General features: G+C 63.4%; 102 protein-coding genes (1 of these 102 cut by a window edge). 60 read left to right on the top strand and 42 right to left on the bottom strand.

Annotated elements, in window-relative coordinates:
• Window positions 1-786, bottom strand: partial view of a hypothetical protein gene (locus AC0Z42_RS09260; RefSeq protein ID WP_485467934.1) — the 5' portion only. Its footprint begins 216 nt before the window's first position; the window shows 786 of its 1002 coding nt (coding positions 1-786); the start codon lies at window positions 784-786; the stop codon falls past the left edge of the window.
• A gap of 369 nt (window positions 787-1155) precedes the next feature.
• Here AC0Z42_RS09260 and AC0Z42_RS09255 point away from each other — a divergent pair, with 369 nt between their 5' ends.
• On the top strand, window positions 1156-1692 hold the full coding sequence (locus AC0Z42_RS09255) for a YggT family protein (protein WP_485467933.1): 537 nt from the start codon (window positions 1156-1158) through the stop codon (window positions 1690-1692).
• A 99-nt stretch (window positions 1693-1791) separates the two neighbouring features.
• Here the strand turns inward: AC0Z42_RS09255 and AC0Z42_RS09250 are convergent, their stop codons facing one another.
• The 8 genes from AC0Z42_RS09250 to AC0Z42_RS09215 all read right to left on the bottom strand — a co-directional run bounded on the left by AC0Z42_RS09250 (window position 1792) and on the right by AC0Z42_RS09215 (window position 8770).
• Window positions 1792-2730, bottom strand: a complete 939-nt coding sequence (locus tag AC0Z42_RS09250) for a carbohydrate kinase family protein (RefSeq protein ID WP_485467932.1) — start codon at window positions 2728-2730, stop codon at window positions 1792-1794.
• Window positions 2731-2741: 11 nt separating this feature from the next.
• On the bottom strand, window positions 2742-4031 hold the full coding sequence (locus AC0Z42_RS09245) for a DUF3426 domain-containing protein (protein WP_485467931.1): 1290 nt from the start codon (window positions 4029-4031) through the stop codon (window positions 2742-2744).
• A gap of 8 nt (window positions 4032-4039) precedes the next feature.
• Complete coding sequence (gene prmA / locus AC0Z42_RS09240; protein WP_485467930.1) at window positions 4040-4984, bottom strand: 50S ribosomal protein L11 methyltransferase; 945 nt, start codon at window positions 4982-4984, stop codon at window positions 4040-4042.
• A complete protein-coding gene (accC, locus tag AC0Z42_RS09235; protein WP_485467929.1) occupies window positions 4981-6396 on the bottom strand; it encodes an acetyl-CoA carboxylase biotin carboxylase subunit in 1416 nt (471 codons plus the stop codon). Before accC ends, prmA begins: the two co-directional genes overlap by 4 nt.
• Before the next feature lie 102 nt (window positions 6397-6498).
• Entirely contained in the window at window positions 6499-6963 is a 465-nt protein-coding gene (gene accB / locus AC0Z42_RS09230) for an acetyl-CoA carboxylase biotin carboxyl carrier protein (protein WP_065309733.1), read from the bottom strand.
• A 91-nt stretch (window positions 6964-7054) separates the two neighbouring features.
• Window positions 7055-7492, bottom strand: a complete 438-nt coding sequence (gene aroQ, locus AC0Z42_RS09225) for a type II 3-dehydroquinate dehydratase (protein WP_485467928.1) — start codon at window positions 7490-7492, stop codon at window positions 7055-7057.
• A gap of 83 nt (window positions 7493-7575) precedes the next feature.
• Window positions 7576-8127: a TlpA family protein disulfide reductase gene (locus tag AC0Z42_RS09220; protein WP_485467927.1), complete on the bottom strand. Its 552-nt coding sequence runs from the start codon at window positions 8125-8127 to the stop codon at window positions 7576-7578.
• A 19-nt stretch (window positions 8128-8146) separates the two neighbouring features.
• Entirely contained in the window at window positions 8147-8770 is a 624-nt protein-coding gene (locus AC0Z42_RS09215; protein ID WP_485467926.1) for a hypothetical protein, read from the bottom strand.
• A gap of 102 nt (window positions 8771-8872) precedes the next feature.
• Here AC0Z42_RS09215 and mpl point away from each other — a divergent pair, with 102 nt between their 5' ends.
• The 9 genes from mpl (at window position 8873) to AC0Z42_RS09170 (ending at window position 25543) form a co-directional block, all read left to right on the top strand.
• Window positions 8873-10264, top strand: a complete 1392-nt coding sequence (gene mpl / locus AC0Z42_RS09210; protein ID WP_485467925.1) for a UDP-N-acetylmuramate:L-alanyl-gamma-D-glutamyl-meso-diaminopimelate ligase — start codon at window positions 8873-8875, stop codon at window positions 10262-10264.
• The gene (locus AC0Z42_RS09205) at window positions 10261-10845 is read left to right on the top strand and encodes a YqiA/YcfP family alpha/beta fold hydrolase (protein WP_485467924.1); all 585 of its coding nucleotides are present in this window, start codon (window positions 10261-10263) and stop codon (window positions 10843-10845) included. Before mpl ends, AC0Z42_RS09205 begins: the two co-directional genes overlap by 4 nt.
• Entirely contained in the window at window positions 10842-11447 is a 606-nt protein-coding gene (locus tag AC0Z42_RS09200; RefSeq protein WP_485467923.1) for a chorismate--pyruvate lyase family protein, read from the top strand. Before AC0Z42_RS09205 ends, AC0Z42_RS09200 begins: the two co-directional genes overlap by 4 nt.
• 2 nt (window positions 11448-11449) lie before the next feature.
• Window positions 11450-13504 (top strand): ribonuclease catalytic domain-containing protein, encoded by a 2055-nt coding sequence (locus tag AC0Z42_RS09195; protein WP_485467922.1) that lies wholly within the window; start codon window positions 11450-11452, stop codon window positions 13502-13504.
• 304 nt (window positions 13505-13808) lie between these two features.
• A complete protein-coding gene (locus AC0Z42_RS09190; protein ID WP_485467921.1) occupies window positions 13809-15323 on the top strand; it encodes a TolC family protein in 1515 nt (504 codons plus the stop codon).
• Window positions 15323-16096 (top strand): efflux RND transporter periplasmic adaptor subunit, encoded by a 774-nt coding sequence (locus AC0Z42_RS09185; RefSeq protein WP_485467920.1) that lies wholly within the window; start codon window positions 15323-15325, stop codon window positions 16094-16096. Before AC0Z42_RS09190 ends, AC0Z42_RS09185 begins: the two co-directional genes overlap by 1 nt.
• 33 nt (window positions 16097-16129) lie before the next feature.
• Window positions 16130-22012 carry a tandem-95 repeat protein gene (locus tag AC0Z42_RS09180; RefSeq protein ID WP_485467919.1) on the top strand — a complete coding sequence of 1961 codons (5883 nt, stop codon included), beginning with the start codon at window positions 16130-16132 and terminating at the stop codon, window positions 22010-22012.
• A 24-nt stretch (window positions 22013-22036) separates the two neighbouring features.
• Window positions 22037-23404 (top strand): efflux RND transporter periplasmic adaptor subunit, encoded by a 1368-nt coding sequence (locus tag AC0Z42_RS09175; RefSeq protein ID WP_485467918.1) that lies wholly within the window; start codon window positions 22037-22039, stop codon window positions 23402-23404.
• Between the two features lie 3 nt (window positions 23405-23407).
• The gene (locus AC0Z42_RS09170; RefSeq protein WP_485467917.1) at window positions 23408-25543 is read left to right on the top strand and encodes a secretion protein HylD; all 2136 of its coding nucleotides are present in this window, start codon (window positions 23408-23410) and stop codon (window positions 25541-25543) included.
• 63 nt (window positions 25544-25606) lie between these two features.
• Here AC0Z42_RS09170 and AC0Z42_RS09165 read toward each other — a convergent pair whose 3' ends face one another.
• Together AC0Z42_RS09165 and AC0Z42_RS09160 are read right to left on the bottom strand one after the other, a co-directional pair.
• Window positions 25607-25984: a hypothetical protein gene (locus AC0Z42_RS09165; protein ID WP_485467916.1), complete on the bottom strand. Its 378-nt coding sequence runs from the start codon at window positions 25982-25984 to the stop codon at window positions 25607-25609.
• A 282-nt stretch (window positions 25985-26266) separates the two neighbouring features.
• A complete protein-coding gene (locus tag AC0Z42_RS09160) occupies window positions 26267-26545 on the bottom strand; it encodes a hypothetical protein (RefSeq protein ID WP_485467915.1) in 279 nt (92 codons plus the stop codon).
• Window positions 26546-26698: 153 nt separating this feature from the next.
• On the opposite strand from AC0Z42_RS09160, the gene AC0Z42_RS09155 reads away from it, so the two are divergent.
• The 5 genes from AC0Z42_RS09155 (at window position 26699) to corA (ending at window position 31113) form a co-directional block, all read left to right on the top strand.
• Window positions 26699-27337 carry a GNAT family N-acetyltransferase gene (locus AC0Z42_RS09155; protein ID WP_485467914.1) on the top strand — a complete coding sequence of 213 codons (639 nt, stop codon included), beginning with the start codon at window positions 26699-26701 and terminating at the stop codon, window positions 27335-27337.
• A gap of 161 nt (window positions 27338-27498) precedes the next feature.
• Entirely contained in the window at window positions 27499-28389 is an 891-nt protein-coding gene (locus AC0Z42_RS09150) for a TonB family protein (RefSeq protein ID WP_485467913.1), read from the top strand.
• Window positions 28386-29225 carry a shikimate dehydrogenase gene (gene aroE, locus AC0Z42_RS09145; RefSeq protein WP_485467912.1) on the top strand — a complete coding sequence of 280 codons (840 nt, stop codon included), beginning with the start codon at window positions 28386-28388 and terminating at the stop codon, window positions 29223-29225. The genes AC0Z42_RS09150 and aroE overlap by 4 nt, the downstream gene beginning before the upstream one ends.
• 53 nt (window positions 29226-29278) lie before the next feature.
• On the top strand, window positions 29279-29956 hold the full coding sequence (gene mtgA / locus AC0Z42_RS09140) for a monofunctional biosynthetic peptidoglycan transglycosylase (RefSeq protein WP_485468166.1): 678 nt from the start codon (window positions 29279-29281) through the stop codon (window positions 29954-29956).
• A gap of 191 nt (window positions 29957-30147) precedes the next feature.
• The gene (gene corA / locus AC0Z42_RS09135) at window positions 30148-31113 is read left to right on the top strand and encodes a magnesium/cobalt transporter CorA (RefSeq protein WP_485467911.1); all 966 of its coding nucleotides are present in this window, start codon (window positions 30148-30150) and stop codon (window positions 31111-31113) included.
• Window positions 31114-31136: 23 nt separating this feature from the next.
• Here corA and AC0Z42_RS09130 read toward each other — a convergent pair whose 3' ends face one another.
• Window positions 31137-31628: a nuclear transport factor 2 family protein gene (locus AC0Z42_RS09130; protein WP_485467910.1), complete on the bottom strand. Its 492-nt coding sequence runs from the start codon at window positions 31626-31628 to the stop codon at window positions 31137-31139.
• Window positions 31629-31765: 137 nt separating this feature from the next.
• On the opposite strand from AC0Z42_RS09130, the gene AC0Z42_RS09125 reads away from it, so the two are divergent.
• A complete protein-coding gene (locus tag AC0Z42_RS09125) occupies window positions 31766-32482 on the top strand; it encodes an HAD-IA family hydrolase (RefSeq protein ID WP_485467909.1) in 717 nt (238 codons plus the stop codon).
• 97 nt (window positions 32483-32579) lie between these two features.
• The gene (locus tag AC0Z42_RS09120) at window positions 32580-34298 is read left to right on the top strand and encodes a PepSY-associated TM helix domain-containing protein (RefSeq protein ID WP_485467908.1); all 1719 of its coding nucleotides are present in this window, start codon (window positions 32580-32582) and stop codon (window positions 34296-34298) included.
• Here the strand turns inward: AC0Z42_RS09120 and AC0Z42_RS09115 are convergent, their stop codons facing one another.
• From AC0Z42_RS09115 to thiD, 6 genes are all read right to left on the bottom strand, one after another.
• Window positions 34299-36755, bottom strand: coding sequence for a TonB-dependent siderophore receptor (locus AC0Z42_RS09115; RefSeq protein WP_485467907.1), 2457 nt, complete (start codon window positions 36753-36755; stop codon window positions 34299-34301).
• 102 nt (window positions 36756-36857) lie between these two features.
• The gene (locus AC0Z42_RS09110; RefSeq protein WP_485467906.1) at window positions 36858-37808 is read right to left on the bottom strand and encodes a FecR domain-containing protein; all 951 of its coding nucleotides are present in this window, start codon (window positions 37806-37808) and stop codon (window positions 36858-36860) included.
• On the bottom strand, window positions 37805-38326 hold the full coding sequence (locus tag AC0Z42_RS09105) for a sigma-70 family RNA polymerase sigma factor (protein ID WP_485467905.1): 522 nt from the start codon (window positions 38324-38326) through the stop codon (window positions 37805-37807). The genes AC0Z42_RS09110 and AC0Z42_RS09105 overlap by 4 nt, the downstream gene beginning before the upstream one ends.
• Before the next feature lie 96 nt (window positions 38327-38422).
• Window positions 38423-39967, bottom strand: a complete 1545-nt coding sequence (locus tag AC0Z42_RS09100) for an FGGY-family carbohydrate kinase (RefSeq protein ID WP_485467904.1) — start codon at window positions 39965-39967, stop codon at window positions 38423-38425.
• Between the two features lie 99 nt (window positions 39968-40066).
• Window positions 40067-41353 carry a glutamate-1-semialdehyde 2,1-aminomutase gene (gene hemL, locus AC0Z42_RS09095; RefSeq protein ID WP_485467903.1) on the bottom strand — a complete coding sequence of 429 codons (1287 nt, stop codon included), beginning with the start codon at window positions 41351-41353 and terminating at the stop codon, window positions 40067-40069.
• A gap of 36 nt (window positions 41354-41389) precedes the next feature.
• Entirely contained in the window at window positions 41390-42244 is an 855-nt protein-coding gene (gene thiD, locus AC0Z42_RS09090) for a bifunctional hydroxymethylpyrimidine kinase/phosphomethylpyrimidine kinase (protein ID WP_485467902.1), read from the bottom strand.
• A gap of 96 nt (window positions 42245-42340) precedes the next feature.
• On the opposite strand from thiD, the gene AC0Z42_RS09085 reads away from it, so the two are divergent.
• The 6 genes from AC0Z42_RS09085 to AC0Z42_RS09060 all read left to right on the top strand — a co-directional run bounded on the left by AC0Z42_RS09085 (window position 42341) and on the right by AC0Z42_RS09060 (window position 51603).
• Window positions 42341-42493 (top strand): rubredoxin, encoded by a 153-nt coding sequence (locus tag AC0Z42_RS09085; protein WP_038488910.1) that lies wholly within the window; start codon window positions 42341-42343, stop codon window positions 42491-42493.
• Between the two features lie 110 nt (window positions 42494-42603).
• The gene (locus tag AC0Z42_RS09080; RefSeq protein WP_485467901.1) at window positions 42604-43008 is read left to right on the top strand and encodes a response regulator; all 405 of its coding nucleotides are present in this window, start codon (window positions 42604-42606) and stop codon (window positions 43006-43008) included.
• A gap of 42 nt (window positions 43009-43050) precedes the next feature.
• Window positions 43051-43416: a response regulator gene (locus AC0Z42_RS09075; protein WP_485467900.1), complete on the top strand. Its 366-nt coding sequence runs from the start codon at window positions 43051-43053 to the stop codon at window positions 43414-43416.
• A gap of 3 nt (window positions 43417-43419) precedes the next feature.
• A complete protein-coding gene (locus AC0Z42_RS09070; RefSeq protein ID WP_485467899.1) occupies window positions 43420-44037 on the top strand; it encodes a chemotaxis protein CheW in 618 nt (205 codons plus the stop codon).
• Window positions 44037-46259: a methyl-accepting chemotaxis protein gene (locus AC0Z42_RS09065; protein ID WP_485467898.1), complete on the top strand. Its 2223-nt coding sequence runs from the start codon at window positions 44037-44039 to the stop codon at window positions 46257-46259. Before AC0Z42_RS09070 ends, AC0Z42_RS09065 begins: the two co-directional genes overlap by 1 nt.
• A 55-nt stretch (window positions 46260-46314) precedes the next feature.
• Complete coding sequence (locus AC0Z42_RS09060) at window positions 46315-51603, top strand: Hpt domain-containing protein (protein ID WP_485467897.1); 5289 nt, start codon at window positions 46315-46317, stop codon at window positions 51601-51603.
• Here AC0Z42_RS09060 and AC0Z42_RS09055 read toward each other — a convergent pair.
• A complete protein-coding gene (locus AC0Z42_RS09055) occupies window positions 51600-53066 on the bottom strand; it encodes a cryptochrome/photolyase family protein (protein WP_485467896.1) in 1467 nt (488 codons plus the stop codon). The two genes, AC0Z42_RS09060 and AC0Z42_RS09055, sit on opposite strands and share 4 nt — an antisense overlap.
• 277 nt (window positions 53067-53343) lie before the next feature.
• Here AC0Z42_RS09055 and AC0Z42_RS09050 point away from each other — a divergent pair, with 277 nt between their 5' ends.
• The 6 genes from AC0Z42_RS09050 to AC0Z42_RS09025 are packed head-to-tail and all read left to right on the top strand — an operon-like array spanning window position 53344 to window position 57989.
• Window positions 53344-53991 carry a YqgE/AlgH family protein gene (locus tag AC0Z42_RS09050; protein ID WP_485467895.1) on the top strand — a complete coding sequence of 216 codons (648 nt, stop codon included), beginning with the start codon at window positions 53344-53346 and terminating at the stop codon, window positions 53989-53991.
• Window positions 53988-54386 (top strand): Holliday junction resolvase RuvX, encoded by a 399-nt coding sequence (gene ruvX, locus AC0Z42_RS09045; RefSeq protein WP_485467894.1) that lies wholly within the window; start codon window positions 53988-53990, stop codon window positions 54384-54386. The genes AC0Z42_RS09050 and ruvX overlap by 4 nt, the downstream gene beginning before the upstream one ends.
• A 28-nt stretch (window positions 54387-54414) precedes the next feature.
• Window positions 54415-54936, top strand: coding sequence for a bifunctional pyr operon transcriptional regulator/uracil phosphoribosyltransferase PyrR (gene pyrR / locus AC0Z42_RS09040; RefSeq protein WP_485467893.1), 522 nt, complete (start codon window positions 54415-54417; stop codon window positions 54934-54936).
• Window positions 54929-55894 carry an aspartate carbamoyltransferase catalytic subunit gene (locus AC0Z42_RS09035; RefSeq protein WP_034780223.1) on the top strand — a complete coding sequence of 322 codons (966 nt, stop codon included), beginning with the start codon at window positions 54929-54931 and terminating at the stop codon, window positions 55892-55894. Before pyrR ends, AC0Z42_RS09035 begins: the two co-directional genes overlap by 8 nt.
• Window positions 55895-55917: 23 nt before the next feature.
• Window positions 55918-57219, top strand: a complete 1302-nt coding sequence (locus AC0Z42_RS09030; RefSeq protein ID WP_485467892.1) for a dihydroorotase — start codon at window positions 55918-55920, stop codon at window positions 57217-57219.
• 11 nt (window positions 57220-57230) lie between these two features.
• Entirely contained in the window at window positions 57231-57989 is a 759-nt protein-coding gene (locus tag AC0Z42_RS09025; protein ID WP_485467891.1) for a lysophospholipid acyltransferase family protein, read from the top strand.
• Here the strand turns inward: AC0Z42_RS09025 and AC0Z42_RS09020 are convergent.
• The 7 genes from AC0Z42_RS09020 to AC0Z42_RS08990 all read right to left on the bottom strand — a co-directional run bounded on the left by AC0Z42_RS09020 (window position 57979) and on the right by AC0Z42_RS08990 (window position 64414).
• A complete protein-coding gene (locus AC0Z42_RS09020) occupies window positions 57979-58725 on the bottom strand; it encodes an ABC transporter permease (protein WP_485467890.1) in 747 nt (248 codons plus the stop codon). The two genes, AC0Z42_RS09025 and AC0Z42_RS09020, sit on opposite strands and share 11 nt — an antisense overlap.
• A 20-nt stretch (window positions 58726-58745) precedes the next feature.
• Window positions 58746-59987 carry an ABC transporter substrate-binding protein gene (locus tag AC0Z42_RS09015; protein ID WP_485467889.1) on the bottom strand — a complete coding sequence of 414 codons (1242 nt, stop codon included), beginning with the start codon at window positions 59985-59987 and terminating at the stop codon, window positions 58746-58748.
• Between the two features lie 16 nt (window positions 59988-60003).
• Entirely contained in the window at window positions 60004-60789 is a 786-nt protein-coding gene (locus AC0Z42_RS09010; protein WP_485467888.1) for an ABC transporter ATP-binding protein, read from the bottom strand.
• Window positions 60786-61877 carry an acyl-CoA dehydrogenase family protein gene (locus AC0Z42_RS09005; RefSeq protein ID WP_485467887.1) on the bottom strand — a complete coding sequence of 364 codons (1092 nt, stop codon included), beginning with the start codon at window positions 61875-61877 and terminating at the stop codon, window positions 60786-60788. Before AC0Z42_RS09005 ends, AC0Z42_RS09010 begins: the two co-directional genes overlap by 4 nt.
• A 13-nt stretch (window positions 61878-61890) precedes the next feature.
• The gene (locus AC0Z42_RS09000) at window positions 61891-62445 is read right to left on the bottom strand and encodes a carboxymuconolactone decarboxylase family protein (protein WP_485467886.1); all 555 of its coding nucleotides are present in this window, start codon (window positions 62443-62445) and stop codon (window positions 61891-61893) included.
• A 118-nt stretch (window positions 62446-62563) separates the two neighbouring features.
• Window positions 62564-63490, bottom strand: a complete 927-nt coding sequence (locus tag AC0Z42_RS08995; protein WP_485467885.1) for an AraC family transcriptional regulator — start codon at window positions 63488-63490, stop codon at window positions 62564-62566.
• A gap of 78 nt (window positions 63491-63568) precedes the next feature.
• Window positions 63569-64414 (bottom strand): symmetrical bis(5'-nucleosyl)-tetraphosphatase, encoded by an 846-nt coding sequence (locus tag AC0Z42_RS08990; protein ID WP_485467884.1) that lies wholly within the window; start codon window positions 64412-64414, stop codon window positions 63569-63571.
• A gap of 410 nt (window positions 64415-64824) precedes the next feature.
• Between AC0Z42_RS08990 and AC0Z42_RS08985 the strand changes: the two genes are divergently transcribed.
• From AC0Z42_RS08985 to waaA, 5 genes are all read left to right on the top strand, one after another.
• On the top strand, window positions 64825-65919 hold the full coding sequence (locus AC0Z42_RS08985) for an MraY family glycosyltransferase (RefSeq protein WP_485467883.1): 1095 nt from the start codon (window positions 64825-64827) through the stop codon (window positions 65917-65919).
• 69 nt (window positions 65920-65988) lie between these two features.
• Window positions 65989-66297, top strand: coding sequence for an H-NS histone family protein (locus AC0Z42_RS08980; protein ID WP_485467882.1), 309 nt, complete (start codon window positions 65989-65991; stop codon window positions 66295-66297).
• A 75-nt stretch (window positions 66298-66372) separates the two neighbouring features.
• Window positions 66373-67755 carry a phosphomannomutase/phosphoglucomutase gene (locus tag AC0Z42_RS08975; protein ID WP_485467881.1) on the top strand — a complete coding sequence of 461 codons (1383 nt, stop codon included), beginning with the start codon at window positions 66373-66375 and terminating at the stop codon, window positions 67753-67755.
• A 4-nt stretch (window positions 67756-67759) separates the two neighbouring features.
• Window positions 67760-68776: a lipopolysaccharide heptosyltransferase I gene (waaC, locus tag AC0Z42_RS08970; protein ID WP_485467880.1), complete on the top strand. Its 1017-nt coding sequence runs from the start codon at window positions 67760-67762 to the stop codon at window positions 68774-68776.
• Between the two features lie 10 nt (window positions 68777-68786).
• The gene (waaA, locus tag AC0Z42_RS08965; protein ID WP_485467879.1) at window positions 68787-70079 is read left to right on the top strand and encodes a lipid IV(A) 3-deoxy-D-manno-octulosonic acid transferase; all 1293 of its coding nucleotides are present in this window, start codon (window positions 68787-68789) and stop codon (window positions 70077-70079) included.
• An 82-nt stretch (window positions 70080-70161) separates the two neighbouring features.
• On the opposite strand, the gene AC0Z42_RS08960 is transcribed toward waaA, so the two are convergent.
• From AC0Z42_RS08960 to AC0Z42_RS08920, 9 genes are all read right to left on the bottom strand, one after another.
• Window positions 70162-71085 (bottom strand): M48 family metallopeptidase, encoded by a 924-nt coding sequence (locus AC0Z42_RS08960; RefSeq protein ID WP_485467878.1) that lies wholly within the window; start codon window positions 71083-71085, stop codon window positions 70162-70164.
• Between the two features lie 44 nt (window positions 71086-71129).
• Window positions 71130-71870 carry a lysophospholipid acyltransferase family protein gene (locus tag AC0Z42_RS08955; protein WP_485467877.1) on the bottom strand — a complete coding sequence of 247 codons (741 nt, stop codon included), beginning with the start codon at window positions 71868-71870 and terminating at the stop codon, window positions 71130-71132.
• Window positions 71871-71883: 13 nt separating this feature from the next.
• Window positions 71884-72462, bottom strand: coding sequence for a D-glycero-beta-D-manno-heptose 1,7-bisphosphate 7-phosphatase (gene gmhB / locus AC0Z42_RS08950; protein WP_485467876.1), 579 nt, complete (start codon window positions 72460-72462; stop codon window positions 71884-71886).
• A gap of 14 nt (window positions 72463-72476) precedes the next feature.
• The gene (glyS, locus tag AC0Z42_RS08945) at window positions 72477-74579 is read right to left on the bottom strand and encodes a glycine--tRNA ligase subunit beta (RefSeq protein ID WP_485467875.1); all 2103 of its coding nucleotides are present in this window, start codon (window positions 74577-74579) and stop codon (window positions 72477-72479) included.
• Window positions 74580-74606: 27 nt separating this feature from the next.
• Window positions 74607-75527: a glycine--tRNA ligase subunit alpha gene (gene glyQ / locus AC0Z42_RS08940; protein ID WP_485467874.1), complete on the bottom strand. Its 921-nt coding sequence runs from the start codon at window positions 75525-75527 to the stop codon at window positions 74607-74609.
• Between the two features lie 141 nt (window positions 75528-75668).
• Window positions 75669-77258, bottom strand: a complete 1590-nt coding sequence (gene lnt / locus AC0Z42_RS08935) for an apolipoprotein N-acyltransferase (RefSeq protein WP_485467873.1) — start codon at window positions 77256-77258, stop codon at window positions 75669-75671.
• 16 nt (window positions 77259-77274) lie between these two features.
• On the bottom strand, window positions 77275-78153 hold the full coding sequence (locus AC0Z42_RS08930; protein WP_485467872.1) for an HlyC/CorC family transporter: 879 nt from the start codon (window positions 78151-78153) through the stop codon (window positions 77275-77277).
• Between the two features lie 107 nt (window positions 78154-78260).
• Window positions 78261-78680: a DUF4259 domain-containing protein gene (locus AC0Z42_RS08925; protein ID WP_485467871.1), complete on the bottom strand. Its 420-nt coding sequence runs from the start codon at window positions 78678-78680 to the stop codon at window positions 78261-78263.
• Window positions 78681-78709: 29 nt separating this feature from the next.
• A complete protein-coding gene (locus AC0Z42_RS08920; protein ID WP_485467870.1) occupies window positions 78710-79630 on the bottom strand; it encodes a LysR family transcriptional regulator in 921 nt (306 codons plus the stop codon).
• Window positions 79631-79716: 86 nt separating this feature from the next.
• Between AC0Z42_RS08920 and AC0Z42_RS08915 the strand changes: the two genes are divergently transcribed.
• Window positions 79717-80682, top strand: coding sequence for an MBL fold metallo-hydrolase (locus AC0Z42_RS08915; RefSeq protein ID WP_485467869.1), 966 nt, complete (start codon window positions 79717-79719; stop codon window positions 80680-80682).
• Between the two features lie 35 nt (window positions 80683-80717).
• Here the strand turns inward: AC0Z42_RS08915 and ybeY are convergent, their stop codons facing one another.
• From ybeY to miaB, 3 genes are read right to left on the bottom strand one after another with little or no spacing between them, the layout of a single operon-like run.
• Window positions 80718-81188, bottom strand: a complete 471-nt coding sequence (gene ybeY / locus AC0Z42_RS08910) for an rRNA maturation RNase YbeY (protein WP_485467868.1) — start codon at window positions 81186-81188, stop codon at window positions 80718-80720.
• A complete protein-coding gene (locus AC0Z42_RS08905; RefSeq protein WP_485467867.1) occupies window positions 81172-82242 on the bottom strand; it encodes a PhoH family protein in 1071 nt (356 codons plus the stop codon). Before AC0Z42_RS08905 ends, ybeY begins: the two co-directional genes overlap by 17 nt.
• On the bottom strand, window positions 82239-83606 hold the full coding sequence (gene miaB / locus AC0Z42_RS08900) for a tRNA (N6-isopentenyl adenosine(37)-C2)-methylthiotransferase MiaB (protein ID WP_485467866.1): 1368 nt from the start codon (window positions 83604-83606) through the stop codon (window positions 82239-82241). The genes AC0Z42_RS08905 and miaB overlap by 4 nt, the downstream gene beginning before the upstream one ends.
• 514 nt (window positions 83607-84120) lie before the next feature.
• Here miaB and AC0Z42_RS08895 point away from each other — a divergent pair.
• Window positions 84121-84450 carry a hypothetical protein gene (locus tag AC0Z42_RS08895; RefSeq protein ID WP_308924523.1) on the top strand — a complete coding sequence of 110 codons (330 nt, stop codon included), beginning with the start codon at window positions 84121-84123 and terminating at the stop codon, window positions 84448-84450.
• 144 nt (window positions 84451-84594) lie between these two features.
• Here the strand turns inward: AC0Z42_RS08895 and AC0Z42_RS08890 are convergent, their stop codons facing one another.
• Both AC0Z42_RS08890 and AC0Z42_RS08885 read right to left on the bottom strand, forming a co-directional pair.
• A complete protein-coding gene (locus AC0Z42_RS08890) occupies window positions 84595-85458 on the bottom strand; it encodes an HDOD domain-containing protein (RefSeq protein WP_485467865.1) in 864 nt (287 codons plus the stop codon).
• The gene (locus AC0Z42_RS08885; protein ID WP_485467864.1) at window positions 85455-85793 is read right to left on the bottom strand and encodes a hypothetical protein; all 339 of its coding nucleotides are present in this window, start codon (window positions 85791-85793) and stop codon (window positions 85455-85457) included. The genes AC0Z42_RS08890 and AC0Z42_RS08885 overlap by 4 nt, the downstream gene beginning before the upstream one ends.
• A 219-nt stretch (window positions 85794-86012) precedes the next feature.
• On the opposite strand from AC0Z42_RS08885, the gene AC0Z42_RS08880 reads away from it, so the two are divergent.
• Both AC0Z42_RS08880 and AC0Z42_RS08875 read left to right on the top strand, forming a co-directional pair.
• The gene (locus AC0Z42_RS08880) at window positions 86013-87593 is read left to right on the top strand and encodes a sensor histidine kinase (RefSeq protein ID WP_485467863.1); all 1581 of its coding nucleotides are present in this window, start codon (window positions 86013-86015) and stop codon (window positions 87591-87593) included.
• On the top strand, window positions 87574-88140 hold the full coding sequence (locus AC0Z42_RS08875; RefSeq protein ID WP_485467862.1) for a DUF1697 domain-containing protein: 567 nt from the start codon (window positions 87574-87576) through the stop codon (window positions 88138-88140). Before AC0Z42_RS08880 ends, AC0Z42_RS08875 begins: the two co-directional genes overlap by 20 nt.
• A gap of 54 nt (window positions 88141-88194) precedes the next feature.
• Here AC0Z42_RS08875 and AC0Z42_RS08870 read toward each other — a convergent pair whose 3' ends face one another.
• The gene (locus AC0Z42_RS08870; RefSeq protein ID WP_485467861.1) at window positions 88195-88563 is read right to left on the bottom strand and encodes a hypothetical protein; all 369 of its coding nucleotides are present in this window, start codon (window positions 88561-88563) and stop codon (window positions 88195-88197) included.
• Between the two features lie 330 nt (window positions 88564-88893).
• On the opposite strand from AC0Z42_RS08870, the gene AC0Z42_RS08865 reads away from it, so the two are divergent.
• Genes AC0Z42_RS08865 through AC0Z42_RS08850 form a run of 4 tightly spaced genes read left to right on the top strand, consistent with a single transcriptional unit; the run spans window position 88894 to window position 90999 of the window.
• On the top strand, window positions 88894-89223 hold the full coding sequence (locus AC0Z42_RS08865; RefSeq protein WP_485467860.1) for an ArsR/SmtB family transcription factor: 330 nt from the start codon (window positions 88894-88896) through the stop codon (window positions 89221-89223).
• A 55-nt stretch (window positions 89224-89278) separates the two neighbouring features.
• Window positions 89279-89659 carry a YeeE/YedE family protein gene (locus AC0Z42_RS08860; protein WP_485467859.1) on the top strand — a complete coding sequence of 127 codons (381 nt, stop codon included), beginning with the start codon at window positions 89279-89281 and terminating at the stop codon, window positions 89657-89659.
• A gap of 3 nt (window positions 89660-89662) precedes the next feature.
• Entirely contained in the window at window positions 89663-90094 is a 432-nt protein-coding gene (locus AC0Z42_RS08855) for a DUF6691 family protein (protein ID WP_485467858.1), read from the top strand.
• Window positions 90095-90138: 44 nt separating this feature from the next.
• The gene (locus tag AC0Z42_RS08850; protein ID WP_485467857.1) at window positions 90139-90999 is read left to right on the top strand and encodes a ChaN family lipoprotein; all 861 of its coding nucleotides are present in this window, start codon (window positions 90139-90141) and stop codon (window positions 90997-90999) included.
• Between the two features lie 3 nt (window positions 91000-91002).
• On the opposite strand, the gene AC0Z42_RS08845 is transcribed toward AC0Z42_RS08850, so the two are convergent.
• Complete coding sequence (locus tag AC0Z42_RS08845; RefSeq protein ID WP_485467856.1) at window positions 91003-91824, bottom strand: IclR family transcriptional regulator domain-containing protein; 822 nt, start codon at window positions 91822-91824, stop codon at window positions 91003-91005.
• Between the two features lie 163 nt (window positions 91825-91987).
• Here AC0Z42_RS08845 and AC0Z42_RS08840 point away from each other — a divergent pair, with 163 nt between their 5' ends.
• From AC0Z42_RS08840 to AC0Z42_RS08755, 18 genes are all read left to right on the top strand, one after another.
• Complete coding sequence (locus AC0Z42_RS08840) at window positions 91988-92686, top strand: 3-oxoacid CoA-transferase subunit A (RefSeq protein ID WP_485467855.1); 699 nt, start codon at window positions 91988-91990, stop codon at window positions 92684-92686.
• Window positions 92687-92697: 11 nt separating this feature from the next.
• Window positions 92698-93339: a 3-oxoacid CoA-transferase subunit B gene (locus AC0Z42_RS08835; protein WP_485467854.1), complete on the top strand. Its 642-nt coding sequence runs from the start codon at window positions 92698-92700 to the stop codon at window positions 93337-93339.
• Between the two features lie 28 nt (window positions 93340-93367).
• On the top strand, window positions 93368-94570 hold the full coding sequence (gene pcaF, locus AC0Z42_RS08830; RefSeq protein ID WP_485467853.1) for a 3-oxoadipyl-CoA thiolase: 1203 nt from the start codon (window positions 93368-93370) through the stop codon (window positions 94568-94570).
• Between the two features lie 143 nt (window positions 94571-94713).
• Window positions 94714-96006 carry an MFS family transporter gene (locus tag AC0Z42_RS08825; protein ID WP_485467852.1) on the top strand — a complete coding sequence of 431 codons (1293 nt, stop codon included), beginning with the start codon at window positions 94714-94716 and terminating at the stop codon, window positions 96004-96006.
• A gap of 81 nt (window positions 96007-96087) precedes the next feature.
• Complete coding sequence (locus AC0Z42_RS08820; RefSeq protein WP_485467851.1) at window positions 96088-96783, top strand: fumarylacetoacetate hydrolase family protein; 696 nt, start codon at window positions 96088-96090, stop codon at window positions 96781-96783.
• Between the two features lie 78 nt (window positions 96784-96861).
• Window positions 96862-97182 carry a thioredoxin family protein gene (locus AC0Z42_RS08815; protein WP_485468165.1) on the top strand — a complete coding sequence of 107 codons (321 nt, stop codon included), beginning with the start codon at window positions 96862-96864 and terminating at the stop codon, window positions 97180-97182.
• A gap of 505 nt (window positions 97183-97687) precedes the next feature.
• Window positions 97688-98974: an MFS transporter gene (locus AC0Z42_RS08810; RefSeq protein ID WP_485467850.1), complete on the top strand. Its 1287-nt coding sequence runs from the start codon at window positions 97688-97690 to the stop codon at window positions 98972-98974.
• 245 nt (window positions 98975-99219) lie between these two features.
• On the top strand, window positions 99220-100239 hold the full coding sequence (locus AC0Z42_RS08805) for an ABC transporter substrate-binding protein (protein ID WP_485467849.1): 1020 nt from the start codon (window positions 99220-99222) through the stop codon (window positions 100237-100239).
• An 81-nt stretch (window positions 100240-100320) separates the two neighbouring features.
• Window positions 100321-102495, top strand: a complete 2175-nt coding sequence (locus tag AC0Z42_RS08800; protein WP_485467848.1) for an ABC transporter permease — start codon at window positions 100321-100323, stop codon at window positions 102493-102495.
• Window positions 102492-103577, top strand: a complete 1086-nt coding sequence (locus tag AC0Z42_RS08795; protein ID WP_485467847.1) for an ABC transporter ATP-binding protein — start codon at window positions 102492-102494, stop codon at window positions 103575-103577. Before AC0Z42_RS08800 ends, AC0Z42_RS08795 begins: the two co-directional genes overlap by 4 nt.
• Window positions 103574-104401, top strand: a complete 828-nt coding sequence (locus tag AC0Z42_RS08790; protein WP_485467846.1) for an inositol monophosphatase family protein — start codon at window positions 103574-103576, stop codon at window positions 104399-104401. The genes AC0Z42_RS08795 and AC0Z42_RS08790 overlap by 4 nt, the downstream gene beginning before the upstream one ends.
• Before the next feature lie 101 nt (window positions 104402-104502).
• Window positions 104503-105603 (top strand): porin, encoded by a 1101-nt coding sequence (locus AC0Z42_RS08785; protein WP_485467845.1) that lies wholly within the window; start codon window positions 104503-104505, stop codon window positions 105601-105603.
• 71 nt (window positions 105604-105674) lie between these two features.
• A complete protein-coding gene (iolG, locus tag AC0Z42_RS08780; RefSeq protein ID WP_485467844.1) occupies window positions 105675-106661 on the top strand; it encodes an inositol 2-dehydrogenase in 987 nt (328 codons plus the stop codon).
• Between the two features lie 15 nt (window positions 106662-106676).
• A complete protein-coding gene (locus AC0Z42_RS08775) occupies window positions 106677-108623 on the top strand; it encodes a bifunctional 5-dehydro-2-deoxygluconokinase/5-dehydro-2-deoxyphosphogluconate aldolase (RefSeq protein WP_485467843.1) in 1947 nt (648 codons plus the stop codon).
• The gene (iolD, locus tag AC0Z42_RS08770) at window positions 108620-110467 is read left to right on the top strand and encodes a 3D-(3,5/4)-trihydroxycyclohexane-1,2-dione acylhydrolase (decyclizing) (RefSeq protein ID WP_485467842.1); all 1848 of its coding nucleotides are present in this window, start codon (window positions 108620-108622) and stop codon (window positions 110465-110467) included. Before AC0Z42_RS08775 ends, iolD begins: the two co-directional genes overlap by 4 nt.
• Window positions 110464-111378, top strand: a complete 915-nt coding sequence (gene iolE, locus AC0Z42_RS08765; protein ID WP_485467841.1) for a myo-inosose-2 dehydratase — start codon at window positions 110464-110466, stop codon at window positions 111376-111378. The genes iolD and iolE overlap by 4 nt, the downstream gene beginning before the upstream one ends.
• Window positions 111375-112169 carry a 5-deoxy-glucuronate isomerase gene (iolB, locus tag AC0Z42_RS08760; RefSeq protein ID WP_485467840.1) on the top strand — a complete coding sequence of 265 codons (795 nt, stop codon included), beginning with the start codon at window positions 111375-111377 and terminating at the stop codon, window positions 112167-112169. Before iolE ends, iolB begins: the two co-directional genes overlap by 4 nt.
• A gap of 11 nt (window positions 112170-112180) precedes the next feature.
• A partial coding sequence (locus AC0Z42_RS08755; protein ID WP_485467839.1) for a CoA-acylating methylmalonate-semialdehyde dehydrogenase occupies window positions 112181-113470 on the top strand: 1290 nt, incomplete at its 3' end.

Below are 113470 nucleotides of genomic sequence, written 5' to 3'. Positions count from 1 at the left end.
AGCCGCAGCGAAACCTGCAGCAGCCAAACCGGCAGCGAAAGCAGCAGCGAAACCTGCAGCAGCCAAACCGGCAGCGAAAGCAGCAGCAAAACCTGCAGCAGCCAAACCAGCAGCAAAGGCAGCAGCCAAGCCAGCGGCAAAAGCAGCTACCAAGGCCGTGGCTAAACCTGCAGCCAAAGCAGCAGCAAAACCAGTGGCAAAAGCAGCAGCCAAGCCAGTAGCGAAAGCAGCAGCCAAACCTGCGGCCAAGCCAGCAGCGAAAGCAGCAGCCAAGCCAGCAGCGAAAGCAGCAGCCAAGCCAGCAGCGAAAGCAGCAGCCAAACCTGCGGCCAAAGCAGCAGCCAAACCTGCAGCCAAGCCAGCGGCGAAAACAGCAGCCAAGCCAACGGCCAAAGCAGCAGCCAAGCCTGCAGCCAAGCCAGCGGCGAAAGCAGCAGCCAAGCCAGCAGCCAAGCCAGCGGCAAAAACCGCTGCCAAGCCAGTAGCCAAAGCAGCAGCCAAGCCAACGGCAAAAGCAGCCGCCAAACCTGCAGCCAAAGCAGCAGCCAAACCTGCAGCCAAGGCCGTGGCAAAACCAGCAGCCAAGCCAGTAGCGAAAGCGGCAGCCAAACCTGCAGCCAAGCCGGCAGCTAAAGCAGCAGCCAAACCAGCCGCTAAAGCCGTAGCCAAACCCGCAGCTAAAGTTGCAGCCAAGCCTGCAGCCAAAGCAGCAGCGGCGAAACCTGCAGCCAAACCTGCGGTCAAAGCAGCAGCGGCCAAGCCAGCGGCAAAAGCACCAGCAGCCAAGCCGGCAACCAAAGCGGCGGCAGCGAAACCTGCAGCCAAGCCAGCGGCAAAAGCAGCAGCCAAGCCAGCGGCAACGCCAGCCGTCGCAGCGGCACCGGTAGCGGCACCAGAGGCGGCACCAGCGGCAACGCCAGTCGCAGCCAAGCCGGCAGCCAAAAAGGCCGCCCCTAAAAAGGCCGCGCCGAAAGCGGAAGCCGCCAAGCCGGCAGCACCGATTGCACCTGTAGCAAAAACCGTGTTGGCACCGGCCGCAGCCTGGCCATTCCCAACCAGCACCCGTCCATCGTAATTTGACGAAGTGGGTGCCTGGATGAGGCAACACGCCGCTGTGTGATCATCACACAGCGGTTTTTTTTTGGAGAATTTGTTGTGCTGATCACTATCCTTACATTGATTGTTGACACCATCGCCACCTTGCTGGGCGGCGTCCTGCTGTTGCGCTTCTGGATGCAGGCCGTGCGCGTACGTCCGCCGTCGCCGGTGGCGCAGTTCACCTTTCAATTGACCGACTGGCTGGTGCGTCCGCTGCGCCGTGTAGTTCCGGGCGTGGGCGGCTATGACTGGGCCAGCCTGATCGGCGCCTTCCTGATCGTGCTGCTGGCTACCTGCATCTGGTTTATCGTCGGCCTGCCGGTCGAAGCAGTGCTGCTGAAGGCCTTGCAGCGTTTCCTGCAATGGATACTGTACGGTTTCATGGCGCTGCTGATCATCGAAGCGATCTTCAGCTGGGTCAACCCGCATGCGCCGCTGGCGCCGTTCGTGCGCGCGCTGAACGAGCCGCTGCTGCGTCCGATCCGCAAGGTGGTGCCGCTGGTGGGAAGCCTGGATTTGTCGCTGCTGGTGGCGCTGATACTGCTGCAGATTGCGCAGATGCTGGTGGGGATGATTTTCGTGATGGGAAGGTGATGCAGGTAGTACTGGGGTCAGACCCTCGCCAGCGTTAGCGCAAAGCTCAGCGCTAACGGGCGTGGGGGTCTGACCCCGGCCTTAACCGGGTTCGCGGGTTTAATAGCGGTAGCCAAACGCCGCTTCAAACTGGTCGGCAATGCTTTCCGGTGTAAACACATGGTTCTGCGCGCCCTGGGTGGCGATCTTGATGGCGCCCAGGAGGCTGGCCAAGCGGCCGCTGGTTTCCCAGCCCAGGTCGTTGGTGATGCCGAACAGCAGGCCGGCGCGGTAGGCGTCGCCGCAGCCGGTCGGATCCAGTATTTCCTTGGCGGCCACGACAGGAATGTCGATGCGCTTGCCGTCGGTATAAATTTCCGAACCTTTTTCGCCGCGCGTAACGATCAGCGCGTCCAGGCGGCTGGCGATTTCCGGCAGGGTCAAGCCCGTGCGTTCCATCAACATTTCCATCTCATAATCATTGGCTGACACATAGGTGGCTTTGTTGATGAAGTCGATCAGCTGTTCGCCATTGAAGCGCGGCAATTGCTGGCCCGGATCGAACATGAAGGGAATGCCCAGTTCGGCCAGGTCGGCGGCGTGCTTGAGCATGCCCTGGTCGCCGTCCGGCGAGATGATGGCCACGCGGGCCGGGCCGGCGTTGGCGATCGGGTTTTCATGCGCGAACGACATGGCGCCCGGGTGGAAGGCGTTAATCTGGTTATTGTCGCTGTCGGCAGTAACGAAGCACTGCGCGTTGTAGCTGTCGGCCTTGATCAGGATGTTGGCGGTGGAAATGCCCAGTTTTTGCAGGCGTTCCAGGTAGGCGGCGCTGTCCTGACCCATCACGCCAACGATGCGCGGATCGCCGCCCAGCATTTTCAGGCTGTAGGCAATATTGCCCGAGCAGCCGCCGAACTCGGTGCGCATGGTAGGCACCAGGAACGAGACGTTCACCTTGTGCAACTGGTCGGCCAGCAGCGATTCGCCGAAACGGCCCGGGAATTGCATGATGGTATCGGTGGCGAGCGAGCCGCAGATCAATGAAGTTTTGGTCATGATAGTGTCAGTCAAGGGTAAAAGATGGCGATATGATAGCCAGACGCCGTAAGCTGGTCCAAGCTGAAATACAGTTTGATATTCTGTTCCGAGCGCGGCGCAAAGCCCTTGGCGACATCGGTACCGGCCGGCAGATAATCGCGCGGCGCGACCACGCGGCGCAGCACGGGCTTGCCATCGTCGTCGTTGAGGATCAGTTCAATGTTCGGCCATGCCTGCGTGTTGCGGCCCAGGTTGCGCAACTGCGATACATAGGAAAACCGCTGCGGCGCCAGGGTCTGCAATTCACCTTGCTCGATGGCCAGCGCTTCGATCTGCGCCGGCAGGTCGACCTGGCAGCCGCTGACCGAGCACAGCGCGGCCAGCGCGGGTTTGAATTGCGGAAACTGCGCCGCCAGCGGATTGCGGAAGGTGGTCATCACCTGCAGCAGCAACAGCAGCAGCAGGGCCAGCGCGCCGGCAGCCATCGCCACGCGCAGCGCCTTGCCGCTCTGCTCGCGGCGCCGGCCTTGCGTCACGAAAGCGGGTTCGTCAGGGGCTGGCGGCAAGTCTTCCAGTACATGCAGCTCGCTGGCCGCTGGTGTCGCGCCTGCCGGCAGGTCGAAGGAATGATCGGTGAGCGTAGGTTCCTGGCGCGCGCCTTCAGTGCCCGCCGCGAGCGGTTTTTCCAGGCTGACTTTTTGCGGTGCAGGTTCTGTCAGTACTGGCGCTGCGGCCTCGAACTTCGGCTCGCGCCGGCTGTCGCGCAGATAGGTGACAAAGGCGGGCGCTTCCTCGGCCTCGCGGCTGCGCAAGGGCGCCATCGGCACGGCTGGCGTTGCAATCACTGGCGCCGGTGCCGGTACTGGTTCCGGTTCGGATTCCGCTTCAGGCTCGCCGGGCAGCGCCTGGCCGATATCGAGGTCGAGCTCGATGGCTTCCTCGTCGTCGCGCCGCTCGTCCTCGCCGCCCTTGAGCTGCGCCGTTTCAGGCAGAATGCCGAACGGGTCGAACGAGGTGTCGAAGTCGAGCGTATAGACCGGCTCTTCGTCGTGGCCGTCGTAGGGCGCGGTGTCATCGGGTATATCGAGCGCCAGGACTGGCGGCAGCGACGGTGCCGGAGCCAGTATCGGCGCCGGGGCCGGGACCGGGACCGGTCCCGCAGACGGCAACAATGCCGCAGCCGGATCGACCAGCGCGGCATTGCCGTCAAACACTTCCTTGCAGGTGCCACAGCGTACGATGCCCCCACGTAATTTCAACTGGTCAGCAGCGACCCGAAATATCGTGTTGCAATGGGGGCATTTGGTGGCGAGGGCCATTGCTGTGCTTATGCACCTTCCGCGCGTGGCGCCGGCGCGCTGGACGCACCCAGGCGGCCGTGCAGTGCCACCCAGCCGTCTTGCTCGGCCCACACACCCAACTGGATGAACGGTGCGTAGGCGGCAGCAACTTCCTCGGCCTGGCGCGCCAGCACGCCCGACAAAATCAATGCACCACCGTCAGCCACGCGGCCGGACAGCATCGGCGCCATCAGCTTCAATGGGCTCGACAGGATATTGGCCACCACGATATCGAACCTGGCGGTCGCGTGCGCCGAGGTGGCGAACGTGTCAGGCAGGAAGTATTCGATCTCGCACTGGTTGCGCTCGGCATTGTCGCGTGCTGATTCGATCGCCTGCGGATCGATATCAACGCCGGCCACGGTCTGCGCGCCGAGCTTTTTTGCCACCATCGCCAAAATGCCGGAACCGCAACCATAGTCGAGCACGGTCTTGCCGGGCGCAGGGTGCGCTTCCAGCCATTCCATGCACAAACGCGTGGTTGGATGGCTGCCGGTGCCGAAGGCCAGGCCCGGGTCCAGCTCCAGGATCAGGCCGTCAGGGTCCGGTGCTTCGTGCCAGCTCGGCACGACCCAGATATTCTTGCCGATGTGAATCGGTGCGAACTGCGATTGCGTCAGGCGTACCCAGTCCTGCTCTTCGACCGGGCGGGTGGTAAATTCCGGTGCGTCGGCCAGGCCGATGGCGGCTGCGGCCGCTGCCACAATGGCGGCCTGGTCGGCGTCGACATCGGTCAGCGCGACCACGCGGCTGCGTTCCCACGCCGCTTCCTTCGGTTCCATGCCGGGCTCGCCAAACAGCGGCTGCTCGGCGTCGGTGCCTTCGTCGGCGTCTTCCACCGACACCGACAGGGCGCCCGCTTCCATCAAGGCGTCGGACATGGCCTCGGCGTTGTCGCGCGCGATCTCGATGACGATTTCAGTCCAGCTCATGCATCCGCCTTGATTTCCGATTTCTTGGCGATGCTGGGCACGGCGCCATGAATGTTCTTGCCCAGGTCCGGCATGTCGGCCAGTTTCTGTTCCAGGTAGTGAATATTGGTGCCGCCTTCGATGAAGCGCGCATCGATCATCAGCTCGCGGTGCAGGGCGATATTGGTATTGATGCCTTCGACCACCATTTCGGACAGGGCGATCTGCATGCGGCGGATCGCCTGCTCGCGCGTGGCGCCGTAAGCGATCACTTTGCCGATCATCGAGTCGTAGTGCGGCGGTACATAGTAGCCGGCGTAGGCGTGCGAATCGACGCGAATGCCTGGGCCGCCTGGTGCATGCCAGGAAATGATCTTGCCTGGCGACGGCGTGAACTTGAACGGATCTTCGGCATTGATGCGGCACTCGATGGCGTGGCCCGACAGCAGCACGTCGCGCTGGCGGTAGCGCAGCTTTTCGCCGGCGGCAATGCGGATCTGTTCCTGCACGATATCGATGCCGGTGATCATTTCGGTCACTGGATGCTCAACTTGAACGCGGGTGTTCATTTCAATGAAATAGAACTCGCCGTTTTCGTACAGGAATTCAAACGTGCCAGCGCCGCGGTAGCCGATCTTGCGGCACGCTTCGGCGCAACGGTCGCCGATCTTTTCGATCAGCTTGCGCGGGATGCCCGGCGCCGGTGCTTCTTCGATCACCTTCTGGTGGCGGCGCTGCATCGAGCAGTCGCGCTCGCCCAGCCAGACGGCATTCTTGTGTTCGTCGGCGAGGATCTGGATTTCCACGTGGCGCGGATTTTCCAGGTACTTCTCCATATACACTTCAGGGTTGCCGAAAGCGGTGCCCGCTTCGGTCTTGGTCATCGCCACGGCGTTGATCAGGGCCGCTTCGGTGTGGACCACGCGCATGCCGCGTCCGCCGCCACCGCCGGCTGCCTTGATAATGACCGGATAGCCGACCTTGCGCGCAATTTGCACGATCGCTTTCGGATCGTCCGGCAATGCGCCTTCCGAGCCCGGCACGCAGGGAACGCCGGCCTTGATCATGGTCTGCTTGGCCGACACTTTGTCGCCCATCAGGCGGATCGATTCGGAACGGGGTCCGATAAAGACGAAGCCCGATTTTTCGACGCGTTCGGCGAAGTCGGCGTTTTCCGACAGGAAGCCATAGCCAGGGTGGATCGCCTGCGCGTCCGTCACTTCAGCGGCGCTGATAATGGCGGGCATGTTCAGGTAGCTCAGGGCGGACTGTGCCGGCCCGATGCAAACGGATTCGTCGGCCAGCTTGACGTATTTGGCGTCCTTGTCGGCTTCAGAGTGGACTACAACCGTTTTAATGCCCATTTCGCGGCAGGCGCGCTGAATACGGAGGGCGATTTCACCACGGTTGGCAATCAGGATTTTTTCAAACATGGTAGGTTCGCGTATGTCTGTGAGAGCCGGCTAGCCGGCGGAACAACAAGTGTGAGGGGCGTTAAACTGCAAACGGCCGTTGCCGGCCGTGTGGACAGGGTATCAGCCGATCACGAACAGGGGTTGGCCGAATTCGACCGGCTGGCCGTTTTCCACCAGGATCTGGGTGACGACGCCAGCTTTGTCGGTATCGATTTCATTCAACAGCTTCATCGCCTCGATGATGCACAGGGTGTCGCCTTCCTTGACGGTGGAACCAACTTCGACGTACGCGGCACTGCCAGGAGCGGACGAACGGTAGAAGGTGCCGACCATCGGCGACTTGACCACGTAGCCGGTAGGCTCGGCGGCCACGGCGACCGGTGCCGCAGCTGGCGCAGGCGCGGCTTGCGGGGCGGCTTGGTAAGGGGCTTGCATGCCTTGTGGCTGCATCATGACCATCTGGTTTTGCGGCATGGCCGACGATTTGACGATGCGAACCTTGCTTTCGCCTTCGGTCACTTCGAGTTCTGCGATATCCGATTCGGCGACCAGGTCGATCAAGGTCTTGAGTTTTCGTAGATCCATGTGAAACCCCTAGGAATGTAATTTGTTTTGTAAGTGGTGCGGTGCGGTCGAAAAACCCGTCGCCGCGCTAATTGCGTGCAGATCGCGTAGATTAACGTTTTTTAAGCGCAAAGTCGATGGCAAACCGATATCCATCGATACCCAGTCCGCAGATCGTCCCCTGCGCGATCGCGCTCAGGAATGAGTGATGACGAAACGTTTCGCGTTGGTAAATATTCGAGATATGAACTTCCACAAACGGAATGGCCACTCCCGCCAGCGCATCGCGCAAGGCCACGCTGGTATGGGTCAGGCCACCCGGATTGATGATGATCGCGTCTACCCCTTCCGCTCGCGCGGCGTGGATGCGGTCGATCAGCGCACCTTCATGGTTACTCTGGAAGCATACCAGATCGGCGCCGGCCGCCAGGGCTTGCGCCATCGCCGCCTGCTCGATATCGGCCAAGGTGCTGGCGCCGTAGACCTCAGGCTCGCGCGTTCCCAGCAAATTCAGGTTGGGACCGTTGAGCAGAAGGAGGTTTTTTGCCATGTATGGAAGACCGTTTTAGCGAAAGTTCCGCATTTTGCCGCCAAAGATACGCATTGGCAAGAGAAAAAAGCACGCTGTCGAATTTACAATTTGCCCAGATCGGCACGCAATTGATCGAATTTCAGGCGCCCCAGATAGGTCTTCTTGACTTCGCCATCGGCGCCGATCAGTACCGTAAATGGCAGGCCGCCGGTGGCATTGCCGAAATGGCGCGACAGATCGGTGCCGCTCATGCCCGATACATATACCGGGTAGGCGATCTTGACCTTGTCGGCAAAGGTCTTGATATTGGTGGCCGAATCGATGCCGATGCCGATGATCTGCAGGTTTTTGCCGGCAAATTCGCCCTGTACTTCCGACAGTTCCGGCATTTCCTGCACGCAGGGCGGGCACCAGGGCGCCCAGAAGTTCACCAGCAGATTCTTGCCTTTCCATTGCGACAAGGCCTGGGTTGCGCCGGCCGCATCCGGCAGCGACAGCGCATACAATTCATTGACGGGGCCGCTCGCGCCGGGCGCCATGGTGGTCGTCACGGGCGCTGCCGCTTCCTTGTTCTTGCTGATGCCCACGTAGGCACCCATGGCGCCGAACAGCAGGGCAACGATGGCGCAGGCAATAATATTCTTCTTGGTCATATTAGTTATATAAATGTTTTTATGTTTCTGCCTGGGACTGGCTCAGCAGGGTGCGCAGGCCGGCGATATCGGTGCGCAGAACTTTGCCATCGGCCTTCGGCTTGAGTGCGCCGCGCATGTCGTCGAGTTCGTACATGGCCGCGTGCACGCCTTCATTTTTCCACAGGAAACTGGCGGTTTCGACAGCATCATAACGCGGCCCCTTGAAATGCGGTGTTTCCGACATGTCCAGCACCACGTTTTTATTGAGCAGGAAGATGTGGATATCCTTGGCGCTGTCGGCAAACAGCTGCAGATAGATTTCATCGTGCGGGCCGGCCGTGCCATTGAGCACGGGGCCGCTCAGCAACGGATGGAATTGCTGCAACGCTTCCATCACCTGCAGCGCGATGGTGCGCAGCTGGAACAGGCGCGCAGGCTGGCTGTCGGCCAGGAACAGCGCATTGTACAGGCGCAACTGTTCCTCGATCAGCTCGTTATCGGGCAGCACTTGGGACCCGCCTGGCGCGTCGCCCAGGATCTGCCGCGCGGCCTTGCGCTTGGCGCTGCCATAGTCGGCGCCGTCCTGCGCCACCAGGCGGGCGGCGGCGGCGGCAATTTCCAGCCGTAGTTGCCGGTTGTCATCAAAAGCATCAGTCGTCATGAACGAGATCATACTCTGAAGCGGAAAAAACCATGGCGTCAGGTAAAATCCCACACCTGGTTTATTTCCCATACTAACAAGCACGTCTTTCGCACTGATCACATGCATATTCATATCCTCGGCATTTGCGGTACCTTCATGGGCGGCCTGGCTGTCCTGGCCAAGGAAGCCGGCCATAAAGTTACCGGCTGCGATGCCAATGTCTACCCACCGATGAGCACCCAGCTGGAAGCGCAGGGAATCGAACTGATCCAGGGTTTCGATCCGAAGCAGACCGAGCTGAATCCGGATTTATATGTGATTGGCAATGTGGTGTCGCGCGGCAACCCGCTGGTCGAGGAAATCCTCAACCGCAGCCTGCCGTATGTATCTGGCCCGCAATGGATCGGCGAACATATCCTGCGCAATAAATGGGTGCTGGCCGTGGCCGGCACGCACGGCAAGACGACCACCTCGGCGATGCTGGCGTGGATACTGGAAGACGCCGGCTACGCGCCGGGCTTTTTGATCGGCGGCGTGCCGATGAACTTCGGCATTTCCGCCCGCCTGTCGGGCACCATCAACGGCAAGAGCGCCGAGTCCGATTTTTTCGTGATCGAAGCCGATGAATACGATACGGCGTTTTTCGACAAGCGCAGCAAGTTCGTGCATTACCACGCAAAAACCGCGGTAATGAACAACCTCGAATACGATCATGCCGACATCTTCCCCGATCTGCATGCGATCGAAACCCAATTCCACCACCTGGTGCGCACTGTGCCCGGCATCGGCCGCCTGATCGTCAATGGCGATGAAGCATCGTTGCAGCGAGTGCTGGCGCGCGGCTGCTGGAGCGAACAGGAAACGTTTGGTCAGGACAGCTTTGGCCAGGACGCCGACTGGCAATTGACGGAACAGGAGAACGGCAGCTTCGACGTGTTGTTCAAGGGCAAGCATGAAGGCCATGTGGCGTGGTCGCTGACGGGCAAGCACAACCGCAGCAATGCGCTGGCGGCAATTGCCGCCGCGCGCCATGTGGGCGTGCCGATCGCCCAGGCCTGCGATTCGCTGGCCACCTTTGAAAGCGTCAAGCGGCGCATGGAAGTGCGCGGCGTGGTCGACAATATTACTGTCTATGACGATTTCGCCCACCATCCGACGGCGATCGCCACCACCGTCGGTGGCCTGCGCCAGAAGATAGGAAAAAGCGGCCGCATCCTGGCCGTGCTGGAACCGCGTTCGAACACCATGAAGCTGGGCGCCATGAAAGATGCGCTGCCGGGCAGCCTGAAGGATGCCGATCTGGTGTTCGGTTTTGGCAGCATCGAGGCGCTGGGCTGGAGCCTGGGCGAGGCGCTCGCGCCGCTGGGCCCGATTGCCAGCGCATATGAAGCAATCGATGCGCTGGTGGCCGCCGTGGCGGCAGCGGCGCGCCCCGGCGACCAGATCATTGTGATGAGCAATGGCGGCTTTGGCGGCGTGCACCAGAAATTGCTGGAGGCCCTGGGCCGATGATTTTGTACCTGCATGGATTCCGCTCGTCGCCGCTGTCGATGAAGTCGCGCCTGCTGGCCGCGGAGCTGCAGGCGCTGGGGCGTAGTGAAGAATGGCTGTGCCCGCAATTGCCGGCCTCGCCCAAGCTGGCGATCGAGCTGGCCTTGTCGCTGGTCAAGGATGTGCCAGCGCAGGAGTTGACGATAGTCGGCTCCTCGCTGGGCGGCTATTACGCCACCTGGCTCGCTGAACAGCTGGGTTGCCGCGCGGTGCTGCTCAACCCCGCCATCGTGCCGCTGCTGGACCTGGAACAGCATGTCGGCGTGACGACGGCGTTTCATTCCGATGAGCCGTTCGAATTCAAGCGCGACTATATTGAAGAGCTGCGCGCGTTTGCCGTGCCGGCCATCAGCCAGCCCGAACGCTATTTCCTGATCGCCGCCAGCGGCGACGAAGTGCTCGACTACCGCGACATGTTGGCGCATTATGCAGGGGCGCGGCAAACGATTATCGACGGCAGCGACCACGGCATCAGCGAGTTCGCCGACTACCTGGCGCCGGTACTGCAATTTTGCGGCATCGGCATGGATGCGGGCCGGTGAGGCCCGGTTCGCTGCGCCAGGCGCAATGGCATGCACATGTGAACGCCGTCAATGCGCCGCCGGCCTTGCGCCACTGGCTCACGGGGGGCGGTTCGCTGACGGCCAAGCTGAAAGCCCATAGCCGTGCGTTTCGCGTGCAATGTTTGCATCAGGAAACGGCGCGTTGCCTGACGGACGAGGCAGCCATTATCGGCCTGCACCGCGCGGGCCGGGTGTGGGAGCGCGAAGTGCTGCTGCGCTGCGACGGCCAGCCGGCCGTGTTTGGCCACACTGTCGTGCCGATGCAGGCCACGGCCACCGACTGGCCGCTGTTTTCCGCGCTGGGCGAACGCTCGCTGGGCACGACCCTGTTTGGCGACCGCATGGTGCGCCGCGGTGAACTGGAATTTGCGCGCCTGCGCGCCGGCCATCCTTTGGTGCGGCGGGCGCAAGCGGCGCTGGCGCTGGAAGGGCGCGCGGCACCCGAGCAGGCGCTGTTCTTTGCGCGCCGCTGCCTGTATCAGCGCCATCGTGGCCTGCTGCTGGTGACGGAAGTATTTCTGCCGGCGGTGCTGGAACTGGCACCTGTCGTTGCAACTGACACATTAATCAATAAAGCATAATAATGAATCTATTTTTTGAAGAATCCGGCGATTTCAAGGTCGGCACGGTCCTGTCGCAGGCAGGCGAGGCATACCAGGTTGAAATGGCCAGCGGCAAGCGCACCAAGGTCAAAGTAAAAGATGTGCTGCTGCAATATGAGAAACCGGCGCCGGGCGAACTGCTGGAACAGGCAAAAGCTGTTTCCGCCGAGATCGACCTCGATTTCCTGTGGGAAGTGGCTGGCCAAGAGGAATTCGGCTTTGCCGAGCTGGGTGCCGAATACTTCGGCCATGCGCCACTGCCGTTCGAAGCGGCCGGCCTGATATTGTCGCTGCATTCGGCACCCGTATATTTCTACAAGAAGGGCCGTGGCCGCTACAAGGCCGCGCCGGAAGCGTCGCTGAAAGCCGCGCTGGCCGGGATTGAAAAGAAAAAGCAGCAGGCGCTGGTGCAGGCCGGCTATGTAGACGAACTCAAGCAGAACCGCTTGCCAGCCGCGATGCAGACTATGGTGTTGCAACTGCTGTTCAAGCCCGACAAGAACACCATCGAATACAAGGCGCTGGAAGCGGCCTGCAATGAATTGCATACGAGCGCACCGCGTTTGATGCTGGCCACCGGCGGCGTCGCCACGCCGAAGGACCTGCATTTGTCGAAGTTTTTGTTTGAAAACTTCCCGAAAGGCGCCGGTTTCCCCAGCGTGCCGGTGCCATCCGTGACCGCCAAGCTGCCAGTGGCCGATGTGGCCGCGTTTTCCATCGATGACGTGACCACCACCGAGATCGACGATGCGTTTTCGGTGCAGCCTTTGCCGGATGGCAACGTCAAGGTCGGCATCCATATTGCCGCACCGGGCCTGGGCATTCGCCCGGACGACGCGATCGACAAGATGGCGCGCCAGCGCATGTCGACCGTCTATATGCCGGGCGACAAGATCACCATGCTGCCGGACGAAATCGTCAATGCATTTACCCTGGCCGAAGGCACGACCTGCCCGGCGCTGTCGTTGTACGCCACGCTGGACCCGAAAGCCGACTGGGCCGTCGTCAGCACCGAAACGCGTGCCGAACTGGTGCCGATCGCCAGCAACTTGCGCCACAACCAGCTTGACGACGTGGTCAACGAGGAAACGCTGGCCAGCGGCGAGGGCGAGTACCCGCACAAGGCCGACTTTGCGGTGCTGTGGCAATGGGCCCAGCAGCTGGAACAGGGCCGCATGAAAAAGCGCGAAGGGTTTGGTCTCAAGCCCGAGCAGAACAATCGCGTCGATTTCAATTTCTATGTGGAAAACGATATCGTCAGCGTGGTGCGCCGCAAGCGTGGCGCGCCGCTCGACAAGATCGTCGCCGAACTGATGATCTTTGCCAACAGTACTTGGGGCAAGATGCTGCACGACCATGGCGTGCCCGGCATCTACCGCAGCCAGGGCGGCGGCACCGGCAATGGCTGGGCGGCAAAGATGCAGGTGCGCATGGTCACCCATGCCGCGCCGCACCAGGGCCTGGGCGTGGATCAATATGCGTGGAGCACCTCGCCGCTGCGCCGCTACACCGACCTGGTCAATCAATGGCAGATCATTGCCTGCGCCGAGCATGGCGTGACGGCGCCATTGGTGGCGCCGTTCAAGCCGCGCGACGCCAATCTGTTTGCCATCGTCTCTGCTTTTGACGCGGCGTACGCCGCCTATGGCGATTTCCAGTCGAACATGGAACGCTACTGGTGCTTGCGCTGGCTGGCGCAGGAAGAAGCGCGCCAGGTCGACGCGGTGGTGCTCAAGGATGAAATCCTGCGCCTGGTCGATATTCCGCTGGTGATCAAGCTGCCGGGCATGCCGTCCGTGGCGCGCGGCGCGCAGGTCACGCTGGACTTGCTGCGCTGGGATGAAGTCGATCTGTCGATCGAAGCGCGCCTGCTGGAGATTGCCGCCGCGCCCGGCGATGCCGCTGCCACCGACGAGTATGAGGAAGAAGAGGGCGCCGGCGCCCAGGCCGAAGGCGATGCTGTCGAACCTGCCAATCCGGCGGCCGAAGTTGAAATGGCCGAGGCCACGGCGGAAGATCCGGATGTGCAAAAATAAAAACACTGTTATGTAATTAGTAGGGAGGCCCGGTGCGGTTGACCGGGTTTTTTTTCGTCTGTCTGAAATGAAAAGTGGCGTTGGGTATGGAGATCAGGAAAATATTTCAGTATTGATATGGAAACGTTATTTTATGTATTGCCAATAAAATTTTCATATGGAAATTGGCATAAATATCACCATCGAATCTAGGCAGAAATGTTTCATTAAAATATAATTGGCGAGATTCAATATTGCAAAATAGTAAATTGATAGTTCCAAATAACTAATTTCCATCGACAACTTTTCTGGCCGTCTAGATCCCATGCAAAAAAAACTCATCGTCCGAGCTGTAGCAGCTTGCGTCACCGTCATGCTGACGGCGTGTGGCACCGTTCAAGTACAACCGTTGACCAGCAATGAGCTGACGGCCCAGACCGCGCTGGACCGCCAGGCAGCAATGGAAGAGGTGCCGCCGGTGGTGGGAGCGTTGACGATGGATGAGGCGATCGCGCGCGCGCTGAAATACAATCTTGAGCGCCGCACGCGCGTGATGGAAGAAGCGCTGGCGATGAACCAGCTCGACAGCGCCAGCTGGGACATGCTGCCGCGTTTGATGGCCAACGCCGGCTATACCACGCGCAATGAAGAGTTGATCACGCGCAGCGTCGATTCGGTAACAGGCAAGCCATCGCTGGCCAATCCCTATATTTCGTCCGAGCGCGGCCATGCCGCCTATGACCTGGGCCTGACCTGGAATGCGCTGGACTTCGGCATGAGCTATATCACCGCCAAACAGACCGCCGACCGCGTCAATATCGCCGCCGAGCGCCGCCGCAAGGCCATGCACGTGCTGATCCAGGATGTGCGCACGTCCTTCTGGCGCATGGCCAGCGCGCAAAAACTGCGTGCCGAAGTACAGGAAACGATCAACCTGGCGGAAGACGCGCTGAAAGACGCGCGCAAGGCCGAGGCCGAGCGCCTGCGCTCGCCCGTCGATGCGCTGCGCTACCAGCGCCAGCTGCTGGAAAACCTGCGCCTGCTCGAAAGCATCGAGCAGGAATTGTCGTCCGGCCGGGTGGAACTGGCGCATCTGATCAACGCACCGTTGAGCCAGCTAGTGGAGGTGAGCGACCCCGGTGCGCAAGTCGATGCGTCCATGCTGGACATGCCCGTCGAGCGCATGGAAGAGCTGGCGGTGATGCAAAACGCCGATATCCGCGAACAGTTCTACAACGCCCGCATCGCCACCGAAGAAACGCGCCGCGTCATGCTGCGCATGTTCCCGAACCTGTCGTTCAACTACGACCTGCGCTACGACAGCGACCGCTACATGATCAACAACCGCTGGAACGACGCCGGCGTGCACCTGTCGTACAACCTGTTCAACCTGTTCTCGGGTCCGGCGCAAAAACGCATGGCCGAAGCCGGCGTGAAACTGGCGGACCAGCGCCGCATCACGGCGCAGATGACGGTGCTGACGCAGGTGCATTTGTCGCGCCTGCAATACCAGATCGCTTACAAGCAATATCTGCGCGCCGATGAAATCTGGCAGGCCGACGCCAAGATCGCCATGCATATCAAGAATCGCGGCACCGCCGAAACCCAGGGCAAGCTGGAACAAGTTGCCAACAGCACCACCGCCATTCTGAGCCTGCTGCGCCGCTATCAGTCGCTGGCGCAACTGCAGGCGTCGGCCAGCAAGGTGCAAGCCACCCTGGGCCTGGAGCCGGTGATCGGCAGTGTCAGCGACATGCCGCTGGAACAACTGACCAAGCAGGTCGGTTCCTCGATGGCTGGCTGGAACCAGGGCGTGCAGGCGCCGGCGGTGGCCAAGTGATGGCTGTCGCTCCACTGCGCCTGGCCGGCCTGGCTTTGACCGTGGCGCTGGCCACGCCGGTGCTGGCGGCGCCGGCGCCGGCAGCACCGCGCGCGGCGATGGAGCGCCAGGAAGTGCGCGCCCAGCTGGCGCCGCGCCGCTACACCACCATCGCGGCCGAAGTCGGCGCCAAGATCAGCCGCATCGCAGTCACCGAAGGCGGCAGTTTCCGCGCCGGCCAGACCCTGATTTCGCTCGACTGCTCGTTGCAGCAGGCGCAGCGCGAAAAAGCCAAGGCCATGCTGTCGGCGGCCGAGCACACCTATAACGCCAACCGCCGTCTGGAAGAATTGCGCTCGATCGGCAAGGTCGAGCTGGAAGTGTCGGAAGCCGAAGTGGGCAAGGCCAAGGCCGAGCTGGCCTATGGCGCGGCGGTGATCGGCAAATGCAGCGTGCAAGCGCCATTTGCCGGCCGCGTGACCGAGCAGAAGGTGCGCGAGCAGCAATACGTGCAGCCCGGCCAGGCCTTGCTGGAAATCATCGATGATTCCGCGCTGGAACTGGAATTCATCGTGCCGTCGCGCTGGCTGGCCTGGCTCAAGCCCGGCTACGCCTTCCAGGTGGCGATCGATGAAACCGGCAAGACCTATCCGGCCAAGGTACAGCGCATCGGCGCGCGCGTCGATCCGGTCAGCCAGTCGGTCAAGCTGTCGGCCGCCATCGATGGACGCTTCCCCGAGTTGATCGCAGGCATGAGTGGCCGGGTCGCATTGAACCCGCCCGCAGGCAAATAATCCATTGCAAAAATCTACTGATAAAAATACGCCATGAAAAATCCAGACCGCATCGTCATTGAAGCTTCCACCACACCAGCCGCGCCGGCCCGCCGCGCGCTCAAGCGCCGTGCTCCGGCGCCGCTGGTGCTAGAACAGCGCATCATGTTTGACGGTGCGGCGGTCGATACCGCCGCCGGCGCCAGGGCTGCCGCTGCCGAGCACGCTGCCGCCGACGGTGCGGCGGCCGAACGCGCAGCGGCGGAAAAAGCCGCTGCCGAGGTCAAGGTGCCGGCAGCAGTGGCGACCCCCGGCGAACAGCCGCGTCACGAGATCGTTTTTATCGAAGACAATGTAGCCAATTTGCAGCAACTGGTGGCCGGCGTGCGCGACGGCGTCGAAGTGGTGGTGCTGGACCATACCCGCGACGGCCTGCAGCAAATGCTGGACGCTTTGAAAGGCCATGCGCCGGTCGATGCGATCCACCTGGTCACGCACGGCTCCGCCGGCCAGATCGAATTGGGCAGCACCATTTCGGGCGCGAATATCGAGCAGTACCGCGACCAGTTCGTGCAGCTGGGCCAGTCGTTGACGGCCAATGGCGACTTGCTGATCTACGGCTGCGACGTGGCCGAAGGCGCGGCCGGCCTGGCCTTTGTCGATCGCCTGGCCCAACTGACCCAGGCCGACGTGGCCGCCTCGGTCGATGTCACCGGCTCCGCCGCCTTCCACGGCAACTGGACCCTGGAAGCGCATCGCGGCGCCATCGAAGCCGACACCATGGTGCTGGACCGCGCTGGCTGGCAGGGCGAGCTGGCAGTCGATACCGTGTATGACGCCAAGTGGCAGCCATTGAACTTCAATGGAACGATCGGCACTGGCCTGACCAGCATCAGCGGTAGTGGCACAGGCAAGTTGGACGGTGATGTCATGCGCTTCAACAGTGTTATTACCATCAACGGCCAGGCTGTTGATGCGGTGGTGACCACTAAGCTGGATCGCGCCACTATCAGCGCTTACGATTCGATCGACAATCCATCAACCACAGGTGCTGCCTATTTCCAGCCCAATCTGAACGTCACAGCCGGCGGTGGCGGCGCCACGTTTACCATCGATTTCTATAAGGCCGGCACCTATACCGGCGCCGGTACCGGCACTGCCGTCACGTTGCAGAACGTGGCCGTCAACTCCTATGACATCGACGGCGTCAGCTCCAGCAATACCGACCGCCAGTACCAGCAGTTCAAGGGTTTTTCGCGCTATGAACTATCTGTCAATTCACAGCTCGTACCCACCACCCAAACCGACGGTTCGGTCACGTTCCAATATGTGGCAGCAAGCGGTTTTAATAATCCTTCTAGCACGATTACAGGTGATGCCTATCGCGTCAAGGTTTATTATGATTCGATGAGTTCGTTCCAGATTAAATCTGGCAGCAATGCGGTAGGGACGGGAACCCTTGATGGCAGAGCATATTTTGCACTTGACTTCAGTGTAGGTCCTGACTGGAAGGGTGACACCAACAAAGTTGAGACCCCTGCGGCCAATATCAAATACAGCACCACCAACTTCACCGAAGCGGCCGCCAATGACGGTTCGTTTACGATGACGTCGACCATCACCCTGGCCAACGGCAGCTTCAGCGGCAGTGATGGCGCGGCGCTGTCCGGCGTGACGTTTTCCAATACCCCGGCCGGCCTGACGGCGGAAATCACGCGTACCAGCGCCACCACCGCCACCTTGAAATTCACCGGCAACGCCACCGCGCACGCCAATGCGAATGACATCAGCAACTTCGGCGTCAGCTTCGGCAATGGCGCCTTCAGCGGCGTGGCGGCCAGCGCGGTCACCGGCGCCGCACGCGCCGATATCGTGGTCGACTTTGCCGACCCCGCCGCCAATAATGCGCCGACGGCATCGGGCAGCACCATCACGACGGCGGAAGATACCGGCAAGTCCGGCTCGCTGCCGGCCGCGACCGACCTCGATGGCGATACCGTCACCTACGGCAAGGGCAGCGACCCGGCGCATGGCGCGGTGGTGGTCAATGCCGACGGCACCTACACCTATACGCCGGTGGCCAACTACAACGGCGCGGACAGCTTTACCTATACGGTCAGCGACGGCAAAGGCGGCTCGAAAACCTACACGGTGGCGATCACCGTCGCGCCGGTCAACGATGCACCGGTCGGCAGCGGCACAACGATCAGCACGGCGGAAGACACGGTCAAGACCGGCACCCTGCCGGTGGCCACCGACGTCGATGGCGATACGCTGACCTACGGCAAGGGCAGCGACCCTGCGCATGGCACGGTCACCGTCAACCCGGACGGCAGCTATGTCTACACACCGGTCGCCAACTACAACGGTCTTGATAGCTTTACCTACACCGTCAATGACGGCAAGGGTGGCAGCAATACCTACACGGTGGCGATCACGGTCGCTCCGGTCAATGACGCGCCGGCCGGCAGCGGCACAAGCATTACCACCAGCGAAGACACGGTCAAGACCGGCACACTGCCGGTAGCCACCGACGTCGATGGCGATACGCTCACCTACGGCAAGGGCAGCGACCCTGCGCACGGCACAGTGACGGTCAACGCCGATGGCACGTATGTCTACACGCCAGTCGCCAACTACAACGGTCTTGATAGTTTTATCTACACCGTCAATGACGGCAAAGGTGGCAGCAACACCTACACGGTGGCGATCACGGTCGCGCCGGTCAATGATGCGCCGGTCGGCAGCGGCACGAGCATTACCACCAGCGAAGACACGGTCAAGACTGGCACCTTGCCGGTGGCCGCTGACGTCGATGGCGATACGCTGACTTACGGCAAGGGCAGCGACCCTGCGCATGGCACCGTGACGGTTAATGCCGATGGCACGTACACGTACACGCCGGTGGCCAACTACAACGGCGCCGACAGCTTTACCTATACCGTCAATGACGGCAAGGGCGGCTCGAACACCTACACGGTGGCGATCACGGTCACGCCGATCAACGATGCACCAATCGGTAGCGACACGACGATCACCACGGCTGAAGATACGGTCAAGACCGGCACACTGCCAGTGGCAACGGACGTCGATGGCGATACCGTTACCTACGGCAAAGGCAGCGACCCTGCCCATGGCACGGTGGTAGTCAACGCCAACGGCACCTACATCTATACGCCGGTGGCCAACTACAACGGCGCTGACAGCTTTACCTATACCGTCAATGACGGCAAGGGCGGCTCGCACACCTACACGGTGGCGATCACGGTCACGCCGATCAACGATGCACCAGTCGGTAGCGGCACGACGATCACCACGGCTGAAGATACGGTCAAGACCGGCACACTGCCAGTGGCAACGGACGTCGATGGCGACACCGTTACCTACGGCAAAGGTAGCGACCCTGCCCATGGCACGGTGGTAGTCAACGCCAACGGCACCTACACTTATACGCCGGTGGCCAACTACAACGGCGCCGACAGCTTTACCTACACCGTCAATGACGGCAAAGGTGGCAGCAATACGTACACCGTGGCGATCACGGTCGCGCCGGTCAATGATGCTCCCGTGGCCGGCAACGACGCCATCACCCTGGACGAAGACACCGTCAAAGCAGGCACCCTGCCGGCGGCAAGCGACATCGATGGCGACGCCGTTACCTATGGCAAGGCGACCGATCCTGCGCATGGCGCGGTGGTGGTCAACGCTGATGGTAGCTACACCTATACGCCGGTGGCCGACTACAACGGCTCGGACAGCTTCACCTATACCGTCAATGACGACAAGGGCGGCTCGAACACCTACACGGTGGCGATCACGGTCACGCCGGTCAATGATGCCCCCGTGGCCGGCAACGACGCCATCACCCTGGAAGAAGACACTGTCAAGACCGGCACCCTGCCGGTGGCAAGCGACATCGATGGCGATGCCGTTACCTATGACAAGGCGACCGATCCTGCGCATGGCGCGGTGGTGGTCAACGCTGATGGTAGCTACACCTATACGCCGGTCGCCAACTACAACGGCACCGACAGTTTTAGCTACACTGTCAGCGACGGCAAGGGCGGCAGCAATACCTACACCGTGGCGATCAATATCACCGCCGTCAATGATGCACCGGTCGGCAGCGGTACGACCATCACCACGGCGGAAGACACGGTCAAGACCGGCACCTTGCCAGTGGCAACCGATGTCGATGGCGACACGCTTACCTACGGCAAGGGCAGCGATCCAGCGCACGGCACGGTGGTGGTCAACGCCAACGGCACGTATGTCTACACGCCAGCGGCGAACTACAACGGCGCGGACAGCTTCACCTATACCGTCAATGACGGCAGGGGCGGCTCGAACACCTACACGGTGGCGATCAATATCACCGCCGTCAACGATGCACCGGTCGGCAGCGGCACGAGCATCACCATCAGCGAAGACACGGTCAAGACCGGCACCTTGCCGGTGGCAAGCGACGTCGATGGCGACACGCTTACCTACGGCAAGGGCAGCGATCCTGCCCATGGCACGGTGACGGTCAACCTGGACGGCAGCTATGTCTACACGCCAGCGGCCAACTACAACGGTCTTGACAGCTTTACCTACACAGTCAATGACGGCAAGGGCGGCAGCAATACCTACACGGTGGCGATCAATATCACCGCCGTCAACGACGCGCCGACCGCGTCCAGTGCCACCGTCACGGTGGATGAAGATGCGGTGCTGTCGGGCTCGCTGCCGGCGGTAGTGGATGTCGATGGCGATAGCGCGACGTATGCCAAGGCGGGCGACCCTGCCCATGGCACGTTGATCGTCAATGCCAACGGCAGCTATGTCTACACGCCGGCGGCCAATTACAACGGCGCCGACAGCTTCAGCTATACGGTCAGCGACGGCAAGGGCGGCAGCAGCACCTATACCGTCAATATCACGGTCAACCCGGTCAACGATGCGCCAGTCGCGCCTGGCAGCGTGCCGACGCCGGCCAACCTGTCCGCCGGCGTGGCGATGCCAACGCTGACGGTGCCGGCCTTTACCGACATCGACAACGCCTCCCTGAACTACACGGCCACCCTTGCCAACGGCAGCGCCTTGCCGGCCTGGCTGGTGTTCGATCCGGCCACGCGCACCTTCAGCGGCACGCCGGCCAGCGATGCCGCCGGCACCTACACGGTGCTGGTGCGTGGCGGCGATGGCACGGCGTCGAGCAGCGTCGCCGTCAACTTCACCGTGTTGCCGCTGCCGCAGCAGCCGGTGATCGCACCGGAGCCGGTCAACGTGCCGGCCCCGGTGGTGGTGGAAGCGCCGCCGGCGCCGGCGCCATTGCCGGAGGCCATCCTGCCGCCGCTGCCGATCTTCGTGCCGACACCGGATATCGTCGACACGCGCATCAACGCCGCCGCGCCGTTCAATATGGGTGGCAGCGACGCGACGATACAGCTCGATGGCCGCGGCATCCGCGCCGCCGACCTGTCGAACGCAGAATATCGCCGCAGCGCCGCAATGAGCGATCTGTACACCGACAACAACGGCTTCCGCACGGTGGTGGCGAAGGCGGAAAATCCGGCGCTGATGCTGTTCCAGGGCGTGCCCGACCAGTACGCCGAGAGTGGCCGTGCGCTGGTGATGACGATCCCGAGCGACGCCTTCGTGCACACCCAGGCCGACGCCGTGGTGCGTTTGGCCGCCACCATGCAGGATGGCCGTCCATTGCCGTCGTGGGTGCAGTTCGACGCGCAGACCGGCAAGTTCACCGGCGAGGTACCGAAAGGCCTGGTGGGCGAACTGCGCGTCAAGCTGACGGCGCGCGACATTAACGGCCATGAAGCGACGGCGCTGTTCCGCATCAACGTGGGCCAGGCGAAGAACGCCATGGGCAAGAGCGGCTTGAGCGAGCAGTTGCGCCAGGCCAGCGCGGTGAATGCGGCGTATCGCGCCAGGGCGTAAGTGATGGCATTACAAGGTTAGAAGATGGAAAACACGCAACAAAACAGTTCCGGTCCGCTGGCAACGCTGCTCGACATGGCGCACCGCGCGCGCCATGTCGGCGAGCGGGTCGAACTGGATTTCTTGGCCGTCAACGGCAGCCATGCGCTGGCGCCCTATCGCCAGGCGGCGCTGTGGTTCGAAGACCGCAAGGTGTGCGCGCTGTCGGGCGTGGTGCAGATCGAAGCCAATGCGCCCTATGTGCAATGGCTGGAGCGGCTGTGCGCGCAAGCGCCGGTCGGTGCACTGACAGCCGTCGATTTCGACGGCGAGGTTGCCGCCGAATGGGCCGAGTGGCTGCCGGCTTACGCCTTGTGGCTGCCGCTGCCGGCCACCGAAGGGTTGTTGCAGTCGCCACGCGGCGGCTTGCTGCTGGCGCGCGATACCCCTTGGCTGGAGCATGACATTTCGCTGCTGACGGAATGGTGCGACGTGCTGCGCCATGCGTATGCGGCTGTCACGAAGCCGGCGTCGTGGTCGCCGTTTGCGCTCAAATCGCGCTGGAAGAATCGCATGGCGCAGGAAAAAAGCGCGGCCTTGCCCTGGTGGCGGCGGCGCAAGGTGCAGGTGGCGCTGGGCGTCGCGGTATTGCTGTGCATTCCCGTGCGCCTGACCATCCTGGCGCCCGGTGAACTGGTGCCGGCCAATCCGGCCGCCATCCGCTCGCCGCTGGAAGGCGTGATCGAACGCTTCCATGTAAAACCGAACCAGATGGTCAAGAAGGGCGATCCGCTGCTGGACTTCGACCAGGCCCAGCTCGATAGCCGCTACCAGGTGGCCAGCCAGGCGCTGGCCACGGCCGAAGCGGAATACCGCCAGTCGCTGCAGCAGGCGCTGACCGACAGCAAGTCGAAGGGCTTGCTATCTTCCCTGCAGGGCAAGATCGAGGAACGCCGCGCCGAAAGCGAATTTTTGCATGGCCAGGCCGAGCGCGCCCGCATCGTCGCGCCGCGCGACGGCATCGCCCTGTTCGACGATCCCAGCGAATGGATAGGCCGGCCCGTGATGACGGGCGAGCGCATCATGCGCATCGCCACGCCGAAAGACGTGGAGGTTGAAGCCTGGCTGGGCGTGGGCGACGCGATTCCGCTCGAAGCGGGTGCCGAGACCAGCTTGTACCTGGGCGCCAGCCCGCTGCAGGCGGTGACGGCCAAGGTCCGCTATGTATCGTATGAAGCGCTGCCGCGGCCGGACGGCAGCTATGCCTACCGCGTGCGCGCCACGCTCGACGGTCCCACCGACCACCGCGTGGGCCTGAAGGGCACCGCCAAGCTGACGGGGCGCTGGGTGCCGGCCGCCTACTGGATCATGCGCCGGCCCATGGCGGCGATCCGCCAGATGGTGGGGCTGTAAGTCTTGGACAGTTTGCTGCCACGCCAGTTCGAGCACCTGCGCCTGCCGCCGCTGCGCGAGGAACTGAGCCTGCACGCCGGCCCCGCGCTGGCGACCGGAGAACCCAGCTACACGCTGGAAGACCCGGTGCGCAACCAGTTCTTCCGCATCGACTGGCTGACCTTCGAGGTGCTGCGGCGCTGGGCGCTGGGCAGCCCGCAGCAGGTGCTGCGCGATATCGAACAGGATACGCCGCTCGATATCGGCTACGGCGAGATCGAATCGGTGCTCGGCTTCCTGGACCAGAACCAGCTGCTGCAGCCAGATCCACTGGCCTCCGTGAAAACCATGGCCGCGCGCCACAAGGCGCAGCGGGGCGCTTGGTACACGCAGCTGCTGCACAGCTACCTGTTTTTCCGCATCCCGCTGGTCAAGCCGGACCGCTGGCTGACGCGCGTGGCGCCCTCGTTCGAATGGATATTTTCGAACACCTTTGCGCGCCTGACCCTGCTGGCGCTGGTTATCAGCGGCGTGCAGATCTACCGCGAATGGGGCCGCCTGGGCAGCATGCTGATGGATACCTTCACGCCATCGGGCCTGGCCTGCTACGGCCTGGCGCTGGCTGGCGTCAAGTGCGCGCATGAACTGGGCCATGCCATCACGGCCAAGCGGCGCGGCTGCCGCGTACCGACCATGGGCCTGGCTTTCCTGGTGCTGTGGCCGGTGCCCTACACCGACACCAACGACGTCTGGCGCCTCAATAACAAGCACCACCGCCAGCAAGTGGCGGCGGCCGGCGTGGCGACGGAACTGATTGTCGCCATCTGGTCGTCGCTGGCCTGGGCCGTGCTGCCCGACGGCGTGCTGCGCTCGATCGTGTTCCCGCTGGCGACCACCACCTGGATCGCCACCTTGGCCATTAACGCCAGCCCCTTCATGCGCTTCGACGGCTATTTTGTCGTCTCCGACTGGCTCGACATGCCCAACCTGCATGGCCGTTCGTTTGCGCTGGCGCGCTGGGATTTGCGCGAGCGCCTGTTCGGGCTCGGTGCGCCGCCGCCCGAGTACTTTCCGCCGCGCCGGCACTGGGGCCTGATCCTGTTTGCCTGGGGCGTGTGGCTGTACCGATTGACGCTGTTCCTCGGCATCGCGGTGCTGGTGTATCACTTTTTTATCAAACTGGTGGGGATCTTTTTGTTTGCAATCGAAATGAGCTGGTTTATTTTACGCCCGCTGGCGACCGAACTGCGCGTCTGGCGCAAGCTGTGGCCGCAGATCAAAACCACCCGCCGCACGCGCCGCACCGCCTGGCTGGTCGGCCTGGCCGTGCTGCTGTTCGTGCTGCCCTGGCCCACGCGCGTGCAGTCGAGTGGCGTGCTGCGCCCGGCCGAAGTGTTCCCCATCCACGCGCCCGAGCACGCCATGCTGTCCGCGCTGCCGCTGCGCGACGGCGCCAAGGTCAAGGCTGGCGACGTGATGATGCAGTTTGCGGTGGCCGAAAACGCCAGCCAGCGCCAGGGGCTGGAAGCGCAGATCGACAGCCTGCGCTGGCGCAGCGAAGGCGCCGGTTTCGACCTCGAACAGCGCGCGCAGAGCATGGTGCTGCGCGAGCAGCTGGCCAGCGCCGAAGCCAAGCTCGACCTGCTCAGGGAACAGGCCGCGCGCTACGCCCCCGTTGCGCCATTCTCCGGCACCTTGCGCGATATCGACAGCGAACTGGCGCCCGGCGTGTGGGTCGGCAAAAACGAGCGCGTGGGCGTTTTGGTCAGCGACAAGGGCGAGGAAGTGAGCACCTATCTCGACGAAGACACGGTGCGCCGCGTCGCCATCGGCGACAGCGCGCGCTTCTATCCGGACGGCCTGGAAGGCCCGTTCGTGCGTCTGGTGGTCAGCGGCATCGACCAGGACGCCACCCACGTGCTGCCCAGCGGCATGTGGTCGGCCCAGCACGGCGGTTCCGTCACGGCGCGCGACAAGCAGGGCTACTGGTTCCCCGAACACGCCGTCTACCGCGTCAGCTTCAAGGTGACGCAATCGTCGGGCGAACTGGCCGGCCGCAGCTGGCGCGGCAAGGTGGTGATCGCCGCCGACTGGGAAGCGCCGGGCGCGCGGCTGGTGCGTGGCGTGGCGGCGCTATTGTGGCGGGAGGCAGGGTTCTGAGAATATGGCTGGGAACAGGATGCATGGACGGCTGGTCAAGTGAACGAGGATCACTCATGATGTTCATGTGCTGATATCAAGGCGCCTTATCTCGAAATCGACGTACCCCTTGCATGGTGCGTCCATCTCGATGATAAATCCCTGTACCTCGACCAGACCTTCCTTTTGATCGATCACGCGGCCTCGCCCTCTGTACGAGTAATGTCCGCTACGTTCGATCCACTCCGTGGACAAGGCCTCTTTTTCATCTTCCGGCCAGTCGGGCAGGTAGGCGGCAAGCACATCAGCGTCCAGCACCGCCAGTCGATTGTCGATCACATCGCCAGCTTTCAAATGACAAGGGTGACAAAACGCGGTGACCTCGCCTTGGTCGCTGCGCAGCGTAACGGATGCCGCTTCATCCTCTGGCGGATCGACCAGAACCACAGTGAGCTTGTTCATTTGTTCAGGAAACCTTGGCAGGTCAAAGGGTGGAGATCGCAGCTGCTTCTTTGCTGAAACCGATCGTTGCTCATGCATCACGTTATACGCTGGCGGGCATCTGCGCCGCGACTTGCTGTAACTGTGGTGTTGTTGTCAATGCCGGATCACATCAGCGTGCCGCAGCTGGAGGGGCGGAGGGTGCCCGTGCCGAGTTCGCGCCTTTCACCTGCGCCCAGATACTGTCAGCAAGTCGATATTCCAGCTTCTTTTGATAATGACCTATGCCACCATATTCGACTGTCAGCCAGATGCAATCGTGACCGGCGATACCGCCCACCAGCCTGCGCATCGGTACGGAATCATCGATGATGACGTCACTCGATTGAATTTTCCGCCGATATTCGCAATACCTTGCGTGCCGGTCTTGTCACGTCCCAGTGAATCCAGGATCTGAGCAGGCAGTTCGTCCAGCGATGTCACGGCCTTGCCGTTGGTGACATCGCAGTGCAATTCCTGCGCGCAGGCTTGGGCGGAGAAGGCTAGCGTTAATATCAGCAAGGCAGCATACTTGAGATTCATTTTTACACTCTTTCGTGAGACGTACCGTTCGGGTTTGCCTGCTGTTGGCCAGGGGTGTCACTTTGTCACACCTAGTGTACGGCGCGCCTCGCTCGCACTGCAAGCATGGTTTCTTGCGATGTGGGCAGCAGCGATGAATCACGGAGCCTTCTGATGGGAGTACTGCACCTGATGGATACTCACCTGCTAAGCGCCTGGCTGAGCGCCCGCTCGATCGCGCGCGATTTGCCCCTGCCGGTGCTTGACCATGGTGGCTGGCGCGTGGACACCGGCTTGCCCGATGAGCTGCGCCGCCATGTCTTTGCCCATCCTGACCAGGCAATAAGCACGTTGGCCAGCACCATCAGCTCGCCGCATATCCTGCTCAAGCTGTGCGGCACGGGTGAGCAATTGCTGCGGCTGTTGCCGCCGTGCTGGCAACTGCTCCAGGACCGGTTTTTCATGACCCATGAAGGCGCTCTTGCCGCGCCAGGCCTGCCTGCCGGCTACCGCCTTGACGTCGTGACCACCGACGCCATCAGCGTGGCGCATATCCGCGCGGAAGATGGCAGTATTGCCGCCAGCGGCCATGCCGTGGAAGTTGGCGGCGTGTTCGTGTTTGACCGTATCGTGACGGAACCGGCTCATCGTCGCCGCGGTCTGGGCCGGGCCATCATGGCGGCTCTCGGTGACAGGCAACGCTCAGGCAGCGCGCGCCGTGTACTGGTGGCGACCGAAGACGGGCTGGAATTGTACAAGAGCCTGGATTGGTGTGTCCTATCGCCGTATTCGACGGCCGCGATGGCTTGCTGACCTGGCGCGTCACCATCTGGCGCGGACAGTTTTTATCGGACGTACAATGAATTCCTGGCGTGGCCGGCCGCTTTCCCCCCACCCCGCACAAAAACCGACGGTAGCCGCAGCGCTTTGACGTAAAATTCACCATTTCCCGACGTCATGGACCTGCTGCCAGCGTGAAGCTTATCTTCTTACAACACCGTTTCCTGGCCATCGCTGTCGCCGCTTCGCTGCTGGCGCATGGCGCCCTGCTGGCGGTGCATTTTGTTGCTCCGGCGCCGCAGCGCGCCGTGGCCACCGATCCTGGCCTGGAAGTCATCCTGGTCAATGCCAAGCATGCGGCCCAGCCGCTGAAGGCCGAGGCGCTGGCGCAGGCCAATCTTGATGGTGGCGGGCAGGCCGACAAGGGCCGCGCCAAGTCGCCGCTGCCGGACATGCGCAAGGTGGAGGAGGGCGACAGCACCAAGGCCAGCGCGCGCCGGATTACGGAACTCGAACAGAAACAGCAGGAGCTGCTGACCCAGGCGCAGAAAGCCACTCCCTACAGCGCCGCGCCGGTGACGGAAAAAGACAAGCCCAACCCGACGGCGACAGGTTCGGACCTGCTGGAAAGCAGCAAGGCGATTGCGCGCATGGCGGCCGAGATCAGCCAGACGGTGGAAGACCAGAACAAGCGTCCGCGCAAGACTTTCATTACGCCCAGCACGCAGGAGGTCGGCTATGCCATGTATTACAAGACATTGCAAAAGCGCATCGAGGATATCGGTACCTTGAATTTTCCGCAAAAAAATGGCCGCAAGATGTATGGCGAGCTGGTGGTGTATATCCCGATCTTCCAGGACGGCACGATTTACCAGAAAGAAGGCGGCATCCGCGTCGAGAAAAGTTCGGGCAATCCGGCGCTCGATGCGGCGGCCGTCGCCATCGTGCGCCGCGCCGCGCCATTCGGACGTTTTCCGCCGAACATGCTGTCGAGCGACAAGGACGACCTGTGGGTTGTCATCACCCGATTCAAATTTACCCGCGAAGAAAAAATGGAAGCTAACCTGACAGGCGGCGGCAATTGAGCACCGACATTCAAGCCGACGCATATTGCGTGTTCGGCAACCCGATTGCCCACAGCAAGTCGCCTGCCATCCATGCCGCCTTTGCGCAGCAGACGGGCGAAGCCATCGTCTATGAACGCCGGCTGGCGCCGCTGGACGGTTTTGCGCTGGCGGTGCGCAGTTTTGCAGCCGAAGGCGGCAAGGGCGCCAATGTGACGGTGCCGTTCAAGCTCGACGCCTGCGCGCTGGCCACCGAACTGACGCCGCGCGCGAAAGCGGCCGGCGCGGTCAACACCTTGCGCTTCGATGGCGATGTCATCCTTGGCGACAACACCGATGGTGCCGGCCTGGTGGCTGATATCGTGCGCAATGCCGGCGTGGCCATTGCCGGCAAACGCGTGCTGCTGCTGGGCGCCGGTGGCGCCGCGCGCGGCGTGGTGCTGCCGCTGCTGCAGGAGCAGCCATCGGAACTCTTTATTGCCAACCGTACCGTGGCTACGGCGCAGGCGCTGGTGGAACAATTCCAGGACGCCGTGCCGGTGGACTGCACCGTGCGCGCGGGCGGCTTCGAGCAGCCCGATGGCGTGTTTGATATCGTCATCAACGCCACTTCGGCCAGCCTGGCCGGCGACTTGCCGCCGGTGCCGGCCACCGTGTTTGGCAGCCACACGCTGGCGCTGGACATGATGTATGGCGCGCAGCCCACCGTCTTCATGGATTTTGCTGCAGAACATGGCGCGCAGGTGCGCGATGGCCTGGGCATGCTGGTCGAGCAGGCGGCCGAAGCGTTTTTCGTGTGGCGCGGCGTGCGCCCTGACACGACGGACTTGCTGGCGCTGATGCGCGGCGCGCTGTGAAGGCGGCGAAAAAAGGCGCGCGCAAGGGCGCGTCCTCCAGCCGCTACGGCTGGATCAAATGGCTGTTCATCGTGCCGGTGCTGGCCTTTGTCGTGGTGCAGCTGTATTTCTTTTTGCAGATATGGTGGTGGGTCGACCATAACCCGGCCAGCACCGCCTTCATGCGCGAGCAATTGTCGAGCTTGCAGGAAAAGAATCCGAAGGCCGTCATCCAGCAGACCTGGGTGCCCTACGAGCGCATCTCGAACAATCTGAAGCGCGCTATTATCGCCTCGGAAGACGCCAATTTTTCCGAGCACGAAGGCATCGATTGGGAGGCCCTGCAAAAGGCGTATGAGAAAAACAGCAAGAAGCAGAAGGTGGTGGCCGGTGGCTCGACCATTACCCAGCAGTTGGCGAAGAATTTGTTCCTGTCCGGCTCGCGCAGCTATGTGCGCAAGGGCCAGGAGCTGATCATCACCTATATGCTGGAAAGCCTGATGGACAAGCAGCGCATCTTTGAAATCTACTTGAATGTGGTGGAGTTCGGCCGCGGCACCTTTGGCGCCGAAGCGGCGGCGCGCCATTATTACCGCACCAGCGCGGCCAGGCTGAACGCCGGCCAGGCTGCCAGGCTGGCCGTGATGCTGCCCAATCCGCGTTATTACGACAGCCATCGCGACACCGGCTACCTGAACCGGCGCACCGGCGTGATTCTGCGCCGCATGGGCGCGGCCGAGTTGCCACAGTGACCGGCGTGTTCGAATAGGCAAGCATGTCAGAAAGACAGCGTGGTATGGATGCTGCGCCGCACTATTTCGGTGAAAAAGGGCGGCGCGGGGGTGGTCGTGAAAAGGGCTTTGCGAGTACACTTGCGCTGTTTTGATTTCTGGCGCCAGCGCCACACCCACCACGATAACCCCACATCCGGCTGAGAGCGCGCATGATCAATGTCTTTGTATTACAGAATGGCCGGCTCAACCAGGTGCCGATCGACAGCCGCGCAGACCTTGAAAATGCCGAACCGGTGTGGGTCGACCTGACCGATCCGACCGATGATGAACGGGCCTGGGTCAAGGCAACCTACAACGTTACCTTGCCGGGCGAAGACGAAGTCAAGGATATCGAGGCGTCAGCCCGCTACTACGAAGCGGAAAACGGCGACCTGCATCTGCGTACCGATTTCTTGCTGGAAGAAGACGACGGCCCGTCGCGCGTGATCACGGTGGCCTTTATCCTGGCGCGCAAGATTTTGTTCTCGATGCATACCGACGACCTGCCCGTGTTCCGCCTGGTGCGCATGCGCGCCCGTTCGCGGCCCGGTTCGATCGCCGACTATATGGACGTGCTGCTGGACCTGTACGCCACCGACGCCGAATATTCGGCCGACGTGCTCGAAGGCATCTACCAGAACCTGGAAGAAGTCAGCACGCGCGTGCTGCAAAAGGAATTTACCGATGCGCACGCTGCCGAAGCGCTGAACGCGATTGCCCACGAGGAAGACTTGAACGGCCGCATCCGCCGCAACATGATGGATACGCGCCGCGCCGTCAGCTTTTTGATGCGCGGCCGGCTGCTCAATTCCGAGCAGTTCGAGGAAGCACGCCAGATCCTGCGCGATATCGAATCGCTGGACGGCCATACCTCGTTTTTGTTCGACAAGATCAACTTCCTGATGGACGCCACCGTCGGCTTCATCAACATCAACCAGAACAAGATCATCAAGATATTCTCGGTGGCCAGCGTGGCCTTTTTGCCGCCGACCCTGATCGCCAGCGTGTACGGCATGAACTTCAAGTTCCTGCCGGAACTGCAATGGACCTTTGGCTACCCGTGGGCCTGGGGTTTGATGATCACCAGCGCGATTGCGCCATTTTTATACTTCCGCCATCGCGGCTGGTTGAAGTGAAGAAAGGGCCTTGCGGCCCTTTTTTATTGCGGCTGCGCCGGCCGCTTCGGCGCGATGCCCGTGTACTGGGCCGACATCAGTTTCCAGGCCGCTCCTTCCTTGACCGCCACATAGCTGGCGCGCATCGCCATCTGGCGCTGCTGTCCGCCGGCGTTGACCGAGATCGCCAGCCTGCCGATCAGCACGGCCGTGCCGCCCGTCACGCGCACCAGTGGTTCCTCGACCGTGATGACGGGGGTGGCGGTCTTTTTTTCCGGCGCATAGAAGGCCAGCATTTTTTCGCGCGTGTCGACTTCGCCCATCGGCGACACTTCCACGTAATTGTCGGCCGTCAGCGCGGCAAGGGCAGGCACGTCGAACTGGGTCTGCGCCGCCACGTGCTGGCGCACCAGGGTCAAAACATCGGCCGCGTCGTCGGCCGCCAGCGCCGGCAGTGCGACTGTCGCAGACAGCGCAAACGCGGCAACGGCCGAAATCAGCGATAATCGATGGTTTTGCAAGCAGTTGTGTTTCATGGCATGGGTTCCGGTTGGGTCTGATTCAATCGATCAGAACAAACTGAAGTATGCCGTGGATGTAGAAAAAAGCAACAGCTTGCGTGCCGAAACCATCCACGTCATCGCTCCCTGATGGCGTACCAACTGGAGCATGCATGCCGGACGCCGTGACCAATCACTTTCCTTACACCCACCTGATCAGCGACTGCGATGGCGTGCTGATCGACAGCGAAGCCGTGGCCCTGCAGGCGCTGCTGGACCTGCTGGCGCCGCGCCTGCCGAATTTGCCCGCAGGCGTCACCCTGCAAGGCCTGATCGAACCGCGCCTGGGACTGCGCCTGGTGCCGCTGATCCATGATATTTACGCGCAGCTGGGCTTGCCGCAACTGCCGGAAGACGAAGTGCTGGCCATCGGCCACGCCGTCAATGTCATGTGTGACACGCACCTGAGCGCGGTGCCCGGCGTGGCGCAGGCGCTGGCCGCGATCGACCTGCCGAAAGCGGTCGCCTCGAACAGCGTCAGCGAGCGCGTGCACGCCGCCTTGACCCGCACCGGCATGGTGGACCTGTTTGGCGGGCGCTACTTCACGCCCGACCTGGTCGGCCACGCCAAGCCGCATCCGGGCCTGTACCTGGCGGCGGCCGCCGCCTTTGGCGTGCCGCCGGCGCAGTGCCTGGTGCTGGAAGACAGCGTCACCGGCGTCACCGCCGCTGCCGCCGCCGGCATGACAGTGCTGGGCTTTATCGGCGGCGGCCATATCGCTGCTGGCCAGGAGGAACGGCTGAAGGCGGCTGGCGCCAGCCATGTGTTCAGCGATATGGCCAGCTTGCCGGCGCTGGTGACCGCCATCGTGGAAGGCGTGGCCGTGTAATTTCTGGCCGGGAGTGGTTCCGGCTTTTACGGTTTCATTCGATTCCTTCGTCAAGGCGCCCGCGCGCCACCGATGAACCGATGAAAGCCACCATTCCATGCCATTGCACCACTCCACCCGCTACCGCCTTGGCGTTGCTGCGCGCCTGCTGGCCGCCATCGCCGGCGGCTATGTCCTGACCGCCGCCATTACCTGGCTGCTGGCCGTGTTGCTGCCGGCGCGCCGCGTCGACGCGGTGATGACTTCCACCTTGCTGTCGTTCCTGGTCTACGCCGCCATCATCCTGTGCGTCTTCGGCAAGCGCGGCCACTGGCGCCAGGCCATGGCATGGCTGCATACCTGGTCCGGGCTGTTCGTCTGCTGGCTGCTGTTGATGGTGTTCATGAGCGGCACGGCCTCGTACTACCGCGATGAAATCACGCTGTGGATGAAGCCGGAACTGCAGGCCGCTGCCAGCGCTGCGCCAGTGCCGCCGGCGCAGTCGGCGCAGTCGGCGCTGGCCTATTTGCGCCAGCACGCGCCCGACGCCACGCGCTGGGTGATCGAGCTGCCCAGCAGCCGCCAGAGCGCGCTGGCGGTCAGCTGGGTCGACCCGAAGTCGGTGGCGAAAAAGCGCCGCGCGCGCCAGGAGCAGTTGCTGCTGGACCCGGCCAGCGGCATCGAACTGCCGGCGCCGCGCGCCACCGAAGGCGGCGACTTCCTGTTTCGCCTGCATTTCGATCTGCACTATATGCCGATCGTTTGGGGCCGCTGGATCGTCGGCATCGCCGCCATGGGCATGCTGGTGGCCATCCTCAGCGGCGTCATCACGCACCGGCGCATTTTCAAGGATTTCTTTACCTTCCGGCCGCGCAAGGGACAGCGCTCATGGCTGGACGCGCACAATGCGCTGGCCGTGCTGGCGCTGCCGTTCCACCTGATGATCACCTATACGGGGCTGGTGACATTGATGTTCATGTATATGCCGGCGCCCAAGCAGGCGCTGTATGGCGGCGACCAGAAGACCTGGCTCAAGGAGGCGTATCCGCAGACGGCGCGCAAGGTCACGCCGTCGGGCCAGCCTGCACCGTTGACACAGCTGGCGCCGCTGCTGGCGCAGGCTAGCAGTCGCTGGCAGGGTGCGGCCGTGGGGCGCATCGTGATTGACTATCCCGGCAACGCCAGCGCCACCATTGCGGTTGCGCGGCAGGCGGGGCAATCATTTTCAAATATCGAGCCGGTCGTGCTGTTCCAGGGCGCCACCGGCCAGCTGATCGGCGTCACCGATTACGACGCCATCACGCCGTCGGAAGCGCGGCGCGCCATGTATGGCTTGCACCTGGGGCGCTTTGCCGATCCGCTGCTGCGCGCGCTGTTCTTCTTGTGCGGCCTGGCCGGCTGCGCCATGGTCGCCACCGGCGCCGTGCTGTGGGGCGTGCGCACGCGCGCGCAGGCGGTGAAAGCCGGGCGCATGGGCTTTGGGCTGCGCCTGGTCGAAGCCCTGAATATCGGCGCGATTGCCGGCCTGCCGATCGCCTTTGCCGCGTTTTTCTGGGCCAACCGGCTGCTTCCGCTGGCACTGGCACAGCGCGCCAAGCTGGAAATCGCCTGCTTCTTCGGCGCCTGGGCGCTGGCGGCCGTGCTGGCACAAATCCGCCCGACGCGCGCCATGTGGCGCTGTCAATTGTGGCTGGGAGCGGGATTGTGGTGCGGCTTGATGCCGTTGACCCTGGCGACCACCGCGGTGGCGCTGGCGGGTTTCGACTGGGTGGCGCTGGTGGTGGGGCTGCTGCTGGCGGGAGCGGCAATGAAACTGAAAAGCCGCCCCCGGGCTTGATCAGTACTGGCCGCGTACCGTCAGCATCGCGCCGCGCGGCGCGCCATAGTAGTAACCGGGACCATACTCGCGGATCTTCTCGTAGTACACCTTGTCGAACAGATTGCTGACGTTCAGCTGCGCCTGCAGGTTGCGGCTGATGCGATACGAAACAAACGCCGAGGCGGTGGCATAGCCGCCCTGGCGCGCAAACGCGGTGCCGCTCTGGCTGGTGATTTCGCTTTGCAGGTTGACGCCGCCGCCGACCGACCACGCATGCAGCTCGCTGGGCAGGGTGTAGCTGGAGAACAAACGCAGCAAATGGCGCGGCGTGGTGGTGCGGATCGCCTTGCCCGTATTGCTGGCCGTGTCGCGCAGGTTTTTCGTGTTGTTCAGGGTATAGCCGGCCGACAGGTTCCAGTTGGCGCCGACCTGGCCCGACACTTCCGCTTCCACGCCACGGCTGCGCTGTTCACCCTGGGCGACCTGGCAATAGCCGTTGCTGTACTCGGGCAGGCAGGGGTTCGGTGAACTCAGGTCATCGACGCCCTTGCCGTTCTGCTCCAGCTGGAAGATGGCCAGGTTGGTATTGAGTTTTTTATTGAAAAATTCACCTTTCACGCCAAGCTCGAGATTGCGGCCGGTGATCGGCGCGAGCGCCTTGCCGGTTTTTTCAAACGCGCGCTGCGGCGTGAAGACGTCGGCGTAGCTGCCGTAGACGCTCAGGTTCTGGTTCAGCGCATACAGCGCTGCCACATAGGGCGTCAATTCCGCGTCGACGCTGTAGGCGCCGGCGCGGTTGTTCGGCTTGTAGTCCCACCAGCTCATGCGTGCGCCAAGTATCAGCGTCAGCGGGTCGCTGACGCTGAAACGCGCGGTCGCATACGCACCCTGTTGCTCGGTCAGGTTTTTCACATAGGTGCCGGTGAATGCCGGCATGGCCGGCATGGCCACGTTGTACGGGTCCCAGGTGTAAGGATCGAGGCCGGTCATCGACGGCAGGCCGGCCAGGGTGGCGCAGGAGCCGGCGGTCGGTTGCGCATAGTCGCGCGAGCCGTTGGCGCCGACCACCAGTTCATGCTGGCGGCCCAGCAGGGTGAACGGGCCGCTGGCGTACAGGTCCCAGCTGGTCTGCTGGGCGGTGTAGTCCTTTTCGCCGCAGCGGCTGATCTGGTAATTGATTTTCGAGGGGTCGCGCGCATTGCGCGAGATCAGCGTCTGCACATAGCCGTCGGCGCCATTCATGCGCTTCATGTTGATGAAGGCGAAGCTGGCCTTGGCGCTCCAGCCATTGCCGAACTGGTGTTCCAGGCTGGCGAAAGCCTGCTTGTTTTCGCGGTCCCAGTGGTTTTCCGAGGAACCCAGGTAGGTGTCGCGCGAAAACTGCATCGGGCTGCCGTCGATATTGGCCAGCAGGTTGCCCCAGGCGCCATTGGTTTTCAGGGTCGACCATTCCAGGCCGGCCAGCAAGGTGGTGGCCGGCGCGATGTCCGCTTCGACTACCGCATACAGCACGCTTTTGTCGGACTTGCGGGCTTTCTGGAAATGGTGGCGGCGGTCTTCCACCGCCACCACGCGCCCGCGCACGCTGCCCGAGGCGTTCAACGGCGCCGACACGTCTGCTTCGGCGCGCCAGGTATCCCAGCTGCCGACTGTGGCCGCGCCCGAGGCGGCAAACTGCGCCGTGGGGCGCTTGCGCACCAGGTTGACGGCGCCCGAGGGGCTGCCGGCGCCGCGCATCAGGCCGGCCGCGCCGCGCAGCACTTCGGCGTGGTCCAGCGTGGCCATGTCGGGCTGGATATAAAAGCCGTTGCCGCTGCCCGGCGTGATGGCGGCGTTGCCGTCGAACTGCACGTTGGTGATTTCCTGGCCGCGCGCGTAATAGCCCACGCGCTCGGAATCGGTATTGAACACTTCGATGCCGGGCGTGCTGCGCAGCACGTCGGTCAGGTCGCTCAAGCCCTGGTCCTCGATCTGCTGGCGCGAGATGATGGTCACGCTGTGCGGCGTTTCGCGCAGGCTGGCGTTGTTTTTACCCAGCGACAACGCGCCGCCGCTGTAGGCGCCGCTGCCTTCGCTGGTGCTGTCGCGCGCGCTGACCACGCTGATGGCGGCCATGGTTTTCAAGCCGGTGGCGTCGACTTGCGCTGGCGGCGCGGCGCGGCGCAGGGTATAGCTGCCGTCGCCATTGCGCAGCGCTTCCAGGCCGCTGCCGGAAAGTAGCTGCGCCAGGGCGGCGTCGACGCCATGGCTGCCTTGCAGGCCGCCGCTGGTCTTGCCATTGGCCGGTTCGGTGCTGCCGGCCAAAAGGATGCCGGACTCGCCGACAAAGCGCGCCAGCGCGGTGCTCAATGGGCCGGCGGGAATCTGGTAGGCGCGGACTGGCGCAGCTTGTTGGGCGTACACCGCGACAGGTGCCAGAAAAGCACCGAGGGCGCCGGCAACGGCCAGGCGCATCAGGTAGGAGGAGTTGGACATGGATAGGTTTGGGTCAGGGGTTCGGTAAAGGATGCGGCGATGCCGTCTTATCCTGTGTATCGAACCAGTGCGCCAAATGCGGAACCGCAAACGGCCATCTTTTCAAATTTTTTCGAGCGTGGTCCACCACGGCAGCGTGCGCTTGATCCGCAGCGGCAGCACGGCCGCCAGCATGCGCAAGGTCTTGTCGGCGTCATGCAGCGGGTAGCCGCCCAGCACGCGCAGCTGCGCCACCTCGGGCGACACGCCGATATGGCCATGGTGATAGCGGTTCAATTCGGCCACCACGTCCTGCAGCGCCATATTCTCGGCCAGCAGCACGCCGCGCGACCAGGCTTCGCGCGCCGGATCGGCCGCCTGCGTGGCGCCGATGCTGCCAGCCGTGAAACTCAGCTGGCTGCCGGCGCTGACGATGCGCGTGGCGCCGCCGCCGCTGCGCACCTCGACCGCGCCGCCATACACGGCCACGTAGGTGGTCTCGCCCAGCAGGCGCACGGCAAAGCGCGTGCCCAGCGCGCGCAGGCGGCCATGCACCGTGTCGACAACAAACGGGCGCGTGCTGTCATGTGCGGTATCGACCAGCATTTCGCCATCGAGCAAATGCAGCCGGCGCAGGCTGGCGCTGTAGTCGGTGTCAAACGCGCTGGCCGTATTGAGCCAGACGCTGCTGCCGTCGGCCAGGGTCAGCGTGCGCAGCTCGCCGGTGCCGGTGCGGTATTGCGCCAGCAGATAGAGGGGATGGGCGCGCCAGGCTTCGAGGCCCAGCAGCGCGCCGCCGCCGAGCAGGGCGATCGCGCCCAGCACGCGCCGGCGCGACAGCGATCTGGCGCGCGCGCCGTGCAGCGCATCGACGGCGGCGTGCCGCGTTTCCGGTGCGCGCATCGGCTCGAAGCGGCTGGCGATGGTTTCGGCATGGGCCCAGGCGTCGCGGTGCTCGCCTTTCTGATCGAGCCAGGCTTGCCAGGCATGGCGGTCGCTGTCGCTGGCCTCGCCCGAGCGCAGCAGGGCAAACCACTCGGCCGCCTGCCGCATGGCGGCATGCGAGGTACTCATGATGCTTCCAGGCGCTGTTCCAGCAGCATGCAGTGCAACAGGGCTTTGGCCATGTATTTGCGCACCATGCGGTCAGATACGTTCAGCTGCGCCGCCACTTCCTTGTCCGTCATGCCATGCACCATCGCCAGCACGAACGCTTGCGCCACCCTGGCCGGCAGGCTGCGCAGCATGGCGTCGATTTCGCCCAGCGCCTGCAGCACGCTGGCCTGCTGCTCGGCCGAACAGGCATGGGCTTCAGGCTGCGCCGCCAGCGCGGCAAGCCAGGCCTGTTCGATCTCGCGGCGGCGCCACAGGTCCACGCACAGGCCGCGCGCCACCGTGCTCAGATAGGCGCGCGCGCCCTCGAAACTGTCGAAACTGCGCGGTTTGGTTAGCAGGCGCACAAACGCGTCATGCGCCAGGTCGGCCGCGTCAAACGCATTGCCCAGGCGCCGGCGCAGCAGTGACTGCAGCCAGCCATGGTGGTCGGCATACAGGGTCTCGACGGGTGGTGGTGACGCTGGGGCAGCCGGCATGGGCAGTCGCTTCGTGATTGCAAATAAGAATTATTCTCATTGTAATGCTGGAAGCGCTTGCTTGGCAATTATGCCGGCTGTTGTATTTTGCGCAGTTCAGTCTTGCGCACCCTGCTGCAGGCCGTGCATCAGGCTTTGCAGTGCCGGATAGGCATCGCGATATAGCCCGAACGCGCGCCGGTAGGTGGCGCTGGCCTCGGGCTGTGGCGTACTGCGCGGCACCAGCGTGACCCATCCCTGCTGCGCCGCCTCGCGCGAGATCAGGCCCGTACCCAGCGCCGCCAGCAAGGCAGCACCAAGCGCCGCCTCGACATTTTCGGCAATCGTATATACCTGGTAGCCGGTGATGTCGGCAATGATCTGCAGCCACAGCGGCGAGTGGGCGGCGCCGCCAACGACGATCAATTTGTCGTCCAGGGTGGCCGCACCCTGGCTGCCGGCGTCAATATTGTGTTTCAGCGCGAAGCTCACGCCTTCGAGCACGGCGCGGTACAGGTGCGAGCGGCCGTGGTACAGGTTCAGGCCCAAAAACGCGCCGCTGGCTTTCGCGTCCCAGATCGGGCTGCGCTCGCCCATCAGGTAAGGCAGGAACAGCACGCCGTCGGCGCCGGGCGGCACTTTGGCGGCGTTTTCTTCCATCAGCTGGTGCACATCGTCGTAGCCCTGGCGCCTGGCGTCATCGATATCGGCCTGGCAGAAGGCGTCGCGGAACCAGCTGACGGAAGCGCCGGCCGTGATTGCGCCACCAAACACATATAAATCGTGCGCGCTGTTGAAGACATGGGGCATGCTGATCAGGCCATGGCTGGCATCGGCCTCTTGCCGAATGGTGCCCCAGCACATGCTGGTGCCGATCATCGCCACATGCTGGCCGGCGCGGCTGACGCCTGCCGCCAGCGTGGCGACGGCCGCATCGACGCCGCCGGCCACCACCGCCGTGCCAGCCAGGAGGCCCAGCTGTTCGGCCACCGCCGGCAGCAGGGCGCCGACTACCTCGGACGAGTCGACCAGCCGCGCGGGCATCATGCGCGCCGGGATGCCCAGCGCATCGAGCATCTCGGTCGACCAGTTGCGCGCCGCCATGTCGTACACGCCGCCGATATTGCCGGCCGAGCTATGGTCGACCGCCACCTCGCCGCACAGCAGGTAGTTGATATAGCTGTTTGGCGGCAGCAGATACTGCGTACGCTGCCAGATGTCGGGCCGATGGTTTTTCAACCACAGCATCTTGGTATAGCCGTAATAGCTGTCGACGCCATTGCTGGTGATCGCGTGCAGGCGCTGCAGGTCGATCTGCCGGTTCACCCATTCCACCTCATCGGTGGCGCGCCGGTCCATCCAGATCAGGCAGGGGTGCAGCGGCTGCATGGCCTCGTCGACGGGAATGCCGGAGCCGCCGTACAGGCTGCTGACGCAGAGCGCCTTGATGCTTGCAGCCGGCACGCCGCTTTTTTGCACCACTTCGCGCACGCAGGTAAGCACGGCCTGGTACCAGACGGCCGGCCACTGTTCTGCCCACAGGGGTTTTGGCGTATCGACCTGGTAGCCGTGCGCATGCTGGGCGATGATGACCCCGGTGCGGTCGACCAGTAAAGCCTTGGTGCTTTGGGTGCCGATATCGACACCGATGATGTAGTCCATGCAGTCTCCTTTTTTATATATCGAATATAGCAGGAGAGAGCAGAAAATGGGGCGGGGTGCGGCGGCCAGGACGGCCGCCGCGAACAATGCGGGTAACGATTACTTCAGATTGGCAAACACCTTGCGTGCGGCGGCAATGGTGGCGTCGATCACGGCGTCGTCATGCTGCGCCGAGACAAAGCCCGCTTCAAACGCGGCTGGCGCAAAGTACACGCCTTCGTCCAGCATTGCGTGAAAAAAGGCGTTGAACTTGCTGCGGTCGCCCGCCATCATTTCGGCGTAGCTGGTCGGCGGCGTGGCGCTGAAATAAATGCCGAACATGCCGCCGATGCAGTCGGCGCAAAATTCCACGCCGGCCTCTTTCGCCGCCGCCGTCAAGCCATCGGCCAGGCGTTGTGCGGTGGCGCCCAGCTTTTCATAAAAGCCTGGCTGCTGTATCAGTTTCAGGGTGGTCATGCCGGCTGCCACGGCCACCGGATTGCCCGACAGGGTGCCGGCCTGGTAGACCGCGCCCAGCGGCGCCATATTGTGCATCAGCGCCGCGCTGCCGCCAAAGGCCGCCACCGGCATGCCGCCGCCGATCACCTTGCCCAGAGCGGTCAGGTCAGGCTTGATGTTGTACAGTGCCTGCGCGCCGCCCAGCGCCACGCGGAAGCCGCACATGACTTCATCGAAAATCAGCAGCGCGCCGTGCTGCGTGCACAACTCGCGCATTGCCTGCAGGAATTCCGGCGTGGCTTTTACCAGGTTCATGTTGCCGGCCACCGGTTCGACGATCACGCAGGCGATGTCGCTGCCAAAACTGTCGAAGGCGTCTTTCAGCTGCTCGACGTTGTTATAGTCGAGCACCAGCGTGTGCTTGACAAAATCTTCCGGCACGCCGGCCGAGGTCGGGTTGCCGAAGGTGAGCAGGCCGCTGCCGGCTTTCACCAGCAGCGAGTCGGCGTGGCCGTGGTAGCAGCCTTCGAACTTGACGATCTTGTCGCGTCCGGTGGCGCCGCGCGCCAGGCGCAGCGCGCTCATGGTCGCTTCCGTGCCCGACGAGACCAGCCGTACCTGTTCGATCGACGGCACCAGGCGCGTGATTTCCTCGGCCATCAGCACTTCGCCTTCGGTCGGCGCGCCGAATGACAGGCCCAGCGCGGCTGCGTCCTGCACCGCTTTCACCACCTCGGGGTGGGCGTGGCCAACGATGGCCGGGCCCCACGAGCCGATGTAGTCGATATAGCGCTTGCCGTCGGCATCCCAGAAATACGGGCCTTCGGCGCGGGTGATGAAGCGCGGCGTGCCGCCCACCGAGCGGAAGGCGCGCACTGGTGAGTTGACGCCGCCCGGCGTGGTTTTCTGGGCGCGGGCGAACAGGGTATCGTTTTGCGAAGTCGTCATGAGGTTGCCTTGAATGGGTTGTAAGGGTGCCAGGCGTCAGGCGCCGGGCTTGAACAGGCGGTTCGGTACCAGCTTGCCCATGCCGAAGCGCCGCGCATGCGTGAGCGCACCGGCCGTGTATTCCTGGGCCGCCACCACCGCCTGCTGCACGTCGCTGTCGACATCGCCGCCGCCCTGGTCCAGCGCCAGCAGCGCCGTGGCCGCTGCCGACAGGGTGCTGCCGGCGCCGTTGAAGATACCGGGCAGGTGGCGCCATACGTCGTGGCGCACCACGCCGTCTTCGCCGAACAGGGTATTGGCGCGCAGCTTGCCTTCGCCGGTGCCGCTTTTGCTGGCGTCGGCCTGCATGCAGGTCACCAGCACGTATTCGCAGCCCAGCGCGACCAGGTAGTCGACGTCATTTTGCAAGGTGTCGGAGGGGTCGCTGTCGCGCCAGGTTTCGGCCAGGCGTTCCAGTTCCACCGGCGACAGCACCAGCAGGGTGGTTTGCGGGATCAGGAGCTGGCGCACGGCCGTCAGGATGTCTTCGTCGTCCATGCCCTGTTCCGGCAGCGCCGAAATGAAGGGGTCGAGGATCAACGGCACGTCGGGGTAGTCGGAAACGATTTCGGCAATCGCCGTGACGTTTTCCACGCTGCCCAGCGCGCCGATCTTGATGGCGGCCACCGACATGTCTTCGAGCAGCACGCGGGCCTGGTCGGAGACCCAGTCAGGGTCGACCGCCTGCACGTCTTCAACGCGGGCGGTATCGCTGATCAACAGGCCGGTGGTGACCGACAGGCCATGGCAGCCGAACGAGGCAAACGTGGCCAGGTCGGCCTGGATGCCGATCGCGCCGACGGGATCGGACACGCCGAAGCTTAATATGAGGGGAGAAGTTTGGTTTTGCACGGCGGGTAGATTAAGATACCTAATTCAGCATTTTACTTGATTGAAGGGTGGCAGAACGTGAGTAGCAACGAAACAACGCAGCAATTCCAGACGTGGATGTGTCTTATCTGTGGCTGGGTTTATGATGAAGCGGCTGGCCTGCCAGACGAAGACATCGCTCCCGGCACGCGTTGGGCCGATGTGCCGATGAACTGGACCTGCCCGGAATGCGGCGCGCGCAAGGACGACTTCGAGATGGTGGCTATTTAAGCAATTTTATACGATAGTCATGCCTGGCGCCATGTCCGCTGCCATGCGGCAGCGTGCGCCGGCCTATGTTATGGTGTGAATAATTGCCGAATGATTACATTGAGCCACCCTTGAGCAGCCCTTTCCCGGACGCCGGCGGCGCCACCATCCTGGTAATCGACGACAGCGCCACCATGCGTACCTGCGTGGCCGGTTACCTGCGCGACGCCGGCTACCAGGTGGTGCTGGCCGAAGATGGCTTCGATGCGCTGGCCAAGCTGGGCGACTGCAGGCCCGAACTGGTGGTGTGCGACGTGGTGATGCCGCGTCTCGATGGCTACCGCACTTGCGCCCTGATACGCGCCAGTGCCGGTTTTCGCGCCACGCCGGTGCTGATGCTGTCGTCGAAAGAGGGCCTGTTCGACCGCGCGCGCGGCAGCCTGGCCGGCGCCAGCGCCTGCCTGGCCAAGCCGCTGGCGCGCGAGGCGCTGCTGGCGGCCGTGCGGCAGCACCTGGCAGCAAGTGCGCCGCGGTAGCGCCGTTAGTCGTTATTAACCACCAATGCAGCAAGGAAGCTGATGTCCATACATACCATTCTGATCGTCGATGATTCGCCGACGGAACGCTACTACCTGAGCGAGATGCTGGTGCGCGCCGGCTATGCCGTGTCCACCGCCGAAAACGGCGCCGACGCGCTGGCCCGGCTCAAGCAGGACAGGCCCGACCTGATCCTGATGGATGTGGTGATGCCGGGCGCAAATGGCTTCCAGATCACGCGCGCCATCGCACGCGACCCCGAGCTGGCCCATGTGCCGGTGATTATCTGTTCCAGCAAGAGCCAGGAGACGGACCGCATCTGGGGCCTGCGCCAGGGCGCGCGCGACTACCTGGTCAAGCCGGTGGTCGAAGCGGACCTGCTGGCCAAGATCGCGGCGCTGTCCTGAGCCATGCAGATCACGCCCGGCATCGCCGCCTCCGGATCGCCGCCCTTTGAAGGCGGTGCGCGGCACGGGCGTTTGCGCCAGTACCAGTTGCAGCTGCACGAAAGGGTGCAGGCCGCACGCAGCGGCGCGCTGGCCGGCCGCAAGGACCTGGGCGTGCTGCTGGGCGGGCGCCACTGCCTGCTCGACCTCACGCAACTGGGCGAGATCGTGATCCCGGCCGGCCTGCAAATCCAGGGCGTGCCGCTGGCGCAGGACTGGTACCTGGGCCTGGCGGCCATGCGCGGGCGCCTGACGGCCGTCATCGACCTGGCGCGCTACATGGGCCAGCCCGCTTGCAGCATGCAAGGCGACAGCCGCTTGATCACGTTTGCGCCGCGCCTGGGGCTCGACTGCGCCGTGCTGGTCGAGCGCGTGCTGGGCCTGCGCCAGCAGCGCGGCATGCTGGCTGCGTCCACGCCGCCAGATGTTGCGGCCTATCCCTGGGCTGCGCACGCGTTGCGCGACAGCGAACAGCAGAGCTGGCTGCGGCTGGACCTGGCGCAGCTGGCGCAAGCCGAGCGTTTTCTCGATGCCGGTTTTGCCGGCGCCCACCTCGCTCACAATTACAAGGAACTGCGCTGATGGGCGACCATTCTTCGATCCTGGCCGACGGCGCCGTGCCTGCCGCCACCATCTCGCCCGACGATCTGCCCTTGCGCCTGCGCGATGCGCTGGGACGGCGCAAGACGCTGGCCAGCGCGCCGGCGGCCGACCTGAAACTGCCGCTGATCGGCCATTTGCCGCTGCAAAAACAGCTGTCGGTACTGACCACCGTGATGGCCCTGAGCCTGGCGGCCAGCCTGCTGTTTGTCACCCTCAATACGCGCAGCGGCAATATCGCCTCGGCGCAGACGCAGTTGGCCAGCGACGCGCTGATGCACTCGCAGCGCCTGGGGAAAGCAGCGCCGAACGCGGTGCAGGGCAATCCCGAGGCCTTCCGCCAGCTGGAAGAAAGCCGCAATGAGCTGAACCAGGATTTCCGTTTGATGGTGCGCGGCGGCACCTACCACGGCCGCGATATCGGCGAGTCGCGCGCCAGCTTGCTGGCGGCGGTGGCCGACGCGCGTAAAAAATGGGCCAGCAGCGAGCGCGCGGCCGGCACCATCTTGCGCCTGAAGGCGGAACTGGGCCAGTTCGACCAGACCTTGCAGCAATTGAATGCGCGCACGCCGGCGCTGCTGGCGCAAACCGAGGAAATCGCCGCCTTGAAAGTGCAGCGCGGCGGCAATGGGCGCGAGCTGGCCGTGATCGGCCGGCTGATGATGCTGACCCAGCGCATGAGCCGCAGCGCCAGCGGCTTTGTCGCCTCGGGCAGCATCAGTTCGGAAACCGCGTTCGCGCTGGGCCGCGACACCACGTATTTCCGCGCCGCCGTCGACGGCCTGCTCAATGGCAGCGGCACCTTGCAGCTGGCGCCCACGCGCGACGCGCAATTGCGCGAGCAGCTGGTAGCGCTGAAGGCGGGCTTCGACAGCTACCAGAAGCTGGTCTCCTCCCTGCTCGACGGTCTCGACAAATTCAGCGCGGCCAAGAGTGCCGAGCAGCTGATCTTCAGCGAGAACGAAGACCTGCGCCAGCGCCTGACCCTGCTGCAGCAGTTGTACCATGTGAACCAGGAAACCCTGGGCGCTGCCTTCTGGCTGATGGTGGGCGGCGTGCTGCTGACCCTGGTGGCGGCGGCCGGCATGGGCCGCGTGCTGCTGCAGGACTCCGTCAACCGCACGCGCGATGCCGAGCGGCGGCGCCAGGAAGCGGAGATCCGCCGCCTGCTGGCGCAGGAAAAAGAAGAAGCGGCCAAGGCGCAGAACGACCAGAACCAGGGGGCTATTTTGCGCCTGATGAACGAGCTGCAAAAGGTGGCTGATGGCGACCTGACGGTGCAGGCGACGGTATCGGAAGACATCACCGGCGCGATCGCCGATTCGGTCAATTACACGGTCGAGGAACTGCGCGGCCTGGTGGGGAGGGTGACGGCTACCGCCGAGCAGGTCAACCGCGCCTCGACCCAGGCGCAAAGTATTTCCAGCAAACTGCTGATCGCCTCGCAGCAGCAGTCGCGTGAAATCCAGGGCGTCAGCGCCACGGTGGTGAAAATGGCCAATGCGATCACGGAAGTGTCGAAGTCGGCCAGCGTCTCGGCCGACGTGGCGCGCCAGTCGGTGGCGGCCGCGCTGCAAGGCTCGACGGCGGTGGAAAACGCCATCAAGGGCATGCATGAGATCCGCGACCAGATCCAGGACACCTCCAAGCGCATCAAGCGCCTGGGCGAATCGTCGCAGGAAATCGGCGAGATCACCGAACTGATTTCCGACATCACCGAGCAGACCAATGTGCTGGCGCTGAACGCCGCCATCCAGGCCGCTTCAGCCGGCGAGGCGGGGCGCGGCTTTTCGGTGGTAGCAGAGGAAGTGCAGCGCCTGGCCGAGCGCTCGGCCGGCGCGGCCAAGCAGATCGGCGCGCTGGTGCGTACCATCCAGGCCGATACCCGGGATGCGACGCGGGCGATGGAAAAATCGACCCAGGGCGTGGTCGAGGGCGCGCATTTGTCCGACGCCGCAGGCGCGGCCCTGAACGATATCAGCAAGGTGTCGAAACACCTGGCCGAACTGATCCAGGGCATGTCGTTCGCCACCGGCACGCAGGCCGGTTCGGCCAGCGGCGTGGCCTTGAATATCCAGCATATCCTGAGCGTGACGGAACAGACCCAGGATGGCACGCAGCAAACGGCGCAGTCGATCCATAAACTGTCGCTGCTGGCCCAGGAGCTGAAAAATTCGGTGTCGCGTTTCCGCGTCGCCGCCTGAGCCAGCGCCCGGCGCGTGCCGATTTTTGCGTTATGAATTCTTTACCGAGGCAGGCATGAGCACACCAGATAATCCGCAGCAGTCCAGGCCGCAGCAGTCCAAGCCGTTCGACAGCGAGCCCTTGTCCTGGGTGATGGTGGAAATCCGCGAAGCGCTGGCCCGTTCCAGGACGGCTTTGTTCGAAGCGGGCGGGCGCGAGCGCGAGGAACGCGCCACCGCGCTGCAGCATGCGCGCTCGCACCTGCACCAGGCGCACGGCGCGCTGGTGATGGTCGACGTGGCCGGCGCCGGCCTGCTGACGGCGGGCGCGGAACAGGCGCTGACGCGTTTTCGCGACGGCAGCCTGGAATATACGGTCGACCATGCGCAAGTGGTGGCCGAACTGTACCAGGCCTTGAGCGAATACCTGGAAGACCTGCTGGCCGGCACGCCGCCGCAGCCCACCCGCTTGTTCCCCTACTACCGCGCGCTGCAGACCCTGCTGGGCGTGGAACGCGTGCATCCGGCCGAACTGTTTTTCCCGCCGGAGGTGGACCAGCATCACGCGATCGCGCTGGCCGAGCCGGTGATCGCCGCCGACTATCCGGCCTGGCGCAGCCGCTTTGAAAAGTCGTTGCTGCCGTTCCTGAGGGCACCCGATGCCGAGGCGCGCCAGTTGCATGCGCAAGCCCTGCACGATACCTTGGAACTGGTGGCCGACGCGCAGACGGAAGGGGCGGCGCGCACCTTCTGGTTCACCATGCAGGCCGTGGCCGGCCTGGCAGCCCAGGGCCAGGGTGGCGACAGCCTGTACATGAAACAGCTGTTCGGCCTGATCAACCTGCAATTGCGCCGCCTGGCGCAAGGCACGGCCGGCTTGCCCGGCACCCTGCTGCGCGATGCGCTGTACCTGATCGCGGCCGCTACCGAACCGACGCCGGCAGCGCGCCAGTTGCGTGAGGTATTTGAACTCGAGGGCCTGGTGGCGGACGACGTCGAAGCGCGGCGCTATGGACAGGTCGATCAAGCCGCCTTGCAAAATGCGCGCGCGGCGCTGGCCCGCGCGCGCGCGCACTGGCGCGAGGCGGCGCCCGGCGAGGCCTTCAGCGGCGCGCTCGATGAGGTGGCGGCGCAGGCGGAATCCTTGAAAGTGCCGGCCCTGGCCGGCCTGCTGCGCCAGGGCGCGGACGTGGCGCGGCTGGCAGCCGCCAGTGGCCGCCAGCCGGCGCTGGCGCAGGAAATGGAGACGGCGCTGCTGTTTGCCGAAACCGGCCTGGAGCAATTGCGCAGGCTGCCCGACGACTTTGCCAGCAATGCCGAAACCATCGCCGCGCGCCTGCAGGCGCTGCTTGACGGCGAGGTGCCAGCGGCGCCGGCGCAAGGCGAGCTGTCGCGCCAGATCGAACAGGGGCAGACAGCCGCTGCGCTGGCCGAGTCCATGAAGGCGGGCTTGCGCCAGGTCGAGCAGCTGCTGAACGCCTATTACGCCGATATTGGCCGGCGTGCGGAGCTGGCCGGCGTGGCGCCGCTACTGCAGCCGATGCGGCAGACCCTGGAGGAACTGGGGCAGGGCGCCGCCAGCGCCGGCATGCAACAGGTGGTCTCCAGCGTACAGCGGCTGCTGGATGCGGATAGCCAGGCACCCATGGAGGCTCTTGACGAGATCGCGCAAAACGTCAGCGCGCTGGGCTTTTTTGTCGACATGCTGGGCCGCAATGCGCAGGCGGCCAGCGCGCGTTTTCATTTCGACGCCGCCAGCGGCGCCTTCCGCGCGCTGCCGTTTGAAAAGGTGGCCGCCAGCGGCAGCGTGCCGGTGCCGGTGCTCGACCATCCTTTGCCGCCAGCGCCATCGCTGGCGCCGGATGCAACGCCCGCCACTGGCGATATCGACGCCGAGATGCTCGATATTTTTCTCGCCGAGGCGCGCGAAGTGCTGGCCTTTGTTGAAACCACCCTGGCCGCGCTGCGCGCCGATTCCGGCAATGGCGAACACCTGGCCATGCTGCGCCGCTCGTACCATACCCTGAAGGGCAGCAGCCGCATGATCGGCCTGGCGCAGTTTGCCGAAGCGGCCGGCGCGATTGAAAGCGTGCTCAATACCTGGCTGGCCGAGGCGCGTGCGGGCAGCGATGATTTGTACACCCTGCTCAATTATGGCTGGTACCAGTTGAGCGAATGGGTGGCCGAGCTGGAAGGCGGCGGCGCACGCGGGCGCGAGGCGGGCATGCTGCCGGATGCGGCCGAGCGGGTGCGCGAAGGCGGGCCGTTCGAGCTGCGCAAGCGGCGCCCGCTGGCGAAGGACGCGCCGGCGCCGGCCACGCCAGCCACTGCCGGCAACGGCAATGTGATCGGCTTTCCGCCGGCCACCGCGCCCACTGTGCACGAAGCGCCGGACGACAACCTGAAACACGTGGGCGAACTGCGCATCAGCCTGCCGCTGTATAACATCTACCTGGCCGAAACCGACGAGCTGCTGCGCCTGCTCACGCGCGACTTCGGCGAATGGCGCCACGAAGCGCGCGCCGTCAGCGCCGACGCGCTGCAGGCCGTGCATACGCTGGCCGGCAGCTCCGGCACGGTCGGCTTTGCCGCCTTGCGCGACCTGGCACATGCGCTGGAGATCGCCATCGAAACGGTGGTGCCGCCGCGCGCCGGGCTGGCCGACGCGCAGCACGACGTGCTGGAACACGCCACCGATGGCATCCGCCAGATGCTGCAGGCGTTTGCCCTGGGCGACCTGGCGCCGGCGCAGCCGGCGCTGATCGAGGAACTTAATACGCTGTGGCGCGCATTGACAGCGCCGCCACCAGCAGCTACCGCGCCAGTGCCCGGGACTGGCCTTGACGCGCTGTTTGCCGCGACTTATGCCAGCATCATGGACGACAGCGCTGCGCCACCGGTGTCGAGCCTGGACGCGCTGTTTGCCGCCACCTACGCCAGCATCATCGCAGATGGAGCAGGCCAGGGCGGCATGCCGGCGCAAGAGGCGCCGCCGGCACGCATGAAGCTGCCGCCAGCGCCCGATACCAGCGCCATCGACGACCTGTTCGATTCCGTGTTCGATACGCCGCCAGCGGCAGCCGCGGCGGAACCGGAGCCTGAAGCCGAACCCGAGGCGCCAGCGATGGCGCCGGCCGATGCGCAGGCCCTGCTGGCCGCCAGCGCCGGCATCAGCGATGAACTGGACCTGGACTTGTTGCCGGTGTTCCTGGAAGAAGGCGCCGACTTGCTGCCGCAGATTGGCGCTGCGCTGCGCAACTGGCAGCAGCAGCCACAGGACAATAGCCAGGCGCAGATGCTGCTGCGCACACTGCACACGGTCAAGGGCAGCGCGCGCATGGCCGGCGCCATGCGCCTGGGCCAGCATGCGCATGAGATCGAAACGCATATCGAAAACATGCTGCACGCGGGCACGGCCACGCCGCAGGCGTTCGAGGAATTGCTGGGTCACTACGACCATGCGCTGCACCTGTTCGAACAATTGCAGCAGCCCTTGCTGCCACTGCCCGGCATGGAAGACACGCCGCCACCGGAACCGAAGGCGGCGCTGGTGCGCGTGCGCGCCGACATCCTCGACCGCCTGGTGAACCAGGCCGGCGAAGTGTCGATCACGCGCTCGAAGATCGAAAACGAGGTGGCCGTGCTGGGTGCTTCGCTGGGCGAGTTTTCCGATAACCTGGCGCGCTTGCGGCGCCAACTGCGCGAAGTGGAAATGCAGGCCGAATCGCAGATCGCCTCGCGCATGGCAGTCGGCAGCGAGCGCGATTTCGATCCGCTCGAATTCGACCGCTTTACGCGCTTGCAGGAACTGACGCGCATGATGGCCGAAAGCGTCAGCGACGTCGCCTCGTTCCACGAAAACCTGAGCCAGAGCGTGGGCACCGTGGGCGACGACCTGGTGCTGCAGGCGCGCCTGACGCGCGAACTGCAGCGCGACCTGATGCAGATTCGCATGGTGCCGTTTGCCAGCATCGCCGAGCGGCTGTTCCGCGTGGCGCGGCAAAGCGCCAAGGAAGTCGACAAGCGCGTCAACCTCGATATCCGTGGCGGCAATGTGGAGATCGACCGCAGCGTACTGGAACGCATGGCCGCGCCGTTCGAACACCTGCTGCGCAACGCGATCGTGCACGGCATCGAGCCGCGCGCGGCGCGCCTGGCGGCCGGCAAGAACGAAACGGGTGAATTGCTGGTGCAGGTCAGCCAGCAGGGCAATGAAGTGGCGATCGCGTTTTCGGACGATGGCGCCGGCCTGGACTTGGAGCGCATCCGCGCCAGGGCGCGCAGCACCGGCCTGGTGGCCGACGATGCCGAGATCAGCGACGCGCAGGCGGCCGAACTGATCTTCGCCCCCGGCCTGTCAACCGCCGACAGCCTGACGGAGCTGGCCGGGCGCGGCTTCGGCATGGATATCGTGCGCTCGGAAGCGCTGGCGCTGGGGGGCAGGGTCGACACCGTGACCGAAGCGGGCCAGGGCATCCGTTTCACCATCCACCTGCCCTTGACTCTCGCTGTGACGCAAGTGGTGCTGCTGGCCGCCAATGGCAAGACCTATGCCTTGCCCTCGGTACTGGTCGAGCAGGTACTGCACCTGAAGGGCGAGCAGCTGGAACAGGTGACCAAAGCCGGGCAGATCGATGCGCACGGCCAGTTGCTGGCGCTGCACCAGCTGTCGACCATGCTGGGCGACCCGCCGACAGCGCCATCGAGCCTGCGCCATGCGCCGGTGCTGCTGCTACGCAATGGCAACGACAGGCTGGCGCTGCAGGTCGACGATGTGGTGGGCAACCGCGAAGTAGTGGTCAAGCACGTGGGCCCGCAACTGGCGCGCATGCCGGGCATCGCCGGCGCCACCGTGCTCGGTACCGGCGACATCGTGTTGATCCTGAATCCGGTGGCGCTGGCGCAGCACCTGAGCCATCATCCTGAATTGCTGGCGCAGTATGCGGCGGCCGCCGGCGAAGGCCGCGTGGCGCTGCCCGCGCCGCGCGCCTGCGTGATGGTGGTCGACGATTCGCTGACCGTGCGCCGCGTGATGCAGCGCCTGTTCGAGCGCGAAGGCTACCTGGTGCTGCTGGCCAAGGACGGCGTCGACGCGCTGGAACAACTGCACGAGCTGGAACCGGCGGCGCTGCCGGCGCTGATGCTGGTTGACGTGGAAATGCCGCGCATGGACGGTTTCGACCTGACGCGCAATGTGCGCAGCGACCAGCGCACACGCGCGATTCCCGTCGTCATGATCACCTCGCGCAGCGCCGACAAGCACCGCCAGCACGCCCTGGAACTGGGCGTGAATGCGTATTTCGGCAAGCCGTTCCAGGAGCCGGAATTGCTGGCGGAGGTGGATCGTTTGTTGAGCGGCAGTTAGGCGACCTTGACGGTTTTTACTATTTCATACCGTTCGAGCGTCTCCTTGCGCGCCTCATCGTGCTGCACGATGGGCGCGGGATAATCGCGCCCCAGCACGATATTCTTTTGGTCGAGCAGCATGCGCGGCACCAGCCACGGCGCGTGGATTTCCTTGTCGCCCAGCGCTTTCAATTGCGGCAGGTAGCGGCGGATAAAGCGGCCGTTGGCGTCGAATTTTTCCGACTGGGTGATCGGGTTGAAGATGCGGAAATACGGTTGGGCATCGCAGCCCGACGACGAGGCCCACTGCCAGCCGCCGTTGTTCGAGGCCAGGTCGAAGTCGTTCAGGTGCAGCGCGAAATACGCTTCGCCGCGGCGCCAGTCGATACCCAGGTCCTTGATCAGGAAGCAGGCGGTGACCATGCGCAGGCGGTTGTGCATGTAGCCGGTCTGGTTCAGCTGCAGCATGGCCGCGTCCACCAGCGGATAACCGGTGCGCCCTTCGCACCAGGCGGCAAATGCGTCGTCGGCCAGTTCGCCGGTTTCCCAGGCGATGGCGTCATAGGCCGGTTTGAAGGCGCCATGCTCCACCTGAGGATTCTGGTACAGGATCATGGCGTAGAAATCGCGCCAGATCAGTTCTGCCAGCCAGACCGGCGCGCCGTCGCCACCGCCGCCGCGCGCCATCAGGTCGACCATGGTGCGTACCAGGTAGCGCAGCGACACGGTGCCGAAGCGCAAATGCAGCGACAGGTAGGACGGCCCTTTCAGGGCAGGAAAGTCGCGCGCCACATCGTATTTTTCCACCCTCGGCAAAAAATCCTCGAACAATTTTGCGCCGCCCGACATGCCGGTCGGGATCGCCAGTTCGGCCAGGTTGCTGGGCGCGAAACCCAGTTCTTCCAGCGCCGGCAGGGCGGCCGGCTTGCCGCGCGGCGGCGCCAGCCTGGCTGCGTGCGGCTCGATATCAAAAGGCGCCAGGCACGCCGGGTCGGCGCGCATTTTCTTCAGCCAGGCGTTTTTATATGGCGTATAGACGGTGTACGGCTTGTCGGACAGGGTCAGCACTTCGTCTTTTTCAAAGATCACCTGGTCCTTGAAGCTGAACCACAGGCGCGCGTCCAGCGTCAGCGCCTCGGCTATAACGGCATCGCGGGCGATTGCCTGCGGCTCGTAGTCGTGGTTGGCGAACACGGCATCGGCCTGCAGTTCGGCCGCCAGGCGCGGGATGGCGGTGGCCGCATCGTCATGCAGCACGATCAGGTCGCCACCGAGCTGGCGCAGTTCGCTGGCCAGTTCGGCCAGGCTGGCGTGGATGAAGTCGACGCGGCGGTCGCGGCGCGGCAGGCTGTCCAGGATGGCGCTGTCGTAGACGAAAACGCAGTGTACGGCCTGGCTCTGGCGCAAGGCATGGTGCAGTGCAGCATGGTCAAACGCGCGCAGGTCGCGGCGGAACCAGACCAGGGAAGTATTGAGTGTCATTGGTGGCAGATTGGGCGTATTTGCGTTGTAAAAGGTCAAGAAAGAGCGATTTTTCGCCGCTTGCGGCGCATTATGCCTGCCCGCGCCGCGCCTTGGGCGTCGCCGGTATGGCAATTCAGTGTAAACTAGCGCCTGATTTCGCAGTGCTTGCGTGTGCGCCAGCAGAACGGTAACGATTTTACAATCGACCTCCGCACGCAAGTCACGCGCACCAATAACAATAATGACAGCAGGGGTAAGGTGTCTTGCCAGCAAGCCCACAGAGAGAGCAACGCGTATGAAAAAGAGTAAAATCGACCACACGCTGCCGGGACATCGTTTGATGCAGAGCGCCAGCGAAGGCGCCGTCACCGGTTCGTCCACCTTGAATCTGGCCAACCATTTTCTGATCGCCATGCCGGCCATGCAAGACCCGATCTTCGGCGGCACCGTCGTCTATGTGTGCGAACACAATGAAAACGGCGTACTGGGGGTGGTCATCAACAAGCCCACCGACATGACGATGGATGTGCTGTTCGAGCGCATCGACCTGAAACTGGCGGCCGGCAGCGACGCGCCCATCGTCAATGAACCGATCATGTTCGGCGGCCCGGTGCAGGACGACCGCGGCTTTGTGCTGCACACGCCGGGCGCGCGCTATTCCTCGTCGCTGACGGTGACCGACGAAGTGGCGTTTACCACCTCGATCGATGTGCTCGAAGCCGTCGCCAAGGGCGAAGGCCCCGAACGCATGCTGGTCTCGATCGGCTATTCGGGCTGGAGCCCGGGCCAGCTGGAAGACGAGATCGGCCGCAACGGCTGGCTGACGGTGGGCGCCTCGGCCGATATCCTGTTCGATTTCCCGATCGCCGAACGCTACGTGGCGGCCATCAAGCTGCTGGGCATCGATCCGCTGATGCTCGCTTCGGAAGCCGGCCACGCATGAGCGGTGAGGCCATCGACACCATCCTCGCTTTCGACTTTGGCCTGAAACGCATCGGCGTGGCCATTGGCAATACCATGATTTGCCAGGCCAAGCCACTGAGCGTGATCACCGCGATTGCCAACGAACCGAAGTTTGCCGCCATCGCCGGCTTGATCAAGGAATGGGGCGCGACCCGCATCGTGGTGGGCTTGCCCAGCCACCCGGACGGCACCGAACACGAGATGAGCGCGCGCTGCCGGCGCTTTGCCAACCAGGTGCACGGCCGCTTCGGCTTGCCGGTGGAACTGGTCGACGAGCGCTACTCCTCGGCCGTGATTGCCGCCCGGCGCGGCGAGGTGATCGATGACCGCGCCGCCGCCGTGATCTTGCAGCAGTATTTCGACGCGCAGTCCTGAACCGTTTTTTTTGACTACTCCTCCACTTATGTCCAATCTTGTGAACCCCTCCCAACTCGACGCCGAGGCCCTGTACGGGGTCCTGCTCGAGCAAGTGCGCAGCGGCCTGGCCGGCGCCAGCAACGTGGCCATCGTCGGCATCCACTCGGGCGGCGCCTGGCTGGCCGAACGCCTGGCGCGCGACCTGGACCTGACGGCCCGCCTGGGCGTGCTCGACGTGTCCTTTTACCGCGACGACTTCGCCCAAAAGGGCCTGCATGCCGACGTCAAGCCGACGCAAATTGCGTTTGACGTGGCCGGCGCCACCATCGTGCTGGTCGACGACGTGCTGTACACGGGCCGCACCACGCGCGCGGCCATCAACGAGTTGTTCGATTACGGCCGTCCTGCCAAGATCATGCTGGCCGCGCTGGTCGACCGGGGCGAGCGCCAGTTGCCGGTGGCCGCCGATTTCGTGGCCGCCTTTACCGCCGTGCCGCCGGGCCAGGCGCTGGTCCTGAAGCAGGCCGGCGATAAATTCACGCTCACCATAGACACCCACCATGCTTAATCCGCAACTGAACAAACACGGCGAACTGCAGCACCTGTTGACGATCGAAGGCTTGCCGAAGTCTATCGTCAACCATATTCTCGACACGGCTTCTTCGTTTGTCGGCATCTCCGACCGCGATGTGAAAAAAGTGCCGCTGATGCGCGGCAAAAGCGTGTTCAACCTGTTCTTTGAAAACTCCACGCGCACCCGCACCACCTTCGAGATCGCCTCGAAACGCCTGTCGGCCGACGTCATCAACCTGAACATCCAGGCGTCGTCGGCCAGCAAGGGCGAATCCCTGCTCGACACCATCGACAACCTGTCGGCCATGCATGCCGACATGTTCGTCGTGCGCCATGCGCAGTCGGGCGCGCCCTACCTGATCGCCAAGCACCTGATCGACACCAGGCAGCCGCATGTCCACGTGGTCAATGCCGGCGACGGCCGCCATGCGCACCCGACCCAGGGGCTGCTCGACATGTACACGATCCGCCACTACAAGAAGGATTTCACCAACCTGACGGTGGCCATCGTCGGCGATATCCTGCACAGCCGCGTGGCGCGTTCCGACATCCATGCCCTGACCACCCTGGGCGTGCCGGAAGTGCGCGCCATCGGCCCGCACACGCTGCTGCCGGGTGGCCTGGAGCAGATGGGCGTGCGCACCTTCACCAACATGGATGAAGGCCTGAAAGGCGTCGACGTGATCATCATGCTGCGCCTGCAGAACGAGCGCATGAGCGGCGCGCTGCTGCCATCGGCGCAGGAATACTTCAAGAGCTATGGCCTGACGCCGGAGCGCCTGGCGCTGGCGAAACCGGACGCCATCGTGATGCACCCGGGGCCTATGAACCGCGGCGTCGAGATCGATTCGGCGGTGGCCGACGGTCCACAGGCGGTGATCCTGCCGCAGGTGACCTTCGGTATCGCCGTGCGCATGGCGGTGATGAGTATTTTGGCTGGTAATCAGGGCTGATGGCCCAAGGACGAGAAGCAAGCATGACGACACTACATATCAAGAACGGCCATCTGATCGATCCGGCCAACGGCATCGATGGCCTGCAGGACCTGTTTATCGCCGACGGCAAGGTAGTTGCCGTCGGCAGCGCGCCGGCCGGGTTTACTGCCGATACCACCTTTGACGCCGCCGGCCTGGTGGTTTCGCCGGGCCTGGTCGACCTGTCCGCGCGCCTGCGCGAGCCGGGCTACGAATACAAGGCCACGCTCGAGTCCGAGCTGCAGGCGGCGCTGCAGGGCGGCGTGACCAGCCTGGTATGCCCGCCAGATACCGACCCGGTGCTCGATGAACCCGGCCTGGTCGAAATGCTGAAATACCGGGCCAAGACGCAGGACAAGGCGCATGTGCACCCGCTGGGCGCGCTGACGATGGGCCTGAAAGGCCAGTCGCTGACGGAAATGGCGGAACTGACGGAAGCGGGCTGCATCGGCTTTGCGCAAGCTGAAGAGCCGATCGAAGACACCACCGTGCTGCTGCGCGCGATGCAGTATGCGAACACCTTTGGTTACACCGTGTGGCTGCGCCCGCAGGACCCGCATATCGGCCGTGGCGGGATTGCCCACAGTGGCCCGCTGGCTTCGCGCCTGGGTTTGTCGGGCGTGCCGGTGATGTCGGAGACCATCGCGCTGCACACGATTTTCGAACTGATGCGCGCCAGCCGCGCGCGCGTGCACCTGTGCCGCATTTCGTCTGCCGCCGGCCTGGACCTGATCCGCGCGGCGAAAGCCGAAGGCCTGCCCGTCACCTGCGACGTCGGCGTGCACCATGTACACCTGACCGATGCCGACATCGGCTTCTTTGACCCGAACGCGCGCGTGACGCCACCGTTTCGCAGCCAGCGCGACCGCGACGCGATCCGCGCCGCGCTGTTCGACGGCACCGTCGACGCCATGTGCTCGGACCATACGCCGGTCGACGACGATGAAAAACTGCTGCCGTTCGGCGAAGCGTCGCCGGGCGCCACCGGCCTGGAACTGCTGTTGTCGCTGGCCCTGAAATGGGCCGACGACTATGCGCTGGCGCAGCCGCAAGCCGGCGCCCGCCCATTGGCGCGCGCCGTGGCCAAGGTCACCGCCGACGCCGCGCGCGTGGCCGGCATCCCGGCCGGCAGCCTGGCCATCGGCGAAGCGGCCGATATCTGCGTGTTCGACCCCGCCGCGCGCTGGACCGTATCGTCGTCCTCGCTGGCGAGCCAGGGCAAGCACACGCCGTTCCTCGGCTATGAGCTGAGCGGCGTGGTCAAGGCGACCATCGTCGCGGGTCGGGTGGCGTTTCAACGCTGATCTGGTGTGATTTGAAACTTCTGCTTACCTACCGCCTTGCCCGCGTGGCCATCCATCTTGCCATCGGCATGAGCAAAAGCCTGGTGCTGTTCCCCTGGCTGGATGTGGCGGGCCGCAACCGGCGCATCCGCGCCTGGTCGCGCCAGCTGCTGGCCATCTGCAACGTCACGGTGGAATCGTCCGCCAGCCATGCGGCCGCGCTCGAGCATGCGCTGGTGGTGGCGAACCACGTGTCCTGGCTCGATATCTTTGTGATCGACGCGGTCCACCCTTGCCGCTTTGTCGCCAAGGCCGAGATCCGCGCGTGGCCGGTCCTGGGCTGGCTGGCGGCGCGCGCCGGCACGATCTTTATTTCGCGCGGCAACAAGCGCGACCTGCGCAAGATATTCCAGGGGCTGGTCGACAAACTGCAGCAGGGTGAACGGATCGGCGTATTCCCGGAAGGGACCACGGCGGCGCAAGGAAACCTGTTGCCGTTTCACGCCAATCTGTTCGAAGCGGCGATCGACGCGCAAGCGCCGGTGCAGCCGTTTGCCGTGTCCTACGTGGATGCGGCGGGCGTGCCGCACGACTCGATCGACTTTATCGGTGAGATGACATTTGCGCAAAGCATGGTGCGCATCCTCGGTGGCCGGCCTGTCATTGCGCGACTGGAATGCCTGGCGCCGATCGCCACGGTCGGCGCGCACCGGCGCGAACTGGCGCTGGCGGCGCATGCCGCCGTCGCCAGCTCTTTGGGCGTGGTGGAGAAAGCTGCGGCTAACGCTTGAGATGCAGCCAGCGCGCATGCGCGGCCCGGGCCAGATAGTCCAGCATGAAACCCAGTATGCCGATCAGCACGATGGCCGCCATCAGTTCGGAATACGCCAGGCGGTCGCGCGTGTCGAGGATAAAGTAGCCCAGGCCCGCCGACACGCCCAGCATTTCCGCCGGCACCAGCACGATCCAGATTATGCCGATGGCCAGGCGCACGCCGGTCAGGATATCGGCTGTAATGCCCGGCAAAATCACTTTGAAGACGATCTCGCGGCGCGTGGCCGACAGGCTGCGCGCCAGCAGCAGCCAGTTCGGATCGAGCCGCGCCACGCCGGCCGCCGTATTGAGCAGGATCGGCCACACCGCCGCAAACGCCAGCAGGAAATACACTGGCGCGTCGCCCACGCCCAGCACCATCACGGCAATCGGCATCCACGACAGCGGCGATATCATGCGCAGCAACTGGAACAGCGGCATGGCCGCGCCCGAAAAACCTTTCGACATCGCCACCAGCACGCCCAGCGGCACGCCGACCGCGATCGCCAGTCCCAGGCCGACCGCCACCCTTTGCAAACTGAGCGTGACGTGCAGCCAGATATCGCTGCCCGCCAGCAGGTCGCGAAACGCCAGCGCCGTGGGCAGTGGCGCAAACGCGGTGGCGATCGGCGTGGATTTTTCCAGTTGCCACACACCGAGCGACCATAGCAACAAGGCGCATGCCAGCCCCACCAACGGCAGTCCCAGGCGCATCAACCACGTTCTTGCCATCGTCAGACCACCACGGTTTCGCTGCGCAGCAAATTGGCCGGCAAGCCGAAGGCGGCTGGGCCGCCAACGGCGTTGATCGCCTTGCGCACGAAACGGTCATCGACCAGGTCGCGCGCGGCGAACTTCGGATCGAGACTGGCCAGGAAACGCGTGTCGCCCTCGACCTTGGTGCGGCCAATCGCACGCACCAGTTCTTCCGTGTAGGACGCGAACGGATACGGCTGGAAGTCGATGCGGCGCTGCTGCCAGTTCTTGTGCACGATCAGGCCCGCTTTTTCATAGGTGGCGTAGTCGGTGGTGGCCAGCACCTTGGTCAGCACCTGCAGCGGATGCGGCGTGTAGCGGTGTTCGCCCACGTTCGACAGCAGTTTGGCCGTGTCGACCTGGTTCGAGCGCGTCCACAGCTGCGCCTTGACGATGGCGTTGGTGACCTTTTGCGCCCATTCGGGACGGGTGTTGATGTCGCGCTCGGACAAGAACGTCACGCAGCAGGCGTGGTTTTTCCACACGTCGCCCGAGAAGCGCAAGATCTTGCCGATGCCGGCGTTTTCGGCCGCCGCATTGAACGGCTCGGCCACGATATAGCCGGCGATTGCCTTGCTGGCCAGGGCCGAGACCATTTCGGCCGGCGCCAGCACGATCAGGTTCACTTCGTTCGGTTTGATGGCCGCGTTGCGCGCGCGCGTGACGGGCGTCAAGCCATTGGCCGACAGGATCTGCTGCAGCAGGATATTGTGGATTGAATACCAGAACGGAATCGCCACCGTGCGCCCGCCCAGGTCCTGCACCTTGTTGATTTCGTTGGCCACCGTCAGCGCCGAGCCGTTGACGTGGTTCCAGGCCACCACCTTGGCGGGGAACTTGGCGCCATAGCGCACCCACAAGGTGGCCGGCGACAGCAGATGGATCACGTTGACCTGGCCGGCGACAAACGCTTCGATGATCTGCGCCCAGCTGCGAAACAGGCGCGGCGTTTCCGCCTGCAGGCCTTCGGCCTCGAACAGTTTACGCGCATGGGCCACCAGCAGCGGCGTCGCATCGGTGATCGGCAAATAGCCGATCTTCACGGGCTGGTCGTCGCCCTTGGGCCCCTGCTGGGCCATGGCGTCGCCGGCGAACAGCAGCGGCGAGGCGACGCTGGCCGTGGCCAGCGCCGACATGCGCAAAAAGTCGCGGCGGGTCAAGCCGCAATCGCAGTCGGACGAGGCGCAGATATGCAGGGGATTTTTTTCTTGGAAAGACATGCGATGCTCCGTTCGATTAAAGGGGGACGGCAGGTTGCGGTTTTTGCAGCTGGTGCAGGGCGTCGAGTATCTCCATCTTCAGCGCAATCACATTGGCGCTGTGGCCGATGCGCGGCTGGGCGATATCGACCGGCCACTCGCGCACGATATGGCCCGGCTTGCCGCCCATCAGCAAGATGCGGTCGGCCACCAGGATCGCTTCATCGATATCGTGGGTGACCAGCAGCACGGCCGTGTGCCAGCGGTGCACTACCTCGACCAGCAGTGATTGCATTTCGGCGCGCGTGATGGCGTCCAGCGCGGAAAACGGCTCGTCGGCGAACAGCAGTTCCGGTTCGCGCGCCAGTGCGCGCGCCAGCGCCACGCGCTGCGCCATGCCGCCCGACAGCGCCGAGGGATACAGTTTTTCACGGCCCTGCAAGCCCACCGCCTCGATCGCCTGCGCCACGCGGGCGGCGTGCGCCTCGCGGGTGAGCTTGGGCTGGTGCTTGAAATCCAGGCCAAAGCCGGCATTGCCGCTGACGTTCAGCCAAGGCAGCAAGCTGGCCTGCTGGAACACCAGCGCGCTGCGCGGGTCGGGTTCGCGCATCGGCGCACCGAGGAAGTCGATGCTGCCGGCGGACGGTGCCTGCAGGCCGGCCAGCACGCGCAGCAAGCTCGATTTGCCGCAGCCGCTGCCGCCCAGCAGGCAGACGATCTCGCGCTTGCGCACGGCCAGCGATACTTGCTGGAACACGGGCGGCAAGCCCGGGTAGGCATAGGAAAGGTTTTGCGCCTGCAGCGCCCAGTCGCCAGCTGTCATGCCTTGCCTGCCGCGTTGGCTGCCTGCAAGCTGTCGAATTGCTGCAGCGCCGACTGCAATTGCGTCAGGCTGGGCGTGACGATGGGGATAAAGGCCGATTCACGCCAGCGGCGGGCAAAGCCCTGCTGCTGGGTGCTGAGATAAGCGCGCCCACCCATCGCCTGCAGTTCCAGCATCATCGCTTGCTGCAGCAGCTCGGCCAGTTGTATGCGCAGGCGGAACATGGCCGGCGCTTCTTGCTTGAAGCGGCCGTCGTGCACGCCTGCCAGCAGGGTGGCAGCAGTGCTTTTCAGGGCCGCTTGCAGTGCCTCGATGCGCGGCGTGAGCGCATTGTGCCGGCCTTGTGAGCCTTGCGAGATCAGGGCCGCCTGCGCCAGGCTGGCGCGCGCGATGCCGATTGACATGCCGCACTGCATGCCCAAAAAGGCCGGGCGAACCTGCGGCAGCCAGGCCGGCGCATTGTCGCTGATGATATCGGCCGCCGCGATCCGCACCTGCGTCAGTTTCACCGAAGCGGTATTGCTGCCGCGCAGGGCGATCAGGTCCAGGTCGGCGTTGCGCTGCACCCCGGCCAGCTGGCTGTCAAAGGCGACGATCACCGGTGGCGTGCCGTCATTTGGCGCAACGGCAGCGGCCGCCACGAAACCTGCCTTGCGCAAGTTCGTCACCCAGGCCAGCGCGCCGTCGGCCAGCAGGCCATCGCCGTCGCGCGCAGCCGTGATTTGCAGCTGCTCGATGCCGGACAAGAATTTCATCGCGTTCGACAGGCCGCTGGCGCCGGCCTGGGTGCCGGCCAGCAGGGCCGGCAGGCGGCGTTCGGCCAGCGCGCGATTCGGGCTTTGCAGCATGAATTCGATAAAGCAGCGCTGGCCCCAGAATACAAAGGCGGCTGTCAAGGACAGCTCGGCCACTTTGGCGATCGCTTCGATGGCGTCGCGCACGTCGCCGCCCGCGCCGCCCTGTTCCTGCGGTACGCCGATGGCCAGCAGCTGGTCGGCGGCCAGCGCCGGCAGCACGCTTTCGGCCAGTTCGTTCGATTCGTCGAGCTGGTCGGCATGCAGGTGCAGCCAGTGAGTGAGGTTCGGCATCAGGTCCGCCATCTCAGACGGCGCCAGGCAGGTAGGGTGTCAATTGTGAATTGACGGGGGTGCCGGCCAGGCTGTTGGTGAAGTTGCACAGGGTGGCCAGGCTGATGCCGAGCACCACTTCCAGCGCCTGTTGCTGGTTGTAGCCGGCTGCCAGGAAGGACTGGAACTCATCGTCTGTCACGGCGCCACGGGTGGCGATGATGGCGCTGGCAAAGGCGGCCACTGCGTCCAGTTTTACGTCGCCGGTCGGCAGGCCATGCTGCAGCGCGCGCACTGTAGCCGGTGTTTCACCGGCTTTTTTCAGCGAGATGGCGCTATGGCCGGCAATGCAGAAGTCGCAGCCATGGATGCGTGCGGCCGTGATCTGCACCACTTCGCGTTCCATCAGGCTCAAACTGGCGCGGCCATTGATGCCTGATACGGTCAGATAGGTTTCCAGCGCCAGCGGCGCATTGGCCAGCACGCCGATCAGGTTGGGCAGGTAGCCATTGTTGGCGATCGCCTTTTCCACGAAAGGGCGGCTCTCGGCCGGGGCGGTGTCTGGGGTATGCAGCGTCAGTCGGGACATGGAAAGCCTTGCCAGGTTGGTTGGTCACCGCTTGATTATATCGGCCTGCCCGGGCGCGTAACAGACGCCAACGTCGCCATTTTCTGCTCATTCGTCTGCGATGTTGAAATTCTTGATCTCAATTTGAAAGCTGGCGCTGGCGCTGGCGCTGGTCGCGGCGATAGGCGCCGGGCTGCTCGCCGGTGGCGCGCTTGAAGGCGCGCGTAAAGGCGGCGTGCGAGCGGTAGCCGACCAGTTCGGCCACCCGTTCGACGGACGCGCCGTCGTGCAGCCGGCGCGCGGCGATCTTCATGCGCAGCAGGAGCAGGAACTGGGCCGGCGGGTGGCCGCTGGCGCTGGCGAAGTGCTTGCAGAAGCTGGCGCGCGACATGCACGCGGCCTTGGCCATGTTCTCGATCGACCAGTCGGCCGCCGGGGCGTCGAGCATGCGTTCGAGCAGCGGCGCAAATTCGGCCCGCTGCAGCAGCGACAGCAGGCCGCCGGCCATCTGTTCGCCCTGCGCCACATGGCGGATCAGATAGAAGAACAGCAGTTCGACCAGGCGCGCCATCAGGGGCGAAGGCTGTTCCGGGTCGCCGCCCGCTTCCTGGAGGATCAGGTCGAACAGCGCGGCGGCGGCGGCAAAGGCGGGTGCGCCGCCGCGTATCAGCAAGTAGGGCGGAAACGAGTCGATGATCAGTTTTGAGGCCGCGCCCTGGAACTGGAAAAAGCCGCAGGCCAGCGCGGTGGCGGGGCCGTTTGCGGGCGTATGCAAGGGGCGCATCGCCTGCGGGGCGCTCGCCTGCAGCGGGTCCGGGTGCGGGCTGAGAAAATGCGGCAGGTCGCGCAGCAGGAATACGCCGTCGCGTGGCCCCAGCGCCACGGGCGGCGCGCCATCGAGATGCAGGTAGCAGTGGCCGTCCAGCACCAGGTGAAAACTGCCCAGTTCCCGGCCGGCCGTGGAGGCGCGCCAGCGGCCGCAATACTGGCCCGCGTGCAGCACGGCGGTGTCCAGTTGCAGGCTGCCCAGCAGCCAGCGCGCCAGCTGGTCGGTATCAGGAGTCATCGGGTCGCAAAGGCAAAAGCATGATCATACGAGGCGTGCCGGCAGGCGCAAACGACCGATTCCAAGCATGCATATGCGTTATTTGGCGGCCTTGCCGCTGGCCCGCTGGAATTCGGGACAATCGACCTGGATCAGCGTACGGTCCTCAAGGCAGACCGCGGACAGTTTGCCGCCCCAGACGCAGCCGCTATCGAGGCCGATCAAGCGGGGCCCCAGCATCAGGCCCAGCGCCGACCAGTGGCCAAACACCACCGTGTCGCCGGCGCTTTGCCTGCCCGGCACGTCGAACCAGGGCATCAGGCCGGACTCCTTCGGTGCGCTGCCGCTTTCCTTCATCTTGAAGTCCATGCGGCCTTCGTCGGTACAAAAACGCAGCCGCGTCATGGCGTTGATGATGCAGCGCAGGCGGTCGGCGCCGTGCAATTCGTCGCTCCAGATGGCCGGCTCGTTGCCGTACATGCTGCCCAGGAAGTCTACCCAGCCGTCGCTGGCGAGCATGCTTGAGACTTCGCCGGCCAGCGACAAGGCCTGCGCCACGCTCCATTGCGGCAGCAAGCCCGCGTGCACCAGCAAATGGCCATCGCGCCACAATGCCAGCGGACGGCGCCGCAGCCAGTCGATCAAATCGTCGCGGTCGGGCGCGGCCAGGATATCGGCCAGCGTGTCGGACGCGTGCTCGGGCCGGATGCCGTTGACGACGGCCAGCAAGTGCAGGTCGTGATTGCCCAGCACGCTGTCGGCCAGGCCCTGTTGCGCCAGGGTATGGACCAGCCGCAAGGTCGCCAGCGAATCGGGGCCGCGATTGATCAGGTCGCCGGCAAACAGCAGGCGGTAAGGTCCGTTTGCCGTGTCGGCGATACGGGCCAGCAAGGCCACCGTCTGGTCATGGCAGCCTTGCAGGTCGCCGATAAAGTAAGTTTTCATTGGATTCAGTGGTTGATTGTGGCTATCTGTGCATGATCGTACCAGACGAAATTTGCCTGCGTGACCTCATGGATGAGGCTGGCTGCCAGCCTGGGGACATGAGATAGCTCAAACGTGCTGGCGATTGCGCCTGGAGCTTGCTAAAAAACCTATCAGCCGTGTATCAAATGGTAAATAGTGTTAGCAATCGTGGAGGGCGTTGATACCATGCCTCGCGTCAAGCTGAAGAGCTGTCCTGTGTGTTCGCGATATTGATAAAATTATAATATTAACATCAGATGCATGGTTTCTTGCGAAAAAATAAATGCCTGTTTTCGATATCGCTGGATCAATATCTGCCGGGAGGCGAATCAGGGCAGATTTTTGCGCGCTACGATAGTTGGCAAACCCGATCTTTTATTGATAAAAAAATGTTTTCTTTCATCGTGAGCTTTGTTGCATCTGCCTTATTGACACTGTTAATCATAAAACAGGTGCATCTGCATAAATCTGCGCTCGATTCGGATTTTCATGGTGTACAAAAAGTGCATTCGCATTTCGTGGCGCGTATCGGTGGCCTGTCGATTTTCCTGGCAGTGGTGATTGGCGCCACGTTGTCGATCTGGCGCTTGCCGGCCATGGCTTACTGGATGATTTCGTTGCTGCTGTGTTCGGCCATGGCTTTTGTCGGCGGCATTGCCGAGGATTTCACGGGCAAGGTCAGCCCAATGGGCCGTTTGTTGCTGACCATGGCAGGCGCCTTGCTGGCTTATTACCTGGTCGACGCGCGCATCGATCGCATCGACTGGCTGTTTTCCAGCTGGGCCATCCCCTTTGTCTGGCTCAGCCTGCCGATCACGGTGCTGGCCGTGGCCGGTATTGCCAACGCCATCAATATCATCGATGGCTTCAATGGCCTGGCCAGCGTGGTGTCGATCTGCATGCTGTTGTCACTGGCGTATGTGGCCTTGCAGGTCAATGATTCGTTTATCCTGGTCACCGCCCTGCTGGTGGCGGGCGCCATTACCGGTTTCCTGATCTGGAACTATCCGGTGGGCCTGATCTTCCTGGGCGACGGCGGCGCGTATTTCATCGGTTTCATGCTGGGAGAACTGACCTTGCTGCTGGTGATGCGCAATCCGGAAGTGTCGACCTGGTATGCCGTATTGCTGCTGATTTATCCTTCCTTTGAAACCCTGTTTTCGGCCTACCGCCGCGCCTTTATTCAAGGCAAATCGCCAGTCATGCCCGATGGCATCCATTTGCACAGCCTGATTTTCCGCCGTATCGTGCGGTGGACGGTGGGCCACAAGGAAGCGCGTGCGCTGATGCGCCGCAATTCCCTGACGTCGCCTTATCTGTGGCTGTTTTCATTGCTGGCCGTGATTCCCGCCTCATTATTCTGGCGCCATAGCTGGCTGCTGATTTGCTGTTCGCTGATATTCATGGCCACTTATATCTGGTTATATCTGCGCATTATTCGTTTCAAATCGCCGCGCTGGATGATTGTGCACAAGAAGAATTAATATGTTTCCCTGAATCGGTGTATATTCCATGGGTTTTGTCATACATATTAATTTTCCAGAAAGTGAAGCATGAATTTATCGACATTGACCATGGCCGAATTACGTAATTTGGCGGACAAGGTACAGCAGGAAGTCAGCCATCGTGAGCGCGATGATTTGAACAAGGCGCGCGAACAGATCATGGCGATTGCCCAACAGGCGGGCATTCCGCTGAAACAGCTGATTCTCGATGGTCTGCACCCGCGCGTGGGCAAGGTGGCGGTACAGTACCGCAATCCCGATAACGCCAGCGAGGAATGGACCGGCCGCGGCCGCCAGCCACTGTGGGTCAGGCATTGGGTGGAATCGGGCAAGTCGATCGATCTGCTGCGGGTATAATCCGGTATAGTATTGGCGCAGTGGCAAGTCCGCTGTACCATGTCTTCCTCTTTTACCTTCTTATACGCTCAGACCATGCTCCCACTGTCAAAAACGATCTTCAAAGCTTACGATATTCGCGGCATCATCGATAAAACCCTTGATGCCAGCGTGGCAAGGAAGATCGGACAGGCCTTTGGCCAGGCCGCCCTGGCCAAAGGCGAACAGCGCGTGGTGATCGGCCGTGACGGCCGCCTGTCGGGTCCGGAACTGACGGCAGCGCTGGCGCAAGGCCTGCAAGCGGCCGGCGTCGACGTGATCGACCTGGGCGTGGTCGCCACGCCGATGGTCTACTTCGGCACCAATGTGCTCGATACGAAGTCGGGCATCATGGTCACCGGCAGCCACAACCCGCCTGACTACAACGGTTTCAAGATGGTGCTGGCCGGCGAAGCGATTCATGGCGAAGCCATCCTGTCGCTGTACCAGAGTATCGTCGACCACGACGGCAGCGAAAGCAGCACCCCTGGCAGCTACACCACGCATGACATCCGCTCGGCGTATATCGACCGCATCCTGGGCGACGTGAAACTGGCGCGCCCGATCAAGATCGCCGTCGATTGCGGCAATGGCGTGGCTGGCGCATTCGCCGGCGACCTGTTCCGCGGCATGGGCTGCGAAGTGATCGAACTGTTCTGCGAAGTCGATGGCAATTTCCCGAACCACCACCCGGACCCGGCCCACCCTGAAAACCTGCAGGACCTGATCCGCTGCCTGGCCGAGACCGACGCCGAAATCGGCATCGCCTTTGACGGTGACGGCGATCGCCTGGGCGTGGTCACCAAGGATGGCCAGATCATCTACCCTGACCGCCAGATGATGCTGTTTGCCGCCGATGTGCTGACGCGCCATCCGGGCGAACAGATTTTGTATGACGTGAAATGCACGCGCCACCTGGCGCCGTACATCACCAAGCATGGCGGCGTGCCGCTGATGTACAAGACCGGCCACTCGCTGGTGAAAGCCAAGCTGCGTGAAACGGGCGCACCGCTGGGCGGCGAAATGAGCGGCCATATCTTCTTCAAGGACCGCTGGTACGGTTTCGACGACGGCCTGTATTCGGGCGCGCGCCTGCTGGAAATCCTGACCCGCGAAAGCGATCCATCGGCACTGCTGAACTCGCTGCCACAATCGGACAGCACGCCCGAGCTGCACCTGGAACTGAAAGAAGGCGAAAACGTCGCGCTGATGGACATGCTGCGCCGCGATGCCGTTTTCCCTGGCAATGAACAGATCATCACCATCGACGGCCTGCGCGTCGAATACGCTGACGGCTTCGGCCTGGCGCGTTCGTCGAACACCACGCCGGTGATCGTGATGCGCTTCGAAGCTGAAACGCCTGAAGCGCTGGCGCGCATCCAGGGCCAGTTCAAGAGCGTGATCCTGGCCGCCAAGCCTGACGCAGTCCTGCCGTTCTAAGCTCATGGCGGGCCAGGCGGGCGCGCGGGCGCCCTTGAAAATCCTGCTGGTGCGCGTGTCTTCGCTGGGCGACGTGCTGCATAACCTGCCGATGGTGTTTGACATCGCCCGCCACTATCCCGACGCCACCATCGACTGGGTGGTGGAAGAGGGTTATACCAGCCTGGTGCGCCTGAACCCGCGCGTCGGCACGATTTTTCCGTTCGCGCTGCGGCGCTGGCGCAAAAGCCTGGGCAAGCAGGAGACGCGCGCCGAAATCGCCGCCTTCTTCCGCAGCCTGCGCCAGACGCAGTACGATTATGTGTTCGACACCCAGGGCCTGCTGAAAACCGGCATCATCATGGGCGCGGCGCGCCTGGCGCCGGGCGGCCAGAAAGTGGGCCTGGCCAATGGCAGCGAAGGCTCGGGCTACGAAGGCATTTCGCGTATCTTTCATACCAAAAGCATTCCCCTCGATCCGCGCACGCATGCGGTGGCTCGCGGCCGCCTGGTGGCCGCCGCAGCGCTCGGCTACACGGTCGACACGCCGGCCAATTTCGGCTTGCCCGAATTGTCCGCCAGCGAGGTACGCCCCGACTGGATGGGCCAGGCGCCGTATGCCGTGTATTTTCATGGCACCGCGCGCGACGCCAAGAAGTGGGCGCCGGAAAACTGGATCGCCCTGGGCCAGGCGCTGGCGCCGATGACCATCCTGCTGCCATGGGGCTCACCCAAGGAAAAACTGGAAGCCGAACTGCTGGCGGCCAGCCTGGCGAACGCGCGCGTGCTGCCCAAATTGTCGATGAGCGACGCTACCCTGCTGGCGCGCCATGCTGCGCTGGTGGTCGGCGTCGACACGGGCCTGACCCATATCGCCGCCGCCTTCGTGCGGCCAACGGTGGAAATCTACGCCGATTCGCCGCTCTGGAAAACCGAAGGCAACTGGTCGGACAACATCATCAATCTGGGCGACCAGGGCCAGCCGCCCGGCGTGCCCGAAGTGCTGGCGGCGGCAAGGCTGCTGCTGGCCAACTCACAGTAACAAGATCACCATGCGACTTCTCTACACCCTGGCCTGGTGGCTGGCGCTGCCGCTGGTGCTGGCGCGCCTGTGGCTGCGCGGGCGCCAGGAAGCGGGCTACCGCCAGCACTGGGGCGAACGCCTGGGCTTTTATGGCCGCAAGCCTGCGCCCGCGCCCATGACCATCTGGCTGCACGCCGTTTCCGTTGGCGAAACGCGCGCGGCCGAACCGCTGGTCGACGCGCTGCTGGCCACCTGGCCAGATTGCCGCATCGTCCTGACCCACATGACGCCGACCGGCCGCGCCACCGGCCGCGCGCTGTTCGCCAGGCACGGCGCGCGCCTGGTGCAAAGCTACCTGCCGTACGACACCGGCGCCATGCCGGCGCGCTTTATCCGCCACTTTGCGCCGCGCATCTGCATCCTGATGGAGACCGAGGTGTGGCCGAACCTGATCCATCAATGCCGGCGCTACCGGGTGCCGGTGGTGCTGGCCAATGCGCGCCTGTCGCAGCGCTCCCTGAACAAGGCGCAGCGCCTGGGCAAGCTGATCCTCGATGCGGCGCGCTCGATCACGCTGGTGGCCGCGCAAACACCGGACGACGCCACGCGCGTGCGCCAGCTGGGCGTGCAGGAGGTGGTGGTCACCGGCAGCATCAAGTTCGATGTGATGGTGCCCGCCGCCGCACTGGCCACCGGCGCCTGGCTGCGCGCTGCGATTGGCCAGCGCCCGGTGCTGCTGTGCGCCAGCACGCGCGAAGGCGAGGAAGAACTGATCCTCGAGGCATTTGCCTGCGCCAGCCTGCCGGCAAACACCTTGCTGCTGCTGGTGCCGCGCCATCCGCAGCGTTTCGACGAAGTGGAAAAACTGGTGGTGTCGCGTGGTCTGGTCGTGCAGCGCAGGTCCGGCCTGGCCGGCGATGCTGTGGTTGCCGCGACCACGCAGGTGCTGCTGGGCGACTCGATGGGCGAGATGTTTGCCTATTACGCGGCCTGCGACTGCGCCTTTGTCGGCGGCAGCCTGCTGCCGCTTGGTGGGCAGAACCTGATCGAGCCGGCAGCGCTGGGCAAACCGGTGCTGATCGGGCCGCACACCTTCAATTTTGCGCTGGTCACCGAGCAGGCGATCGAGGCCGGCGGCGCCGCGCTGGTGCTTGACGCCGATGCGCTGATGGCGCAGGCTTCATCGCTGCTGCAGGATGCGGACCGTCTGGCGCAGATGGGTGCCAGGGCGCTGGCGTTTGCGGCGCAGCACCGTGGCGCCACGCCGCGCACCATAAACGCGATCAGGCCCTTGCTGCCAATCCAGCGTAGGTCGGATTAGCGTAGCGTAATCCGACAACAGTGTTGACTCTGACCATGGTGTTGTCGGGTTACGCGCTTGCGCGCTAACCCGACCTACCGACCTACCCGAATAAAACCGGTAATTCCTGCGAGCGTTTGCGCAAGGCCTGCTTGGCGCCATCGTAATCGGGATAGATCGATTCCACGGTGGCCCAGAAGCGCGGGCTGTGGTTCATTTCCAGCAGGTGCGACAGTTCGTGCGCCACCACGTAGTCGACCAGCGGCAGCGCAAAGTGGATCAGGCGCCAGTTCAGGCGGATCTTGCGCTGCACGGTGCAGCTGCCCCAGCGCGTGCCGGCCGAGGACAGCGACAGCGAGTCGTAGCGCACTCCCAGTTTGGCCGCATACAGGTCCAGCCGCTCTTCGAACAGCTGGCGCGCCTGGTGCTGGAACCAGGCCTTCACTTTTTCCTTCAACTGCTGTTCGGTGCCGGTCGGCGTGACCCACACGTGCAATTCACCGGTGTCGCGCTGGAAGCTGGCGCGGTGGCGCGGCGCCTGGTGCAGCCGCAAGGTAATCTCGCCGCCCAGGTAGGGCAGCACGGCGCCGTCGACCCATGCCACCGGTGGGCGCTGCTGGCGCTGTATCTTGCGCTCGCCCCGTTCCTGCAGTTTGGAGATGATCCAGCCCTGCTTGGCGCGGATGGCGTTGTCGATTTCAGCCAGGGTGACGCGCTTGGGCGCCGTCACGCGCAGGCCATTGTCGTCGATCATGAAGCCGATCGAGCGGCGCGTCGAGCGGCGCAGGGCGAATTCGAGCAGGTGTGGACCGAGCTGCAGCTGGCGCAGCGGCGGGCCGTCAGCGGTGCGTGGTGGCGAAGGCAGGGGAGGTGGGGCAGGCACGGCAATCGGAGGCAGCTGGACCACGATCGGTGGCGCCACGGGCAACGCCGGCGGCGCCACGGGGCGCGCCACCGCGGGCGTGCTGGTCGAGACGTCATGCGCGAACAGATCCAGTTGCTGGTCGCCGACCCTGATGGTCTTCATCTGCTCACGCAGTGTCGGCTCCTGGATGACCGCGCTGATGCCGTCTAGCCAGCGTTGTAGGCGTGAGGCGAAATGACGCGCATTTCTGATTCTATCCAATTTTCCACCTGTTGCATCATGCTGTCCGGGGTTTGCCCTTCCGGCGAAATCGGTTTGCCTATCGAGACCGTGATGACACCCGGCCGCTTGAGAAATGACTGCTTGGGCCAGCACTCGCCCGAGTTATGGGCGATCGGCACCACTACCGCGCCGGTGGCAATCGCCAGGCGCGTGCCGCCGCTCTTGTACTTGCCCGTCTGGCCGACCGGGATACGGGTACCTTCGGGGAACATGATAATCCATTGGCCATCGGCGAGGCGGCGTTTTCCGTGTGCGACCACGCTCTTGAAGGCGTGCTTGCCCTGCTTGCGGTCAATCGGGATCATGCGCAGCAGCGCCATGGCCCAGCCGAAAAACGGAATGTACAGGATTTCCTTCTTGAATACATACACCAGCGGGCGCGGCAGGCTGGGCAGCAGGAAGATGGTTTCCCAGGCCGACTGGTGTTTCGATAGCACGATCGCCGGCGCATCGGGGAAGTTCTCGGCGCCCTTGATTTCATAGCGGATGCCGCATATGACCTTGGCGCACCAGATGATGAACACGTTCCAGCGCGAGGTGAACCAATAGCGCTTGTTATAGCTGAATGGCGCGGCAAAGAAGCAGGCACAGGCCCAGACGATGGTCGCCACGATCATGATGACCATGAACAGCAGGGACCTGAGGAACAGGGAAATGGTACGCAAGCGGTTCTCCGGATTAAATACTGAATGCCACGGTGGGCGATGGCGCGGCAACTGCCGGCGCCTTGAGCAGATGGTTGACCACGGCGGCCAGGTCGGCGAAGACCTGGGTGCCGGGAGGCAGGCCACCGGTTTCATTGGTGCTTGCGCCCTTGCCGGTCAGGACCAGGTAGGGCACGCAGCCGCCAATGAAGCCGGCCTGCAGGTCGCGCAGCGAGTCGCCGACGGTCGGCACGCCTTTCAGGCTGGTGTTGTAGCGCTGCGAAATTTCATGGAACATGCCCGGCTTGGGCTTGCGGCAGTCGCAATTGTCCGCGCCCGCATGCGGGCAGAAGAAAATGGCGTCGATGTCGGCGCCGACCTGCTGCGCCAAGGTATGCATCTTCTGGTGGATTGCGTTGAGCACCGTCATGTCGAAGTATTCGCGCGCGATGCCCGACTGGTTCGAGGCGATCACCACGCGGTAGCCGGCCTGGTTCAGGCGGGCGATCGCTTCGAGCGAGCCGGGTATCGGCAGCCATTCGGCCGGCGACTTGATAAAGTCCGGCGAATCATGATTGATGACGCCATCACGGTCCAGGATAATCAGTTTCATCGCCGGCGCGCCCATTATGCCGCCAGCTTGGAAATGTCGGCCACGCGGTTCATCATGCCATGCAGCGACGACAGCAGGGCCAGGCGGTTGTTGCGCAGTGCGACATCGTCGGCCATTACCATCACGTCGTTGAAGAAGCCGTCGACATCGTCGCGCAGCTGCGCCAGCGTTTGCAAGGTGCCCGTGAAGTCGCCCTGAACAAAGGCCGCATCAACTTGCGGCTGCACGCGCGAGACGGCGGCGGCGAGTTTTTTCTCGGCTTCGTCCTGCAGCAGCGCCACGTTGACGCCGCCAGCGGCGACCTGGCTCACGGCTTCCTCGTTCTTTTTCAGGATATTCGTGATGCGCTTGTTGGCGCTTGCCAGCGAGGCGCTTTCCGGCAGCGCGGCAAAGGCCTTCACGGCATCAAGGCGCTGCACGATATCGTCGAGGCGGTCCGGGTTTTGCGCCACCACCGCTTCGATCTCGTTTGGCGAAAAGCCGCGTTCGCGCAGGATGCCGCGCAGGCGCTCGAGCATGAAGACGGTGACGTCCGCCACCGGGTCCCTGAAGCCGGGAATGGCCGCAAATTGCGCGGCGGCGTCCGCCAGCAAGCCCTGGATCGACAGCGGCAGGCGTTTTTCCAGCAGCATGCGCAGCACGCCCAGCGCATGGCGGCGCAGCGCGAACGGGTCCTTGTCGCCGGTCGGTGCCAGGCCGATAGACCAGATGCCGACCAGGGTTTCAAGCTTGTCGGCCAGCGCCACTGCCGTGCCGGTGGCGGTCGACGGCAGCGCGTCGCCGGCAAAGCGCGGCTGGTAGTGCTCGGAGGCGGCCAGCGCCACTTCTTCCGGTTCGCCGTCATGGCGCGCGTAATAGGTGCCCATGATGCCTTGCAGCTCGGGGAATTCGCCGACCATGTCGGTCAGGAGATCGGCCTTGGCCAGGCGCGCGCCACGTTTTGCCAGGTCCACGTCGCCACCCAATTTTGAGGCAATCGCGCCGGCGATCGCCGTCACGCGCTCTGTGCGCGCAGCCTGCGTGCCCAGCTTGTTGTGATACACCACATTGGCCAGCAGCGGCAAACGCGATTCCAATGTTTTTTTCTTGTCCTGCTCGAAGAAGAACTTGGCGTCGGACAGGCGCGGGCGTACCACGCGCTCATTGCCGCCGATAATGTGCTCGGGCGTGTCGGTGGCAATATTCGAGACGATCAAAAAGCGCGAACGCAGCTTGCCTTCGCTGTCGGTCAGGGCAAAGTATTTCTGGTTGGTCTGCATGGTGAGGATCAGGCATTCCTGCGGCACGGCCAGGAATTCTTCCTCGAAATGGCATTCGTAGACCACCGGCCATTCGACCAGGGCGCTCACTTCGTCAAGCAGGGACTCGGGCATCAGGACTTGATCCGCGCCGGCTTTTTCCAGCAACTGAGCGCGGATGGTGGCCTTGCGCTCTTCCACGCTGGCGATCACGCTGGCGTCGAGGATCAGGCTGGCCGCATAGTTTTCCGCGTGCTTGATGATGATCGGCTGGCCGTCGGTCAGGAAGCGGTGGCCCAGCGTTTCGCGGCCGGCCGTCAAGCCCAGCAGGGTCAAGGGCAGCACATTGATGCCGTGCAGGGCGATCAGGCTGTGGGCCGGGCGCACGAATTGCACGGTGCTGCCATCCGGACGCTGGTAACTCATCAGTTTTGGAATCGGCAGCTTGGCCGCCGAGTCAAGCAGCGCAGCCTGCGCGCCGGTGGCCAGCAGGCTGCCCGGCGCCGTATGGGTGTAGAAGAAGCTTTCGGCCTTGCCGTCGACGGCGCGTTCCAGGTCCGCTACCGTCAGGTCGGGGAAGCCCAGGGCCGCGAGTTTCTTGGCCAGCGGCGCGGTGCCGTTGCCGTTCGCGTCCAGCGCGACCGACACCGGCAGCACTTTTTCGCGGATCGATTTGTCGGGCGACACTTCGCGCACATTGGTGATGGAGACGGCCAGGCGGCGCGGCGAGGCGTAGCTGGTGGCGACGCTGTCGCTTTCCAGGAAGTCGCGCGACTTGAGGCCGTTGACGATGCCGGCGGCAAAGGCGGCGCCCAGCTTGGCCAGCGCTTTCGGCGGCAGTTCTTCGGTCAGCAGTTCGATAAGCAGTGTTTGGTTCATGGTGTTCTTGTCTGGTACGGCGTCAAATTAGGCTGCAGGGGCAGCTTGTTCTTGTGCTGGCAGCATCGGGAAGCCGAGGCGTTCGCGCGAATCGTAGTAGGCCTGTGCGACCAGGCGCGACAGGGTGCGCACGCGGCCGATATAGGCCGCGCGTTCGGTCACCGAGATGGCGCCGCGCGCGTCCAGCATATTGAAGCTGTGCGAGGCCTTCATGATTTTTTCGTAGGCCGGCAGGGTCAGTTGCAGCTCGATCAGGCGCTTCGCTTCCGCTTCATAGTTGCCGAACTGTTCGAACAGCAGCTCGGTATTGGCGTGCTCGAAGTTGTAGGTTGATTGTTCCACTTCGTTCTGATGGAACACGTCGCCGTAGGTCAGCTTCTTGGTGGTACCGTTTTCTTCCCACTCGGTCCAGACCAGGTCGTAGACGTTTTCGACGCCCTGCAGATACATTGCCAGGCGTTCGATGCCGTAGGTGATTTCGCCCAGCACCGGCTTGCAATCGAGGCCGCCGACTTGCTGGAAGTAGGTGAACTGCGTCACTTCCATGCCGTTCAGCCAGACTTCCCAGCCCAGGCCCCAGGCGCCCAGGGTCGGGCTTTCCCAGTCGTCTTCGACAAAGCGGACGTCATTCTGCTTCAGGTCCAGGCCCAGCGCTGACAGTGAACCCAGATACAGGTCGAGGATGTTTTCCGGCGCCGGCTTCAATACCACCTGATACTGGTAGTAGTGCTGCATGCGGTTCGGGTTTTCGCCATAGCGGCCATCTTTCGGGCGGCGCGACGGCTGCACATACGCGGCGCGCCAGGGTTCCGGACCGATCGCGCGCAGGAAGGTGCCGGTGTGGAAGGTACCGGCGCCCACTTCCATGTCGTAGGGCTGGAGCAGGGCGCAACCCTGCTTGTCCCAATAGGTTTGCAAGGTCAGGATAATTTGTTGAAATGTGAGCATCGTATGAGTTCGCCGCGCGACAGGCTGCGCTTTGTTAAGGTTTGCTTGAAGCCCGGATGGCTGTGCTGCAATGCAGGCAGCCATCCGGGCCGGGGTTTTGCTAATTTTAGCGGGTTTTATGACGCTACTGTGACTCTTGTGTCAATTCGCCTTGGCGCCAGCCTTGCGGGCGCGGCGGCCCAGCAGGAAGGCAGCGAGCAAGGCCAGCGCGTTCAGGGCCAGCATCAGCTTGTTGCCGTACAAGATATACGGCGTCATGCCGCCCATGCCTTGCACGGTGGCCGCCAGCGTACCTTGCTGCTCCGGCGGCAGCAACTGGCGTACCACGCCCTTGCCGTCGATGACGGCGGTGGCGCCGGTATTGGTTGCGCGCAGCATCGGCCGGCCCGTCTCCAGGCTGCGCATCTGCGAAATCTGCAAGTGCTGCGGAATCGCGATCGAGTCGCCGAACCAGGCCAGGTTCGAGATATTGAGCAGCACCGACGCCGACTGCTTGCCATGGCGGTGGGCATTGGCCAACTGGCCGGCGATCTCTTCGCCAAACAGGTCTTCGTAGCAGATATTGGGCAGCACCAGCTGGTCGCGTACCTGCAACGGCGGCTGCACGCGCGCGCCACGGCCCATGTCGCCCAGCGGAATGGCCATCATGGCGACAAACCAGTGCAGGCCTGGCGGCACGAATTCGCCGAACGGCACCAGGTGGTGCTTGCGGTACTGGTAGTAGGGACCAGGTGCGCTGTTGGGCATGATGCCGACGGCGGCATTATAAAAGCGCCGCTCTTCGTCAAGCACCGGCATGCCGACCAGCAGCGTGCTGCCGGTCTGCTGCGCATAGGCGCCCAGGCCTTCCAAGTAGCCGTCCGGCAGTTGCTGCGGCAATACCGTGACGGCCGTTTCCGGCGTGGCAATCAGGTCGGCCGGCGCGCTGGTGATCGCCTGCTGGTACATCCGCAGGGCACCCAGCACGAAAGCAGGATCGAATTTCTGCTGCTGCGGCACATTGCCCTGCAACAGGCGCACCGTGATCGGGCGGCCTACCGCATGGGTCCAGTCGACGTGGCGCAGGCCGATGCCGGCGCCATACAGCACCAGCACGCCAGCCAGGGCGGCCCAGCGCGTGCGCGGCAGCGGATGCGTCAGCAGCAGCAGGGCGCCGGCTGACAGCGCCGCCAGCCAGCCCAGGCCATACGAACCGATAATCGGCGCAAAGCCGCCCAGCGGGCTGGCGTTGTGGGCGTAGCCGGTAGCGAGCCACGGAAAACCCGTAAACAGCCAGCCGCGTGTCCATTCGAACAGGGTCCACAGGGTAGGTAACACCAATAGTGTCATGGCCGGCAGCGACAACACCCAGCGGCGGCGCAGCCAGGCGGCCGCACCCATCGCCAGCGCTACATAGATGCCCATCAGCAGCGCCAGCAGCGCCACGGCGATGGCGGCCAGCGGCGCTGCCATGTCGCCATAGCGGTGCATCGAGATATACAGCCAGTGGGTGCCGGCGCCGCACCAGCCGAAGCTGTAGGCCCAGCCGATGCGCGCGCTGCTTTTGATGTCAGTCGCGCGCAGCACCTGGTAGAACAGCACGGCCAGGCTGATGATTTGCAGCGGCCAGTAGCCGAAAGGGGCGAAAGCCAGCACCGCCACCGCGCCGGCGATGGCGGCGATCAGCATGCGTGAACCCGTGCTGCGGGGCGGCTTGGCGGCGGCGTTGGGATCAACGCGTCGGAAACGCATTTACAGCACGCGCATGTCAGAGTTCCAGTTCAGGCACGGCGGGCAGGCGCTCGACCAGCAGCACATGCACCTGGCGCGCATCGGCACGCAGCACCTCGAAGCGCAAATCGCCCAGGTCGAAGATATCGCCCTTGTGCGCCATGCGGCCCAGGTGCTTGGAGACCAGGCCGCCGATGGTGTCGACATCGTCATCGAGCAAGCGGCAACCGAGTTCCTGGTTGAACTGGGCGATCTCGGTCAGTGCCTTGACGCGCCAGCGCGGGCCGAACTGGCCTTCCTTGAGCGACAGGATATTGTCCTCGGCTTCATCGAAGTCGTATTCGTCCTCGATATCGCCGACGATCTGTTCGAGCACGTCTTCGATGGTGATCAGGCCGGCCACGCCGCTGTATTCATCGACCACGATGGCCATGTGATTGTGGTTGGCGCGGAAGTCGCGCAGCAGCACATTCAGGCGTTTCGATTCGGGGATGAAAATGGCGGGGCGCAGCATCTCGCGCACGTCGAAGGACTCTTCTGCGTAATAGCGCAGCAGGTCTTTCGCCAGCAGGATGCCGATGACCTTGTCGCGTTCGCCTTCGATCGCGGGAAAGCGCGAGTGGGCGGTCGACAGGACTTCCGGCATCCATTCCTCGATCGGCTTGCTGATGTCGATGACATCCATTTGCGAACGGGGAATCATGATGTCGCGCGCACAGAGATCCGACACCTGGAACACGCCTTCGATCATCGACAGGGCGTCGGCGTCGATCAGCTTGCGTTCGTGCGCATCGTGCAGAACCTCGAGCAATTCCGCTCGGTTCTCTGGCTCGGGGGAAATGAGTGCGGTCAGGCGTTCAAACAGTGACCGGTGGGGCTTGACGTCAGTTCTGACGCCACTAGGATGCTCGGGCATAGGAGGCGTGAGCCGTTGTTGCGAAGGGGTACAGGATACACCAAAAGCGGGGCGTTACCGCAATTACCCGCTTTTGATGTGAATTTACTACGCTTTTTGCCGACGTTTCAGCCGGCCGCTCCCAGCACGCGCAGGCGCAAGGCTGCTACCTCGGCCAGCCAGTCCTCGTGGTGTTCGCTTTCCTGCCACAGCTGGCGCAGCTCCGACGAGTCCGACACGATGCGCTCGAACGCCAGGCGCGCCTTGTCCAGCAGCGGCGGCGTGATTTTCTTCTTGCAGGCGGCCACCCATTCGTCCACCTCTTCGGTAGCCGGATCCGGTTCGCCCGGTCTGCCGGCCAGGCGCGCAATCACCTCCAGCGCGGCCAGCGCTTCGGCGGCGAATGGCGCTTCCAGTTCTTCTTCGGTGCTGTCGATCACGTTGTCAAGCGTGGTCTCGACCAGTTCCAGGGTTTTATATTTCTGCAGGTCCTGCGCCCAATCCATGGCGTAGTCGTTGCCGAAGGCGTCCAGTGCCCAGGTGCCCATAGTTGTCCTTGCGTAGTTGTGCGATGGCGCTATTGTGGCATGCCGCAGCTGCTGGCCACCACCTGTTCGCGCAGCCAGCGCAAACCCGCATCGTGCTCGCTGCGCGGATGCCAGGCCAGCGACAGGTCCAGCGCCGGCACGCTCAATGGCAAATCAAACGTGTCGAGCTGGCCTTCAAAGCGCTCCAGGAAGCGTGACGGCAGCGTGCAGACCAGATCGGTTGCCGCCAGCATCGGCGGCACCAGGTTGTACTGGGCCACGGCGATAGGTACGCTGCGCGTGCGGCCTTGCTGCGCCAGTTGTTCATCCATGAAAGCATGGAAGCTGCCATTGGTCGAGACGACGATATGGCGCAGCGCGCAATAGCTGTCCAGGTCCAGCGGCACGGTGCCGCGCGGATGGCCCTTGCGCTGCGCCATGCGGTGCTCGACCAGCAGCACCGGGCTCTTGTGCAGGGTGGCGGGGACGAAGCGGCTGCCACCGACCAGCAGGTCGATTTCACCGCGTTCCATCTGCTCGGCCAGCTGTGCCGGTTCGGGCGTGCGGAAGGCCAGCTTCAAGCCTGGTCCGCCGATCGCCGCCACCTGTTGCACCACCGGCAGCATCAGCATCAGCACGGCGTTGTCGTTGCCGGCGATATGAAAGGTGCGTTCGGCCGTGCGCGGATCGAACGGCGGCGCATCGCGGCGTACGGCCTGCCCCAGCATCGCCAGCGCCGTACGTAGCGGCGCCTGCAACTGAAGCGCGCGCGGCGTGGCCAGCATGCCGCGCCCGGAATCGGCCGGCACCAGCAGGGCGTCATCGAACAGAATGCGCAGGCGGGCCAGCTGGGCCGACATGGCGGGCTGGCTCAGGTGCAAGCGGGCGGCCGCGCGCGTCACGTGTTTTTCTTCCAGCAGCACGTCGAGCGATACCAGCAGGGGCAGGTCGACACCACGAATATCCAGCATTTGGATGGTTCCAATTCAAATAATCAATTTCATTTATGCATCGGAAAGGAGTCTACTGCCGTATCACCATTTTTGAAAGAGATTCCATGTTCGCCATCAACCCCCTGGCCGCGCTGCTTGCCGGCCTGACGTTATCCCATGCGGCGCTGGCCGCCGCGCCATTTGACCAGACGCCGGCGCCCGGCATCTATCGCATGATGCTGGGCCAGTTCCAGGTCACGGCCCTGTCCGACGGCACCGTCACCATTCCGCTCGACAAGCTGCTGACCGAAATCGAGCCGGCCACACTGGCCGCCAGCCTGCGCGAGGCGCACTTGCGGCCGATGGCGGAAACCTCGATCAATGCCTTCCTGATCAATACTGGCAAGCAGCTGGTGCTGGTCGATACGGGCGCGGGCGACCTGTTCGGGCTGCCGATGGGCGCGCAGGCGGGCCGCTTGCAGCGCAGCCTGCGCAATGCCGGCTATGCGCCCGAACAGATCGACGCGGTGCTGCTCACGCATATCCATGCCGACCATTCGGGCGGCCTGTCGCACAATGGCCAGCGGCTGTTCCCGAATGCGCAAGTGTATGTGGACCGGCACGACAGCGACTTCTGGCTGAACCGGGCCAACCAGGCCGGTGCCGCCGAAGGCCAGCGCCACGGTTTTGACGAGGCGCAGGCCATGCTGGCGCCGTATGTGGCGGCCGGCAAGCTGACCCCGTTCCAGGACGGTGCCGAGATCGTGCCCGGCATCCGCGCGGTGGCGGCCCATGGCCATACGCCGGGCCACAGCTACTATGCGGTGGAAAGCGGCGGGCAGAAACTGCTGCTGCTCGGTGACATGCTGCATGCGGGTACGGTGCAGTTTCCGCATCCCGGCACCACCATCCGTTTCGATGTCGATGCGGCAGCGGCGAAAACGCAGCGCGCCGGCGAGATGGCCCATGCGGCGAAAAACGGTTACTGGGTCGGCGCGGCGCACCTGAGCTTTCCAGGTATCGGCCATATCGTCAAGGAGTACAAGGGCGATGGCTACCGCTGGCTGCCGGCCAATTACAGCGCGTGGTGATGGCGTAAAAAAGCCGGCGTGAGCCAGCTTTGCGATTACTTCTGGTCCGCGTACGGGTCGGCGATGCCGAGTTTGGCCAGTATCTCGGTTTCCAGAGCCTCCATCTCGGTTGCTTCTTCGTCATCCATGTGATCGTAGCCTTGCGCATGCAGCACGCCGTGCACGATCAGGTGGGCCGTGTGTTCTTCCACGCTTTTCTGCTGTTCCGCCGCTTCCTTTTCCAGCACGTCGGTGCACAGGATGATGTCGGCACGGGTCGGTTCGTCGTCATCAAGCGCTTCGCCTTCGTTGTAGGCAAACGTCAGCACATTGGTGGCGTAGTCTTTTTCGCGGTAGTCGCGGTTGAGAATCCGGCCCTCTTCCGCATCGACAAAGCGTATCGTCAGTTCCGCCGGTGCCAGCAGGGCCGCCTGCACCCAGCGCCGGATTTTCGGGCGCGTGATCAGGGTGGCGAGGCGCGCATCCGGGTATTGCACGGACAAGGACAGTTTATTTTTTTCGGACATTTTTGGCGGCAGCTGGTTTCAATAAAGGCACGATGGCGGCGTCGGTATCGGCCGCCTGCGCCGTTTCATAGGCGTCGACAATGCGCGCGACCAGCGGGTGGCGCACCACGTCGGTGCTGTTAAATTGCGTGAAGCCGATGCCTCGCACGTCTTTCAGGACCTGCACGGCGTCGATCAGGCCGCTCTTCTGGCTTTTTTGCAGGTCGATCTGGGTCACGTCGCCCGTCACCACGGCCTTGCTGCCAAAGCCGATGCGGGTCAGGAACATCTTCATCTGTTCGACGGTGGTGTTCTGCGCTTCATCGAGAATCACGAAGGCGTGGTTCAGGGTGCGTCCACGCATATAGGCCAGCGGGGCGATCTCGATCACCTGTTTTTCAAACAGTTTTTGCGTGCGGTCAAAGCCCAGCAGATCGTACAGCGCGTCGTACAGCGGACGCAGGTAAGGATCGACCTTTTGCGCCAGGTCGCCCGGCAAAAAGCCCAGGCGCTCGCCCGCTTCGACGGCCGGGCGCGTCAGGATGATGCGCTTGACGGCGTCGCGTTCGAGCGCGTCGACCGCGCAGGCGACGGCCAGGTAGGTCTTGCCGGTGCCGGCCGGACCGACGCCAAAGCTGATGTCGTGTTCCAGGATGCTGCGCAGGTAGGCGATCTGGTGCGGCGTGCGCCCGCGCAGGTCGGAGCGGCGTGTTTTCAGCACCGGGCTGGCGATATCGGGTTCGACAAAGGTCGACGCCAGCGCGTCGGCCTGGTGCGCATGGTGTTCGGACGCGGCCGACAGGCCGGCGCGCTGTTCCACCAGGGCCAGCTGCACTTCTTCCAGCGGCACGACCTTGTTGGCGATGGCGTAGAACTGTTCCAGGATTTCCACGGCGCGTTCGGCGTTGCTGCCGCCGACGATAAATTTTTCGCCGCGGCGGAAGATCGTCACGTCGAGCGCGGCGGAAATCTGGCGCAGGTTTTCATCGAGCGGCCCGCACAAATGCGCCAGGCGCGTGTTGTCGAGCGGCTCGGGAATGAAGTAATGCGGCTGGATCGGGGCTTTGGTTTTCAACTGGCTCTTTTCAATGCGGTGGCGCCGGCGACAAGTTCGCCGCGCAGGGTGTAGGAATGGCTCTCGGTGATGCGCACTTCGACCAGCTGGCCGATCAGGTGCAGCCCATCGGGGCCGGCGTCGAAATTGACCACGCGGTTGTTCTCGGTGCGCCCTTGCAGTTCACGATCAATCGTGTCCTTCTTCGAACGCCCTTCGACCAGGATGGTCTGCACGCTGCCGACCATGGCCAGGCTGTACTTGCGCGTGTTGGCGTCGATTGCCGCCTGCAGCTGCTGCAGGCGCGCCAGTTTCACTTCGTGCGGCGTGTCGTCTTCCAGGTTGGCGGCCGGCGTGCCGGGGCGCTTGCTGAAGATGAAGCTGTAGCTGTTGTCGAAACCAACATCCGCGATCAGCTTCATCATGGCGTCAAAATCAGCCTGCGTCTCGCCCGGGAAGCCGACGATGAAGTCCGACGAAATCGCCATGTTCGGGCGCACCGCGCGGATGCGGCGGATGATGGACTTGTATTCCAGGCCCGTGTAGCCGCGCTTCATGGCGCCGAGGATTTTATCCGAGCCGTGCTGGGCCGGCAGGTACAGATGGTCGACCAGCTGCGGGATTTTTGCGTAGGCCTCGATCAGGCGCTGCGTGAATTCCTTCGGATGGCTGGTAACGAAGCGCATGCGCGCGATGCCGGGGATGTCGGCCACGTATTCGAGCAGCAGCGCGAAGTCGGCGATCTCGCCGCCTTCCATCACGCCTCGATACGCGTTCACGTTCTGGCCAAGCAGCGTGATTTCCTTGACGCCTTGGGCCGCCAGGCCGGCCACTTCCGTCAGCACGTCTTCGAAGCGGCGCGACACTTCCTCGCCGCGCGTGTACGGCACCACGCAGTAACTGCAGTATTTGCTGCAGCCTTCCATGATGGAGACAAACGCCGAAGCGCCGTCGACCTTGGCCGGCGGCATATGATCAAATTTTTCGATTTCCGGAAAGCTGATGTCGACCTGCGCGGCGCCACTGGAGCGGCGCAGTTCCATCATCTGCGGCAGGCGGTGCAAGGTTTGCGGGCCGAATACCATGTCGACATACGGCGCGCGCTTGACGATGGCGTCGCCTTCCTGCGACGCCACGCAGCCGCCCACGCCGATCAGCAGGTGCGGCTTGGCCAGCTTCAGCTCGCGCAGTCGGCCCAGGTCGGAGAACACTTTTTCCTGCGCCTTTTCGCGCACCGAGCAGGTATTGAGCAGGATCACGTCGGCGTCTTCCGGCGTATCGGTACGCACCAGGCCATCGGAGGCGCCCAGCACGTCGGCCATCTTGTCCGAGTCGTACTCGTTCATCTGGCAGCCGAAGGTTTTAATGAATACTTTTTTCTGCATGGGGTCAGGCTCTAGCGGTAATGGGTGCGGGGGTGGATGCTGCGCAGGGCGGCGAGGGCGCCGATACGGCGCGGGCCGGTCGATGCGGAGGCAGGCATGCTGCGGTCAGGCGGTAGTTTAACGTAAATTGCCGCGCCGGGCCATGGCGCGCTTGCTCGCAGGCTGCGACCATTACTTGGGTGCAAAGGCAACCATTGCCGTGCATCACCATTGATTTGTAACAAGTTGCTGCAAAGCCTAGTGTGCGGCCTGTTCGCATCCTAATGTGTTGAAATGGCATCGTTGCAAAGGCAACCAGCAGCTTGATTGATATTTAACAATCGTGGAGGTTGCGTTGCGCACGAGCGCTGGCTGTTTGAACTAGTATATTGCCTTATATGCAATTCATTCGGTTTATCGAGTGTAGGGGATTGAGGGGAGGGAAGGGCTGGGGCCGCGTTCTTTTGAAACACTCTAAGCCAGCCTTAAGTTCAGATCGGCATTATTTTCAACATTCACCAGACGAGGAAAAATCATGGCACATCATGCACTGGCATCTCAAGAAAGCTACAACCCCAACCACCTGCTCGACATTTTGCTGAGTAAGATGCAGCTGAAAAACGATGCAGCCTTGTCGCGTCTGCTGGAAGTCGCGCCACCGGTCATCAGCAAGATCCGCCACCACCGCTTGCCGGTCGGCGCCTCGCTGCTGATCCGCATGCACGAAGTGACGGGCATGAGCATCCGTGACCTGCGCGACCTGATGGGCGACCGCCGGACCAAGTACCGCCTGTCGGATGCCCAGGGCCGTCCAAAAGCGGAAGAGCGCGGTGATGCGAAAGAATCGAATTACGCGCATCACTGATGTGGCGCCCGGGCGCTGACCGTGCCGCTTGCATCGCTGCAGGCGGCCACGCTCAAGCGGTTGGCGGGCAGGGCATGTATTTGCAGTCTATATAACGGCTTTCGCCTTGCGGCGCGGGCCGTTTGCGTTTCTGCTCCTGACTGATCAGCCTGCCTGGCTCAACAATGCGGCGGTGATTTCGTCATAGCGCAGTTCAGTTTCGCGGAACAGCTGCAGATACGTTTCTTCCGACAGCCCCAGCGCGTTCCATGCCACCAGCGACACGTGCGGCACCATGTCGTCGCCGGCCTGCGCCAAGTCCAGCGCGCAAACGATGGCGTTGGCCACATGGATCAGCGAGGCCAGGAAACCTGCTCCCGGCGCTTCCGGCGTCGGATAGTTGCCAATCGCCACGCGCATGGTGTCGGAAAAATTCCAGCGTTCGGCCAGCGCCACGCCCGCCTGCACATGGTCGACGCCCAGCACCGTGCGCTCTGCCTCGAGCACGGTGCTGTCGTGTTCGGCGCGCCAGGCGATTACTTGCGCATAGTGTTCCGGAAAACTCGATACCAGCACCAGGCGGCCGATATTGTGCAGCAGCCCCGCCGTGAAGGCGTAATCCTGGTTGAAGCGGATCTGCCGCGCCAGCACCTTGGCGCAGGCGGCCGTGGCCACCGAGTGGCGCCAGAACTCCTTGTCATCAAAACCCGCGCAGCGTCCTTCCGGAAAGCAGCCCGTGATGGCGGCCGACATGATCAGGCTGCGCGTGGTCTGGAAGCCCAGGTAGGTAATCGCCTGCTGGATGGTGGTTGCCTTCACCTGCAGGCCGTATTGCGACGAGTTCGCCAGGCGCAGAGTCTTGGCCGTCAGCGCCTGGTCATACGACACTTTTTTCGCCAGCACGGAAATATCGACGTCTTCCTGGTCTATGCTGTTGAGCAATTCCATCACCACCACCGGCAGCGAAGGCAGGTCGTCGAGGTGGGCCACGATATCGTGGGCCGTCAGCTGGGCCTGGCCGGGGGTCATGCCGGCCCTCCCTGGCCCAGGCGGTAGCTGCTGACATAGCTGTGCAGCATGCTGGTGGCGGCCTCATCGGGGTTGTCGGGGTCGTATTTGCGGAACAGATAGTCCAGCCGCGCACGGTGCGCTTCCTGCTGCCTTGCCTGCTCTTCCGGCGACATCGCCGGCGCGGCGATCGGCAGCATGTCGATGTTGTGGCGCGGCATCAGCGACAGCGTGTTTTCCGTCAGTACCGCGCCTTGCGGCAACAAGACCTGCCCGTGCGCATCGAGCAGCACATCGGACAAGATCATGCCCGGAAGCACCTGCTCCAAGGGTAAATATTGATGCGTGACCGCCATGACGACTCCTTCAATGATGCACGATATTACCATTGCCGTGGCGCAATGAACCCATTGTCGTATCAGTTGAATCTGCGGCAATACGGCGTAACGGACGGGTTTGCGCCAAATCCCGCTTATTCTTGCCAATCTGCAGGCCATACCGTACATTTCACGGTGAGCCGACGTCTTCAAGGCCGCGCCGCGGACCGCCAGACAAGGCCCTGGGAGTGTTGTTTGATGGTAAGTATCCAAGTCCGGCTGACCTTGCTTTTCATCGTGATCGTTACCGTGGTGCTCGGCATTTCCGGCAGTTATACCCAATATACTCTCAGCAAGGAACTCGAAGCCGGCAGTACCCGCCTGCGCAGCGGCGTGCTCACGCGCTTGCAGACCAGCTTGCCATCGGCCCTGTGGGACCTCGACAAATCCAAGGTCGACAGCATCGTCGCGGCCGAAATGCTGCCGCCGGAACTGGTCGGCATCCGCGTCTATGATGCTTCAGTGGGGCTGTTCGCCGGCGAAATGCGCGACGCCAACGGTGCGCTGGCGCCTTTGGCGACCGACGGCGCCATGACCGGCACGGCGATCGAGGCGCCACTGGTGTTTCGCGACGCGGTGGCCGCCGCCAGCGGCGGCACGCCGGTGATCGTCGGCAAGGTGATCGTCAATTTCAGCCGCGAGCAGATCGATGCATCGCTGCGCAGCGAAGTGCGGCGCAAGGTGATCGAAGTGCTGCTGCTCGACGTGATCCTGGTCGCTGCGCTGGGCCTGAGCCTGCGCATCATCTTCGGCCCGCTGCGCCAGTTGCGAGACGGCCTGGTCGACCTGGCCACCCGCGGCAGCGACGAGGTCGAGGAATTGCCGGATAGCCGGCGCGACGAACTGGGCGACGTGATCCGCGGCTTCAATGCGGTGCAGCGCAAACTGAAATCGATCATCGAGCGCACGCGCCAGGCGGAAGACGCGGCGCGCCGCTCGCAGCAGGAGACGGCGCAGGCAATGGAAGATTTGCGCCGCGCGCAGGAATCCCTGCTGCAGTCCGAACGGCTGGCCTCGCTGGGCAGCCTGGTGGCGGGCGTGGCCCATGAAATCAATACGCCGGTCGGCATCGCGCTGACCAGCGCCTCGGTGCTGAAGGAGGCGACCGACAATATCAGCGCGGCGGTGGCTGGCGGCGTCATCAGAAAGACCGATATCGTGCGCTATCTGGAAACGGCCAGCGAAAGCGCGCGCCTGATCATGAACAACGCCTACCGCGCCGCCCACCTGATCCACAGTTTCAAGCAGATCGCCGTCGACCAGGTCAGCGAGGCGCGCCGCGCATTCGAATTGCGCGGCTATATCGTCGAAGTGCTGGACAGCCTGCAGCCGACCCTGAAAAAGACCCGCAGCGAAGTCATTATCGACTGCCCGTCCGGCATCGAGTTCGACAGCTACCCCGGCGCGCTGGCGCAGGTGCTGACCAACCTGGTTCTCAATTGCGTCGAACACGCGTTCGACCCCGACACGGCCGGCACCATCCATATCGGCGTGCGCTGCGAGTCCGACTCGATCGCCATGCAGGTGCGCGACAATGGCCGCGGCATCGCGCCCGACCTGCTCGAGCGCGTGTTCGACCCGTTTGTCACCACGCGGCGCGGCCAGGGCGGTACCGGCCTCGGTTTGAATATCGTGTTCAACTTGATTACCAGGCAATTTGGCGGCACCATCACGGTCAGCAGCACGCCGGGCCAGGGCGCCACCTTTCTGTTGCGCCTGCCCCGCGTGACGCCATTGGCGCACAGCAAAGGAGAAGGTCATGGTGATCGGAGCGAATGAACGGCAGGTGGCATTGCTGCGCGGCATTAATGTCGGCCGTGCCAAGCGCGTGGCGATGGCCGACTTGCGCAAGCTGCTCGCTGACCTGGGCTACGGCGAGGTACGCACTGTCCTCAACAGCGGCAACGTGGTGTTTGATGCCGGCAGCGTGCCGCCGGCCACGTCCGCCACGCGCATCGAGGAGGCGCTGGTGTTGAAACTGGGCGTGGCCGCGCGCGTGACGGTATTGTCGGGCAGCCAGTTTTCCGAACTGATGGCGCAAAACTCCCTGGCGCCAGCAGCCGGGGACCCGGCCCGGCTGCTGGCGCTGGTGCTGAACAAGCCGGCCGACGCCACGCGGCTGCAACCCTTGCTGGGCCAGTCCTGGCAGCCTGAAGCGCTGGCCGTGGGCAGCTGGGCTGCGTATGCCTGGTGCCCTGATGGCGTGCTGGCCAGCAAAGTCGTCGCCGCGCTCGGCGTACTGCTGGGCGACGGCGTGACCTCGCGCAACTGGGCCACCATGCAAAAACTCGATGCCTTGTTGAAAGGCCCGGCCACGGCGGCCTGACTTCTTACTTGCCATGACTTCACGCATGACCTTGCGCCGGCGCCGCAAGTACCCTTATCGACCCTGGTCGAATTTTTCCTGCTTGCCGCGCGGTACGCATAGCGCCAGCAAACCCAGGCCGACCAATAGCATCGAATACATGCTTGTCTCCGGCACCGGCCTGATGACGCTGGCCTGCTGCGCCGGCACCGCCGCACCGGCAGCGTGACGTGCGCTGCCGGTCACGCTCCAGTGCCGCGTTGGCGCCGGCGGGCGCGACAGCAGGCGCGCATACGGCAAGTCCGCTTCGCGCCAGGCCTGGGGGGCGGTGATGCGCACGGTGTCATCGCGCATGACGCTGTCCTGCGCTGTGGACCCGACTTGGGCCGGCAGCAAGCCCAGCATGGCCAGCACGGCCGTTCCTGCGAATTCATGCATCTTCATGTTGTTTCCCCTGGCTGCCGGCGGCATCGTGACGCATCCGCAGTGATGGCAGACAATATTAGACCACGAATCGTGATGATTTTTATACTTATATTTGCTTATGGTTACGAAGATTTATTATTTTGATAGCGTTTTCAATACCGTCCGATGCCAAACCGGCTGCCTGCGCTATGGTTGGAAAAACGCTGTTGTTTTTTTGGCGCGCGTGTCAGCAGGAAAACACTATATCGATTAGTATATTGTTCGAGAGACGCCGGATTGACGGCTCCGTGATGACGACTGCGCCTGTGGGAGGGCATGATGGAAACGCTGCAAGCACCTGATACATCCATGCAACTGAATCTCGACGCCATGCGCGCGTCCGCCTATAAAGCCAGTTCGCTGTTGAAGACCATGGGCAATGCCGACCGGCTGATGCTGCTGTGCCAGCTGTCGCATGGCGAGCATTGCGTGAGCGACCTGGAGCAAAAGACCGGCATCGGCCAGCCGACCCTGTCGCAGCAACTGGGCGTGCTGCGCGAAGACATGCTGGTGGCCACGCGCCGCGACGGCAAGCAAATCTATTACCGTGTTGCCAGCCCCGCGGTGCTGGCCGTGCTGCAGGTGCTGTACGCGCAATTTTGCACGCCGCGGCCGCTGTTCAACGACGAAGCGGACTGAAGCAATGCAGATCGCCTGACAGCAGTTCACGCCATGGGCCTCGCTGGCCGGCGGCATGCTGATCGGCCTGGCGGCGGCGATCCTGATCCTGTTCAATGGCCGTATCGCCGGCATCAGCGGCATCGCCGGCGGCCTGCTGCGTCCGCGACCCGGTGACGTCGCCTGGCGCCTGGCCTTCCTGGCCGGCTTGCTGGCCACTCCCTTGCTGTACCGGCTGTTCCAGGCGCTGCCCGAGGCGCGTGTCGAGGCCGGCACGCCGGCGTTGCTGGTGGCCGGCCTGCTGGTGGGCCCCGGTGTGCGCTACGGCGCCGGCTGCACCAGCGGCCACGGCGTATGCGGCCTGTCGCGCTGGTCACTGCGCTCGCTGGCGGCCACCGCCGCTTTCATGGCGGCCGGGTTTGTCACCGTGTATCTGTTGCGCCATCTACCGGGCTGAACCATGAAACTGCTGTTTTCCCTGTTGAGCGGCCTGGTGTTCGGCATCGGCCTGCTGATCTCCGGCATGAGCAATCCGGCCAAGGTACTGGGCTTTCTCGACCTGGCCGGCCACTGGGACCCTTCGCTGGCGCTGGTCATGCTGGGCGCGATACTGGTGGCCATGCCGGCCTTCTGGCTGGCGCGGCGCCGCCGCACGGCCCTGCTCGGCGATACGATGCAGTTGCCCACCGCAAAAAGTATCGACCGCCGCCTGCTGCTGGGCAGCCTGGCTTTCGGCGCCGGCTGGGGCATCGCCGGCTTTTGCCCGGGGCCGGCGCTGGTGTCCTTGCTGGCGGGCGTGCAACAGGCGTGGATATTTGTCGGCGCCATGCTGGCCGGCATGCTGGTGTTCGAAGTGCTGGAACGCCGCAAAGCTGCTCGCACCCCGCCCTGAGACGGTACAATCTGGCGCATTGCCATTTCAAGAAGCCGTAGACCATGAAGAATGTGACTGTCCGTGCCGCCGCGCGCACCGCCCTGCTGTGCGGCGTGCTGGCGCTGTCCGCCTGCGGCTGGCTGAAAAAATCGCCGCCACCAGCCCCGGTGCCGGTGCCGGTGGCCGACAGCTTGCCCAATCCGCAAGTGCTGCTGCTGGGCGAAGTGCACGACAATGCCCGGGGCCACCGCTTGCGCTTCGAGGAATTGCAGCGCAGGGTCGCCGCCGGCTGGCGTCCGGCGATTGCCATGGAACAGTTCGACCGTGAAACCCAGCCCCTGCTCACGCGCGCGGCCCGCGATTGCGCCGACCCCGAGTGCATTATCCGCGTGATGGAACAGCCGCGCTGGGACTGGAGCTTGTACCGCCCCGTGCTGGACCTTGCCATCAGCTACCAGTTGCCGCTGATCGCCGCCAACCTGTCGCGTGCCGATGCTTCGCGCACCGTGCGTGACGGCGTAAAATGGTCGATGACGCCGGCCATGGTGAGCACCTACCTGGCCGCGCCGGTGCCAGCCGATATTGTCGAAGCGCAAAAGAAGGAAATCCAGGACGGCCATTGCGGCATGCTGCCCGACATGATGATAGGCGGCATGGTTGACGCCCAGGTGGCGCGCGATATCTGGATGGCCATGGTGATCCGCGACCAGGCGCCGCGCGGCGTGGTGCTGTTTGCCGGCAATGGCCATGTACGCGCAGATATCGGCGTGCCGCGCTGGCTGAAACTGGCCGACCCGCAACTCAATGTGCGCAGCATCGGCTACCTGGAGCAGGGCGGCAGCAGCTATCCGGGCGCGTTCGACCTGACGCAGACGATGCCGGCGCAGCCACGGCCCGACCCTTGCGCCAAGTTCAAAAAATAAATCTTATTGCTGGACTCTCACCAGCGCACTGACCCGGCTTGCCGTCTCCAGCAGTTTCGGCAAGCTGTGTTCCATCAGTTGGGCCACCGACGGCCCGGCCGTCTGGCCGCTGACATTGATCGCCGCCACGATCTTGCCGCTGCGGTCGAACACGGGCGCGGCCAGCGCGATCAAGCCCTGTTCCAGTTCTTCCTGCACCAGGCACCAGCCCTGGCGGCGCACTTGCGCGATCTCTTCCATCAGCGCCTCGATATCGACTTTCGTCGTCGGCGTGATTTTCAATAGCGCCATTTTCGACAGCCGCGCGCGCAGCGCGTCCGGCGCCAGGCCGGACAGCAATACTCTTCCCATCGAGGTGCAGTAGGCCGGCAGGCGGCTGCCGATGCCCAGGTTGATCGACATGGTGCGATGCGCCGACAGGCGCACCACATACACGATATCGTCGCCGTCGAGCACGGTGGCCGAACACGACTGGCGCAGCGCCTGCATCAATTCCTCCAGCAGCGGCTGGGCCTGGGTCCATACCGGCAACGATGACAGATAGGCGTAGCCGAGGTCGAGCACCTTCGGCGTCAGGCGAAACAGCCTGCCGTCCGCTTCCACATAACCGAGTTGCAGCAGGGTCAGCAGGATGCGCCGCGCGCCGGCCCGCGTCAGCTGCGCCCGTTCGGCCACTTCGCTCAGGGTTTGCTGGGGCGCCTCCGCGCCAAAGCTGCGCAGCACGGCCAGACCACGCGCGAACGATTGCACATAACTGTCGCCGGGACGCGGGGTTTCTTCAGTGGAAATATCGGCCGGGGCCAGGGCGGTGCTGCGCTCGTTCATAAGCATTCCAGTGGATCAAGGTGGCAATTATAGCCATGCCGCTTGCACGAACGGCAAATTGACAAGCACGGCGAACAGGCATATTCTCACGAATAAGTTCTAAATACGAATACTTGTTCGCTTAAAGAACAAATTTCACGGATTCCAGACAAGGAGACAGCGCATGATCGATAAACTCCGTACCAGCGTGCTTGAAGCGCTGGCCGATATCCACGACGGCGCCACCGTCATGATTGGCGGCTTCGGCGGCGCCGGCCAGCCAGCCGAGCTGATCGATGGCCTGATCGCCCATGGCGCGCGCGACCTCGTCATCGTCAACAACAATGCCGGCAATGGTGATACGGGCCTGGCGGCGCTGCTGAAAAATGGCCAGGTGCGCAAGATCATCTGCTCGTTTCCGCGCCAGGCTGATTCACACGTGTTCGACGGCCTGTACCGCGCCGGCAAGCTGGAACTGGAACTTGTGCCGCAAGGAAACCTGGCCGAGCGCATCCGCGCCGCCGGTGCCGGCATCGGCGGCTTTTTCACGCCCACCGGCTATGGCACCGACTTGGCCAAGGGCAAGGAAACGCGCGAGATCGACGGGCGCATGTATGTGTTCGAGTCGCCGATCCACGCCGACTTTGCGCTGATCAAGGCCGAGCAGGGCGACCGCTGGGGCAACCTTACCTACCGCAAGACGGCGCGCAACTTCGGCCCCATCATGGCCATGGCCGCCAAGGTCAGCATCGCTTCCGTGCACGAGGTGGCAGAACTGGGCGCAATCGACCCCGAGCACGTGATCACGCCGGGCCTGTTCGTGCAGCGCATCGTGCAAGTGCCGCGCACCGCCACCGGCCCGGCCGGTTTCAAAGCTTCCTGAAAGAGAACACCATGAACAAATGGAATCGAGACCAGATGGCGGCCCGCGTGGCAGCCGACATCCATGAAGGCTCCGTGGTCAACCTTGGCATCGGCTTGCCGACCCTGGTGGCCAACCACCTGCCGGCTGGCGCCGAAATCATCCTGCACAGCGAAAACGGCGTGATCGGCATGGGCCCGGCGCCCGCGCCCGGCGACGAAGACTACGACCTGATCAACGCGGGCAAGCAGCCCGTCACCCTGCTGCCAGGCGGCAGCTATTTTCACCATGCCGACAGCTTTGCCATGATGCGCGGCGGCCACCTCGACATCTGCGTGCTCGGTGCGTTCCAAGTGTCCAGCACGGGCGACCTGGCCAACTGGCATACCGGCGCACCGGACGCGATTCCGGCCGTCGGCGGCGCGATGGACCTGGCCATCGGCGCGAAAAAAACCTGGGTCATGATGGAGTTGCTGACCAAGTCCGGTGACAGCAAGCTGGTGCAGGCCTGCTCCTATCCGCTGACCGGTGTCGGCTGCGTCAGCCGCATCTACAGCGACCTGGCCGTGATCGACCTGGGCCCGCAGGGCGCCGCCGTGATCGAACTGGTCGAGGGCATGAGTTTTGAACAATTGCAGGCCTTGACGCCCGTCGCATTGACGGACGCACGTTAATAGAAAACCTTTCTTGGAGGAAAGTAAGATGACCGCAGCTTTTATTTGTGACGCCCAGCGTACCGCCTTTGGCCGCTACGGCGGCGCCCTGTCCGGCGTGCGCGCCGATGACCTGGGCGCCGTGCCGATCCGGGCCCTGATGGCGCGCAACCCGAACGTCGACTGGGAAGCCGTCACCGACGTGCTGTACGGCAGCGCCAACCAGGCCGGCGAAGACAACCGCAACGTCGCGCGCATGGTGGCCCTGCTGGCCGGCTTGCCGATCTCGGTGCCGGGCGCCACCCTGAACCGCCTGTGCGGCTCAGGCCTGGACGCGGTCGGCAGCGCCGCGCGCTTTATCAAGAGCGGCGAAGCGGGGCTGATGATCGCCGGCGGCGTGGAAAGCATGAGCCGCGCGCCATTCGTGATGGGCAAGGCCGACAGCGCTTTTTCGCGCGGCATGAAAATGGAAGACACCACCATCGGCTGGCGCTTCATCAACCCCCTGATGAAGGCGCAGTACGGCGTCGACTCGATGCCGGAGACGGCCGAAAACGTGGCCACCGATTTTGGCATCAGCCGCGCGGACCAGGACCTGATGGCGCTGGCCAGTCAAACCAAGGCGCTGGCGGCGCAGCAGGCGGGCGTATTCGACAGCGAAATCTGCCCCGTCACCATCGCGCAAAAAAAGGGCGATCCGGTCGTCGTCACGCGCGACGAGCATCCGCGCGCGACCACCCTGGAAACCCTCTCTAAACTGAAACCCGTGGTGCGCCCTGACGGCACCGTCACGGCCGGCAATGCTTCCGGCGTCAATGACGGCGCCGTCGCCCTGCTGCTGGCTGACGAAGCCAGCGCAGTCCGCCATGGCCTGACGCCGCGCGCGCGCGTGGTGGCGATGGCCACTGCTGGCGTGGCGCCGCGCATCATGGGCATCGGCCCGGCGCCGGCGACGCAAAAAGTGCTGGCCATGACGGGTTTGACGATGGCCGACTTCGACGTGATCGAACTGAACGAAGCGTTTGCCGCGCAGGGCCTGGCCGTGCTGCGCCAGCTGGGCGTGCGCGACGACGATCCAAGGGTCAACCCGAACGGCGGCGCGATCGCGCTGGGCCATCCGCTGGGCGCCTCGGGCGCGCGCCTGGCCATGACGGCCGTCAACCAGCTGCACCGCACCGGTGGCCGCTACGCGCTGTGCACCATGTGCATCGGCGTCGGCCAGGGCATTGCGCTGGTGCTGGAACGGGTGTAATGGTTCTTTTGGCGGATTGCCAGCAGTACGTATTTATGCGTATGCCAGTGCGCTGCACAGCGCGTTTTCAGCGCGTATGATGACAAGCCAGCCCCGAAAACCCGGGCTGGCGCTGGTTTTTTTACACGAACAAGAAGACTCATATGACACATGACACACCGCAAGACGTTGCGCAGCTGACTTCAAAGCAGCGCATCAAGGCCATCATCGGCGCCTCATCCGGCAACCTGGTGGAATGGTTCGACTTCTATATTTATTCCTTCTGTGCCCTGTATTTCTCGCACGCCTTTTTCCCTTCCGGCAACCCCACCACGCAGCTGCTGCAAACGGCCGGCATCTTTGCCGCCGGCTTCCTGATGCGCCCGGTCGGCGGCTGGCTGTTCGGCCGCATCGCCGACAAATACGGCCGCCGCCAGTCGATGATGATTTCCGTGCTGATGATGTGCGGCGGCTCGCTGATGATCGCCGTCATGCCCACCTATGACACCATCGGCGCCTTCGCGCCGTTCCTGCTGCTGCTGGCGCGCCTGTTCCAGGGCCTGTCGGTGGGCGGCGAATACGGCACCAGCGCCACCTACATGAGCGAAGTGTCGGAATCGGGCAAGCGCGGCTTTTTCGCCTCGTTCCAGTATGTAACGCTGATCGGCGGCCAGTTGCTGGCGCTGCTGGTGCTGGTGGTATTGCAGCAATTGCTGACCCTGGAAGAACTGCGTGCCTGGGGCTGGCGCATCCCGTTCGTGTTCGGCGCGCTGGCGGCACTGGTGTCGCTGAACCTGCGTAAATCGTTGACCGAAACCACCACCGCCAGCGAGCGCAAGGACAAGGACGCGGGCAGCCTGCGCGGCCTGCTCAAGCACAAGCGCGCGTTTATCACCGTGCTGGGCTTTACGGCCGGCGGCTCGCTGGTGTTCTACACCTTTACCACCTACATGCAGAAATACCTGGTCAATACGGCCGGCATGGACACCAAGACGGCCAGCGCCGTGATGACCTGCGCCCTGCTGGTCTACATGATCCTGCAGCCAGTGTTCGGCGCCCTGTCGGACCGCATCGGCCGCCGTACCTCGATGCTGTTCTTCGGCGGCCTGGCCACCTTGTGCGTGCTGCCGATCATGCATGCGCTGAAAGACATCGCCAGCCCGTACGCGGCGTTCGGCCTGATCATCATCGCGCTGGCCATCATCAGCTTCTATACCTCGATCAGCGGCCTGATCAAGGCCGAGATGTTCCCGGTCGAAGTGCGCGCGCTGGGCGTGGGCCTGTCGTACGCGGTCGCCAACGCCATGTTCGGCGGCTCGGCCGAATACGTGGCGCTGCAGTTCAAGGCCTGGCACGTGGAAGAGTATTTCTACTGGTACGTGACCATCATGTGCCTGATCTCGTTCATCGTTGCCATCCGCATGCCGGACCCTAGCCGTTCGGGCCTGCTGAAATAAGGCGGCAAAGGTCGTAGAATAAGCATTCAGGAAATGGCAGCGTGATGGCTGCCATTTTTTTACCCACTTCCAGGAGAGACCATGTCGTATGTTTTCGCCGCACCGGTGCAGGCCGCCGTGCCCGTCGCCGGTCAAGAGGCCCTGTTCCCCGTCCACCGCATCTATTGCGTGGGCCGCAACTATGTCGATCACGCCCAGGAAATGGGCCACACGGGCCGCGAGGCGCCATTCTTTTTCATGAAACCGGCCGATGCGGTATTGCCGGTTGCCAGCGGCGCCACCGGCGAGCTGGCGTATCCGGCGCAGACCGAAGATTTCCAGCACGAGATGGAACTGGTGGTGGCGATCGGCAAGGGCGGCAGCGAGATTGCCGTGCAAGACGCGCTGGAACACGTGTGGGGCTATGCGATCGGTCTCGACATGACGCGCCGCGACGTGCAGGGTGCGGCAAAAAAACTGGGCCGTCCGTGGGATACGGGCAAGGCCTTTGAACAGTCGGCGCCGATCGGCGCCATCACGCCAGCCGCCCAGGCCGGCGAGATCGGCAATGCCGCCATCACCTTGCACGTGAACGGCGCCGTGCGGCAAAACAGTACCATCGACAAACTGATCTGGAACGTGGCTGAAACCATCGCCGACCTGTCGACATACTTCACCTTGCAGCCGGGCGACCTGATCTACACCGGCACGCCGGCCGGCGTGGCGGCGGTGCAGCGCGGTGACGAACTGGTGGGCACCATCACGGGCCTGGGCGAACTGCGCCTCAAGGTGGTGTAAAAGCGGCCTGCCGCACAGCACCGCCGGCCCGCATGGTGCATAGTCATCGTGCGGGATTTTTTCAAGGAGACAGCGATGATGAGCAAAACCTATGCCGTGGCCCAGCCCACGCGCGCCGAGATCGACGCCTTGCCGGGCGCCACCGTACTGGAATTTGGCACCGGCTGGTGCGGCCACTGCCGCGCCACCGATGCGCCGCTGGCGGCCGCCTTGGAACAGTATCCGGCCGTGCCGCACCTGCGCGTCGAAGACGGCAGCGGCCGCCCGCTGGGCCGCTCGTTCCGGGTCAAGCTGTGGCCTACCCTGGTTTTTTTAAAGGATGGCCAGGAAGTGTCGCGCCTGGTGCGCCCGCTCGACAGCCGCGAGATCAGCCAGGCGCTGGCGCTGATTGACGTGTAAGCCAGCACAACTTTCTTGCCGCGGTGCATCACTGCGCGTATCATGAAACCATACAGCAAGATCAACCGCATCCCTCAAAAGATGCTGGCGCGATCATCACGGCTGGCTCCACCGCGAGCGGCCGCAGGCAAGGATTCACCACAAATGACCGATGCCGCGATGCCACGCGCAGGTCTGGTACGGAAATGCCTGGCAATCGCCGGGCGATGACACACGTCCTCATCCCCTGACGCCCTTCCTGCCGTGCCCCGGATAACCGGCTGGCGCACGACCGTTGTTACTCTGATCAGTCACTATCACGGCGCGTTGACGCGCGTTGCCGACAGTTCGCTACGGCAATGAAAACCGTTGTTTTTTGTTTGCATATTTATTAGCAAATGCGCAGCAAATACGCAATGTCGCGGCTATGATATGCCAGCGACGCGTCGAGACAACGCGCCGTGCTGCTGCCTGAACAAACATCCAGAGAATGGCCTTTAGACACCCTCCACAAGGAGCGCAGTACATGAGTAATGCACCAAAGAAGAATTCACCGCGCACAGTGCTGTTCGCCAGCCTGATCGGCACTACCATCGAGTTTTTTGACTTCTATATCTACGCCACCGCCGCCGTGCTGGTGTTCCCGAAACTGTTTTTCCCGGCCGGCGACCCGTCGGCCGCCGTGCTGCAGTCGCTGGCCACCTTCGCCATCGCCTTTTTCGCGCGTCCTATCGGTTCGGCCGTGTTCGGCCACTATGGTGACCGCATCGGCCGCAAGGCCACCCTGGTGGCGGCCCTGCTGACGATGGGTATTTCCACCGTCGTCATTGGCCTGCTGCCAACCTACGCCGCGATCGGCACCATGGCGCCGTTGCTGCTGGCGCTGTGCCGTTTTGGCCAGGGCCTGGGCCTCGGTGGCGAATGGGGCGGTGCGGTGCTGCTGGCCACCGAAAACGCGCCACCGGGCAAGCGCGCCTGGTACGGCATGTTCCCGCAACTGGGCGCACCGATCGGCTTTTTCCTGTCGGGCGGCATCTTCCTGCTGTTGAATGAAACCCTGACCGAAGAGCAGTTCTTCAGCTTTGGCTGGCGCATTCCCTTCCTGGCCAGCGCACTGCTGGTCATCGTCGGCCTGTATGTGCGCCTGAAGATCACCGAAACGCCGGACTTCCAGAAAGTGCTCGACAAGAACGAGCGCGTCAAACTGCCGGTGGCCACCGTGTTCCGCCAGCATGGCCGCATGCTGTTCCTGGGCACCATCGTGGCGCTGGCCACCTTCGTGCTGTTCTACCTGATGACAGTGTTCGCACTGAGCTGGGGTACCACCAAGCTGGGCTTCACGCGCAAGGAATTCTTGATCGTGCAACTCTTCGCCGTACTGTTCTTCGCGCTGACAATCCCGTTTTCGGCCATCCTGGCCGACCGCCGCGGCCGCCGCGCGACTCTGATCTGGGTCTCGGTCGCCATCGCCGTCTTTGGCCTGGTGCTCGCGCCCATGTTCGGTTCGGGCGTGACCTGGGAAGTGACCTTGTTCATGGCCGTCGGCCTGGGCCTGATGGGCATGACCTACGGTCCGCTGGGCACCATGCTGGCCGAACTGTTCCCGCCGGAAGTGCGCTACACGGGCGCCTCGCTGACGTTCAACCTGGCCGGCATCCTGGGCGCCTCGCTGGCGCCGTATATCGCCACCTGGCTGGGCACCAACTACGGCTTGCAGTATGTGGGCTACTACCTGAGCCTGGCGGCCGTGCTGACCCTGGGCGCTTTGCTGATGGTGGGCAAACCTCGTCCGGGCAAGGAAGCGTGGGAATAAGCCTGCCCTGATCTGCGCCTGATCCACCGAGCCGCCAGCTGCAAAGCTGGCGGCTTTTTTGTCGGTAAAACACCACGCCGCACACCTTCCCAGATTCTTGTTGACAGTCAAAAACGGCTGGTGTTAAGGTGTGCACACGTGTGCAATGCAGTGCAAGCGATGAAAACAGCACATTCCCGTGACAGCGATACCGCAGCATAGCGGTACGGTCAGCAGTACAACGATAACAACAACGGAGTGAGACGATGAAGATACGCAATATTGCAATAGCCATCAGCCTGGCCTTGCCGATGACCGCCATGGCCGCCGAGGAACGCCTGTCCGTGCTGTGCTCGGCCGATATGGAATGGTGCCAGCTGATGAAGAGCCGCTTCGAAGCGGAAACGAAAATCAAGGTGTCGATGATCAGGAAAAGCGCCGGCGAAGCCTATGCCAAGATCCGCGCCGAAGCCTCGAATCCAAAGTCCGATGTCTGGTGGGGCGGCACCGGCGACCCGCACCTGCAGGCCGCCGCCGAAGGCTATACGGAAGAATACAAGTCGCCCACCTTGCCCAAACTGCAGCCGTGGGCCGTCAAGCAGGCCGAAACGGCCAAATACCGCACGGTCGGCATTTACATCGGCATCCTCGGGCTGGCTTATAACGAAACGGTATTGAAAAAGAAAAACCTGCCGGCGCCGCAGTGCTGGAAAGACCTGGTCAAGCCCGCCTACAAGGGCGAAATCGAGATGGCCAATCCGAACTCCTCGGGCGCCGCCTATAACGCGCTGGCCACCGTGGTGCAGCTGCTCGGCGAAGAAGAGGCGTTCGATTTCCTGGCGAAAATGGGCCAGAACGTCAGCAAGTATCCGAATGCTGGCGTGGCGCCGGGCGAAGACGTGGGGCGCGGCGAGGCCGGCATCGCGATCGGTTTCATGCACGACCTGATGAAGCTGACCGTGGCCGGCTTTCCGGTAAAAATCCTGCCGCCTTGCGAAGGCACGGGCTACGAGATCGGCTCGATGAGCATCGTCAAGGGCGCGAAAAACATGGACCAGGCGAAAAAATTCTATGAATTCGCCCTGCGTGCCGATGTGCAAAGCGAAGCGGTCAAGGCGCTGGCGTTCCAGATTCCATCGAATACCGCCGCCACCATTCCGGCCGCTTCGCCACGCCTGGAAAACATCAAGACCATCAACTACGACTTCGCCAAGTATGGCGCGTCCGATACGCGCAAGCGTTTGCTGCAACGCTGGACCACGCAGATCTACTCCGCCGGAAATTAAGGCACTGTCATCGTACCGCGCCCGCCAGCATGCCGCATGCCTCACCATGCCGGCGGGCCAATTTAGCTGGATAGAAACCTCATGAAAAAGATATTTTACGGCTGGCTGCTGGCCGCCCTGGCAGCGCTGTGCCTGTTGCCCTGGCATCAGCAGGAAGCGGGCCTGTTTGCCGGCGAGTGGCTGCGCGACGGCCAGTTCTTCACGCAGCACGGCGCACCGGCCGTGCTGCAACTGCTGTCCTTCGGCGCCTGGCCGCTGGGCGTGTTCTTTGCCCTGCTGGCGGCCAGCGCCGCGCTGGTGGCCGGCAAGGTGCACCGCAAAACCCTGGGCCTGGCGCAGATCGCGATTGGCGGCGCCGGCCTGCTGTGGCTGGCATGGCTGGGCTGGGGGCCGCTGGCCGCTGCCACCGGCCTGGGTTTTGGCGCGCTGCTGCTGGCGCTGTGCCTGCTGTTTTTGCTCACCTCCGGCGCCGCCGCCTGTGGCGTATGCCGCGGCGACGCCTTCGTGGCCGGCGCGATTGGCCTGATCATTTGTTTGATCTCGCTGTTCGTGCTGTTCCCGGTGGCCCTGATCCTGGTCAGCGCCGGCCAGCCGATGGATGATGGCGGCACCGGCGCCGCCGCCATGCTGCAGCGCCTGGTCGACCCCGGCATCTGGAGCCTCAATTGCGTGGCCGGCCCGGGCCGCTGCGGCGTGGCCTGGAATACGCTGGCGCTGGCCTTGCTGACGGGCGTCTCGGCCACCTTCCTGGGCCTGGTGTTTGCGTTGCTGGTAACGCGCACCAATGGCCGCTGGGTGCGCCCGATGCGCGCGATTACCATCCTGCCCATCGTTACGCCGCCGTTCGTGCTGGGCCTGGCGCTGATTTTGCTGTTCGGCCGCAACGGCGCCGTCACCGGCCTGGTCGGCGACCTGTTCGGCATCGAGCAAAGCCGCTGGCTATACGGCATGACCGGCGTGTGGCTGTCGCAGATGCTGGCCTTTGCGCCGATCGCCTTCATGACGCTGATCGGCGTGGTCGAAGGCGTCAGCCCGTCGCTGGAAGAAGCGTCGGGCACCCTGGGCGCGAGCAGCTGGCAGACCTTCGTGAAAGTGTCGCTGCCGCTGATGCGCCCCGGCATCGCCAACGCCTTTTTGCTGTGCTTTATTGAAAGCATGGCCGACTTTGGCAATCCGATGGTGTTGGGCGGTAACTTCCACGTGCTGTCGACGGAAATCTTCTTTTCCGTGGTGGGTGCCTCGAACGATCAGGGCCGCGCCGCGACTTTGGCCATCGTGCTGCTGACCTTTGCCGTCGGCGCGTTTTTTATCCAGAACCTGTGGCTGGGCAAGAAATCCTATGTAACGGTGACGGGCAAGGCCGACCATGGCGGCCACGCCTCGCTCAACCCGCGCCTGAAAACCACCTTGTGGACCATCGCGCTGCCATGGTTTGCTTTCACGGCACTGGTGTATGGCACGGTGGTGGCCGGCGGCTTTGTCAACAACTGGGGCCAGGACAATGCCTTTACCCTGCGCCACTATATCGACGCCTTCGGCATCAGCTCGGGCAGCGCCGGCTGGCAATGGACGGGCCAGGCCTGGCCGTCGCTGTTTACCACGCTGACCATCTCGGCGATTGCCGCGCCGCTGACGGCCTTTGTCGGCATCCTGTCGGCCTGGCTGCTGGTGCGCCAGCAATTTGCCCTGAAAAGCGCGTTCGAGTTCGGCACCATGCTCAGCTTTGCGATTCCCGGCACCGTGATCGGCATCAGCTACATTCTTGCCTTCAACTCGGCGCCAATCGAACTGACGGGCACGGCCACCATCCTGATCCTGTGCTTTGTGTTCCGCAATATGCCGATGGGCTTGCGCACCGGGATTGCCGCCATGCGCCAGCTTGACGGCAGCCTGGACGAAGCGTCGATCACCCTGGGCGCCAGCAGCTGGACCACCATGCGCAAGGTCATCCTGCCGCTGCTGCGACCGGCGATTGCCTCGGCCCTGGTGTACGGTTTCGTGCGCTCGATCACGTCGATCTCGGCCGTGGTGTTCCTGGTCAGCGCCGATTACGACATGGCCACTTCCTACATTATCGGCCTGGTGTCGAACGGCAACTACGGTACGGCGATTGCCTACGCCACGGTGCTGATCGTCGTCATCCTGCTGTGCATCCAATTGATACATCTGCTGGTCGGCAATCGCCGCCTTCGCCGCGTCAGCGCCGAAAAAGCCGTCCCTGCCGCCGTGCCCCACCTGGAAAAGAGCTACGCATGAACCACTTCACTACCCAAGAAACGGCCCTGTCCGCGCTGGAATTTGACGGCGTTACCAAGCGCTACGGCAAGGCGCTTGCCGTCAACAATGTTTCCTTCACCATCGCGCCGCGCACCATGGTCACCTTGCTGGGGCCCAGCGGCTGCGGCAAGACCTCGACCCTGCGCCTGATCGCCGGCCTCGAGCGCGTCAGCGATGGGCGCATCCTGCTGGCCGGGGAAGACGTCACCTTGACATCGGCGGCCGAACGCGACGTCAGCATGGTATTCCAGTCGTATGCCTTGTTCCCGCATATGACCGTGCTCGACAACGTGTCCTACGGCCTGCTGGTGGCAGGCGAAAGCAAGCCACGCGCCCATGAACGGGCGCATGAAAGCCTGCGCCTGGTGGGCCTGGCCGATTTTTCCGCGCGCTTCCCTAACGAGTTGTCGGGTGGCCAGCAGCAGCGCGTGGCCGTGGCCCGTTCGCTGGTGCTGCAGCCCAAGGTGCTGCTGCTCGACGAGCCGCTGTCCAACCTCGACACCAAGCTGCGCCGCCGCGTGCGCGACGAGATCCGCGATATCCAGGTCAAGCTGGGGCTCACTGCGGTGTACGTCACGCATGACCAGGAAGAGGCCTTGGCCATCTCCGACCAGATCATCGTCATGAACCGCCAGGTGATTGCGCAAAAGGGCACGCCGCACGAGCTGTTCGAGTCGCCGGCCGACAAGTTCGTGGCCGACTTCATTTGCAACGCGAATATCGTCGACGGCGTGATCGAATCGGTTGCCGACGGCAAGGCCGTCTGCGCCATGGGCAAGCTGCGGCTGCGTCTGCCTTGCCGCACGCAGCGCAGCGGTGAAGCGAGCTTTGCCGTGCGCCCGGAAGCGATTTTGCTGTCGCCAGCCTTGCCCGACAGCGCGATGGTGGTGCGCGTCAAGCGCGCCACCTACCTGGGACGCGAAATGCAATACACGCTCGAGACGCCGGTCGGTGAACTGTTTGCCGTCTCGCACGACCTGAGCCAGGTTTTCACGCAAGGCACATCGGTCGCCATGACCGTACACGAACATGGCGCAGCCATTATTGGAGGACAAGCATGACAGATATGACACAGGCAGCGGTGATCGCGGCAACAACGGATGCCGCCACCCTGGAACGCTACGCCTATGTGCGGCAGATCATCGCCCAGGCCGGCGAGATTGCCGTCGGCATGTTCCAGCGGCGCACGGAACTGGTGATCGAGGAAAAAGGCCTGCAGGACATGGTCAGCATTGCCGACCGCATGGTGGAAGATTTCCTGCGCGAAAAAATCAGTGCGCGCTTTCCCGATGACGCGGTGGTTGGCGAGGAGCGCGGCGGCGGCGCGTCAGGTGCGCGCTGCGTGTGGGTGATCGACCCGATCGACGGCACCGCCTGTTTCGTCAACGGCATGCTGGCCTGGTGCGTGTCGATCGGCGTCCTGGTCGACGGCCAGCCGGCCATCGGCGCCGTGTTTGACCCGAATTCAGGTGAGCTGTTCCACGCCTGCCGGGGGCAGGGCGCGTATGTCGGCGAGGTCCGCCTGCAGGTCAACGATGTCGCCAGCCTGCAAGGCGGCGTGCTGGGCGTGGGCTTTTCGCACAGGGTCGGCACCGATACCTTCTTGCCCTTCCTGCACGATGTGCTCGAAGCCGGTGGCATGTTCATCCGCAACGGTTCCGGCGCGCTGATGATCGCCTATGTGGCGGCCGGGCGATTGATCGGCTACTTCGAGCCGCATATCAATTCCTGGGATTGCCTGGCGGGCATCGTGCTGGTCAACGAGGCGGGCGGACGCTGCAATGATTTCCTGGCCAATAACGGCCTGGAGAAAGGCAACCCCATCCTGGTGGCGGGACCGAGCCTGTATCCGCTGGTGGCCGCTCTGGCGCTGCCGCGCTGCTGAAAATTCATTCATTGCAAGGAGAGGACGGCGTCCGGCGGCGGGCGCAGGCAGGTGCACCATCATGAGTAATCCATACCTATAAAAAACAAGCAGGAGACGGGATGAAAAACAGGATGAAAAACAACACCATGCAGTTGAACAAAATCGCCACGGCCTTGTTGCTGGCCGTGCCAGGCTATGTCTTTGCCGAATCGAGCGTGGTGGTCTATGGCCGCATCCATGCCGGCCTGGACCGGATCGAAACGTCGAGCTCGGCCACCGCGCCGAATGGCGAATCGGTGTCGCGCGTGTCGGACAATTCATCGAAGATCGGCTTTCGTGGCCGTGAAGACCTGGGCAATGGCAATACTGCGTTTTTCCAGATCGAAGGCAATGCCAAGCTCGACGACGGCACCGGCGCCATCAACAGCAAGGACACCTTTGTCGGCCTGGAAAACCCGGCCTATGGCCGCATTGCGCTGGGCCGCTTCGCCACGCCGATCCGCCAGATCAACGGCTATACCAACCGCTTTGTCGGCGAAGGCATTCAGGATGACGCGAATATCTCGCAGCTCGGTGGCGAAGGCTTCAACCGCCGCGCCTCGAATGCCGTCAGCTACCGCACGCCGGTGATGCAAGGCTTCAGCGCCACCATCTACCGCGCCAGCGAAAACGAAGCACCCAATGGCGACCGCATCTATTCGGGCATCGTGCAGTACGTCAACGGCCCCGTGAAAGGCGCGGTTGGCTATGAAAAGCATACCGACCTGCGTCCCGGCTACAGCGAGAAAATGTTCCGTGCGGTGGCCAACTACAACTTTGGCGGCGGCGACGTGGGCGTGGCCTGGAACCGCATGGTGTACGACATCGCCAGCGGCGACCTGCGGCGCGATTACTTCACCATCACGGGCGCCTACAAGGCCGGCGGTGGCTCTTTTATCGGCCGCTTCGGCGTGGCCGGCGATGTGTCGGGCAGCGCGCCGGACGGCGCCAGCGTCACCGTCAAGGCCACCTCGCTGGTGCGCGGCGACGACAGCGGCGCCAAGCAGGCAACCCTGGGCTACGAGTACTACTTGTCCAAGCGCAGCACGGTGTACGCCTATTACACGCAGACCAATAACGACCGCAACGCCAACTACACCTTTGGCGGCAATGCCTTTGCCACCACCAGGAAGGGCGCCAGGCTGAGCGGCGTGATGCTGGGCGTGATTCATTTGTTTTAACCATTTGCCCGCAATTGCACACGTGTGCAATTGCGGGTGCTTTACTTTTTGAGAAACAACAGGAGATGGAAATGATACAAGTGGCATTGTTCGGCGCCGGTCGCATCGGCCGCATTCACGCCGGCAATCTGGTGCGCCAGCCCGGCGTGCGCCTGAAATACGTGGTCGACGTGCATGCGGGCGCGGTCGCCGAAGTGGCCGCCCTGCATGGCGCCAGCGTGGCCAGCGTTGAAGCGGTATTGGCCGACCCCGAAATCAAGGCCGTGCTGATCGCCTCGAGCACCGACACGCACGCCGACCTGATCGTGCGCGCGGCCGCCGCCGGCAAGGCCATCTTTTGCGAAAAGCCGGTCGACCTGACCTTGCCGCAGGCGCGCGCAGCGGCCGCTGCCGTCAACGACGCCGGTGTGCTGTGCATGATCGGCTTCCAGCGCCGCTACGATCCCACGTTTGCCGCCGTCAAGGCGCGCATTGCAGCGGGCGAGATCGGCACGCCCGAAATGCTGATCGTCACCAGCCGCGATCCGGGGCCGCCGCCGGTCAGCTATATCAAGGTCTCGGGCGGCATCTTCAAGGACATGCTGATCCATGACTTCGACATCTTCCGCTGGATACTCGACGACGAAGCCGTCAGCGTGCACGCCACCGGCAGCTGCCTGGTCGACCCGGCGATTGCCGAAGCGGGCGACCTCGACTGTACGGCCGTGACGATCCGCACCGCCCGAGGCCGCTTGTGCCAGATCAATACCACGCGCCGCGCCGCCTATGGCTACGACCAGCGCTTCGAAGTACTGGGCAATCTGGGCATGCTGCAGGCGGGCAACCACAAGCCGACCGAAGTGACCGCCTATGGCGCGGTGAACGTCAGCGTGGACCGTCCGGAAGACTTCTTTCTGGAACGCTACCGCGCCGCCTACGCCAGCGAAATGGCGCACTTTTTCGACGCCTTTGCCCACGGCGCGCCACTGCGCACCACCGTCCACGACGGCCTGAAAGCGCTGGAGCTGGCTGAAGCGGCCACCGTGTCGTGGCGCGAACAGCGCATCGTGCAACTGTAATCACGAAAGAATGCCATGAACAATACAACGCAATTTGCGCAGCACCGCGCGCTGGACGTGATCTGCCTGGGCCGCCTGGCGGTGGATCTGTACGCGCAGCAGATCGGCAGCACCCTGGAAGACGCCACCAGCTTTGCCAAATACCTGGGTGGCTCGTCGGCCAATATCGCCTTCGGCACGGCGCGCCTGGGCCTGAAATCGGCCATGCTGTCGAAAGTGGGCGACGACCATATGGGCCGCTTCCTGACAGACGCTTTGGCGCGCGAAGGCTGCGACGTCAGCCATGTCGGCGTCGACCATGACCGGCTCACCGCGCTGGTGATGCTGGGCATCAAGGACAAGGATACCTTTCCGCTGATTTTCTACCGCGAGAACTGCGCCGATATGGCGATCGAAGCGGCATCGGTCGATGCAGCATTTATCGCCAGCAGCAAGGCGCTCCTGATTACCGGCACGCACTTTTCGACGGCCGCCATGCATGCCGTCAGCTCGCAGGCGTTGACCCTGGCCCGCGCCAACAATGTGCGAACGGTGCTCGATATCGATTACCGGCCGGTGCTGTGGGGCTTGTCGGGCAAGGCCGATGGCGAGACGCGCTTTGTATCGAACGAAGGTGTCACAAAACATCTGCAAGCGATTCTGCCTTGTTTTGATTTGATCGTTGGTACGGAAGAAGAGTTCATGATTGCAGGCGGTGGTGCCGATATCGTGGCCTCGCTGCAAGCCGTGCGCGCGGTCAGCTCCGCCACGCTGGTGGTCAAGCGCGGGCCGCTGGGCTCGGCCGTGATCGACGCTGCGATCCCTGCCAGTCTCGATGCTGCCTATAACTACCAGGGCGTGCGCGTGGAAGTGTTGAATGTGCTCGGTGCCGGCGACGCCTTTTTGTCGGGCTTTTTGAAAGGCTGGCTGCGCGGCGAAGACTACGAGACCTGCTGCCGCTACGCCAATGGCTGCGGCGCGCTGGTGGTATCGCGCCATGGCTGCGCGCCGGCCATGCCGTCCACGGTCGAGCTCGATTATTTCCTGGCTAACGCCGACAAGCTGACGCATCCCGACCAGGATGCGACCCTGGCGCGCTTGCACCGCACGACGGTGGCGCGCAAACAATGGAATGAAGTATGCGTGTTTGCGTTTGACCATCGCACGCAATTCTTTGAACTGGCCCAGCAGGGCGCGGCCGATGAGGCGCGCATTTCAAGGCTGAAGCAATTGTTCGTGCAGGCGGTAGGGCAGACGGAAGCGGCGCGTGGCTTGCAAGGCGGCACGGGCGTGCTGATCGATGACCGCTATGGCGTCGATGCGCTGAACGATGCCACCGGGCGCGGCTGGTGGATAGGCCGTCCGGTTGAAATGCCGGGCTCGAATCCGCTGCAGTTCGACTGGGGCCGCTCCTTGTCCTCGCGCCTGGTGCAGTGGCCGAAAGAGCATGTGATCAAATGCCTGGTGCAACTGCACCCGGACGATACGCCGGAAAACCGGCTGGAACAGGAAGCGCAGATCAAGGGCCTGTACGACGCGGCCCAGATCACCGGCCACGAATTGCTGCTGGAAATTATTCCCGCCAAGGCGCTGCCCCAGCACGACGATACGGTGTACCGCGCCGTGAAGCGCTTGTATAACCTCGGCATCTATCCCGAATGGTGGAAGCTGGAAAGCATGACGGCCAGACAGTGGAAGATGATCGACGCCCTGATCCACGAGCGCGATCCCTACTGCCGTGGCGTGGTGCTGCTGGGCCTGAACGCGCCGATTTCCGAGCTGGCCGCCAGCTTCGAGGAAGCAAGACATAGCACCACCTGCCGCGGCTTTATGGTCGGGCGCACGATATTTCAGGAACCGAGCCGCCGCTGGCTGGCCGGCCAGATCGATGACGCCACCCTGATCGCGCAGGTACGCGCCAACTTCGAACAACTGATCAAGCTGTGGCGACAGACCCGCAACCAGCTGGAGCGTGCGGCATGAGCGCGACCATCCGACTGACCATGGCGCAGGCGCTGGTACGTTACCTGGCGGCACTACGTGTCGAGAGCGGCGAGCCGCTGTTTGGCGGCGCGTTTGCGATATTTGGCCACGGCAATGTGGCGGGCCTGGGCGAAGCCTTGTACCAGTATCGCGAGAGTTTTCCCACTTACCGTGCCCATAACGAACAGGCGATGGCGCATGCGGCGATCGCGTATGCCAAGGCCCATATGCGCCGGCGCATGATGGCCGTCACCAGTTCGATCGGTCCCGGCGCGACAAACTTGCTGACGGCGGCAGCGCTGGCGCATGTGAACCGGCTGCCGGTGCTGCTGTTGCCAGGCGACGTGTTTGTCTCGCGCGCACCGGACCCGGTGCTGCAGCAGCTGGAAGACTCGGTTGATGGCAGCGTGTCCGTCAACGACGCCTTCAAGCCGCTGTCGCGTTATTTCGACCGCATTATCTATCCGGAACAGCTGCTGACGGCCCTGCCGCGCGCCATCGCCGCCCTGACCGACCCGGCCGCTTGCGGCCCCGTCACCCTGTCGCTGCCGCAGGACGTGCAGACCATGGCGTATGACTATCCGGAAGAATTTTTTGCACCGAGGGTGGTGCGTTTCCGCGCCATCCCGCCGGTAGCTTCCGAACTGGAAGAAGCGGCGGAAGTACTGAAAAAGGCCAGGCAACCCTTGATTGTGGCCGGTGGCGGCGTGCTGTACGGCCAGGCTGGCGCAGCCTTGCGCGCCTTTGCCGAACGCCATGGCATTCCCGTGGCGGAAACCCATGCCGGTAAAAGTTCCTTGCCGTGGGACCATCCGCTGCAACTGGGCGCGATCGGCGTCACCGGTGCACCGTCGGCCAATGCGCTGGCCAGCCAGGCCGATGTGGTACTGGCTGTGGGCACGCGGCTGCAGGACTTTACGACCGGTTCGAACTCGTTGTTTGCCAGGGCCGAACTTGTCAGCCTGAACGTCAACAGTTTCGATGCGCTCAAACGCCGTGGTCTCGGCGTGCAAGCCGATGCCACCCTGGGCCTGCAAGGACTGTCGGCCTTGTTGCCAGACTGGACCAGCAGCGCGGAATGGCAAGAACTGGCGCGCCGTGAAGCGGCCGGCTGGCGCGAAACGGTGGCTGCCATTACCGGCAAACGCGAGGTGGCCGGCTTGCCGTATGACGGCGAAGTGATCGGCGCCGTGCAGCGTTCATCAACCACCTCGGCCAGCAACGATATCGTTGTCTGCGCGGCGGGCACCTTGCCGGCCGAACTGCACAAGCTGTGGCGCACCAGCACGCCCGGTGGCTACCATATGGAATACGGTTACTCGTGCATGGGCTATGAGATCGCCGGCGGCCTCGGCGTGAAGATGGCGAAACCCGAGGCTGATGTGATCGTGATGGTCGGCGATGGCAGTTATCTGATGATGAATTCGGAAATCGCCACCTCGGTCATGCTGGATAAAAAGCTGATTATCGTGGTCCTGGATAACTGCGGCTACGGCTGCATCAACCGGTTGCAGCAGGCCTGCGGCAATGCGCCGTTCAACAATATGCTGGTCGATTGCCTGCAGGCAGGCGAGGGCGCACCAGCCATCGATTTTGCGCTGCATGCGAAGTCCCTTGGTGCCTTGTCCGAACATGTGGACGGCATTGCCGGCCTGGAAGCCGCGCTGGTACGCGCCCGCGCCGCCAGCCGCACCTATCTGATTTGCATCGATACCGACGATACGCGCACGACCGAGGAGGGCGGCTGCTGGTGGGAAGTGGCCGTGCCCGAGGTTTCGACCCAGCCCGGCGTGCAAGCGGCACGCGCCCGTTATGAACTTGAGCGCCAAGGACAATCAAAATGAATACATGGAATGTAAAAATCGGCATCAATCCGATCTCGTGGATGAACGACGACCTGCCATCGCTGGGTGGTGAAACGCCGTTGGAAACGGCCTTGAAAGAGGGCGCCGAAATCGGCTATGCGGGCTTTGAGCTGGGCAACAAGTTTCCCAAGGAATCGTCCGCCCTGCGCGCCGTGCTGGGAAAGTACGACCTGGCCTGCGTGTCGGGCTGGTATTCGGGCCGGCTGGCCAGCCGTTCGGCCGAAGAGGAAATCGAAGCAGTGCAATCGCATTTGCGCTTGCTGGCCGAAAGCGGCGCCACCGTCATGGTCTACGGCGAAGTGGCCGACGCGATCCAGGGCGAAGCGCGGCCGCTGTATAAACGGCCGCGCTTCCAGTCGCAACAACAATGGCAGGACTATGCCGACAAGCTGACCGTGTTTGCCAGACACCTGCTGGAGCACGGCGTGCGGCTGGCCTACCACCACCATATGGGCGCGTATGTGGAGTCGCCGGCCGATGTCGACCAGCTGATGGCGCTGACCGGTGAAGAAGTCGGCTTGCTGTTCGACACCGGTCATATCACCTTTGGCGGCGGCGACGCCCTGACAGTGTTAACGAAGCATATCGATCGTATCTGCCATGTGCATTGCAAGGATGTGCGCCCGAACGTGATCAAGCTGGCCAGGAATGGCCACTGGAGTTTCCTGCAGGCTGTGATCAATGGCGCCTTCAGCGTGCCCGGCGACGGCAGCATCGATTTCCCAGGCATCCTGGCCGCCCTGTATCGCCATGGCTATCAGGGCTGGCTGGTGGTGGAAGCCGAGCAGGACCCGGCGGTGGCCCCCAGCTATCAGTATGCCAAGATGGGTCATGATTATTTGGCCAAGCTGGTCGACGAGATTCCGCGTTTGAAACGGGAGGCCGCATGAACAGCCTGCTGGTCAAGGCGCAGGCTGGCCCAAAAATCGTCGAAGTCACGCCAGAGTCGGCCGGCTGGACCCATGTCGGCTTTGCCGCGCACCGGCTGGCGGCGGGCGAACAGCTCAGCCTGGAAACCGGTGAGCGCGAGCTGTGCGTGGTGGTGATGACCGGTACAGTCACGGTGCAGGCTGGTGACCAGGTGTGGCGCGATATTGGTACGCGCCAGAGCGTGTTCGACGACCGCGCGCCGGCAGCGGTGTATGTACCGCGCCGCATGCAGGTCACGGTCACTGCGAGCACCGGCGCCGAAGTGGCGCTGTGCAGCGCGCCGGGCACCACCGACCGCCAGGCCCGCCTGATCGACCCGAATACCATGACGCGCTCGGTGCGCGGCAAGGGCGCCAACACGCGCTATGTGTGCGATATCCTGCCGCAAACGGAAGCCGCCGATGGCTTGCTGGTGGTCGAGGTGGTCACGCCCTCGGGCCATTCGTCGAGCTATCCGCCGCACAAGCACGATAACGACAATATCCCGCTGGAGAGTTCGCTCGAAGAAACCTATTACCACCGCCTCAACCCCGAACAGGGTTTTGCGTTTCAACGAGTCTATACGGACGACCGCAGCATCGACCAGGCGCTGGCGGTGGAAAACCACGATGTGGTGATGGTGCCGCGTGGTTACCATCCGGTCACCGTGCCGTATGGCTACGACGGCTACTACCTGAATGTGATGGCCGGCCCGAAACGGGTCTGGCATTTTAAAAACGATCCGGCCCATGAATGGCTGATGACAAAATAATCAAGGACACTATGACAACCCCGACAATTGGTCACTTTATTGGTGGCAAAGCCATGGCTTCGCGTTCCGAGCGCTTGTCCGATGTATTTAACCCGGCCACCGGCGCGGTGACAGCCAAGGTTGCGCTGGCCACCAGCAGCGAACTGAATGCGGCCGTGGCCGCGGCCCATGCGGCGTTTCCGGCCTGGTCGCAAACCTCGCCGCTGCGCCGCGCGCGCGTGATGTTCAAGTTCAAGGAACTACTGGAAACCCACTCCGATGAACTGGCGGCCTTGATTACCGCCGAGCATGGCAAAGTATTTACCGACGCCAAGGGCGAAGTGACGCGCGGTATCGAAGTGGTCGAGTTCGCCTGCGGCATCCCGCAAATGATGAAGGGCGAATACAGCGAGCAAGTGGCCGGCGGCATCGACGCCTGGTCGATCCGCCAGGCGCTGGGTGTCTGCGTGGGCATTACGCCATTCAATTTCCCGGTGATGGTGCCGATGTGGATGTTCCCGATGGCAATTGCCTGCGGCAACACGTTCGTGCTGAAACCGTCCGAGCGCGATCCCTCGGCCAGCCTCTTGTTGGCGAAGTTGCTCACCGAAGCGGGCTTGCCCGACGGCGTGTTCAATGTCGTGCAGGGCGACAAGGAAGCCGTCGATGGCCTGCTCAACCACCCCGATGTGCGCGCCGTCAGCTTTGTCGGTTCGACGCCGATCGCCGAATATATCTACGCCACCGGCTGCGCGCAGGGTAAACGCGTGCAGGCGCTGGGCGGCGCGAAAAATCATATGGTGGTGATGCCGGACGCCGATATTCCACAAACGGTGGATGCTTTGATGGGCGCCGCCTTCGGCTCGGCCGGCGAGCGCTGCATGGCCATTTCGGTGGTGGTGGCGGTCGGCAATGTGGCCGACCAGTTGGTCGAAGCCTTGCTGCCACGTATTGCCGAACTCAAAATTACCCAGGGCATGGATCTGGCGGCCGAAATGGGCCCGGTGGTCACGCAAGTGCACAAGGATAAAATCAGCGGCTATATCGCCACGGGCGTAAAAGAAGGCGCAAAACTGGTGGCGGATGGGCGCGGCTTTGTGCTGCCGGGCCATGAAAACGGCTTCTTCCTCGGCGGCAGCCTGTTCGATCATGTCACGCCAGAAATGACCATCTACAAGGAAGAGATCTTCGGCCCGGTGCTGTGCATCGTGCGCGTGCCCGATTTTGCCACCGCGCTGGACCTGGTCAACGCCCATGAATACGGCAACGGCACGGCGATCTACACGCGCGACGGCAACACGGCCCGCGAATACACGCACCGG

This window comes from Janthinobacterium sp. 1L-D-8-B-C4 (genome assembly GCF_057291295.1).
This window is presented reverse-complemented; position numbering and strand designations above follow the sequence as displayed.

Excerpts from the sequence above, each read along its gene's own strand:
- AC0Z42_RS09250 (WP_485467932.1), bottom strand. The coding sequence starts at position 2,730 with ATGACCAAAACTTCATTGATCTGCGGCTCGCTCGCCACCGATACCATC.
- AC0Z42_RS09245 (WP_485467931.1), bottom strand. The coding sequence starts at position 4,031 with ATGGCCCTCGCCACCAAATGCCCCCATTGCAACACGATATTTCGGGTC.
- prmA (WP_485467930.1), bottom strand. The coding sequence starts at position 4,984 with ATGAGCTGGACTGAAATCGTCATCGAGATCGCGCGCGACAACGCCGAG.
- accC (WP_485467929.1), bottom strand. The coding sequence starts at position 6,396 with ATGTTTGAAAAAATCCTGATTGCCAACCGTGGTGAAATCGCCCTCCGT.
- accB (WP_065309733.1), bottom strand. The coding sequence starts at position 6,963 with ATGGATCTACGAAAACTCAAGACCTTGATCGACCTGGTCGCCGAATCG.
- aroQ (WP_485467928.1), bottom strand. The coding sequence starts at position 7,492 with ATGGCAAAAAACCTCCTTCTGCTCAACGGTCCCAACCTGAATTTGCTG.
- AC0Z42_RS09220 (WP_485467927.1), bottom strand. The coding sequence starts at position 8,127 with ATGACCAAGAAGAATATTATTGCCTGCGCCATCGTTGCCCTGCTGTTC.
- AC0Z42_RS09215 (WP_485467926.1), bottom strand. The coding sequence starts at position 8,770 with ATGACGACTGATGCTTTTGATGACAACCGGCAACTACGGCTGGAAATT.
- mpl (WP_485467925.1), top strand. The coding sequence starts at position 8,873 with ATGCATATTCATATCCTCGGCATTTGCGGTACCTTCATGGGCGGCCTG.
- AC0Z42_RS09205 (WP_485467924.1), top strand. The coding sequence starts at position 10,261 with ATGATTTTGTACCTGCATGGATTCCGCTCGTCGCCGCTGTCGATGAAG.
- AC0Z42_RS09195 (WP_485467922.1), top strand. The coding sequence starts at position 11,450 with ATGAATCTATTTTTTGAAGAATCCGGCGATTTCAAGGTCGGCACGGTC.
- AC0Z42_RS09190 (WP_485467921.1), top strand. The coding sequence starts at position 13,809 with ATGCAAAAAAAACTCATCGTCCGAGCTGTAGCAGCTTGCGTCACCGTC.
- AC0Z42_RS09185 (WP_485467920.1), top strand. The coding sequence starts at position 15,323 with ATGGCTGTCGCTCCACTGCGCCTGGCCGGCCTGGCTTTGACCGTGGCG.
- AC0Z42_RS09180 (WP_485467919.1), top strand. The coding sequence starts at position 16,130 with ATGAAAAATCCAGACCGCATCGTCATTGAAGCTTCCACCACACCAGCC.
- AC0Z42_RS09175 (WP_485467918.1), top strand. The coding sequence starts at position 22,037 with ATGGAAAACACGCAACAAAACAGTTCCGGTCCGCTGGCAACGCTGCTC.
- AC0Z42_RS09165 (WP_485467916.1), bottom strand. The coding sequence starts at position 25,984 with ATGAACAAGCTCACTGTGGTTCTGGTCGATCCGCCAGAGGATGAAGCG.
- AC0Z42_RS09160 (WP_485467915.1), bottom strand. The coding sequence starts at position 26,545 with ATGAATCTCAAGTATGCTGCCTTGCTGATATTAACGCTAGCCTTCTCC.
- AC0Z42_RS09155 (WP_485467914.1), top strand. The coding sequence starts at position 26,699 with ATGGGAGTACTGCACCTGATGGATACTCACCTGCTAAGCGCCTGGCTG.
- corA (WP_485467911.1), top strand. The coding sequence starts at position 30,148 with ATGATCAATGTCTTTGTATTACAGAATGGCCGGCTCAACCAGGTGCCG.
- AC0Z42_RS09130 (WP_485467910.1), bottom strand. The coding sequence starts at position 31,628 with ATGAAACACAACTGCTTGCAAAACCATCGATTATCGCTGATTTCGGCC.
- AC0Z42_RS09125 (WP_485467909.1), top strand. The coding sequence starts at position 31,766 with ATGCCGGACGCCGTGACCAATCACTTTCCTTACACCCACCTGATCAGC.
- AC0Z42_RS09120 (WP_485467908.1), top strand. The coding sequence starts at position 32,580 with ATGCCATTGCACCACTCCACCCGCTACCGCCTTGGCGTTGCTGCGCGC.
- AC0Z42_RS09115 (WP_485467907.1), bottom strand. The coding sequence starts at position 36,755 with ATGTCCAACTCCTCCTACCTGATGCGCCTGGCCGTTGCCGGCGCCCTC.
- AC0Z42_RS09110 (WP_485467906.1), bottom strand. The coding sequence starts at position 37,808 with ATGAGTACCTCGCATGCCGCCATGCGGCAGGCGGCCGAGTGGTTTGCC.
- AC0Z42_RS09105 (WP_485467905.1), bottom strand. The coding sequence starts at position 38,326 with ATGCCGGCTGCCCCAGCGTCACCACCACCCGTCGAGACCCTGTATGCC.
- AC0Z42_RS09100 (WP_485467904.1), bottom strand. The coding sequence starts at position 39,967 with ATGGACTACATCATCGGTGTCGATATCGGCACCCAAAGCACCAAGGCT.
- hemL (WP_485467903.1), bottom strand. The coding sequence starts at position 41,353 with ATGACGACTTCGCAAAACGATACCCTGTTCGCCCGCGCCCAGAAAACC.
- AC0Z42_RS09085 (WP_038488910.1), top strand. The coding sequence starts at position 42,341 with ATGTGTCTTATCTGTGGCTGGGTTTATGATGAAGCGGCTGGCCTGCCA.
- AC0Z42_RS09075 (WP_485467900.1), top strand. The coding sequence starts at position 43,051 with ATGTCCATACATACCATTCTGATCGTCGATGATTCGCCGACGGAACGC.
- AC0Z42_RS09070 (WP_485467899.1), top strand. The coding sequence starts at position 43,420 with ATGCAGATCACGCCCGGCATCGCCGCCTCCGGATCGCCGCCCTTTGAA.
- AC0Z42_RS09065 (WP_485467898.1), top strand. The coding sequence starts at position 44,037 with ATGGGCGACCATTCTTCGATCCTGGCCGACGGCGCCGTGCCTGCCGCC.
- AC0Z42_RS09060 (WP_485467897.1), top strand. The coding sequence starts at position 46,315 with ATGAGCACACCAGATAATCCGCAGCAGTCCAGGCCGCAGCAGTCCAAG.
- AC0Z42_RS09055 (WP_485467896.1), bottom strand. The coding sequence starts at position 53,066 with ATGACACTCAATACTTCCCTGGTCTGGTTCCGCCGCGACCTGCGCGCG.
- AC0Z42_RS09050 (WP_485467895.1), top strand. The coding sequence starts at position 53,344 with ATGAAAAAGAGTAAAATCGACCACACGCTGCCGGGACATCGTTTGATG.
- ruvX (WP_485467894.1), top strand. The coding sequence starts at position 53,988 with ATGAGCGGTGAGGCCATCGACACCATCCTCGCTTTCGACTTTGGCCTG.
- pyrR (WP_485467893.1), top strand. The coding sequence starts at position 54,415 with ATGTCCAATCTTGTGAACCCCTCCCAACTCGACGCCGAGGCCCTGTAC.
- AC0Z42_RS09035 (WP_034780223.1), top strand. The coding sequence starts at position 54,929 with ATGCTTAATCCGCAACTGAACAAACACGGCGAACTGCAGCACCTGTTG.
- AC0Z42_RS09030 (WP_485467892.1), top strand. The coding sequence starts at position 55,918 with ATGACGACACTACATATCAAGAACGGCCATCTGATCGATCCGGCCAAC.
- AC0Z42_RS09020 (WP_485467890.1), bottom strand. The coding sequence starts at position 58,725 with ATGCGCCTGGGACTGCCGTTGGTGGGGCTGGCATGCGCCTTGTTGCTA.
- AC0Z42_RS09015 (WP_485467889.1), bottom strand. The coding sequence starts at position 59,987 with ATGTCTTTCCAAGAAAAAAATCCCCTGCATATCTGCGCCTCGTCCGAC.
- AC0Z42_RS09010 (WP_485467888.1), bottom strand. The coding sequence starts at position 60,789 with ATGACAGCTGGCGACTGGGCGCTGCAGGCGCAAAACCTTTCCTATGCC.
- AC0Z42_RS09005 (WP_485467887.1), bottom strand. The coding sequence starts at position 61,877 with ATGCCGAACCTCACTCACTGGCTGCACCTGCATGCCGACCAGCTCGAC.
- AC0Z42_RS09000 (WP_485467886.1), bottom strand. The coding sequence starts at position 62,445 with ATGTCCCGACTGACGCTGCATACCCCAGACACCGCCCCGGCCGAGAGC.
- AC0Z42_RS08995 (WP_485467885.1), bottom strand. The coding sequence starts at position 63,490 with ATGACTCCTGATACCGACCAGCTGGCGCGCTGGCTGCTGGGCAGCCTG.
- AC0Z42_RS08990 (WP_485467884.1), bottom strand. The coding sequence starts at position 64,414 with ATGAAAACTTACTTTATCGGCGACCTGCAAGGCTGCCATGACCAGACG.
- AC0Z42_RS08985 (WP_485467883.1), top strand. The coding sequence starts at position 64,825 with ATGTTTTCTTTCATCGTGAGCTTTGTTGCATCTGCCTTATTGACACTG.
- AC0Z42_RS08980 (WP_485467882.1), top strand. The coding sequence starts at position 65,989 with ATGAATTTATCGACATTGACCATGGCCGAATTACGTAATTTGGCGGAC.
- AC0Z42_RS08975 (WP_485467881.1), top strand. The coding sequence starts at position 66,373 with ATGCTCCCACTGTCAAAAACGATCTTCAAAGCTTACGATATTCGCGGC.
- waaC (WP_485467880.1), top strand. The coding sequence starts at position 67,760 with ATGGCGGGCCAGGCGGGCGCGCGGGCGCCCTTGAAAATCCTGCTGGTG.
- waaA (WP_485467879.1), top strand. The coding sequence starts at position 68,787 with ATGCGACTTCTCTACACCCTGGCCTGGTGGCTGGCGCTGCCGCTGGTG.
- AC0Z42_RS08960 (WP_485467878.1), bottom strand. The coding sequence starts at position 71,085 with ATGAAGACCATCAGGGTCGGCGACCAGCAACTGGATCTGTTCGCGCAT.
- gmhB (WP_485467876.1), bottom strand. The coding sequence starts at position 72,462 with ATGAAACTGATTATCCTGGACCGTGATGGCGTCATCAATCATGATTCG.
- glyS (WP_485467875.1), bottom strand. The coding sequence starts at position 74,579 with ATGAACCAAACACTGCTTATCGAACTGCTGACCGAAGAACTGCCGCCG.
- glyQ (WP_485467874.1), bottom strand. The coding sequence starts at position 75,527 with ATGCTCACATTTCAACAAATTATCCTGACCTTGCAAACCTATTGGGAC.
- lnt (WP_485467873.1), bottom strand. The coding sequence starts at position 77,258 with ATGCGTTTCCGACGCGTTGATCCCAACGCCGCCGCCAAGCCGCCCCGC.
- AC0Z42_RS08930 (WP_485467872.1), bottom strand. The coding sequence starts at position 78,153 with ATGCCCGAGCATCCTAGTGGCGTCAGAACTGACGTCAAGCCCCACCGG.
- AC0Z42_RS08925 (WP_485467871.1), bottom strand. The coding sequence starts at position 78,680 with ATGGGCACCTGGGCACTGGACGCCTTCGGCAACGACTACGCCATGGAT.
- AC0Z42_RS08920 (WP_485467870.1), bottom strand. The coding sequence starts at position 79,630 with ATGCTGGATATTCGTGGTGTCGACCTGCCCCTGCTGGTATCGCTCGAC.
- AC0Z42_RS08915 (WP_485467869.1), top strand. The coding sequence starts at position 79,717 with ATGTTCGCCATCAACCCCCTGGCCGCGCTGCTTGCCGGCCTGACGTTA.
- ybeY (WP_485467868.1), bottom strand. The coding sequence starts at position 81,188 with ATGTCCGAAAAAAATAAACTGTCCTTGTCCGTGCAATACCCGGATGCG.
- miaB (WP_485467866.1), bottom strand. The coding sequence starts at position 83,606 with ATGCAGAAAAAAGTATTCATTAAAACCTTCGGCTGCCAGATGAACGAG.
- AC0Z42_RS08895 (WP_308924523.1), top strand. The coding sequence starts at position 84,121 with ATGGCACATCATGCACTGGCATCTCAAGAAAGCTACAACCCCAACCAC.
- AC0Z42_RS08890 (WP_485467865.1), bottom strand. The coding sequence starts at position 85,458 with ATGACCCCCGGCCAGGCCCAGCTGACGGCCCACGATATCGTGGCCCAC.
- AC0Z42_RS08885 (WP_485467864.1), bottom strand. The coding sequence starts at position 85,793 with ATGGCGGTCACGCATCAATATTTACCCTTGGAGCAGGTGCTTCCGGGC.
- AC0Z42_RS08880 (WP_485467863.1), top strand. The coding sequence starts at position 86,013 with ATGGTAAGTATCCAAGTCCGGCTGACCTTGCTTTTCATCGTGATCGTT.
- AC0Z42_RS08875 (WP_485467862.1), top strand. The coding sequence starts at position 87,574 with ATGGTGATCGGAGCGAATGAACGGCAGGTGGCATTGCTGCGCGGCATT.
- AC0Z42_RS08870 (WP_485467861.1), bottom strand. The coding sequence starts at position 88,563 with ATGAAGATGCATGAATTCGCAGGAACGGCCGTGCTGGCCATGCTGGGC.
- AC0Z42_RS08865 (WP_485467860.1), top strand. The coding sequence starts at position 88,894 with ATGCAACTGAATCTCGACGCCATGCGCGCGTCCGCCTATAAAGCCAGT.
- AC0Z42_RS08860 (WP_485467859.1), top strand. The coding sequence starts at position 89,279 with ATGCTGATCGGCCTGGCGGCGGCGATCCTGATCCTGTTCAATGGCCGT.
- AC0Z42_RS08855 (WP_485467858.1), top strand. The coding sequence starts at position 89,663 with ATGAAACTGCTGTTTTCCCTGTTGAGCGGCCTGGTGTTCGGCATCGGC.
- AC0Z42_RS08850 (WP_485467857.1), top strand. The coding sequence starts at position 90,139 with ATGAAGAATGTGACTGTCCGTGCCGCCGCGCGCACCGCCCTGCTGTGC.
- AC0Z42_RS08845 (WP_485467856.1), bottom strand. The coding sequence starts at position 91,824 with ATGAACGAGCGCAGCACCGCCCTGGCCCCGGCCGATATTTCCACTGAA.
- AC0Z42_RS08840 (WP_485467855.1), top strand. The coding sequence starts at position 91,988 with ATGATCGATAAACTCCGTACCAGCGTGCTTGAAGCGCTGGCCGATATC.
- AC0Z42_RS08835 (WP_485467854.1), top strand. The coding sequence starts at position 92,698 with ATGAACAAATGGAATCGAGACCAGATGGCGGCCCGCGTGGCAGCCGAC.
- pcaF (WP_485467853.1), top strand. The coding sequence starts at position 93,368 with ATGACCGCAGCTTTTATTTGTGACGCCCAGCGTACCGCCTTTGGCCGC.
- AC0Z42_RS08825 (WP_485467852.1), top strand. The coding sequence starts at position 94,714 with ATGACACATGACACACCGCAAGACGTTGCGCAGCTGACTTCAAAGCAG.
- AC0Z42_RS08820 (WP_485467851.1), top strand. The coding sequence starts at position 96,088 with ATGTCGTATGTTTTCGCCGCACCGGTGCAGGCCGCCGTGCCCGTCGCC.
- AC0Z42_RS08815 (WP_485468165.1), top strand. The coding sequence starts at position 96,862 with ATGAGCAAAACCTATGCCGTGGCCCAGCCCACGCGCGCCGAGATCGAC.
- AC0Z42_RS08810 (WP_485467850.1), top strand. The coding sequence starts at position 97,688 with ATGAGTAATGCACCAAAGAAGAATTCACCGCGCACAGTGCTGTTCGCC.
- AC0Z42_RS08805 (WP_485467849.1), top strand. The coding sequence starts at position 99,220 with ATGAAGATACGCAATATTGCAATAGCCATCAGCCTGGCCTTGCCGATG.
- AC0Z42_RS08800 (WP_485467848.1), top strand. The coding sequence starts at position 100,321 with ATGAAAAAGATATTTTACGGCTGGCTGCTGGCCGCCCTGGCAGCGCTG.
- AC0Z42_RS08795 (WP_485467847.1), top strand. The coding sequence starts at position 102,492 with ATGAACCACTTCACTACCCAAGAAACGGCCCTGTCCGCGCTGGAATTT.
- AC0Z42_RS08790 (WP_485467846.1), top strand. The coding sequence starts at position 103,574 with ATGACAGATATGACACAGGCAGCGGTGATCGCGGCAACAACGGATGCC.
- AC0Z42_RS08785 (WP_485467845.1), top strand. The coding sequence starts at position 104,503 with ATGAAAAACAGGATGAAAAACAACACCATGCAGTTGAACAAAATCGCC.
- iolG (WP_485467844.1), top strand. The coding sequence starts at position 105,675 with ATGATACAAGTGGCATTGTTCGGCGCCGGTCGCATCGGCCGCATTCAC.
- AC0Z42_RS08775 (WP_485467843.1), top strand. The coding sequence starts at position 106,677 with ATGAACAATACAACGCAATTTGCGCAGCACCGCGCGCTGGACGTGATC.
- iolD (WP_485467842.1), top strand. The coding sequence starts at position 108,620 with ATGAGCGCGACCATCCGACTGACCATGGCGCAGGCGCTGGTACGTTAC.
- iolE (WP_485467841.1), top strand. The coding sequence starts at position 110,464 with ATGAATACATGGAATGTAAAAATCGGCATCAATCCGATCTCGTGGATG.
- iolB (WP_485467840.1), top strand. The coding sequence starts at position 111,375 with ATGAACAGCCTGCTGGTCAAGGCGCAGGCTGGCCCAAAAATCGTCGAA.